Source organism: bacterium (assembly GCA_024742285.1).
Classification (GTDB): domain Bacteria; phylum Myxococcota_A; class UBA9160; order UBA9160; family UBA4427; genus UBA4427.
This window is the reverse complement of record JANSYR010000014.1, coordinates 115,343-196,677: the sequence shown is the minus strand read 5'-3', so window position 1 is coordinate 196,677 and position 81,335 is coordinate 115,343. Positions and strand designations below refer to the sequence as shown.

General features: G+C 68.5%; 66 protein-coding genes and 2 pseudogenes (1 of these 68 cut by a window edge). 36 read left to right on the top strand and 32 right to left on the bottom strand.

The features are described from left to right. Positions 1-134 precede the first annotated feature (134 nt). The 3 genes from NXI30_22805 to NXI30_22795 all read right to left on the bottom strand — a co-directional run bounded on the left by NXI30_22805 (position 135) and on the right by NXI30_22795 (position 4,632). The gene (locus NXI30_22805; protein MCR9097061.1) at positions 135-1,889 is read right to left on the bottom strand and encodes an acyltransferase; all 1,755 of its coding nucleotides are present in this window, start codon (positions 1,887-1,889) and stop codon (positions 135-137) included. Positions 1,890-2,083: 194 nt separating this feature from the next. After that, positions 2,084-3,715 carry a hypothetical protein gene (locus NXI30_22800; GenBank protein ID MCR9097060.1) on the bottom strand — a complete coding sequence of 544 codons (1,632 nt, stop codon included), beginning with the start codon at positions 3,713-3,715 and terminating at the stop codon, positions 2,084-2,086. A gap of 74 nt (positions 3,716-3,789) precedes the next feature. Next, complete coding sequence (locus tag NXI30_22795) at positions 3,790-4,632, bottom strand: TauD/TfdA family dioxygenase (protein ID MCR9097059.1); 843 nt, start codon at positions 4,630-4,632, stop codon at positions 3,790-3,792. 111 nt (positions 4,633-4,743) lie between these two features. Here NXI30_22795 and NXI30_22790 point away from each other — a divergent pair, with 111 nt between their 5' ends. Then, on the top strand, positions 4,744-5,910 hold the full coding sequence (locus NXI30_22790) for a nitronate monooxygenase (GenBank protein MCR9097058.1): 1,167 nt from the start codon (positions 4,744-4,746) through the stop codon (positions 5,908-5,910). A gap of 6 nt (positions 5,911-5,916) precedes the next feature. Here NXI30_22790 and NXI30_22785 read toward each other — a convergent pair whose 3' ends face one another. From NXI30_22785 to NXI30_22770, 4 genes are all read right to left on the bottom strand, one after another. Then, on the bottom strand, positions 5,917-6,600 hold the full coding sequence (locus NXI30_22785; GenBank protein MCR9097057.1) for a hypothetical protein: 684 nt from the start codon (positions 6,598-6,600) through the stop codon (positions 5,917-5,919). Between the two features lie 41 nt (positions 6,601-6,641). Then, the gene (locus NXI30_22780; protein ID MCR9097056.1) at positions 6,642-7,643 is read right to left on the bottom strand and encodes an NAD(P)H-dependent glycerol-3-phosphate dehydrogenase; all 1,002 of its coding nucleotides are present in this window, start codon (positions 7,641-7,643) and stop codon (positions 6,642-6,644) included. A 34-nt stretch (positions 7,644-7,677) separates the two neighbouring features. Then, complete coding sequence (locus NXI30_22775) at positions 7,678-9,105, bottom strand: HAD-IB family hydrolase (GenBank protein MCR9097055.1); 1,428 nt, start codon at positions 9,103-9,105, stop codon at positions 7,678-7,680. Positions 9,106-9,194: 89 nt separating this feature from the next. Then, positions 9,195-10,070 (bottom strand): lysophospholipase, encoded by an 876-nt coding sequence (locus tag NXI30_22770; protein ID MCR9097054.1) that lies wholly within the window; start codon positions 10,068-10,070, stop codon positions 9,195-9,197. 68 nt (positions 10,071-10,138) lie between these two features. On the opposite strand from NXI30_22770, the gene NXI30_22765 reads away from it, so the two are divergent. The 6 genes from NXI30_22765 to NXI30_22740 all read left to right on the top strand — a co-directional run bounded on the left by NXI30_22765 (position 10,139) and on the right by NXI30_22740 (position 19,896). Beyond that, positions 10,139-11,620 carry a patatin-like phospholipase family protein gene (locus NXI30_22765; protein ID MCR9097053.1) on the top strand — a complete coding sequence of 494 codons (1,482 nt, stop codon included), beginning with the start codon at positions 10,139-10,141 and terminating at the stop codon, positions 11,618-11,620. A 245-nt stretch (positions 11,621-11,865) separates the two neighbouring features. Beyond that, positions 11,866-14,241, top strand: a complete 2,376-nt coding sequence (locus NXI30_22760) for a glycerol-3-phosphate 1-O-acyltransferase (protein MCR9097052.1) — start codon at positions 11,866-11,868, stop codon at positions 14,239-14,241. A gap of 28 nt (positions 14,242-14,269) precedes the next feature. Beyond that, complete coding sequence (locus NXI30_22755) at positions 14,270-15,742, top strand: WS/DGAT domain-containing protein (protein MCR9097051.1); 1,473 nt, start codon at positions 14,270-14,272, stop codon at positions 15,740-15,742. A gap of 114 nt (positions 15,743-15,856) precedes the next feature. Further along, positions 15,857-16,771, top strand: coding sequence for a methyltransferase (locus tag NXI30_22750; protein ID MCR9097050.1), 915 nt, complete (start codon positions 15,857-15,859; stop codon positions 16,769-16,771). 35 nt (positions 16,772-16,806) lie between these two features. Further along, positions 16,807-18,225 carry a hypothetical protein gene (locus NXI30_22745; protein ID MCR9097049.1) on the top strand — a complete coding sequence of 473 codons (1,419 nt, stop codon included), beginning with the start codon at positions 16,807-16,809 and terminating at the stop codon, positions 18,223-18,225. Between the two features lie 27 nt (positions 18,226-18,252). Beyond that, on the top strand, positions 18,253-19,896 hold the full coding sequence (locus NXI30_22740) for an FAD-dependent oxidoreductase (GenBank protein ID MCR9097048.1): 1,644 nt from the start codon (positions 18,253-18,255) through the stop codon (positions 19,894-19,896). A gap of 5 nt (positions 19,897-19,901) precedes the next feature. On the opposite strand, the gene NXI30_22735 is transcribed toward NXI30_22740, so the two are convergent. From NXI30_22735 to NXI30_22725, 3 genes are read right to left on the bottom strand one after another with little or no spacing between them, the layout of a single operon-like run. Further along, complete coding sequence (locus NXI30_22735; protein ID MCR9097047.1) at positions 19,902-20,102, bottom strand: hypothetical protein; 201 nt, start codon at positions 20,100-20,102, stop codon at positions 19,902-19,904. 13 nt (positions 20,103-20,115) lie between these two features. After that, positions 20,116-22,347, bottom strand: coding sequence for a molybdopterin-dependent oxidoreductase (locus NXI30_22730; protein MCR9097046.1), 2,232 nt, complete (start codon positions 22,345-22,347; stop codon positions 20,116-20,118). Next, positions 22,344-22,982 (bottom strand): TetR/AcrR family transcriptional regulator, encoded by a 639-nt coding sequence (locus tag NXI30_22725; protein MCR9097045.1) that lies wholly within the window; start codon positions 22,980-22,982, stop codon positions 22,344-22,346. The genes NXI30_22730 and NXI30_22725 overlap by 4 nt, the downstream gene beginning before the upstream one ends. Before the next feature lie 441 nt (positions 22,983-23,423). Between NXI30_22725 and NXI30_22720 the strand changes: the two genes are divergently transcribed. Continuing rightward, positions 23,424-26,252, top strand: a complete 2,829-nt coding sequence (locus NXI30_22720) for a PQQ-dependent sugar dehydrogenase (GenBank protein MCR9097044.1) — start codon at positions 23,424-23,426, stop codon at positions 26,250-26,252. Here the strand turns inward: NXI30_22720 and NXI30_22715 are convergent. After that, complete coding sequence (locus NXI30_22715) at positions 26,200-27,936, bottom strand: NAD(P)/FAD-dependent oxidoreductase (GenBank protein MCR9097043.1); 1,737 nt, start codon at positions 27,934-27,936, stop codon at positions 26,200-26,202. The two genes, NXI30_22720 and NXI30_22715, sit on opposite strands and share 53 nt — an antisense overlap. A 260-nt stretch (positions 27,937-28,196) precedes the next feature. Continuing rightward, positions 28,197-29,813: an NAD(P)/FAD-dependent oxidoreductase gene (locus tag NXI30_22710; GenBank protein MCR9097042.1), complete on the bottom strand. Its 1,617-nt coding sequence runs from the start codon at positions 29,811-29,813 to the stop codon at positions 28,197-28,199. A gap of 139 nt (positions 29,814-29,952) precedes the next feature. On the opposite strand from NXI30_22710, the gene NXI30_22705 reads away from it, so the two are divergent. The 4 genes and pseudogenes from NXI30_22705 to NXI30_22690 all read left to right on the top strand — a co-directional run bounded on the left by NXI30_22705 (position 29,953) and on the right by NXI30_22690 (position 35,981). Next, the gene (locus NXI30_22705) at positions 29,953-31,014 is read left to right on the top strand and encodes an ecdysteroid 22-kinase family protein (GenBank protein MCR9097041.1); all 1,062 of its coding nucleotides are present in this window, start codon (positions 29,953-29,955) and stop codon (positions 31,012-31,014) included. 93 nt (positions 31,015-31,107) lie between these two features. After that, positions 31,108-32,244: pseudogene (locus NXI30_22700) on the top strand (nitronate monooxygenase family protein). Positions 32,245-32,393: 149 nt separating this feature from the next. Further along, positions 32,394-34,109, top strand: a complete 1,716-nt coding sequence (locus NXI30_22695; protein ID MCR9097040.1) for a DUF3556 domain-containing protein — start codon at positions 32,394-32,396, stop codon at positions 34,107-34,109. A gap of 39 nt (positions 34,110-34,148) precedes the next feature. Continuing rightward, complete coding sequence (locus NXI30_22690; GenBank protein MCR9097039.1) at positions 34,149-35,981, top strand: NAD(P)/FAD-dependent oxidoreductase; 1,833 nt, start codon at positions 34,149-34,151, stop codon at positions 35,979-35,981. 12 nt (positions 35,982-35,993) lie between these two features. Here NXI30_22690 and NXI30_22685 read toward each other — a convergent pair whose 3' ends face one another. Then, a complete protein-coding gene (locus tag NXI30_22685; GenBank protein MCR9097038.1) occupies positions 35,994-38,102 on the bottom strand; it encodes a molybdopterin-dependent oxidoreductase in 2,109 nt (702 codons plus the stop codon). A gap of 175 nt (positions 38,103-38,277) precedes the next feature. On the opposite strand from NXI30_22685, the gene NXI30_22680 reads away from it, so the two are divergent. From NXI30_22680 to NXI30_22670, 3 genes are all read left to right on the top strand, one after another. Next, positions 38,278-38,640 (top strand): VOC family protein, encoded by a 363-nt coding sequence (locus tag NXI30_22680; protein ID MCR9097037.1) that lies wholly within the window; start codon positions 38,278-38,280, stop codon positions 38,638-38,640. Between the two features lie 150 nt (positions 38,641-38,790). Next, a complete protein-coding gene (locus tag NXI30_22675) occupies positions 38,791-39,426 on the top strand; it encodes a class I SAM-dependent methyltransferase (protein MCR9097036.1) in 636 nt (211 codons plus the stop codon). Positions 39,427-39,516: 90 nt separating this feature from the next. Further along, complete coding sequence (locus NXI30_22670; protein ID MCR9097035.1) at positions 39,517-40,281, top strand: SDR family oxidoreductase; 765 nt, start codon at positions 39,517-39,519, stop codon at positions 40,279-40,281. On the opposite strand, the gene NXI30_22665 is transcribed toward NXI30_22670, so the two are convergent. Beyond that, positions 40,282-40,623, bottom strand: a complete 342-nt coding sequence (locus NXI30_22665) for a rhodanese-like domain-containing protein (protein ID MCR9097034.1) — start codon at positions 40,621-40,623, stop codon at positions 40,282-40,284. A gap of 129 nt (positions 40,624-40,752) precedes the next feature. Beyond that, a pseudogene (locus NXI30_22660) lies at positions 40,753-41,595 on the bottom strand (cysteine synthase family protein). A gap of 190 nt (positions 41,596-41,785) precedes the next feature. Between NXI30_22660 and NXI30_22655 the strand changes: the two are divergent. The 6 genes from NXI30_22655 (at position 41,786) to NXI30_22630 (ending at position 48,723) form a co-directional block, all read left to right on the top strand. Next, on the top strand, positions 41,786-42,724 hold the full coding sequence (locus NXI30_22655; protein MCR9097033.1) for a MaoC/PaaZ C-terminal domain-containing protein: 939 nt from the start codon (positions 41,786-41,788) through the stop codon (positions 42,722-42,724). Continuing rightward, positions 42,721-45,093 (top strand): CoA transferase, encoded by a 2,373-nt coding sequence (locus tag NXI30_22650; protein MCR9097032.1) that lies wholly within the window; start codon positions 42,721-42,723, stop codon positions 45,091-45,093. Before NXI30_22655 ends, NXI30_22650 begins: the two co-directional genes overlap by 4 nt. Positions 45,094-45,183: 90 nt before the next feature. Beyond that, entirely contained in the window at positions 45,184-46,647 is a 1,464-nt protein-coding gene (locus tag NXI30_22645) for an NAD(P)/FAD-dependent oxidoreductase (protein ID MCR9097031.1), read from the top strand. Positions 46,648-46,674: 27 nt separating this feature from the next. Continuing rightward, complete coding sequence (locus NXI30_22640) at positions 46,675-47,454, top strand: glucose 1-dehydrogenase (protein ID MCR9097030.1); 780 nt, start codon at positions 46,675-46,677, stop codon at positions 47,452-47,454. Beyond that, positions 47,454-47,906, top strand: coding sequence for a DUF3237 domain-containing protein (locus NXI30_22635; protein ID MCR9097029.1), 453 nt, complete (start codon positions 47,454-47,456; stop codon positions 47,904-47,906). The genes NXI30_22640 and NXI30_22635 overlap by 1 nt, the downstream gene beginning before the upstream one ends. An 85-nt stretch (positions 47,907-47,991) precedes the next feature. Next, positions 47,992-48,723 carry a hypothetical protein gene (locus tag NXI30_22630; GenBank protein MCR9097028.1) on the top strand — a complete coding sequence of 244 codons (732 nt, stop codon included), beginning with the start codon at positions 47,992-47,994 and terminating at the stop codon, positions 48,721-48,723. Between the two features lie 60 nt (positions 48,724-48,783). Here the strand turns inward: NXI30_22630 and NXI30_22625 are convergent, their stop codons facing one another. Together NXI30_22625 and NXI30_22620 are read right to left on the bottom strand one after the other, a co-directional pair. Beyond that, entirely contained in the window at positions 48,784-49,401 is a 618-nt protein-coding gene (locus NXI30_22625) for a class I SAM-dependent methyltransferase (protein MCR9097027.1), read from the bottom strand. A 130-nt stretch (positions 49,402-49,531) separates the two neighbouring features. Further along, positions 49,532-50,656 (bottom strand): DUF1214 domain-containing protein, encoded by a 1,125-nt coding sequence (locus NXI30_22620; GenBank protein MCR9097026.1) that lies wholly within the window; start codon positions 50,654-50,656, stop codon positions 49,532-49,534. A gap of 130 nt (positions 50,657-50,786) precedes the next feature. Here NXI30_22620 and NXI30_22615 point away from each other — a divergent pair, with 130 nt between their 5' ends. Continuing rightward, on the top strand, positions 50,787-51,509 hold the full coding sequence (locus NXI30_22615) for an SDR family oxidoreductase (GenBank protein ID MCR9097025.1): 723 nt from the start codon (positions 50,787-50,789) through the stop codon (positions 51,507-51,509). Positions 51,510-51,576: 67 nt separating this feature from the next. On the opposite strand, the gene NXI30_22610 is transcribed toward NXI30_22615, so the two are convergent. Both NXI30_22610 and NXI30_22605 read right to left on the bottom strand, forming a co-directional pair. Continuing rightward, a complete protein-coding gene (locus NXI30_22610; protein MCR9097024.1) occupies positions 51,577-52,773 on the bottom strand; it encodes a Rid family hydrolase in 1,197 nt (398 codons plus the stop codon). Positions 52,774-52,896: 123 nt separating this feature from the next. Further along, positions 52,897-54,093, bottom strand: a complete 1,197-nt coding sequence (locus NXI30_22605; GenBank protein MCR9097023.1) for a right-handed parallel beta-helix repeat-containing protein — start codon at positions 54,091-54,093, stop codon at positions 52,897-52,899. A gap of 240 nt (positions 54,094-54,333) precedes the next feature. Here NXI30_22605 and NXI30_22600 point away from each other — a divergent pair, with 240 nt between their 5' ends. Genes NXI30_22600 through NXI30_22590 form a run of 3 tightly spaced genes read left to right on the top strand, consistent with a single transcriptional unit; the run spans position 54,334 to position 58,545 of the window. Beyond that, positions 54,334-56,697, top strand: a complete 2,364-nt coding sequence (locus NXI30_22600; GenBank protein MCR9097022.1) for a tetratricopeptide repeat protein — start codon at positions 54,334-54,336, stop codon at positions 56,695-56,697. A gap of 32 nt (positions 56,698-56,729) precedes the next feature. Further along, a complete protein-coding gene (locus NXI30_22595) occupies positions 56,730-57,737 on the top strand; it encodes an LLM class flavin-dependent oxidoreductase (protein ID MCR9097021.1) in 1,008 nt (335 codons plus the stop codon). Between the two features lie 37 nt (positions 57,738-57,774). Continuing rightward, positions 57,775-58,545 carry an SDR family NAD(P)-dependent oxidoreductase gene (locus NXI30_22590; protein ID MCR9097020.1) on the top strand — a complete coding sequence of 257 codons (771 nt, stop codon included), beginning with the start codon at positions 57,775-57,777 and terminating at the stop codon, positions 58,543-58,545. Between the two features lie 38 nt (positions 58,546-58,583). Here NXI30_22590 and NXI30_22585 read toward each other — a convergent pair whose 3' ends face one another. The 4 genes from NXI30_22585 to NXI30_22570 are packed head-to-tail and all read right to left on the bottom strand — an operon-like array spanning position 58,584 to position 61,630. Continuing rightward, entirely contained in the window at positions 58,584-59,111 is a 528-nt protein-coding gene (locus NXI30_22585) for a VOC family protein (GenBank protein MCR9097019.1), read from the bottom strand. Between the two features lie 40 nt (positions 59,112-59,151). Beyond that, on the bottom strand, positions 59,152-60,195 hold the full coding sequence (locus NXI30_22580; protein ID MCR9097018.1) for an LLM class flavin-dependent oxidoreductase: 1,044 nt from the start codon (positions 60,193-60,195) through the stop codon (positions 59,152-59,154). After that, positions 60,192-60,962, bottom strand: a complete 771-nt coding sequence (locus tag NXI30_22575; GenBank protein ID MCR9097017.1) for an SDR family NAD(P)-dependent oxidoreductase — start codon at positions 60,960-60,962, stop codon at positions 60,192-60,194. The genes NXI30_22580 and NXI30_22575 overlap by 4 nt, the downstream gene beginning before the upstream one ends. A gap of 50 nt (positions 60,963-61,012) precedes the next feature. Then, positions 61,013-61,630 carry a 2-hydroxychromene-2-carboxylate isomerase gene (locus tag NXI30_22570; protein ID MCR9097016.1) on the bottom strand — a complete coding sequence of 206 codons (618 nt, stop codon included), beginning with the start codon at positions 61,628-61,630 and terminating at the stop codon, positions 61,013-61,015. 149 nt (positions 61,631-61,779) lie between these two features. Between NXI30_22570 and NXI30_22565 the strand changes: the two genes are divergently transcribed. Both NXI30_22565 and NXI30_22560 read left to right on the top strand, forming a co-directional pair. Then, entirely contained in the window at positions 61,780-62,265 is a 486-nt protein-coding gene (locus NXI30_22565; protein ID MCR9097015.1) for a helix-turn-helix transcriptional regulator, read from the top strand. Next, positions 62,262-62,618, top strand: a complete 357-nt coding sequence (locus tag NXI30_22560; GenBank protein ID MCR9097014.1) for an antibiotic biosynthesis monooxygenase — start codon at positions 62,262-62,264, stop codon at positions 62,616-62,618. Before NXI30_22565 ends, NXI30_22560 begins: the two co-directional genes overlap by 4 nt. A gap of 91 nt (positions 62,619-62,709) precedes the next feature. Here the strand turns inward: NXI30_22560 and NXI30_22555 are convergent, their stop codons facing one another. Next, positions 62,710-64,278: an AMP-binding protein gene (locus NXI30_22555; GenBank protein ID MCR9097013.1), complete on the bottom strand. Its 1,569-nt coding sequence runs from the start codon at positions 64,276-64,278 to the stop codon at positions 62,710-62,712. A 160-nt stretch (positions 64,279-64,438) separates the two neighbouring features. Here NXI30_22555 and NXI30_22550 point away from each other — a divergent pair, with 160 nt between their 5' ends. Then, the gene (locus NXI30_22550; protein MCR9097012.1) at positions 64,439-65,647 is read left to right on the top strand and encodes a CoA transferase; all 1,209 of its coding nucleotides are present in this window, start codon (positions 64,439-64,441) and stop codon (positions 65,645-65,647) included. Positions 65,648-65,671: 24 nt separating this feature from the next. On the opposite strand, the gene NXI30_22545 is transcribed toward NXI30_22550, so the two are convergent. After that, positions 65,672-66,598 (bottom strand): thioesterase family protein, encoded by a 927-nt coding sequence (locus NXI30_22545; protein MCR9097011.1) that lies wholly within the window; start codon positions 66,596-66,598, stop codon positions 65,672-65,674. Positions 66,599-66,767: 169 nt separating this feature from the next. On the opposite strand from NXI30_22545, the gene NXI30_22540 reads away from it, so the two are divergent. From NXI30_22540 to NXI30_22525, 4 genes are all read left to right on the top strand, one after another. Continuing rightward, positions 66,768-68,174, top strand: a complete 1,407-nt coding sequence (locus NXI30_22540; GenBank protein ID MCR9097010.1) for a carotenoid oxygenase family protein — start codon at positions 66,768-66,770, stop codon at positions 68,172-68,174. Between the two features lie 41 nt (positions 68,175-68,215). Further along, entirely contained in the window at positions 68,216-69,043 is an 828-nt protein-coding gene (locus NXI30_22535) for a glutathione S-transferase (GenBank protein ID MCR9097009.1), read from the top strand. A gap of 114 nt (positions 69,044-69,157) precedes the next feature. Next, a complete protein-coding gene (locus NXI30_22530; protein ID MCR9097008.1) occupies positions 69,158-69,946 on the top strand; it encodes a DUF2889 domain-containing protein in 789 nt (262 codons plus the stop codon). A 386-nt stretch (positions 69,947-70,332) separates the two neighbouring features. Then, positions 70,333-71,829: an OprO/OprP family phosphate-selective porin gene (locus NXI30_22525; GenBank protein ID MCR9097007.1), complete on the top strand. Its 1,497-nt coding sequence runs from the start codon at positions 70,333-70,335 to the stop codon at positions 71,827-71,829. Positions 71,830-71,935: 106 nt separating this feature from the next. Here the strand turns inward: NXI30_22525 and NXI30_22520 are convergent, their stop codons facing one another. After that, on the bottom strand, positions 71,936-73,996 hold the full coding sequence (locus NXI30_22520) for a DUF3604 domain-containing protein (GenBank protein ID MCR9097006.1): 2,061 nt from the start codon (positions 73,994-73,996) through the stop codon (positions 71,936-71,938). Positions 73,997-74,360: 364 nt separating this feature from the next. Continuing rightward, on the bottom strand, positions 74,361-75,437 hold the full coding sequence (locus NXI30_22515) for an LLM class flavin-dependent oxidoreductase (GenBank protein ID MCR9097005.1): 1,077 nt from the start codon (positions 75,435-75,437) through the stop codon (positions 74,361-74,363). A 283-nt stretch (positions 75,438-75,720) separates the two neighbouring features. Between NXI30_22515 and NXI30_22510 the strand changes: the two genes are divergently transcribed. After that, positions 75,721-76,317, top strand: a complete 597-nt coding sequence (locus tag NXI30_22510; GenBank protein MCR9097004.1) for a cytochrome c — start codon at positions 75,721-75,723, stop codon at positions 76,315-76,317. Between the two features lie 138 nt (positions 76,318-76,455). Further along, positions 76,456-76,617, top strand: a complete 162-nt coding sequence (locus NXI30_22505) for a hypothetical protein (protein MCR9097003.1) — start codon at positions 76,456-76,458, stop codon at positions 76,615-76,617. Between the two features lie 23 nt (positions 76,618-76,640). Here NXI30_22505 and NXI30_22500 read toward each other — a convergent pair whose 3' ends face one another. From NXI30_22500 to NXI30_22480, 5 genes are read right to left on the bottom strand one after another with little or no spacing between them, the layout of a single operon-like run. After that, a complete protein-coding gene (locus tag NXI30_22500) occupies positions 76,641-77,045 on the bottom strand; it encodes a cytochrome c (protein ID MCR9097002.1) in 405 nt (134 codons plus the stop codon). Further along, entirely contained in the window at positions 77,042-77,590 is a 549-nt protein-coding gene (locus NXI30_22495; protein ID MCR9097001.1) for a methylamine dehydrogenase (amicyanin) light chain, read from the bottom strand. Before NXI30_22495 ends, NXI30_22500 begins: the two co-directional genes overlap by 4 nt. Further along, on the bottom strand, positions 77,587-78,207 hold the full coding sequence (gene mauD, locus NXI30_22490) for a methylamine dehydrogenase accessory protein MauD (GenBank protein MCR9097000.1): 621 nt from the start codon (positions 78,205-78,207) through the stop codon (positions 77,587-77,589). Before mauD ends, NXI30_22495 begins: the two co-directional genes overlap by 4 nt. After that, the gene (locus NXI30_22485) at positions 78,204-78,740 is read right to left on the bottom strand and encodes a methylamine utilization protein MauE (protein ID MCR9096999.1); all 537 of its coding nucleotides are present in this window, start codon (positions 78,738-78,740) and stop codon (positions 78,204-78,206) included. Before NXI30_22485 ends, mauD begins: the two co-directional genes overlap by 4 nt. Continuing rightward, the gene (locus tag NXI30_22480) at positions 78,740-79,978 is read right to left on the bottom strand and encodes a hypothetical protein (protein MCR9096998.1); all 1,239 of its coding nucleotides are present in this window, start codon (positions 79,976-79,978) and stop codon (positions 78,740-78,742) included. The genes NXI30_22485 and NXI30_22480 overlap by 1 nt, the downstream gene beginning before the upstream one ends. 158 nt (positions 79,979-80,136) lie before the next feature. Between NXI30_22480 and NXI30_22475 the strand changes: the two genes are divergently transcribed. Together NXI30_22475 and NXI30_22470 are read left to right on the top strand one after the other, a co-directional pair. Continuing rightward, positions 80,137-81,276, top strand: coding sequence for an efflux RND transporter periplasmic adaptor subunit (locus NXI30_22475; GenBank protein MCR9096997.1), 1,140 nt, complete (start codon positions 80,137-80,139; stop codon positions 81,274-81,276). A gap of 34 nt (positions 81,277-81,310) precedes the next feature. Continuing rightward, positions 81,311-81,335: the 5' portion of an efflux RND transporter permease subunit gene (locus NXI30_22470; GenBank protein ID MCR9096996.1), read on the top strand. The gene runs 3,083 nt beyond the window's last position; only the first 25 of its 3,108 coding nucleotides appear in the window; its start codon is at positions 81,311-81,313; its stop codon lies beyond the right edge, outside the window.

Below are 81,335 nucleotides of genomic sequence, written 5' to 3'. Positions count from 1 at the left end.
CAGCCATGCGTGCCGAAAGCTTGCGGCCCTGGGTCAAGCACTACAATCATGAGCGACCCCATCGCTCGCTCGGCAAGAAGACGCCTATGCAGCGGCTCAGGGAATACCGTCAACAAGCTGCTTAGGTCCCACAACTAGTCGGATCCGGAGGGAAGATCGAGGATCGCGTCCAGCCGAGCGTCGAAGCGCGCCGCGAAATACCGCGCCCCTGCGCGCGTGAGGTGGCGGGTGTCCTGGCTGATGAACATCCCGTCTGGCGTGAACACCGGAACACGCCCGTCGTCGTCGATCACGAGCTCGATGTAGTCGAGATGGCGATCCCCCCAGATCCGCCGCAACGCGTCGTTCTCTTCGAGGGTCCCCGACTGCATGTGCGTGCGCTGCTCGAGATAGTCGTCGCCCCGATAGTTGTAGAAGATGCCGTTGTTCGTTCCGAAGTTCTTCGTTCCGACGGCCCAGAGGGCATCGGGATCCACGCCGAAATGCAGCACTTTCTCACGGCTCGGGGTTCCCCAGAAGAACACGTCGGCTACTGCAGCGCGCTCCGAGACGGGTGAGTCCGCCTTCGGATTGTAGATGTAGGAGATCTGCAATCGATCCGCGTGACGGGACTCGAGCAGGATGTTCGCCCAGTCTCGCGCGAAGCTGTTACCGACGACGAGCACTTTCAGCCGACCGTCGTCGACGAAATCGCGATCGTATTCATGGATCCGATCGTTGTAGAGGGCGTGCTGATTCCGGACGACCTCGCCCCGGGTGATCCCCAGCTCCGGAATGTCCTTCCAAACACCCGCGTTCACGTAGAGGTAGAGAGCGCCGGCGTTCGCGACGAGCGTTCCGGCGCCGAGCACGATCAGCAGCGTCCGCGTGCCGACGCATTGCTTGTTCCGGAACGGCTGTTCGACGAATGCGTAGGTGAGTACCGAGAGGCCCAGCGTGAGCGCGTACAAGACGACGAGGTGCTCCGGCTCGAAATCCTGGACCCAGGCGTAGCGAGCGAAGGCGAGTACGGGCTGGTGCCACATGTACAGACTGAAGCTGATCCTTCCGGTCCAGACCGAGATCGGGTTGGAGAGCAGTAGCGAGGCCACGCGCGACGACGAGTTCGCGGAAGCCACGATGCCTGCGCTGAGCAGAACACTCGAAACGAGCGCGACCTCGGGCGGAATCAGGCCGGACGGGGCGACCATCAGGGCGAGTAGACCGACCGGAAGGATCGCCGTCGCCGGATGTTCGACCACGCGACCACCGAGATGGATCGCCACGAGGCCGCCCAGCGAGAGCTCGAAGAAACGAAACGGGATCCAGTAGAACTTCTGGAAGTCGTCGAAGGGGCCCAGGAAGAGTCCGAAGGAGGCCCCCGTGGCGAGGATCAGAATGGGGGCGAGCAGATTCCGGCGGGCATGGCCGAGAGCCAGGAACAGGAACGGGTAGACCAGGTAGTACTGTTCCTCGACGCCGAGGCTCCAGGTGTGCATCAACGGCTTGTACTCGTTGACGACGTCCCAGTAGTCCCGGGTCGTGATGGACTGCAGGACGTTGTTCGCGAAGAGACTCGTCGCGACCACCGACTGGGAGAGATTCTCCAGATCGTCGGGCAGCATCGTCAGCAGCCCGATGGGCAGGCAGATCGCGCTGACGAAGAGCGACAGCGGAATGATGCGTCGCGTTCTACGCAGATAGAAGTCGACGAGCGAGAAGTCTCCGGCCTGGAGCTTCCGGTAGATGATCCCCGTGATCAGGAATCCGCTGATCACGAAGAAGACATCGACGCCGAGATAGCCGTTCGGCATGAAGCCCGAGTGAAAGGCGATCACCGGAATGACTGCGAGCGCGCGAAGCCCGTCGATGTCCGTTCGGTAGTCGCTCGCTCTCAAGAACTCGGGCATGGCACCATCCGAAACCGACCGCGCGCACGCGCGCAGGCCTTGAGCGCCAGCATTCTACTTCGGCTGCCCCGAGCGGCCGCGCGCGATCTCTCGGGTTCGGCGAGACTACCTTCTCTTTGCCGAGCGCTGCACGAATCGACGCATGCAGCGTGCACGTGCGTTGCGTACTCGAGCTTCGGCAACCCCGCTCCCGCCTATTGCGGCTCGATGTACATGAGCGCGAGCGCGGCGCGCTTGTCGAGGCTGTTCAGGAAGGGGAGCGCTTCGTCCCGGATCATGTCGCGCAGGCGCGGCGCCATCCAGGCGAGGGAGTCGCGCTCCTCGGGCTTGGCCGTCCGAAGGCGATAGAGGAGGTTCGCCATGAGCTGCTCGCGAAAGCCGTCGAAGTTGACCTCGTACATCATCTCGTCGAAGAGCCTCTCGGCGCTCTCGTCGTCGAAGATCTTCCGCACGATCTCGCCCTGGTCGACATCCCAGTTCTCGCCCAGATCCACGAGAAAGGAGCAATGCTCCCGCAATCCTTCGAAGCGGTCCTCTTCGTTGAACACCGCGCGCAATCGCGTCATGGGCCAGAGATCGAGCGCGGGGCGCGCCGATTCCGGGGCGATGTCCGCCAGGTCGAAGCGCCCCGTCGAGCGGACCTCGACGTTGTGCATGTTCTTGAAGTCGCCGACCGGCAGCAGCGTGCCGTGGAGGTCGACCAGGCCGTCCTTCGGGTTCGCGATCGAGATCGCGGTGCAGTCGAAGGGGATGAAGGCTCGGCGCATCGTCCGAAGGAACGGACTCCCGTGGAGCATCTGTGCGACGCCCGGCATGAAGCGCTTCACGTAGCCCGGCAGATTCTGCGGGTCGAGGCGCTCGCCGCCTCCTCCCGGAACGAGACTCGGGCTGCTCTCGATCCCATCGAAGGGCGAACCCAGTCCGATCGCGAGGGCGACCGCGCTGTAGCGATGGACGCGGCCGCTGCGCGGCGAGTGGAGGAAGCGACGCTTGTCCTTCACCCGGACCTGCTGCATCCCCAGCTGCATCGCGCGAAGCGCCACGAGCCCGCCCTGACTATGGCCGATCAGGATCATGCGGGGCGCGAACGCGTCGAAGATCCGGTTGATGATCTTCAGGGCCTTGTCGTCGGTGATCTCGGATCGCTGCCCGTCGGTATCGACTTCGAAATCGGGAAGGAAGCAGGCCAGCTCCGTGCGAAAGCGACGCTCGATGTCTTCGAAGGTCGCCTGGGTCTCGGCCGATCGCAGCACCGCGAAGCGCATCTCGGGAATCTCGGCGGCCTCGTCGGCGAGCCGCTCGAGGAAGTGGGACTCCGAAATCTCCGTGGCGATCCGCAGGCCGAGGGTCGAATCGTCGAGGTTGAAGATCTCGCGGATCACGTGCGGACGGTCCTCGACGCGATTCACCGAGCTCTCGAGGTGGTCGACGACTTTCTGGATCGTGTGCTTGCACTTGACCGCGCGGGTGACCTGGACGTCCTCGAGCTTGCGCCGCGAGTTCTCCTCCAGATCCTGGGCAGCCATGATGCCCAGGTTCGTTCGCGTGACGATCCGGCGGACGTTCTCCTCGTTCTCGAGGTGGTCCATCAAGCCGCGTCCGCTCGAGGCGGGACCGAACGTGCCGGCGACGAACTCGAGGAGGAAGTTCTTCGGCAGGATCGAGGGCCGCGACGGCGGGGGCTCGTCCCGCTCTTGCTCGACCGCGTCGGAGGAGCGCAGCAGGCAGTCCCCGGGCAGCATCTCCACGAGGCGGTCGGTCGCGTCCCGCAGGGCCTCCGCCGCCTTGTTCAGTCCGAGGAGATCATGATCCTGGGTGTTCTGCATTCTGATCCGATCCGTGGCCAAAGACCCCCTCAGCCGGGGCCCGCCCGAGCGTAGCAGGACCTGCGGCCGACGGGTCAGGCGGCTTCCAGGGCAACGCCGTCGATGGTGATGCGGTGCAGGAGACGCCGCTCGCCGTGGTAGTCGTTCATCGCCATGTGCCAGGTGGACCGGTTGTCCCAGATCGCGACCGACCCCGGGGCCCACTCGAAACGGCAGGTGAACGCATCGCTGCTCGCATGCGAATAGAGGAACTGGAGCAGGGGCAGACTCTCCTCCACGGTCCATCCCTCGAATCCGCGGGTATGTCCCGGGTTCACGTAGAGCGCCGGTCGCCCCGTCTCCGGATGGCGGATCACGCCCGGGTGCACGGCCCGCCCGACCAGGTCCTTGCCCTGGAGCATCCCCGCGAGATCCGTCTTGTGATAGATCCCGTCCTCGCCGTAGAGGTGGTCGTTCGAGTGGACCGAGCGGAGTGTGCAGAGCGTCTTCTTGAGGCCGTCGGACAACGCTTCGTAGGCGGCGTGCATGTTCGCGAAGAGCGTGTCGCCCCCTTGTCTGGGGAGCTCCCGCGCGACCAGGATCGAGCCCTTGGCGGGAACCTCGTCGTAGCTGTGGTCCGTATGCCAGCCACCGCCGATGTTCGTCTGCTGCTCCGGCTCCTTGCGGACCTCGGCGATCTCCGCGCGCACGTCGGACTCGGGGAAGAACTTGTTGACGACGATCGGGCCGAAGCGGCGCGCCAGCGCGATGTGGGCGTCGGGCGCGAGATCCTGGTCCCGAAAGAAGATCACGCCGTGATCGAGGAACGCGCGATGGATCGTCCCCCAGGTCTCGTCGTCCATCTTCGCCAGATCGACGCCGTGAACGACCGCGCCACAGCCGGCGGCGGCCGGTTCGATTCGAATCGAGGATCCCATCGCGTTCACGCCTCCCTGGTCACTCCCTCCAAGCTAGCCGAATGCGTTGATCGCGGAGACGGTCCGGGCGATGCTCGAAGCGCCCACCTCCCCGCCTTCCAGGAGAGCCGCATGTCCCGCCCCACCCTCCGCACCGCCTTCTGCGGCCGCGTCGGCATCGAATACCCCGTGATCCTCGCCGGCATGGGCCCCGTCGCGGGCACCGGAGAGCCCGTCGCGACCGGCGAGCTCGTCGCTGCGGTCTCGAATGCGGGCGGCCTCGGCGTCCTCGGCGGCGTCGCCTACTCCCCGGACGACCTGAGATCGGAGATCCGCAAGATCAAGTCCTTGACGGACAAGCCCTTCGGCGTCGACCTCCTCCTCTCGCCGAACTTCCTCGTCCCGAAGCCGAAGGACGCCGTCGTGCCGACGGCCCCGAGGGCCGACCAGCTCCCGCAGAGCCATCGCGACGCGATCGCGCGGATCGCCGCCTCCCTCGACATCGAGCTCCTCGAGGCTCCGCCCGAGAACGAAGTCCTCGGCCAGTGGATCGAGCCGGGCAAGAGCTGGGCGGGATCGCAGATCGAGGTCCTGATCGAAGAAGGGATCCCCGTCTTCGCCTCCGGCCTCGGCACCCCGGCGGTCTTCGCCGACGCGCTGAAGGCGAACGGCGTGACGATCCTCTCCCTCGTCGGAACCGTGAAGGCCGCACGACAGGTCGCCGCCGACGGCGCGGACTACGTGGTGGCCCAGGGCACCGAAGCCGGCGGACACACGGGCCGGATCGGCACCCTCGCGCTGCTGCCCCAGGTCATGGAGGCCGTCGCGCCCACGCCGGTGATCGCCGCCGGCGGTGTGGCGGGCGGTCGTGCCCTCGCCGGCGTGCTCGCGCTCGGCGCGGAAGCCGCGTGGTGCGGCTCCGCGTTCCTCGTCTCGAACGAGGCGAACCAGCCCGACCTCCAGAAGGACCGCATCCTCGCGGCCGCTGCCGAAGACACGGTCGTGACCCGGCTCTACAGCGGCAAGACGATGCGCAACGTGTCGAACCCGCTGATCGAGGCCTGGGAGCGGGAAGGCCTGCAGGCGCTCCCGATGGGCGCGCAGGGCGTCCTGATCCGCGATCTCCAGTACTCCGTCGAGCAGGCCGGTCGGAACGAGCTCCTGATGAACGCCGCAGGACAGACCTCGGGCATGTTGAACGAGCGGCGACCCGCGGCGGAGATCCTCGAAGAGATGGTGGCGGAAGCGGCCGAGGCCCTCGACACGCAGCTGAAGTCCCGGATCCAGGTCGCGGTCTGAGACGCGTCAGAACAGCGTGAGTCTTCGTCCGCGCGGCGCCGGGACCTTCTCGCTCTCCGGCAGCGTGCAGATCCGATCCATCCGCGTCGTGCTCCCGTCCGCGTACTCCCAGATCAGCTGCTCGCCGTCCAGGTAGCGGCGCACGACGACCGGTCCCCAGCCGAAGACGTGGAAGTCGAGAACGCCTTCGTTCCAGATCATGCTCGCGGAGGTGCGAGGACAGAACTCCCGCTCGCCGATCGTGAAGAGGACACTCCCCTCCGTGTCGTTGGTCGTGAGGCCCGCGGTGCTGTTCGGTCCGTAGTCGTGGATGATCCCCGAAGAGGTCACGACGACCCTTCTTCCGCACTGCTCGACCCGCTCGACGTGACCGACGTGACCGCCCTCGACACCGATCCAGAGCCCGCGGATGTCGGTCGCGTTCTCGGGGAGCGGCTCGGTGCAGTCCGCCAGGACGGGCAGCGGAAAGTGCTCGTAGCCGCAGCCCGGCGTGTTCCCCTTCGGAATCTCGAAGGAGGACCGACCGCTCCCATCGAGCTCAGGGAGCACGCAGTAGTCGAGGGCGCTGCCGTCGCCGGCCAGCGTCGCGGGATCGATCGTGAGCGGTGGTCGGGCCGAGAGGAAGAGCTGATAGAGGGCCGCTGCTCCGAAAAGCAGGACGATCGCGACGATTCGGAAGAGCCAGGACACGCGTCGATCCTAGCGAGGATGGACCCGCACGCCTCGTGCGCTCAGTTCACGTCGTATTCGGCGCCCGGCACCCGTCGGGTGAGCCCGGCATAGGCGTCCTCGGCGGTCCGCCCTTCGTAGAGGACGCCGTGGACCTCCTGCGCGATCGGCATCTCGATCCCGTGTCGCTCGGCGAGCTCCATCACGACTGCGCTCGTCTTCACGCCCTCGGCGACCTGGTTCATGTCGGCGATGATCTCGTCGAGGGTCTTGCCGAGGCCGAGCTGTTCGCCGACGAAGCGATTGCGGCTCTTCTGGCTCGTGCAGGTCGCGACGAGGTCGCCGACCCCCGCGAGCCCGGCGAAGGTCGCACTCGCCCCACCCATCGCGACGCCGAGCCGGGTGAGCTCGGCGAGTCCGCGGGTGATGACCGCACTTCGCGTGTTGTCGCCGACGCCGAGTCCGTCGCCCATCCCCGTCGCGATCGCGATCACGTTCTTGAGCGCGCCGCCGAGCTCGCATCCGATCACGTCGGTGTTCGTGTACACGCGGAAGACGCCGCTGTGGAGGACCGACTGCAGCTGGCGCGCCAGCTCGACGTCCTCGAAGGCGACGACGCTCGCGGCGGCGAAGCCCGCCATGATTTCGCGTGCCAGATTGGGCCCCGTCATCGCCCCCGCGCGGTGGTCCGGCAGGACCTCCCGGATCACCTCCGTCATGCGCAGGTGCGAGCCCGGTTCGAGTCCCTTCGCGAGGCTGACGACCGGAACCCAGGGGCGGATGTGCTTCGAGACCTCTTCGAGGGTCGAGCGCATCCCGTGCGAGGGCACCCCCATCACGACGACGTCCGCCTCGAGGACCGCTTCTTCGAGATCCCCCGTCGCGCGCAGGGAGTCGGCGAGGGGCGAGTCCGGGAGATAGGCCGAGTTCCGGTGATCACGATTGATCTCGTCCGCGGTCTCCCGTCGGCGACACCAGAGCAGCGTCGGTGTGTTCCGCGAGATCACGTGCGCCATCGTGGTTCCGAAGGAACCGGCTCCGAGAACGGAGACCTTGAGATTCATCGTCGTGCGCCGCCTTCCGGTTTCGGGAGCCCGGTCAGTCCTGGTGGAGGACGTCGAGATAGAGTCGTCGGACGGAGGCGATGTGATCGTCGATCGTCTCGACCTTCCAGTCGTCGGTCGGAACCGGGTCGAGGACCACGATCTCGATCGTCGAAGGCCGGATCACCGTCCCGTCCTTGGGCAACGCGTCGAGGGCGTTGCGAATCACGACCGGCACGATCGGCACGCCCGCCTGCATCGCCATGTGGAACGCGCCCTTCTTGAAGCGTCCGAGGCGAGGCGTGAGGGAGCGCGTGCCCTCCGGCGCGATCATGAGCGAGCGCCCTTCCCTGAGCGCCTCGACCGCCGGCCGAAGCGCCTCGATCGCCTTGCCCGTGTCCGCGCGATCGACGAAGACGGCCCCCGCCGCCGTGAAGATCGGCCCCATGATCGGCGTCGACTGGAGCTCCTTCTTGCCCACCCCGGTCACGTCGCGGCGGATCAGCTTCATCATGATCACCGCATCGAGCCCGCTCTGGTGGTTGAAGGTGAAGATCGCCGGCCGTTCCTTCCAGAGGTTCTCCTCGCCCTCGACGCGGATGTCGACGCCGGAGAACGAAGTCGCGAGGTCGCCCCAGACCGCCGAGCCCACGTTGATCGCTTCGCGCATCGAGCCGTTCAGCAGCCCGGCCGTCGCGCCCGCGACGACCGCCGGTCCGAGACTCGCGTAGCCGAGACCCGTTCGGACGATGTCCCCCCACCCTGCCCGACCGCGACTCTCGAATCGGCGAACGGGCCAGCGGCGCTCCTTCGCGATCTGTGCCAGCTGCCGGTTCGGGTTGAGGGGGCGCGGACGCCCCACGCAGTCGAGCAGCGGCAGGTCCTCATGGCTGTCCGTGTAGGCGTAGCTCTCATCGAGATCCAGGCCTTCGCGATTCGCGATCGCGCGGGCGGCGTCGGCTTTCCCTTCGCCCCAGCAGGTCGGATGGACGACCTCGCCGGTGAAGATGCCGTTCTCGACCTCGAGCTCCGTGCACAGGACGTGCTCGATCCCCATGTCGCGTGCGAGGGGAGCCGCCTGATAGCGGGTCGCGGACGAGATGATCGCGACGGTGTGTCCCGCCTGCTGGTGGGCTTCGACGAGCGCCCGTGACTCCGGATAGATCTTCGTCGCGAGGTGCTTCACGAACACCTCTTCTCCGATCTCCTCGAGGACACTCTCCGCGAGACCACGATAGGCGGCGGTCGTCGCGGACATGAGGCCCGAGAATCCGGTCCGCCCGGCGGCGAAGGAGAGCGTCCCGTAGAGCCCGTCGATCACCTCGCGCGGCGTCGTTCGTCCCGACAGCATCCGCTCGCGCATGAACGCGCCAGCCGAGAAGCCTGCGAGCAGGGTCTGGTCGAGGTCGAAGAACGCGCCGACCTTCGAGCCGCTCGGTCCTTCGCGAATCTCGCGGGTGAGGCGTTCGTGGAGGGGGGGCATGAAGTCAGCATGCCCGTCCGCACGTCCCGACACAAGAGGGGATCGCCCCCGACGGGCGCCAGGCCCTCGACCGTGCGTCGCCCCGGTGTTCAGCTCCGCAGGAAGCGACGAGCCCACGCCAGGAAGTCGCTCGTCACCTCCTCGCGATTCGTCTCGTTCAAGAGCTCGTGCCGCGCCTCCGGGTAGAGCCGAACCACGACGTCCTCGACGCCGGCCTCGCGGTAGCGGGACCCGACGAGCTCCACGCCCTGCCCGTTGGCCCCGACCGGATCGCGATCCCCGGCGAACAGGTAGATCGGCAGATCGGGACGAACGCCCGCGATCGCCTCCGCACGCGAGAAGACCTGCGCCGCCTCCCCCATCGAAGCGACGGACGCGCCCTCGACCATGAAGCCGCAGAGCGGGTCCTCGACGTAGCGATCGACCTCGTCCGGATCCCGGCTCAGCCAATCGAAGGCGGTTCGGTTCGGCGCGAAGGCCGCGTTCATCGCCGTAAAGGTGTCGACCCCGGGGTCGGGCGGGGACGCGGTGATCAGGTCGACGGCGGTCGTCCCCGACAGGGCCGCGGCGGCGATCCGGTCGCTCGACTCGGTCAGATAGTGCTGCACGACGAAGGAGCCCATCGAGTGGCCCAGCAACACGACGTCGAGCGCCGCGTGCGCCTCCCCGACGCGATCCACGAGCGCGGAGAGATCGTCGACGACACCGCGCCATCCGTCGGGGCCGAAGTCCCCGAGCTGCTCTTCGGAACGCACGGTCCCGCCGTGGCCCCGATGGTCGATCGCGTAGACCACGAAGCCCTCGTCGTTCGCGGCCTCGGCGAAACGCGCGTAACGAAGGGCGTGCTCGCCCATGCCGTGCGCCACGACGAGGACACCCTCGGGCGACGACGCGGGCTCCCAGCAGTGGATCGCGGGGCACTGCCCCTTGTCTCCGCGCGACATCGAAGAGAGCGAGTACGTCATGGCGCCAGCATACCGCCGATCGCGTGCGCGGAGGCGCGCGTCGGGATCCTGCTAGTCTCGCGGGCCGCATGGCGAACAAGGAACGGACTCCGGACGTCCACGAGGACGAGCAGCTCCGGCTCCAGCGGATCGAGACGCGCGTCGTCGAGGGCCTCTTCGAGCACCCGGGCGTGCTCTCGCGCCCGGAGGAGCACCGCCTCCGCTACGCCGTCGTGCTGGCGGGCCTCGACCGTTTCCAGCCCGGCGCCGCGGTCAAGCACGGGCGCTCCCGCCATCCCGAGGTCCGCGTCCGGTCCCGTGCCCTGAAGCGGCTTCGCGCGGCCGTTCTCGGCGAGATCGCCGATGCACTCTTCCGCGAGCGGAAGAGCCTGCGCGCCGTCGAAGCGGCCTCCGCGGCCCTCGCCCGGCAGCGCGCGCTCGTCGACCGGGCGCGGAGCGAGGTCCTCGAGACCCATGCCGACGATTTCTCGGCCCGTCACCTGGATCAGGAGATCGGCATCAAGACCCTCGTCAACGTGGCCGGCGGCGGAGGCGGTTCGGCGTGGGTCTATCTCGGCGCATGGGACGTGTTGCAGCGCGCGGGCATCGTCCCGGGCTATCTCGTCGGCTCCTCGATGGGCGCGGTCCTCGGCCTCTTCCGCGCGGCGGCGAAGGACGTCGACTTCGACACGTACTCGCGGATCGCCAAGTCGATCGCGACGGAAGAGATCTTCCGGTTCGTGAGCCTCAAGACCCGCTTCGGCTTCCCGGGCATGGCCCGGCTCTACCTCTCCGGCGCGATCGGCGACCCGCTCCGGGCGATGGCGGGCCGGCCCGACGGGACGGCGCTCCGGCTCTGCGATCTCGCCATCCCCTTCGACGCCGTCGTCGCGGGGATCCGCCCGGATGCCCTCGGCGAGACGCCGGAGCAGTACGCCGCGTCCCATCACCTGCACGAGGACCAACGTCCGGCGCCCCTCCAGATGCGCGCGCAGATCGCCGTTCAGCTCGTCCGCCTGGTGCAGTTCGTGAACCCGCGCGTCGCGAAGGAGATCGTGCTCGGGGCGGACGAGGAGACCGTGCTCTTCGATGCGATCGACTGCGTGGGGTTCTCGGCGGCGATCCCGGGGATGCTCCACTACGACATGACCCGCGACGATCCGACGATGGACGCGGCCCTCACGTCCCTCCTGGAGCGGGAGAACGTCGTCGCCCTGGTCGACGGAGGCGTCGCCAACAACGTTCCGAGCGGCCCCGCGTGGCGGCAGGTTCGCGACGGGCGAATCGGCACGCGCAACGCCTACTACCTGGCCTTCGACAGCCTCCACCCCCAATTCTCGCCGGGTCACGTGTGGATGCAGCCCCTCACGCGCGTGCTCGCTCTCCAGGTCGCTCCGAACGATCGCTATGCGCATCGCCGAATCGAGTTCGCCCCCACCCTCTCGCCGATCGACCTCATCCCCCCGTCCGAACGCCTCGACCGCGCCTTCGCCTGGGGGCGGCGCCAGATGGCCGCCGAGCTCCCCCGGATCCAGAAGTTCTTCGAGCGCGTGCGCTGGGTCGCGGCCTAGCAGGTCGTCGGAGAATCAGCGTACCTGGCTCCGCGGGGATCGTTCGACGGGCTGCCCGCTGCCTACGCGATGCCGGTCGGGCGGTTCGATCGCCGCGCTGAACGAACGTTCGTCGCTCCCACACGGCTCGAGGATGCTCGTCGGAGTCACTGCTCGGTGTAGAATGGACCAAGCGCGTCGTCGCCCCCCAGACGCCCCTCGAATGCGAGGCTCGAGCGGGCGAGGCCCGCCCTTCGGAGCCGAGCATGACGGACCGGGACAGCGTGAGCACGCAGGAGCGTTTCGGCGACTGGCCGGTCGGCCCCGGGCGGGAGGTCGTCTTCCTCCTCGACGCGGCGTCCGCCCTCGAAGAGCGGATCCTCCACGAGTGGATCGATGCGCACCGTCCGGAGGGCACGCCCTTCGCGGAGAGCGACGTCGTCGCGATCGCCTCGACCCGCCGCCCCGAACGCAACCGCGACAGCAGCGGTCTCGATCCGATCCTGGCGACTCGCGACGATGCCTACCTCGCTCCGCTCCGCGTGTTGTGGCTCCCGAAGGTCGACCCGACCGAGCACGAGGCCAGCCTCTGGGATCTGCTCCGACTCGGGGACGACCGCGATCCGGGACGGCTGCGCGAACGATTCATCCGGCGCTTCCGGCCGGAGCGTTGCCAGGTGGTCGCCGCGGAGCCGGCGACGGTCGCTGCGCTTCGGGAACGCTGGCGCGCAGCGGCGGGCACGGACCTCGGCGAGACCGTCGGGCTGTCGCGCTTCGTCAGCCGGCAGGCCGCGCTCGCCCTCGACCGTGCCGAACGCAGATCCCGCGACGCGCGCTACAAGGTGGCGCGCTTCCTCCACGAACAGATCCTCGCGACGCCGGCCTTCCAGGGCGGTCTCGAGAAGCTGGCGAGAGAGACGGGCCAGTCCTCGGCGAGCGTTCGACGGGCCGCCCAGCGCTACCTGAAGGAGATCGCGGCCAAGCACAGCCCGCGGATGATCGACGTCTTCGCCGGTCTCTCGCGCTCGATGGCGACCCGAGGTTACGACGCGGTCCGCTACGACCGGGGTCGCCTCGCCGAGATCCGCGCGCTCGCACAGCAGCACCCGGTCGTCTTCCTCCCGACCCACAAATCGAACGTCGACCACATGGTCGTGTTCCATCTGCTCCACGAAGACGGTCTCCCGCCGCCCCACACGGCGGGCGGCATCAACATGAACTTCTTCCCGCTGGGCCCCCTCGCCCGCCGGGCCGGGATCTTCTTCATCCGCCGCACCTTCGCGGACAACCCGGTCTACAAGTTCGTGCTGCGCGCCTACATCGACTTTCTGGTCGAGAAACGCTTCCCGCTCGAGTGGTACATCGAGGGAGGACGCTCGCGATCCGGCAAGCTGCTGCCCCCGCGCTACGGGATGCTCTCGTACGTGGTCGACTCGTTCTGGCGGGGCAAGAGCGACGACGTGATCCTGCTCCCCATCTCGATCGCGTACGATCAGATCTCGGAGGTCACCGACTATTCCTACGAGGATCGCGGCGGCACGAAGCAGGCGGAGAACGCCGTCTGGTTCGCGAAGTACCTCGCGCGCCTCGGCGGCGAATACGGCAGCATCGAGATCTCCTTCGGTGACCCGCTCTCCCTTCGCGAGGCCCTCGGCGCGCCGCAGGGCGACGCGCTTCCCCTCGACGATCTCGCGGTCCCGAAGCTCGCGTTCGAGGTCTGCGCGCGCATGAACCGGGTCACGCCGATCACACCGATCGCCCTCGGCATGCTCGCCCTCCTCGGGCGCGGCGACCGCGCGATGAGCGTGAGCGAGATCCTCTTCGCGCTCCGCAACCTGGCGAGCTTCGTCTCACGGCGAGGGCTCCCGACGACGGCCAAGCTCGACTTCGAGACCGAGGAGGACGTCCAGACGACCCTCGACCCCCTCGTCCGGACCGGCGTCCTGCAGCGCTTCGACGAGGGACCGGAGCTGCTCTACTCGATCAAGGACGGACAGCACCTCGCGGCGGCCTACTACCGCAACACGCTGATCCACTTCCTGCTGAACGGCGCCATCGTCGAAGTGGCGCTGGTCAGTGCCAGCGAGCAGGACGACGGCCGGCGACTCGAGGCGTTCTGGGAGGAGGCGATGCGCCTGCGCGACCTCCTCAAGTTCGAGTTCTTCTTCTCGGACAAGGAGGTCTTCGCGCAGGAGATCGAGTCCGAGATCGGCTTCACTTCACCCGCCTGGAAGGAAGAGATCATCCGGCCCGGCGGTGCCCGGGACCTGCTCGAACGGATCCGCCCCTATCACGCACACCGCACGCTTCGCGCGTTCGTCGATGCCTATCAGATCGTCGCCGACCGGCTCTACATGTCCGGCGGCGAGGCCGTCGAGGACCGCGCGGACCTCCTTTCCGACTGCCTGTCCTGGGGCAAGCAGTACACGCTCCAGCGCCGGATCCGCAGCCCGGAGTCCGTCTCCAAGGTCCTGCTCGACAACGGCATCAAGCTGGCCGAGAACCGCGGGCTGATGGCCGGCGAAGGCACGGCGGTCGAGGCCGACCGCGCCCTCTTCGTCGAGGAGGTGCGCGACACGATCCGGCGCATCCGCGTCGTGAACGCGCTCGCGCAGCAGCGCATGGCGGGCGCGCTCGATTGATTCGACGCCGTCCGGGAGGGAAGCACTCATGACCGAAGAGAACGACCGAACCCCGCCCCGGCAGGATCCGCGCCCGACCCACCACGACCGTCCTCTCGGCTGGGGGAAGTCGCGGGAGATGAACGCGATCGAGGCCATGATGTGGCGCGGCGAAGCGGATCCACGCCTGCGGTCGACGATCACGAGCTTCGGCGTGCTCGACTGCGCACCGGATTGGGATCGTTTCGTCGCCGCCTGCGAGTGGGCCACCCGGATGGCACCTCGCTTCCGGCAGAAGGTCGTCGAGCCCTCTTTCGGGCTCGGGACCCCGCGCTGGGTCACGGATCCCGACTTCGACCTCCACTACCACGTCCGGCGGATCCGTCCGGGCGGCGACGCGACCTGGCGCGACGCCTTCGAGTGCGCGGAGCAGTTCGCGATGACCCCCTTCGATCGGTCGCGGGCGCCCTGGGAGGTCCTGCTGATCGAGGGGCTGCCCGAAGGGCGCGCCGCGATCGTCGTCAAGCTCCACCACTCGACCACCGACGGCATGGGGGCGACGCAGCTCTTCTCCGAGCTCTACTCGAGCCAACGCGAGCACAACCCGGACAAGCCCCAGCCCGCGGCCCCGGCGCCCGAATGGGTGCGCCCCGCGGATCTGCTCCGTCAACAGCTCCGCGACGACGCGGCCTCCAGCGCGGCCGGTCTGTTCCGGGGCGCCGAGAACCTCTTCGGGCTGATGCGCGACCCGGCGGCGCGGGTCAAGGAGGCGCGCGAGCTGATCGAGAGCGCCGGGCGCGTCATGAGCGACGGCGGCGTCGAAGGGTCTCCGCTCCTCAAGGAGCGCAGCATGGCCTGGAAGTTCATCGCGCTCGATCTCCGCTTCGCGGACCTGCGCGCCGCAGCGAAGACCGTCGGCGGCACGCTGAACGATGCGTTCCTGGCGTCGTTGCTCGGCGCCTTCCGTCTCTACCACGCCAAGTTCGGCATGGAGATCGACTCGATCCCGATGGCGATCCCGATCTCGATCCGGAAGGCCGATGATCCCGAGGGCGGAAACCAGTTCACCGGCGCGCGTTTCGCCGGACCGGTCGCCATCCCCGATCCTGCCGAGCGCATGCGCGAGATCGGCGCGATGGTGCGCAACGCCCGGGGCGAGCCGGCGATGGACGCCATGGGACTGATCGCGCCGATCGTGTCGCGTCTGCCGGCGGCGGCGCTCGGCGCGCTCTCCGGAACGCTCACCGCTTCGAACGATCTTCAGGCGAGCAACGTCCCGGGCTTTCGCGAGGACTTCTACGTCGCCGGCGCGAAGCTCGAGCGGGTCTACGGCTTCGGTCCGCTTCCGGGCTGCGCCACGATGATCTCGATGGTGAGCCACGGCCCGCTCTGCTGTGTCGGCGTGAACGTCGACCGGGCGGCGGTGACGGATCCGGAGTTCTTCGCCCAGTGCCTCGTCGACGGTTTCAGCGAGGTCCTCGCCCTGGCCGACGGTGCGGAGGCCCCCGTCCGGCGGATTTGAACCGTCCACGTCCGGCGCCGAGCCCTCCCCTCCGATTGCGTCGTACGACGCGATGGTCCGAGGGCGCGCGCTATGCGACGATCCGGCTCGCCCCACAAGGAAAGGCCGCCGTCGATGAAACTCGCCGCTCTCTCCCTCTCCACCAGTCTGCTCGTCCTCGCGAGCTGCGCCACCCACGATCCGCCGGCTGTCGAACCGAGTGGCGACTTCGACGCTCCGCCGGTTCTCGCACCGAGTGGCGACTTCGACGCTCCGCCGGTTCTCGCACCGAGTGGCGACTTCGACGGGCTCGCCGCGGCGATCGCCGACGAACGGCGCGGCGACGACACGGAGCGGGATCGCTATCGCCACCCCGAGGCCACGCTCCGCTTCTTCGACGTCCAGCCGAACCACACCGTCGCCGAGTACGCCCCGGCCGGCGGCTGGTACATGAAGATCCTCGCTCCCTACGTGGCCTCGGAAGGTCGCTACGTCGGGGTGTCCTTCCGTGGCGAGCAGACGGGCATCGAGCGACTCGAGCAGGCCCTCGCCGGCTGGGACACGGGCTTCCCCGCACAGGTCGAGCAGATGACGGGCGTTCCCGCCGATCGCGTCGCCGCCTACTACACCACCGACATCCCGGAAGACGCCCGAGGAACCGTCGACCGGATCGTGATCCCGCGCATGGTCCACAACCTGCTGCGCTGGAACATCGCCGACGGGGAGCTGCGCGGCCTCCGCACGCTCCTCAAGGACGATGGCCTCGTCGGGATCGTGCAGCACCGCGCGAAGCCCGACTCGCCCTGGGCCTACGGCGACGGCAACAAGGGCTACCTGCGCGAAGCGGACGTGATCGCGCTGATGTCGGTCCACGGCTTCGTGCTCGTCGGAAAGAGCGAGGTCAACGCCAACCCGAACGACACTGCGGACTACGAGAAGGGCGTCTGGACGCTGCCCCCTTCGCTCCGGCTCGGAGACGTCGACCGTGACAAGTACGTTGCGATCGGCGAGAGCGACCGCGCGACCCTTCTCTTCGCGAAGGCGAAATAGGAAGGCGAAGCAGACCCGCTTTCGAGAGAGACCCGATGACCGAGACGACCGAACACGACACGTCCATCGACCACGACGCCTTCGAAGCGAAACAGCGTGCGGGGATCACCGCCTGGGTCGCCGAACACCTCGGCGGCGAGGTCACGGGGGTCGAACGGCTCGCGCGATGGCGCCCGCAGTGGAAGGTCGACTTCACGAAGGACGGCGCGGAGGACGTGGTCTTCGTCCGCGGCAACCGACCGATCGCCGGGGAGGACGACCTCCGCTTCGAGATGGAAGTCATGCAGGTCCTCGAGAAGAACGGGATGCTGGTGCCGCACATCTACGGCTGGATGGACGAGCCCAAGGCCTTCGTGATGGACTGGGTCGACACGGAGGATCGGGCGCCCGGGATGCTCCACACGGCGATCGAAGACCCGACCGTCATGACCGACGACCGCTGGCAGGCGATGCTCGCGTACATGGGTCATCTCGCGAAGATCCACGAGGTCCCCGTCGCCGAGTTCACCCACATCAAGGGGATGAAGGCGCTCGAGACCGCCGAGGAGATCGCCCTCCGCCAGACCGAGCGGATGTATCGGATCGGCCAGTTCACAAAGGGCATCGACTCGAGCCTCGAGTTCCTCCAGCTCTGGCTGCGCCGAAACGTCCCGCAGCACCGGACCGAAGCCCGCTTCCTCGCCGGGGACGCCGGACAGTTCATGTCGCGCGGTCCGGAAGTCCTCGCACTCATGGACTTCGAGATCGCGGCGATCGGCGACACCCACTGGGACCTGGCGTGCTTCCGTGGCCGTCATCCCTACGAGAACATGGGCGACATCCCCGCGCTCTACCGGGAGTACGCGAAGGTGACCGGTCAGGAAGTCGATCTCCCCGTCGTCTCCTACCACACGGTCAACTTCCTCCAGCTCTCCGCGATCGCCGCGACCACGTTCATGAACCCGCAGGCCCGGGGCGCGAACTGGATCGAGGGCGTGCTCGAGTACGCGAGCATCTCCCGCCGCGCCTTCGAGGCGATCGCAGAGCTCCAGGGCTTTCCCCTCGACGACGACCTGCATCTCCCGGAGCCCACCGTGCAGCCCTGGGAGGCGTCGGGCTTCGAGAAGATGCTCGTCGACATCGCCCAGCTCCCGACCTCGAGCGCCTTCCAGGAATGGGAGCGCGACCTGCTCGCGGCGATTCCGAACTTCCTGCGCAACTACTCGCGCTACCGGAGCTGGCACGAAGCGGAGACGATCGCCGACATCGAGCGGCTCACGGGAGGTCGCTTCTCGAGCCCCGGCGATGCCGACGCGGCGCTGATGGCGTTCATCCAGGCGGGCGACCCGGACCGCGACGAGGCGCTGGTGCGCCTGCTCCACCGGAAGGTCCTCCGGCTCTCGATGATCGTCGCCGGAACCGACCCGGACGACGAGAACCCGCTCTTCCACAGGCTGGACCCGATCCTCGCCTGAGACCGGCACGAACCCTGGAGCCCGACCATGATCGAAGGCCGTCCCGAGCAATGGGACCGAATCGCGGACGTGATCGTCGTCGGGAGCGGCGGCGCTGCGCTCACCGCCGCGACGCTCGCCCATGACGGCGGCGCCGAGGTCCTCGTCGTCGAGAAGGCCGATCGGTTCGGCGGCACGACCGGCATCTCGGGCGGCGTCATGTGGATCCCGCAGAACCACCACATGGCCGCAGCCGGCGTCGACGACTCGCGCGAGGACGCGATCGCCTACATCCGCCATCTCGCGAAGGGACGACCCTACGACCCCGATCTGATCGAGACCTGGGTCGACGCCGCACCCGAGGCGCTCCGCTACCTCGAAGCCCACACGCCGGTCGAGATGCAGACCGTGCCGAATTTCCCCGACTACTACTTCCCCTACGAGGTACCGGGCCGACGGCCCGGGGCGCGTTCGGTCGAGCCGGTGCTCTTCGATGCTCCGGGCGAGCTCGGAGAATGGAAGGACCGGCTGAGCAGTCGGGTCGCCGACCCCCATCTCGGGGGCGTGACCACTCTCGGCGAGGACATGTCGGGCCAGGCGCTGCAGATGGGCGACGAGATCGCGCGACGCGAGGCGGCGGACGTACGAGCCAAGGGGGCCGCCCTGATCGGCCGGCTCTTCCGGGGGCTCCTCGATCGCGGCGTCGCGGCACTGTCGTCCACGCCGGCACGGGAGCTGATCTGCGAGGGCGGCGAGGTCATCGGCCTGCGTTGCCAGCAGGACGGGCGCGACGTCCACTTCGGGGCGCGGAGAGGCGTGGTCCTCGCCTGCGGCGGCTTCGAATGGAATCGCGAGCTCGTCCGCGCCTTCATCGGGTACGACTTGATGGCGCTCTCGCCGCCCAACAACACGGGGGACGGGCTCCAGATGGCGATGGAGGCGGGCGCCGCTCTCGGCAACATGAACTCGTACTGGGGGCAGCCGGCGATGGTCGACCCCGAGGACACGCGGGACGGGGTCCCGATCGCGCAGTTCGAGTCGGGCCGCGGCGAGCCCGGGAGTCTGATCGTGAACGGTCACGGCGACCGCTTCGCCAACGAGTCGCTCCCCTACAACGATTTCCCCAAGGCCTTCGGCCGCTTCGACCCGACCGCGGTCGGCTTCCCGAACGAGGCGCCCGGCTGGCAGGTCTTCGATCACGGCGTGAAGTCGCGCCTCACCGTCGTCGGCGTCGGCCCCGACGATCCCGCGCCGGAATGGATGCCGAAGGCGGACGGATTCGGCGCGCTCGCTCGCCAGATGGGCGTCGACCCGGAACGCTTCGAGGCGACGATCGCGCGCTTCAACGAGCATGCCGCGAAGGGCGAGGACCCGGACTTCGATCGCCACCGCGCCGGCATCATGGCGCCCGGCCGCGTCCGTCCCCTCGACCGCCCGCCCTACTACGCGGTCCAGATCCATCCCGCGACCCTCGGCACGAACGGCGGGCCCCGGATCGATCCCGACGGGCGCGTCCGCCGCGCGAGCGGGGGCGTCGTTCCGGGCCTCTATGCCGCCGGCAACACCGCCGCGAACACGTTCGCCTGGGCCTATCCGAGCGGGGGCGGCACGATCGGGAACGGCGTGGTGTTCGGCTATCTCGCGGGACGACACGCGGCCGCGCAGCCCGCGAAGGATCTCCAGACCGGCTGACGCATTCAGTCGATCGGACGATCCCAGTCCTCGGGGTGGTCGAGCTCGGGATCGTGCGGGACCTCGCCGCCACCGCGCTTCAGGAGCGACTTGGCCAGACCGTCGAGCCCGGTCTCGCCCTTCGTCATCGCCCGGCCCGCGATCCGGGCCATCAGTCCCGACTTGAGCTCGCGGAGCTTCTGATCCCAGGCGCTTCGGGTCGTCATGGCCGGCGCCCCCTCAGCCTTCGAGCGTCGTCTTCGACATCCCCGCCGGCGGATCGCAGGCGACGAGCCGGCCCGGGTAGCCGCGGAAGTGCGGGATGCCCTGCTCGTAGTCGATCAGGTCGTCGGTGTCCGCGGTCAGGACCGCGTCCGAGGAGACGAACGCCCCGGCGAGGGCGACGTCTCCACCGCGCGTCTCGGGATACCACCAGCCGTGGGGGACCCGGAGGTGTCCGCGTCGCATCTCTTCCCGAAGGCTGACCTTCGCGTGGACCGCGCCGTGGGCGGTCTCGAGTCGTGCCCAGTCGCCCTCGACGAAACCGTCGCGCAGGGCGTCTTCGGGGTGCAGGAAGAAGCGGGGCGCGGGACAGCGACGGCGCAGGACGCCGACGTTGCGCTGGCCCGTCTGGAAGAAGGGATCCTCGCGTACGCCCGAGAAGACGAGGTACGGGTACTCGGCGCTCGTCGAGGGCGCCGGGCGGTGATAGGGCACGGGGTCGAAGCCCAGGTCCTCGAGGATCGACGACGCGAGCTCGACCTTGCCGGACGGCGTCGCGAAGCCCGTCTTCCGGTACTTGCGGAACGCAGGGACGGGAAAGTCCATGACCGTCGTGGCGCGGAACGCTTCGAAGGTCTTCCCGGACGGCTCGAGTCGGTGGTCGATCACGTCCTCGAGCGTCTGCCAGGGGAAGTGCTCCGCGAGTCCCATTCGATGCGCGAGGTCGGTCCAGAAACGGAAGGTCGAGCTGGCTTCCTCGGGCGGCTTCGCGACCGCTTCGGAGAGGCTCAGCCGGTTGCTCCAGGACCAGCTGTCAGCGACGTGGTTGCGCTCGCTGAAGACGTCGCCGGGCATCACGTAATCCGCCAGCATCGCCGTCGGCGTCATGAAGATCTCGTGGGCGACGATCAGGTCCTGATTCAGCATGCCCTCGTGGATCTGGTGCTGATTGGGATACGAGAGCAGCGCGTTGTTCCCGAGCGCGAAGAACGCCTTCACGGGATAGGGATCGCCCTCGGCCATCGCGCGGAAGAGCTCGCTCGGGTTCGCCATGTGGCAACCCATGACCTGATCCACCCACTCCCGTCCCCACACCTTCTTCATGTAGGGGCGCAGGATCTCGGCCGTCCGGTACGTGTAGACCGGATGCTTCTCGTAGCCGAGCTGCTTGGCGCGCTGCGCAGGCGAGATCGCGTCGTGGAGCTGGAGATCGGCCTCGGTCCGGTAGCCGGGGTGGAGGCCGCCGAGGGTCTCGCCGCCGACCACGTCGAGGTTGCCGGTGATCGCGCGCAGGATCGCCTGGAGGCGGATGCTCGAGGTCGAGTCGATCTGCTGGTCGGTGATCGGCGTCCACGGGATCACGGCGCCGTCCGCCGCCGCGTACATGCGTGCCGCTCGCGCGATCGACTCGGCGTCGACGCCGGTGATCTCGGCCACGCGGGCGAGGGGATACTCGTCGACCCGCTCGCTCAGCTCGTCGAAGCCGACGCACCAATCCCGGACGAAGTCCTTGTCGTAGAGCCCTTCGTCGATGATGACCTTCGTCCAGCCGAGCAGGAGCGCGGCGTCGGTACCGGCCTTGATCTGGAGATGGAGGGTCGCGCGCTCGGCCTGACTCGAGACCCGCGGGTCGACGACGATCGTCTCCGCGCCACGCTTTCGGGCGGACTCGATCTGGTTGAAGATCGGCGTCCAGGAGTGCTTTCGCGGGTTGTGGCCGAGGAGCACGATGCAGCTGGCGTTACCGATGTCCGGGAAGGGGAACCAGCCGTAGGTGAGGCGGTTCACGGCCGCGGTGTTGCCGGCGCAGAGCGACACGCCGGAGGTCCAGTTCGGCGATCCGAGCAGGTTCATGAAGCGACGATCGAGACCGTGGGTCGTCTGCGTGTTCCAGCCGGAGGTCGAGACCGCGAAGGCTTCCGGGCCGTAGGTGTCGACGACGCAGCCGAGTCGCTCGGCGATCTCGTCCATGGCCTGCGCGTAGGAGATCTCCTCCCAGCGATCCTCGCCCCGCTCGCCGACGCGCTTCAGCGGGACCCGGAGGCGATCCGCGTGATCGTGGATGTGGGGTGCGGCGGTTCCCTTGTAACAGATGTTGCGGGCGACGGCGGGTGAGTCGTGCGCCTTGATCCGGACGAGCTTGCCGTCCCGGGACTCGGAGCGGAGCTGGCACCCGATGTCGCAGATGGTGCAGACCGAGTAGCCGGTCTTCGTCTCGGATCCGTCCACGGGCGCGTGGGCTGCGCTCATCGTTCGTCCTCCGGTCGCGCCCGTTCGACGGGGGCGACGTGATCGCGCGACGGCCGCTCGCGGCGGTCGTCGTGTTCGCGCGCGAGCCGCGCCAGGTGTTCGAGGACCGTGGCTTCGTGGGCCACGGGACGGCCGCGATTCGTCGCGCGACCGACCGCCAGACCGATCAGCGTCTCGCGCACCATGAGAAAGAACGCCTGCGCCTCGTCGTCCGGCAGCAGGTCGGACCGGACCTCCGGCTGGACGAGCTTCGAGAAGCGCTCCACGACCGGTCCGATCGCGTCACGTAGCGACGGATCGTTCGCCGCCGCGAGCCACGCCTCGATCACGACCTTGAAGTCGGTCGCGACCACGCGCGCCCACATGTCGTCCACCAGCTCGACGATCGACGTGACCGGCGAGTCGCCGGGCGCAGTCGCCGAGAGGTCCGCGTATCGGCGCTCGAGGGCGGCGGCGAAGAGGTCCGGAAGGCCCTCGAAGTGGTGGACGAAGGCGCCTCGCGTCAGCCCCGCACGTTCGCAGACGGCCACGGACGTGATCCCGGCCCAGCCGCGTTCGACGAGGAGCGCGAGGGTCGCGTCGATCAAGGCGCCGCGCGTTGCGGCGGATCGATCGGCCTGGGTTCGGGGAGCCATGGCGGGAGGCTATCATAATACATACATCGATGTATATAAATTTCGCGAGCCGATCGGATACGCGCGCGAACGCAGGCGGGGCCGCCGACGCGACCGACCCCGGCGGACCGGGCAAGGAGACCTTCGGGGCCTCGCGGAGTACACGACACCGCCAGTCCGGGCACTCCACTGCGCAGATCGCCCCGTGCGCTTCCACTTCGAGAAAACGCGATGCGTGCCCCGTACGGAAGCGACGTTCTTCGACGCATCTCCACCGAATTCGACCGCCGCGGGAGATACAGTCCGACCGATGGACGGCGACCCACTCCACGAGCTCGCCGATCGTCCGATCCGGGACCTTCTCCCGGGCGACGAGACGAGCTGACCCGTCGCACCGCGTCAGGGTGGGTCCCGGTCCAGCCTCGACACCCCCCGCACGGCCGAGAAAGAGGCCCGTCGACCATGTCCCCCTGCCCGGCTCGTCCTCCCAGCGTCGTCGCCTCCTTCCGCCTCGCGGTGCACGCGACGCTCGTCCTCCTCGCCGCGACGCTGCTGCTCGCGACGCCGCAGGCGCTTGCGCAATCCGTCTGTTCCCCCGAGACGCGAATTCCCTTCGCCGGGCACAGCTTCCCCCTCGACGGCGCGTTGGTCGAAGAGGACCTCGTCTTCTCGGGCTCGTTCCCGCTCTGGAACGGCGCGGGGACGCAGCGACTCGACTTCGTCGCCGCCCCGCCCGACGGCACGAACCGCCTCTTCCTCCTCGGTCACTTCGGCACGCTCTGGTCGATCCCGAATCAGCCGGACGTGACCGTCTCCGACCTCTCGACGGTGCTCGAGATCGCCGAACGCATCGACAGCTCGGACACCGAGGAGGGCCTGCTCGGGCTCGCGTTCCATCCCGACTTCGCGGAGAACGGCCTGTTCTTCGTCCACTACACCGCGGAGTCTCCGACCTGCGACCAGTCTGCCCGCTGCGCACGAATCGTCCGCTACCAGATCGACCCCACGAACCCCGATCGTGCCCTGCCCGAGTCCGCCTACGTCGTCCTCGAGATCCCTCGGCCCGGCTCGGACCAGTTCCACAACGGCGGCATGCTCGCCTTCGGTCCGGATGGCTACCTCTACGTCTCGACCGGCGACGTCGGCCAGCGCGAGCTCTCGAGAGACCCGAACGTGCTGAACGGCAAGCTCCTCCGGATCGACGTCGACTCGGGCAGCGAGTTCTCTCCGGGAATCCCCGCCGACAACCCCTTCGGCAATCCCGTCTGGTTCATCGGCTTCCGCAACCCCTGGCGCTTCTCGTTCGATCTCGAGGGGGGCGGCGACCTCTGGATCGGCGACGTCGGCGGCGTAGAGGTCGAAGAGGTCAACCGGGTCCCGGCCGGTACGCCGGGCGGACGCGACTTCGGCTGGCCGGACTGCGAGGGGACGCGCGAGGTGACGCCCGGCGGATGCGACGGCGAGCAGCATCGTCCCGACCTCGAGTACGTCACGCGCGACGTCGGCTTCGCCGTCGTCGGCGGCTACGTCTATCGCGGAACGATCGCTTCGCTCCAGGGCCAGTACGTGTTCGGCGACTTCTCGGGCAAGGTGTTCGCCTGGGATCGCACGACCCGGGATCCGGGAACGGGTCTCGGCGTGTACGAGGAGCTCTTCGACGTCGGCGGGATCTCCTCGTTCGGCGAGGACGAATCCGGCGAGCTCCTCTTCTGGAACTACTACAACTCGATCATCGGGACGGCCGCCGCTTCCGATCCCACGATGATCGGCGACTACCCACAGACACTCTCCGAGACCGGGCTCTTCAGCGACGTCGGCTCGCTCACGCCCGCGCCGGGCCTGATCGAATACGAAGTGAACACGCCCCTCTGGAGCGACGGCGCAGCGAAGATCCGCTGGATGGCGCTGCCCGGAACCGAGCGCATCCAGTTCGATCCCGATGCGCCCTGGACCTTCCCGGTCGGGACCGTCTTCGTGAAGCACTTCGAGCTCGAGCAGCCGGGCACGACGCCGCGTCGACTCGAGACGCGGATCATGCTCCGCCAGAACGACGGCTGGATCGGTTTCACCTACCGCTGGAATGCGAGCGGCACCGAAGCGAGCCTGCTCGTGGACGAGGTGCGGGAGGAGATCTCGCTGGCCGGCGGCGGATCGCAGACGTGGATCCATCCGTCCCCGTCGAATTGCCTCGAATGCCACTCGGCGCCGGCAGGACGCGTTCTCGGCGTCCGCACCGTCCAGCTGAACGGCCCCCTCGATCACGAGGGCGTCCCGGCCAACCAGCTCGAGACGTGGAACTGCCTCGGTCTCTTCGATACGGACCTCGGGCAGGCGGCCTTCTACGACCGCCTCGCCGCGATCCACGACGCCTCGGCCTCGATCGCGACCCGTGCGCGGGACTACCTCGACGTGAATTGCGCCACGTGCCATCAGCCCGGGATCGGTACGACAAGCATGAATCTCCGACGGGACCTCCTCCTGGCGGACATGAACCTGATCGATCGGACGCCGATTCGAAACGACCTCGGCCTCCCATCGCCCTTCCTGGTCGAGCCGGGTGACCACACGAACAGTGTCCTCTCGCTCCGTGTCGGGTCGACCGACGAGACGATCCGGATGGCGCGAGGCACGCTCGCCGTCGACGACGACGCGGACGCCCTGCTCGTCAGCTGGATCGACGACGTGCTCTTCGATTCGAGCGGGGGCGTCACGCGGCTGGACTCGGACGAGGACGGGATCGGCGACGCGGTCGATCTCTGCCCGTCGATCCCGGACCCCGGCCAGGAGAACGCAGACGGCGACGCGCTCGGCGACGTCTGCGACCCGGATCAGCAGCCCGACCTGCTCCCCGCGCTCACGGCGCCGGCGCAGGTGGAGCTCGGGGCGCCCCTCGCGCTCACGACCCGCGTGTCCAACGCGGGCGTGCTCGACGCCGGCCCGTCACAGGTCCGCTTCCACCTCTCGGCGGATGCGGTGCTCGACGCGGAGGACACGACGCTGGCCGAGTGCTTCGTCGACGCGATCGGGAATGCCGGGAGCGATGACTGCACGCCGCAGAACGCGGCCGTTCCGAGCGAGGTCGACGGCGCACCCGGCGAATTCCACTTCATCACCTGCGCCGACTCGCTCGATCTCGTGCGCGAAGGCGACGAGTCGAACAACTGCGTGGCGGAAGTCGTGATGATCCCGGAGCCCGGGGCGCTGGCGGCCGGTGCGGTCGCCGTCGTCACGACGCTCCTCACGGTCGGCCTGCGGCGACGCGGAGAATCTGCCTCGTCGATCGGCGATTGAGCCGACTCGGCCCACGCTCCCCGCTCAGCCCGGATCCGGCAGGCGATCGCTCACAACGCGCCTCTTCGAAGTCGAAGCCCTCGTACCCCTTCGAGGCCACGTCCGCGAGACGCATGTAGTAGATCCCGCCGCCCAGGTAGGCGGAGAAGTACCGGGGCTTGCCTTCGACGTTCGCGCCGGTCCACCAGGAGTCGGTCTTGGGGAAGAGCGTGGCGTTCGCGATCCCCTGGACCTCGTTGCCCCAGGCCTCTTCGCTCTCCGGCTTGGGCTCCGCGGCGCCGAGGCCGTGCTTCTCCTGATGGCGGATGAACTCGCCGATCCAGCCCATCTGCCGCTCGGCGCCGAGGGGCATGTTGTAGAAGACGCCGGGGGAGCCGGGGCCGTGGATCATGAACAGGTTCGGGAAGTCCTTGACGACCATACCCAGGTAGTTGTGGAAGCGTTCGGTCCACCGCTCCTTCAGGGGGACGCCGCCGCGGCCCTTCGGGTTGAGCTTGAGCAGAGTGCCGCTGATCGCGTCGAAGCCCGTCGCGAGGACGAGCATGTCGATCGGGTGCTCGCCGCTCGCGGCGGTCACGACGCTGTTCTCGGTGAAGCGCTCGATCGGGTCCTCGCGCAGGTCGACGAGATCGACGTTGTCCCTGTTGTACGCCTGCCAGTACCCGTCCTCGAGGATCGGCCGCTTGGTCATCACGTAGTGGTCGGGCATCAGCTTCTCGGCCGTCTCGGGATCCTTCACGATCTCCCGGATCTTCCCGCGCACGAAGTTCGAGAGCGAAGCGTTGGCCTCTTCGCTCGTCGCGACGTCGTTGTATCCGTTCAGGAAGAAGTGGAAGCTGCCGATCTTCCAGAGCTTCTCGAAGTGGGCCTGGCGCTCTTCCTCGGTGTAGTCGAGGGCCGCACGCTCGTTGCCCTCGTGCGGGAAGCCGCCGGGATGCGCGACCATCATGGCCTTCGTCTCTTCCCAGGCCTTGCGCGCATTCGCGCGATCCTCGTCCGTCAGCGGACGATTGCCGGCCGGGAAGGCGAACTGCGCCGTCCGCTGGAGCACGGTCACGTGGTCCGCGGTCTTCGCGATCTCCGGGATCGCCTGGATGCCGGATGATCCGGTCCCCATCACCGCGACGCGCTTCCCCTCGAAGGAGACGTCTTCGTGGGGCCACTTGCCGGTGTGGTAGATCTCGCCGGTGAAGGAGTCGATGCCCTCGTAGTTGGGCATGTTCGTCGTCGAGAGCGCGCCGCTCGCACAGATCAGAAAGCGTCCGGAAGCACGCTCTCCGCGACTCGTCTCGATCGTCCAGCGCTGGGTCGCTTCGTCGTAGCGCGCGTCTTCGACCCAGGTCTCGAACCGGATGTCGCGACGGAGATCGAACTTGCTCGCGACGTGGTCGATGTACTCGAGCACGTCGGAGCCTTCGGACTGGGTCTCCTTCCAGTCCCACTCTTCCATCAGCTCGTCGGAGAACGTGTAGCAGTAGTAGGGGCTACCGGGGCCGTCGACGCGCGCACCCGGGTAGCAGTTGTACCACCAGGTCCCGCCCACGTCCTTGGCGCCGTCGTAGGCCCGCACGGAGAGCCCCATCTCGCGGAAGTGGTGGACCGCGTAGAGCCCGCTGACTCCGGCGCCGATGATCAGGACGTCGAACTCCTCGACCGAATCGTTGCTTCCGTTTCCGCTGGCCATGCTTCACTCCTGCACATTCGTTTTCTGGAGCCGGACGGCGACCTCTGATCGACGTCGGTTCGGGTCGCCCGGCGGACGGTCGAGGATACCAGCGCGGCCGAGCCTCGACATGCACCGCCTAGAGGCATTCCGCCTCGCCTCCAGCCGGCCACGAGACGGGCTCGGCGCACGCGCGGACGCCCCGAATCCGGTTTCGCACCGCGAGCCGGTCGACGAAGGGCTTCGATGCCCGGAACCGACGCGCCGGTCGCCGGACTCGCCTAGGCCAGGTCGAACTCGCGGTAGCCCGCCTCGGCGATCGCCGTCACCAGCTTCCGGTATCGAGGCGCGCCGCCGAAGTAGGCGATGTAGTGGAACGATCCGGCGCCGTGCCCTTCCACGTTCGAGTTGTAGCCCCCGAACCAGCCCTTGCTGTTGCGAACGAGCATCCGCTCGTAGGACGCGACGACCTCCTCGTGCCAGGCCTTCTCGATCTCTCGCCGCGACTCGACCCGGGTGAGCCCCTCGCGTTCCATGTATTCGACGAGCCCGGTCACCCAGTCGACGCCGTCCTCGATCGCGCGCGGGAAATTCGTCGACCCCGAGACGCTCTGGGGCCCCGCGACCATGAGCAGGTTCGGGAAGCCGTGGGTCAAGAACCCGTACGACGTCGTCGGCCCCTCGCTCCACACGTCCTGGAGGCGCACGCCACCGACTCCCTGGATCTCGATCTTGTCGAAGGAGCCGACGACGACGTTGAACCCCGTCGCCAGAACGATCAGATCGAGGTCGTAGTGCTCGGCCGCCGTCTGGATCCCCGTGCGCGTGAAGCGTTCGATCGGCGCCTCGGAGAGATCGACCAGGTGGACGTTGTCGCGGTTGTATGCCTCGAAATAGTTCGTCTCGAGAGGCAGCCGCTGGATACCGAAGCCGTGGTCCTTGGGAATCAGCTTCTCGGCGACCTCGGGATCGTCGACGCGCTCGCGGATCCGATCGGCGATGTAGTCGGACATCTCCTTGTTGGCTTCCTCCTCGAGGAAGACCTCGGCGAAGTTGCCCGCCAGGAGCGCGAAGCCGGGCGTGTCGTAGAGCTCGTCCCAATGGGCCCGACGCTCCTCCGGCGTCAGGTTGTGGAACCCGCGCCGATCCGGGAGATGGACGAAGCCCCCGACCGTCTTCTTGCAGTTCGCGAAGATCTCGTCGTAGCTGGCGCGGATCTCCGCCATCTCCTCCTCGGAGATCGGCGAATTGCCGAGCGGCGCGCTCCAGTTCGGGCGCCGCTGGAAGACGAAGAGCTCGTCGACCTTGTCCGCGATCTCGGCGATCACCTGGATCCCGGTCGCCCCGGTCCCGATCACGCCGACACGGCGTCCTGCGAGCGGAACCTCCTCCTTCGGCCAGTAGTAGGTATGGAAGGCGTCGCCCGCGTAGTCGTCCATCCCGGCGTAGCGAGGCGGGGTCGGGGCCGACAGGGGGCCGAGGGCGGTGATCACGAAACGCGCCGTAAAGGCCTCGCCGTCGTCGAGATCGATCCGCCAGGTGCGAGCGTCGTCGTCCCAGGTCATCGTGGTGACGCGCGCGCCGAAGCGCATGTGCCGACGCAGATCGAACTTGTCCGCGACGAAGTTCAGGTAGCGGAGATTCTCCGGCTGGGGGGAGAACCGCTCCTTCCAGTGCCACTCGTCCAGCAGCTCCTTCGAGAAGGAGTAGCCGTAGCTGTAGCTCTCTGAATCGAAGCGGCAGCCGGGGTAGCGATTGCGGTACCAGGTCCCGCCGAGGTCGTCGTCCGCCTCGAGCAGGATCGCATCGAGCCCGAGATCGGTCAGGCGCTTGATCTGGTAGATGCCGGAGACGCCGGCGCCGATCACGATGGCTTCGTGGTGCTTCGGTTCGCTCATGACGACGCGATCGTCGCGCATTCGACGGACGTTCGCTCCGAAGCGCAGGGACGCCCGGTCAGGGCGCCCTCGGCGCCCGGATGGCGGGAACCGTCGAGACAGCGATACTCGCGGACCGCCTCCCATTGATGGAATTCCGATGACCGAAACGAAACGATCCGCCCTCCCCGCCCATCCCGACGACCTGACGCCCGCCTGGCTGAGCGGGATCCTCGACGCCCCCGTGGCGTCGGTCGAGCTCCTCGACCACGCGTTCTCGACCAATCAACGCGCACGCATCGGCCTCACCTACGAGCAGGACGGCGCGGGACCGGCGTCGCTCTTCGTGAAGCTCGCCCCGCTCGACGAGGGACACCGCGCGATGATCGGCGCCATCGGAATGGGCGAGCGCGAAGCACAGTTCTTCGCGGACGTCTCGGGAACGATCGACCTGCGTGTCCCCCGCTGCTACTTCGCCGGCGCGGAAGGCGACGACTTCGCGCTCCTGCTCGAAGATCTCACGACGAGCGGCTGCCGCTTCTCGCAGGGGGAATGGGGGATCCCCGCAGACGCCGCGGCGAAGGCCCTGGAAGAGCTGGCCCGATTCCACGCGCGCTTCGAGCGCGACGCCGCGCGCGACGAGGTCGCCCCCTGGCTGCGGCAGCCCGACCGCACCCCCGGAAGCGAAGCGACCTCCGGCCTGATGCGCTTCGTCCTCGACCAGAACGCAGAGGCGCTCCCGGAGACCTACAAGGCGATCGGCGAGCTGTACGTGGAGCATCACGCCGCCTTCCACGCGCTCTGGGACGTGGGCCCGCGGACCTACATCCACGGCGACCTCCACGTCGGCAACGTCTTCCTCGACGACGACCGGGTCGGCTTCCTCGACTGGGGCCTCTCGAAGACGAGCACGCACCTCCGGGACGTGAGCTACTTCCTGACGATGAGTGTCGACATCGAGGCGCGGCGCAAGAACGAGCGCGCCCTGCTCCAGACCTACCTGGACGCGCTCCGCGCCGCGGGCGGCGTCGAGGTGTCGATCGACGATGCCTGGCGTGCCCATCGGCTGCAGGCGTCCTACACCGTCATCGCGACCTTCCTCGCCTTCATGCCCAGCTACGCGAGCGGCGACGGCATGGACCTCGCCGAAGGATTGCTCCGTCGCGCCAACGCGGCGATCGAGGATCTCGAGGTGCTCGAGGCGCTGCGGGCCGCCCTCTAGGACGGACCGTCCGGGGACCCGCGGAATTCGCTACTCAGTTCGGCGACGCCGCCCGCGGCTCGGCCACGCGGTGCGGACCCGGAAGGAGCCCCCATGCGCACCGACCTCTGCGAGAAGCTCGGCATCGAGTTCCCCATCTTTGCCTTCACCCATTGCCGCGACGTCGTCGCCGCGGTCTCGAACGCCGGCGGCTTCGGCGTGCTCGGCGCCGTCGGCTTTACGCCCGAGCAGCTCGAGATCGAATGCAAGTGAATCGACGAGCACGTCGGCGACGGCATCACCTATGGCGTCGACCTGGTGATCCCCCAGAAATACGAGGGCATCGGCGAGCTCGACGCCGAGAAGCTCGAGGCCCAGCTCCGCGCCGCGATCCCCGATCAGCACCGCGAGTTTGCCGCCAAGCTCCTCGCCGACCACGGCATCCCCGAGATCCCGGAAGAAGAGAAGCACCACGAGCTGCTCGGCATGAGCCTCGCCACGGCCACCCCCCAGCTCGACGTCGCGCTCCAGCACGAGAAGGTCGCGATGATCGCGAACGCCCTCGGGACGCCCCCGCCCGAGGTCGTCACCCGCGTGAAGGCGTCCGGCCGGGTGATCGGGGCGCTCTGCGGCAAGGTCCACCAGGCCGTGCAGCACAAGGCCTCCGGCCTCGACTTCATCATCGCTCAGGGCACGGAAGGGGGAGGCCACACCGGGGAGATCGGCAGCATGGTCCTCTGGCCCCAGATCATCCAGGCGGTCGCGCCCCTCCCGGTCCTCGCCGCAGGCGGAATCGCGACGGGCCAGCAGATGGCCGCCGCCCTCGCGATGGGCGCGCAGGGCGTCTGGACGGGATCGATCTGGCTGACGGTCCAGGAAGCCGAGGCGTCCCCGGCGCAGATGGCTTCGTACCTCAACGCAACGAGCCAGGACACGGTCCGCTCGCGCTCGTTCACGGGCAAGCCGTGCCGAATGCTGAAGAACGACTGGACGGAGGCCTGGGCCGCGGACGACACCCCGGACCCCCTCGGCATGCCGCTCCAGAACATGGTGACGATGGACTGCATCACCCGGACCAGCCGCTACGCGACTTCGCCCCAATCCCAGGAGGTCGCCTTCAACCCGGTCGGCCAGGTGGTCGGCATGATGAACGAGGTGCAGTCGTCCCGGGAAGTGATCGAGGAACTCGTCACCGGCTACCTGGAAGCGATCGAACATCTCAACACGCTCCAGGCGCGCGCCGAGGGTTGATCGCCGCATAGCGGGCGCTCTCGAATCCGCCATCCCGGGCCTTCACCAGGGGGCGGACGCGCGCCGAAACCGATCTACCATCCTGTCCGTGTTCCGGGCGCGTCGTCGAGCGTTCCGGAACGTCCACCACGAGGTTTCCGAGACGCGCCATGACGACCGCCCAGCCCGACTCCAGCACGAACGTTCCGCCCTTCCCGCCCGAGCGCATCGCGAACGCGAGCAGCTATCCCGAACGGACGAAGCTCGTCGCCCAGAACTGGGCCTACGCCTCACCCAATCGCCCATCCGTCATGGCGCTCTACTGGATCAAATACCTCTGCGTGCTGATCCCGATCTGGGCCTTCTGGTGCACGTTCAACGCGGGCTACACGAGCTTCTTCGACGTCGGTAGCTGGGCGATGACCGGCGAGGCCTTCAAGAAGGCCATGGTCTGGTCCATGTGCTGGGAGCTCTTCGGCTTCGGCTGTGGCTGGGGCCCGATGAACGCACGCTTCGACAAGTGGTACGGCGGCTACCGCCACTTCGCGCGGACGGGCACGATCAAGCTCCCGCTCTTTCCGGGCGTTCCGCTGATCGGAGGGAATACCCGCAACTGGCTCGACGTGAGCCTCTACTCCCTGAACCAGATCCTGCTGCTCTGGGCGCTGATCCAGCCGGAGATGACGCCGGCCCATCTGCTGCCCTGCTTCGTCCTAGTCATCGTGAACGGGATCCTCGACAAGACGCTCTACCTCATGGCCCGCTCGGAGCACTACCTCGTCGTGATCGGCGCGGTCATCTTCGCCTTCGACGACGAGCTCTGGGTCTCCGGCGCGAAGCTCACCTGGTCGTTCATCTGGATCTGGGCCGCCGTGTCCAAGTGGAACATGCACTTCCCCTCCGTGATCATGGTCATGATGAATAACGGCCCCTTCTTCCCGAAGGCGCTCAAGAAGAACCTCTTCGCGAACTATCCCGACGACATCACGCCCTCGCGCTTCGCCCATTTCATGGCCGCCTTCGGTCATTTGTCCGAGTTCGCGATTCCCTTCATCCTCTTCGCCGGCCTCGCGACGGGCAACGACTTGATCCTGCTCGGCGGCTGCATCCTCTTCACGGGCTTCCACGGCTTCATCGGCCTCAACAACCCCGCCGGCATGCCCGTCGAGTGGAACATCCTGATGATCTACGGCGGTTGGAACCTCTTCTGGTTCCACCCGACGGACTCGATCTTCGAGATGACGCAGGCCCCGGTCGTGCTCGCGGTGATGCTCTTCTCGCTCGTCGTGATCCCGACGCTCGGCAACTTCTTCCCGTCGCGGCTCTCGTTCCTCCTGTCCATGCGGTACTACGCGGGGAACTGGGCCTACAACGTCTGGCTCTTCAAGAAGGACAGCAACTACCGGGAGAAGATCGCGAAGATCAAGAAGCCGTCGACGACGGTCCTCGAGCAGCTCGAGGAGATGATCGAGGACCCGACCGAGCTCGCCGCGGCCAAGGCCTCGATGAGCGCGAACCGGCAGCTCCATCTGCAGGGACGTCCCCTTCTCGAGGCCCTGTCGGCGGCCGTCGGTCAGGACATCGACGACTACGAGTTCCAGGAAGGCGAGACCTTCGGCGGGACCATCCTGGGCTGGAACTTCGGTGACGGGCACCTGAACGGCTACGAGCTGCTCGAGAAGATGCAGCCCATCTGTGGCTTCGAGAAGGGCGAGCTCAAGCTCATCTCCGTCGAGTCACAGCCGCTCTTCAACCCGACGATGCACTGGCGGGTCTATTGCCCCGTCGAGGGCAAGATCGCCGAGGGCATCACCAACCTGAAGGACTACAAGCTGAACCAGCCGTGGCCCGAGGGTGAGATCGCCGCAGCGCTCACTCGCGGATAGAACCGCCCGAGCGGCTGCGCGCGCCAGCGAGGTGCGAACGTGACGGAGCCGGATCGATCGTTCGGAGGAGAGGATCCCGAAGCGCTCGAGGCGAAGTACAGCCTCGAGCGCGATCGCCGGACCGGTGTGGACCGCTCCGCGATCCACGACCTCCAGCACGACGACCGCTTCGCCCGCTATCGCCGCGACCCCTTCACGCCCTTCGAGGAGCGCGAAGCCGTCACCCGGCGGGTCGACGTGGCGATCGTCGGCGCGGGCATGGCCGGGATCGTGGTCGCCGCGAGGCTTCGGGAACAGGGCTTCGAGGATCTCTGCCTGCTCGACGAAGCGGGGGGCTTCGGCGGGACCTGGTACTGGAACCGCTACCCGGGCGTGATGTGCGACATCGAGTCGTACATCTACATGCCGATGCTCGAGGAGATGGGGACGGTCCCGACGACCCGGTACGCCTTCGGCGAAGAGATCCGGGAGCATTTCGAGGCGATCGCCGAGCGCTACGCGCTCGGCCCCGATGCGCTCTTCCACACCCGGGTCCTTCGGAGCGAGTGGGACGAGCCCGACGCGCACTGGGTGATCACGACGGACCGCGGCGACACGATCCGCGCCCGCTTCGTGATCATGGCCGTCGGGATCCTCAACCTGATGAAGCTGCCCGTGATTCCCGGCATGGACGACTTCGAGGGCCGCGCCTTCCACACCGCGCGCTGGGACTTCGACTACACCGGCGGCTCCCCGGACGACTGGAGCGCGCTCCCGGGACTTCGGGGCAAGCGGGTCGCGGTGGTCGGGACCGGATCGAGCGGTATCCAGTGCATCCCGCCCCTCGCCGAATCCGCCGAAGAGTTGCTCGTCTTCCAACGCACGCCCTCGGCGATCGGCGTGCGGGACAATCGGCCGACCGACCCGGACTTCGCCGCCTCGCTCGCGCCGGGGTGGCAGGCGGAACGGATGGACAACTTCGCGAAGATCATGCTCGCGCTGCCGACCGAAGAGGATCTCGTCGACGACGGCTGGACCCACCACTACGCCCCGCTGCTCAGCCCGCGAATCGACCCCACGCTCCCGCCCGGGGAGATCGTGGGTCGAATCGCCGCGGCGGATCACGCCGTCATGGACGCCCACCGCGACCGCGTCGACGCCTTCGTCTCGGATCCCGAGAAGGCCGAGGCGATGAAGCCCTACTACCGCTACATGTGCAAGCGGCCCTGCTTCCACGACGAGTACCTGCCCGCGATGGACCGGGAGAACGTGACCCTGGTCGACTGCCCGGCCGGCATCGAACGGATCACACCGACCGGCCTCGTCGCGAATGGGACCGCCTACGACGTGGACTGCATCGTCTACGCGACGGGCTTCGAAGGCGAGGCCACGCCCTTCCATCGTCGCGCCGGCCACCCGATCGTCGGCCGCGACGGCCTCGACATCGAGACGAAATGGAAGGGCGGCGTGCAGTCCCTCCACGGTCTCATGACCCGCGGCTTCCCGAACTTCTTCACGATGCCGGCCCCGTACCAGCAGGCCGTCGTGACGGTCACCCACACCCACGTCACCGTGGAAGGCGCCGACCACCTCGCCCGCACGATCCGCGCGATGGTCGACGCGGGCATTCGCTGCTTCGACGTCCGGGAAGACGCCGAGGCCGCCTGGACCGAGGGAATCGTCGCCTGCGCCGTCGACCGAGGCGCCTTCGACGCCGCCTGCACGCCCTCGCGCTTCAACTTCGAGGGCGACCCGAGTCAGGCGAACCCGCGGAACGGTTCCTACGGCGGCCGCGCCGGGGATCTCTTCGGTTACCGTGTGCTCCTCGCGGAGTGGCGCGAGAAGGGCGGATTCGAGGGGCTCGAGCTCGACTACGCGCTTGGCGAAGACTGACCCCGGCGTTCGCTAGCCGACCGCCGGCTCGACCTCGACCGGGATCCCGGTCATGAACGCCTGCCCCGACAGGGGCTCGAAGCTCCCCGGGCCGTGGGGCAGGAGCCGGTTCACGTTCTCGCCCGGTCGCTCCGCGGCGAAACGGAGTGCCGGCGAGCCCTGGAAACCGCCGCCGTGGGGCATCGCCACGACGCCTTTCGCCAGCCCGTCATCGAGGGCCGCCGCCACGTCGATCTCGCCGAATGCGTTCCGCGCGCGCACGCGGTCTCCTTCGGCGATTCCGAGGCGCGATGCGTCTTCCGGATGGAGCCAGAGGCGCGGCTCCCGATGGCGTCCGCGCACCTTCGGCAGGTTCTGCATCCAGCTGTTGTGCATCGAGGGCTCCCGCTTCGAGATCAGCTTGAGCCGATCGTCGGGCTCCGCGGCGAGCGATTCGAAGATCACCGCCATCCGTTCGATCGCGCCTTCCGCATGGAAGACCGGCGGGGCGCAGGCGACGCGTCCGTCGTCGGTCTGGATCACGTCGTCGTAGAAGCGGCCGGGCTCGAGGGAGGGCAGGACGAAGGTCCCGCTCGGGGCCTGCGCGATCTCGGCGGCGGTATGTCCCGTCGAACGCAGCATGTGATCGAGTCGCCCGAAGAGCGGCGGGCTCGCGTCGGCGTCGAGCACGCTGTCGAGGCCGAGCGCCTGCTCGAGGCGGCCGAAGATCCACCACTCCGGCTTCCGCTCCGCCCGCGGCTCGACGGCGGGATCGCAGACCTGGACGAAGGGCCGCGCCTGGAGTCCGAGGCCGCAGAGATTCAAGTCGGCGCGCTCGAAGCCGTCCGCAGCGGGCAGAACGTAGTCCGCGTGCTCCGCCGTCGCGTTCGGATAGAGATCCACGACCACCAGCAGCTCGAGCTCCTCGAGGGCCGCGGCCATCGCTGCCTCGCCCCCGACCGAGAGCACCGGGTTCCCGCACATCACGAACATCGCGCGAATCGGATCCGTCGCCGAGCGGATCGCGTCGGCCATGAGGTTGCCGGGCAGCGAGCCGCGAATCTTTCGGATCCGCCCCCACTCGCTGTCGAAGAAATGCTTCGCCGGATCCGTGCGCCCGCTCCGTGGCGCGGCGGGGTAGAAGCCTCGGCCGTAGAGGTTGCCGCCGCGTCGGTCGAGGTTGCCCGTCAGGAAGACGAGCATCTGCATCAGCCAGTAGGCGGTCGTCCCCTGACGGCCCATGTTGACGCCGGTCGAGAGCGTGGCCGACGCGCTCGGCGCATCCGCGAAGTCCCGGGCGAGCTGGCGAATGGACTCCGCGGTCGTCCCGACGACCGGAGCCACCCGCTCGGCGGGATAGTCGCGAACGATCGCCGCCAGGCCTTCGAAGCCGGAGGCGTGCTCGGCGACGACCGCTTCGTCGACGCGGCCGCTCGCGAGGACTTCCCCGATCAGGGCGGCGAGGAGATAGACGTCCGTGTCGGGCTGCACGAGGAACATCTCGCCATCGCGGGCGCTCTCGATCGTGCGCGGCCCGACGTAGACGAGACGCCCGCCGCGGTCCCGGATCCCCCGCATCGCCGCCATCGGGTCCGAGATCGATACGAAGCTCATACGCGAGACCTGCGGATTCGAGCCGAGTACGAGCAGGAAGTCCGTGTGGTCGAAGTCCGGGATCGGATGACACGTCGATGTGCCGTAGACCGCTTCCGCCCCCGCGAACTTGTTGGCACAGTCCTGGGTCCCGGAGCTGAAGTTCTTGCGCACGCCGAGCTGCCCGAGGAACGATCCCATGGCCGGACCGGCGAGGGCGTTGAACGCGCTCGGGTTGCCGATGTAGGAAGCGAAGGACTTCGTGCCGTGGCGCGACTGGACTTCCCGGATCCGCTCCGCGATCTCGGTGATCGCCGTGTCCCAGGAGATCGCCTCGAAGGTCCCGTCGGGTCGTCGACGCATCGGATGGTCGAGCCGGTCCGGGTCACGGTGCAGCTCGAGACCCGCCAGCCCCTTGTTGCACGCGAAGCCTTTCGTGACGGGATGCGCCCGGTCGGGGCGAACGCCGACGAGCTCACCGTCCTCGACCTCGGCGACCAGGCCGCAGCTCGGCTCGCAGATCCGGCAGAACGTGGCGACTTCCTGCATGCTTCTTCGTCCCTTCGATGGCCGCGTCTGCGGGTCGATCGACGGTACCCCAGACCCTCGGACCCGAAGCCGAGGGGCCGCGGAACGCGAGTCGCCCCACCTCGCGCGATCGCCCGGGCCTTCTCTATATTCGACCGGGTCGCCCACCACGACGCACAGCCCAGGGAGCCCCGCCATGACGAAGCTCGAACTCGGTGTCCACCACGTATCCCTCAACGTCGACGACCTGGAGGCGAGCCTCGCCTTCTACGTGGACCAGCTCGGTCTCGAGGTCCTGCCACGGCCCGACTTCGGCTTCCCCGGCGCATGGCTGCGATCGGGCGGGCAGGAGGTCCACCTGATGCAGGTCGAGGACCACGTGGCACCGAAGGGCCAGCACTTCGCCTTCCGCGTGACCGATCTCGACGGGACGCTCGAAGCGCTGCAGGCCCAGGGCATCGAGGTCTCGAAGGCCTTCGAGCTCCCGAACGGTCGCCAGGCCTTCCTGCAGGACCCGGCCGGCAACATGCTCGAGTTGAACGAGCCCAAGACCGCCTGATCCGGAGCTGCGGCGAAGCGCGACCGAGGGTCGACGGAACTAGCAACGCGGCTCCGACGCCGGGTGCAGCCCGATCCCTGCACGGTCGAGCATCCGCAAGGGTGTCATACTCTCGAGACGCGCCGACCCCGCGCCCGAAGAGAGATGTCCATGCCCCGCACGCTCGCCTTCGCCCTTTCCCTGACCTTCCTCTCCCTGCTCGGAACGAACGCGTTCGCGGACACCTTCGAAGAGGAGCTCGCGATCCTGGAGGAACGGCTCCGGCTCACGCCCGGCATGGCGGTCGCCGACCTCGGCGCCGGCAAGGGCGCGTACGCCGTGGCCCTCGTGGAACGCGTCGGCGCCGAAGGCCGCGTCTTCGCGACCGAGCTCGACGACGAGCGACTCGAGACGCTTCGCGAGAAGAAGCAGGAAGCCGGCCTCACACAGCTCGACATCGTACCCGGCGCGTTCGACGGAACCGCCCTCGCCCCGTCGAGCGTCGACGGCGCGCTCCTCCGCGACGTCTACCACCACGTGACCGCCCCCGAGCCCTTCGTGCGGAGCATCTACGAAACGCTCCGCCCGGGCGCGCGAATCGTCGTCGTCGACTTCCCACCGACCTTCTGGCTCGCGCTCTGGACGCCCGAGGGCATCCCGGAGAGCCGCGGCGGCCACGGAATCGAGGCGAGCCTCCTGATCTCCGAGTTCGAGGCCGCCGGCTTTCGCCGGGTCGAAGTGATCGACCCGTGGCCCTCGTCGAACTTCGTGACGAAAACCTACGCGGTCGTCTTCGAGCGCCCTTGACGCGCGGGCGATCGCGACGCGGCGCGCCCCACGAACCGCTGGAGGAACGACGCATTGACGGACCGACTGAAGGACAAGACGGCGATCGTGATGGGCGGGGGGCAGACCCCGGGTGACACGATCGGGAACGGTCGCGCGACGAGCCTTCTCTTCGCGCGGGAAGGCGCGAGCGTGGTCGTGGTCGATACACGGCTCGACAGCGCGCGGGAGACCGTGGCGACGATCGAGGCGGAGGGCGGCCGGGCCATCGCCGTCGAGGCCGATGCGACTCGGGAGGCCGACTGCGATCGCGTCGTCGATACCTGCACTTCGGAGTTCGGTCGCGTCGACGTGCTCCACAACAACGTCGGGATCGGCGGTGGGGACGCTGGGCCGGCGCACGTCACCGAAGAGGCCTGGGACCGGATCCTCGACGTGAACCTCAAGAGCGTCGTCTTTCCCTGCAAGGCGGCGCTCCCCGTGATGCGTGCGCAGGAGAGCGGCTCGATCGTGAACATCTCGTCGATCGCGGCCGTCTGCTCCACCGGGATCGTCGCCTACAAGACCTCCAAGGCCGGCATGAACGCCTACACCCAGTCCCTCGCGATCGGCAACGCGAAGTACGGGATCCGCGCGAACGTGATCATGCCTGGACTGATGGAGACGCCGATGGCGATCGAAGGGATTTCCGAGGCGCGCGGCATCGACAAGCAAGAGCTCATCCGGGCGCGCGACGCGCAGGTCCCCCTCGGCCGGAAGATGGGCACGGCCTGGGACATCGCCCACGCCGCCCTCTTCCTCGCCTCCGACGACGCCCGCTTCATCACCGGCGTGATGCTGCCCGTCGACGGCGGACAGAGCGCGCGGATCGGATAGCTAGTCGCCGGTCGGGAGACCTTCCTCGGCCCAGGCGACCGTCCCGCCGTTCAGGCTGCGCACGTTCCGGTAGCCGAGCGACTGCAGGACGAGCATGCCCTGGAGCGAGAGGTTGCCGCGATTGCAGACCGTGACGATCGGATGGTCGCGATCCTCCGGGAGCTCGGCCTGGCGATCGGTCATCTCCGCGGTCGGGATGTTGACCGCCCCGGACACGTGCTGGTTCGCAAAGATCTCGGGCATCCGGACGTCGATCACGAGCGGCCTCAGGTCGCTCTCGAGCCCGGCCTTCAGATCGGCGATCTCGCAGGTCGTGTGCGGACTCCGCGCGTTCTCGATCATCGTGCCGAAGAGCTGCTCCTTCGCCGACGGCTCGCCGATCGCGACGCCCTCGTCCGCGCGGGCGGCGCGGTACTGGGGGAAGTGCCGCTCGAAGGTCGACGCGTACTTGAAGGCATTGTCCGGGAAGATGACCACGACGACGGCGTCGGGATCGTCCTCGATCACCTTGAGCGCGCCGACGAGCGCCATCGCCGAGCTCGGCCCCGCGATGATGCTCTCCTCCTGGTTCAGGCGGAGACACATGTCGAACGCCTCCTCGTCGGAGACCTCGACGAGCGCGTCGTACTCGTGGGGTAGGAAGAGCTTCGTGAGCTCCAGCTGCTTGATCGAGCGGACACCCGGGATGTCGTGCCCTTCCGAGGGGTGCACCGCGATCACCTGGACGCTCGGGTCCTTGGCCTTGAGGAAGCGACCGTTGCCGGTGATCGTGCCGCAGGTGCCGAGCCCGGCGACGAAGTGGGTCACCTTGCCTTCGGTCTGACGCCAGATCTCAGGACCGGTCGAATGGACGTGGGCCTCGAGGTTGGCCTCGTTCTCGTACTGGTTGGGCATGTAGAACTCGGGCTTGTCGCCGAGCTCCATGGCGCGTGCGATGGCCCCCTCCGGGGACCCAGGGGCCGGTCACAAATCGTCCTCGAGCTCCTCGACGTTCGTCCCGAACATCTTCAGCATGATCCGCTTCTCGGCGGGGATCTTGTTCGAGAGCGGCGTCGTGAGCGAGTAGCCCTTCGCGTTCGCCATCATCGCCAGGCCCATGCCGGTGTTGCCGCTGGTCGGCTCGACGAGCTGCTGGCCTTCCGCCAGGAGCCCCTTCTCGCCGGCATCCTTGATCAGGTTCGCGGCGACGCGGTCCTTCACGGAGCCGAAGGGGTTGTACCACTCGAGCTTGCCGTAGACCTTCGCCTTCATGCCCTCGGGCAGGACACGGTTCAGACGCACCATCGGCGTCGGGTTGTCCGCGTTCGAGAGCATCTCGAGCATGTCGTCGTAGACGCGGGTGGCGTGGTTCGGCATGGGGGACCTCCGGGAATCGGGGCCGGAGTGTATCGCGGCGAACTGGAGATGGGAGGCACCCCCGGTCCCTCGAGATGCGTGGCACCCCGGTCTCCCTCGTTGCGGCGCCTTCGGGCCTCTGCCTATCGTTCCGGCAGGGAGGCGCCGCATGACGGATTCGACCTGGCCCCGGGCGCTCGAGCGCGTCACGGGCCCCCATCCCGAGGCCAAGATCCGGGGTGTCGCGGCCAGCATGGGCGACCACGGCCCGACGATCGGCGCGCTGATGGCGGCGGGCACGCTCCCACCGGAGCTGATGACCGGGCTCACGCTCTTCCTCCTCTCGGGGCAGCCGCGCAGGCCGCGGACCGAGGGCGCCCCGAAGAAGAAGGGGGCCCCCGGCGTCTCGGGGCGGATCTGGGCCCGCGAGCAGCAGACGATCCGCCGCCCGCTTCGGATCGGCGAGGCGTTCACCGTCGAGGGCTCGAGCAGCGGCCGTCACGTCCGCCGCGGCCGCCGCTACGGGACGACCGAGGCCGAGACCTTCGACGCCCAGGGGCGGCACGCCGCGACGAACGCCACGACGGGGCTCCTGTCCTACCGACCGGACCCGGATCGTGTCGACGGCTTCCAAGGCCTCGACCCGGCCAAGCGTGCGAGCCCCCTCCCCGATTTCGAAGCGGCCGAACGCAACCCCCATCTCGACGCGCTGGCCACGGCCGAGGAGGGCGAGGTCCTCGGCGGAGATCCGCTCGTCGTGACCCTCGCCATGATGGCGGCGCGGGACACCACCGACCCGAACAATCCGATCCACAGCGACCCGGAGGCCGCCAAGGCCGCGGGCCTCGCGAAGCCGATCGCTGGCGGCGACCACGTCCTGTCCTTCGCCCTCGAGCTCGTGATGGCGCGCTTCGGTCCGGAGGTCCTGCTGCACGGGGCCTGCCTCGACACCCGCTGGAAGGCGCCGACGGAGTGCGAGGCGGGGATCGTGCCGCGCGCGACGATCACCGAAGTCGTTTCCGATCGCGTGGCGATCGACTACGAGGTCGCGCTCGAGGCGGGCCCCCTGGCCATGAAGGGTTCGCTCGTGATTCCGAGGCCCGCATGAGCGACGCACTCGCGGGGGTCCGCGTCCTCGATCTCGCGGACCGTTCCGCGGCGCTCGCGGGTCGGATCCTCGCGGACCTCGGTGCCGAAGTGATCCTGGTCGAGCCACCGGAAGGCAACGCCATCCGGAGGCTCGCGCCGTTCCTCGACGACGCTCCGGGCCCCGAACACAGCTTCCAGCACCTCTATCTGAGCGCCAACAAGGCGTCGGTGGTGCTCGACGACGACCTCGCTTCGTCGCGGGACTTCGAACGTCTCGTGGCGAGCGCGCACGTGCTGATCGACACCGCCCGCCCGGGGACCCGCTCGGGCCTCGAGCATTCCCGCCTGCGCGCGCTCCGCCCCGACCTGATCCAGATCTCCGTGACGCCCTTCGGCCTCGCCGACACCGCCGGTCGCAAGGCCAACGATCTCGTGGCGGGGGCCACCGGCGGCCTCGTCGCGATCTCCGGCGAACGCAAGGGCACGCCGGTCCAGGGCGGGGCCTCGCCTTCCTACACCCTCGCCGGCTTGTCCGCCGCGTCCGCGGCGACCATCGCGCTCACGAAGGGCGAGGGGGTGCACGTCGACCTCTCGCTTCAGGAAGTGACGCTCAGCGCGTTGATGCAGACTTCGAACGCGACCCAATGGACCTGGTTCGAACGGATCCCTGCGCGGCCCGGACTCTCGGCGGCGCTCGCGTGCCGCGACGGTGGCTACGTCGGGCTCCTCGTACGGCCCGATCGGTTCTCGGACTATCTCCGCTGGCTCGACCGGGTGGGCATTCCGCATTCGATGACCGAGGACGACTGGCCCTGGTCGCGGCTCGATGCCCCGCGCAAGGACAACCCGGTGTCGGAGGGCACGCTCGCGCTCGCGCGGACGCTCACCCGGGACGAGTTCGCCGCCGGCGCCCTCGAAGCGGACATCGTCTGCCTCCCGGTCCTCGGACTCGACGACCTGGAGGAGACCGAGCAGTACCGCGTGAACGAGCAATTCCTCGAGGTCGAGCACGAGGGCCTGGGCCGGTCCCTCGGGTTCGTGCGCTCGACCGTCGACGGCATGGCCGACGGCGTCACCCTCCGTCGCGCGCCGCTCCTCGGTGAAGACACGAAGACGATCCTCGACGACCTTCCGCCCCCGGCGCCCCCGGCCGACGCCGCAACGGCGACCTCACCCGATCCCCGCGAGCAGCTTCGCGGTCTGCGGGTGGTCGACTTCGGCTGGGTCCTCGCGGCGCCGATCGGAACGCGCCTGCTCGCGAGCTTCGGCGCCGAGGTGATCCGGATCGAGAATCGCCGGAAGCCCGACTCGATGCGCAGCCAGCTCGGTCCCGACGGCGAGCCGCATCCGGATCTCGGCGGCCTCTTCAACACCGTGAACGCCGGCAAGAAGTCGCTCTGCCTCGACCTCGGAACCGAAGCGGGCCTCGCCCTCCTGCTCGACCTCGTCCGCGTCTCGGACGTGGTCGTCAACAACTTCCGCCCCGGCGCCCTCGAACGGATGGGCCTCGGCTACGACGTCCTGCGCGAAGCGAAGCCCGACATCGTCCTGCTCAACCTGCCCGGCGCGCACAAGCAGGGCCCCTGGGCCGGCCGCGCCAGCATGGGAAACATCCTGATGGCGGCGTCGGGATTCAACATGCTGACGGGCTTCGACGGCGAGCAACCGCGCGGGATCGGGATCCCCCTGCCCGACTTCGTCGCTCCTCATCTGCTGACGGCGACGATCCTCGCCGCGATCCGCAAGCGCGACCGGGGTCAGGGTGGGCAGGAGATTGACCTCGCCCAGCTCTCCGCGACGGTCGCGCTCCTCGGCGCGGAGTGGATGCAGTACCGCGCGGGCGGCGTGGTTCCGCCGCGCAATGCGAATCGCGATTCGAACGCCTGCCCCCACGGCGTCTACCCTGCGGCGGGGGACGACCAATGGCTCGCACTGGCGGTCGAAGGGGACGACGCGTGGGCGACGTTCGCCCGCGAGATCGAACACCCGGAGCTCGTCCTCGACGAGCGCTTCGCGACCCACACCGCGCGCAAGCGGAACGAGGATGCCCTGGACGAGATCGTGCAGGCATGGACCCGGACCCAGGACAAGTGGGCCGGTGCTGCGCGACTCCAGAGCGCGGGGCTCGCCGCCGGGCCCGTCGAGGACCTGCGCGACACGTTCGAACGCGACCCCCTGCTCCGCGACCACTACCAGATCGTCCACCAGCCGGGCGCGCCCGACGTCGCGATCCCGATCGATCGCGAGAGTGCCCGCTACGTCGGCCGGGACCACGTTCTGACCCGCGCTCCGGGCGTCGGTGAGCACAACGAGGCCATCGTGCGCGAGATCCTGGGCAGGAGCGACGAGGCGTTCACGGAGCTGATCGTGAGCGGCGTCCTCCAGTAGCGGCGCGCCGATTTCGGGACCGGCAGACGTGCGATCAGAGGGCTATCACCTCTCGAACGCACCCCCCTCGCCCAGGAGTCCGACCCCGTCATGTCCCAGTCCACGACCACGCGATTCACGATCATCGGCGCCGGCGCCGGCGGCCTCTGCGCCGGCATCAAGCTGAAGGAATCCGGACAGGACGACTTCCTGATCTTCGACAAGGAGCCCCGGGTCGGCGGCACCTGGCAGCGCAACACCTACCCGGGCCTCGAGTGCGACATCGCCTCGCCGCTCTACTGCTTCTCGTTCGCCCCGAATCCCGACTGGTCCGGCCCGTTCCCGCCCCAGCCGGAGATCCGCGAGTACATCGAGGGCGTGGCGAAGGACCATGGCCTCGAGCCCCACCTGCGCCTCGGCGTCGGCGCCGTCTCGGCGACCTGGGACGAAGCGAGCGCCCGCTGGACGGTCCGCTTCGACGACGGGAGCGAGGTCGTCTCCCAGTTCGTGATCAGTGCCGTCGGCATGTTCGGCCCCCTCTCCTGGCCCGACATCCCGGGCCTGGACCGCTTCGAAGGCACGACTTTCCACTCGGCCGCCTGGAACCACGACCACGATCTCGAAGGCGAGCGCGTCGCCGTGATCGGCAGCGCGGCGAGCGCGGTGCAGTTCATTCCGGAGATCGCCTCGGGACTTTCGAAGCTCCACGTCTTCCAGCGGACACCGAACTGGGTCCTGCCCAAGCAGAACGATCCCTACACCGAGGAGCAGAAGGCCACCTTCCGCGACCAGCCCGAGGTCCTCGAAGAGGGTCGCCAGAACCTCTTCAACGTGGTCGAGCAGTCTCTCACCTATCTCGAGCCGGGCTTCTTCCAGGCGGCGGAGGACATGGGCCGCGAGGCGCTGCTCATGGTCGAGGATCCGGAGCTCCGCGCGAAGCTCACCCCGGACCATCCCTTCGGCGCGAAGCGGCCGCTCGCCTCGAACAAGTACCTGAAGACCTTCAACGAGGACCACGTCGAGCTCGTGACCGACGGCGTCCGGGAGATCACGCCGAAGGGCGTGGTCAGCGGCGACGGGACCGAACGCGAGGTCGACACGATCATCTTCGCGACCGGCTTCGATACCCAGAAGTACGTGAGCGCGATCGACGTCGAGGGCCGCGACGGGCGGACCATCCAGGAGGCGTGGCAGAACGGGCCGGAAGCCTACTTCGGGGTCACGACCAGCGGCTTCCCGAATCTCTTCCAGCTCTACGGGCCGAACACCAACGGCGGCAACTCGATCATCCTGATGCTCGAGTTCCAGGTCGACTATACGATCCGCATGATCGCCGAGGCCGATCGCGCGGGCGTCGACTGGATCGACGTCCGACGCGACGTGATGGACGCGTACAACGCGACGCTCCAGTCGGAGCTCGAGCAGGTCGTCGTCTGGCAGTCTGGCGCGAACGACTACTACCGCGCCGCGGACGGTCGAATCGTCACCCAGTGGCCCCACGGCTTCGCCGTCTACAAGGAGCGGGTCGACAAGGACGATCTCTCCTCCTTCGAAACCGGAAAGCGCACGGCATAACGCCGGCCGAAGAAGGAGGAACCCGCCATGGGCCGACTCGACGGCAAGGTCGCGATCGTGACGGGCGCGGCCCGCGGACAGGGCGCCGCGACGGCCCGCCTCTTCGTTTCCGAGGGGGCGAAGGTCGTCCTGACCGACCTCCTCGAAGACGAGGGGGAGGCCGTGGCCGGGGAGCTGGGGGCCGCCGCCTGCTTCGCCCGCCACGACGTCACGAGCGAGGACGATTGGGGACGGATCGTGGCGCTCGCGGTCGAGCGGTTCGGCCGCCTCGACGTGTTGATCAACAACGCCGGGATCATGCAGAGCACCCCCGTCGTCGACTGCAGCGTCGACGAGTTCCGTGGCGTCCTCGACGTCAATCTCGTCGGGCCGTTCCTGGGCATGAAGGTCGCAGCGCCCGTCATGGGCGAAACGGGAGGCGGCGCGATCGTCAACGTCTCCTCGATCCAGGGGATCATGGGTCGCGCGGGCACCCCGGGCTACACCGCCAGCAAGTTCGGCCTGCGGGGCTTGACCAAGACGGCGGCGCTCGAGCTGGGAGCGCTCGGCGTCCGCGTCAACTCGATCCATCCCGGCGGCGTCGACACGCCGCTGATCCGGGACGCGGTTCCCGACGGCACCGACGTCACCCAGGAGATGCTCGATGCGGGGCACGCCCACCTGCCGGTCCCGCGCATCGGTCGTTCCGAGGACATCGCCCCGACCTCCCTCTTCCTGGCGAGTGAGGAGGCCGCCTACATCACCGGCGCCGAGCTCGTGATCGACGGCGGCATGACCTGCGGCTACGGCGCCGGCGGAGGCCGCTGATGGCCCTGGCGCTCGAGCCGCTCGGTCGCCTCGACATCCATGCGACCGCGTCCTGGTCGATCGGGCGGGGGCCCCGCGGCACGCGTTCGGTCACCCACTTCGAGAAGGTCGTCTGGACCGGACCGGTCGTCGAGGCGGAGTCCCGCTGGGCGAACGGGAGCTATCTCGCGACCGAGCACGTCGCGGAGCCGCAGATTCGCGCGTTCTTCGAGACCACGGACGACGAGCCCGCCCAGCTCTTCCTCGAGTACCGGGCGCGATTCCAGATCGATTCCGTCGCCCGAGAAGCCACCGGCCAGCCGACCCCCGGCGAGAATCCCGTGTACCTGGCGGGAAGGATCGAGACCGACGACGACCGCTACGCCTGGCTGAACGCCACGCAGGTCGTCGGCAAGGGTGGCTTCGACGCGGCGCGGCTCGTGCTGAGCTACGAGATCTACGCGCTCAGGTAGCGCTTGCCGCCGAGACGCAAGATCCGCGCAACGTCGTCTCGGGCGTTGGCTCAGGCGGTCTCGCCGCTCGGCCGATGAGCCGGGCATGACGCCCGAGTCGACGAACCTGTACAAGCTGGACGACGTCCTGATCCGCGTGGGTGGGATCGGACTCGCGGGCGTGTTCGTCGTCTCGGCGGCGGTGGCGATGGTCGCGCTCGGAGACGGAGGCGAGGAAGCGGTCGTCCGACTCGCGTGGGATCACGGCTTCCATTTCACGATGGCGGTGTGTCCGCCCATCGCGTGTCTCTGGGCCGGTCGTCGGATCCGCGCGCGGGAGCGACGCATCCTCTCGATCTGGAAGGTCCTGCGAAGTCACGCCCAGCTCCGCGTCGACGAGTTCGTCGCGAACTCGCACTACACGCGCGAGGAGCTCGACGACGCCGTCAAGCTGCTCAACACCCGCGCCCTGGCCCACTACGTCCACGACCGGTCGAACGGCGTCATCCAGGACGGCCGACTCCGCGACGTGCGATTCCACGTGGAGAAGTGCGACGCCTGCCTCGGGGAGATCTCGATCGAGGTGCCGATCGGATTCACGCGCATCCCCACCTGCCCGTATTGCGGGGATCCGGTCTGCATCGACACGCTCGACGAGCGACGGCGGGCCGTCCTCGATCGGCTTCGTAACGAGTCCGCGCCGAAGCCGGAGAGCCTGGGCGGCGTTCCGTTCTCGATCCCCGTCTTCCTCGTGCTGATGGTCTTCTGCTGGCCGGCGGCGGTCGGCTACGCCCTCTATCGGACCTACGCGACGAGAGACGACCCGGCCCCTTCGTGACGAAGGATCGAGGCGAAGCCTCCGTGCGGCGCGACCGGCTCGCTCCCGGACGCGCCGAACCTACGAGCGGCGCGCGATCACGAAGACGATGCCCGCCGCCTGATCCCAGCGTTCCTCGACCGCGAAGCCGACGCGTTCGAGCTTCGCGACGAGCCCGTCGGCCGTGAGCGGCACGACGGTCGGCATGAAGGGCACGAAGCGCACGAGCCGCCCGATCCGGGCGAGCCGCCCCGCCACCTCATCGAGACAGACCGTCGACGACACGAAGAGACCGCCGGGCTTCAGCACCCGCGCGACCGTTTCGAGGGTCGCGTCGAGATCGGGCAGAAGGTGGAGGATGTTGAGGCCGATCGCCGCGTCGAAGCTCTCCGCCTCGAGGCCTGCTTCCTCGAGCGTCCCCACGACGAAGTCGAGGTGACGCAAGCCGGCGAGCTCCGCCTTTTCCCGCCCGATCGCGACCATCCGTTCGGCGACGTCGATTCCGACATAGGCGCCCACGTGGGGCGCGTGCCGGACCGCCGTCGATCCCGTTCCACACCCGAACTCCACGACCCGCATCTCGGGGGTGAAGTGCGCCTGCGTCATCGCGAGCTTCTTCTCGTAGGCGGCCTCGTCGGCGATCGGCTGTCTCGCATAACGTGGCGCGAGCCAGTTCCAGAAGGCGGTAGCGGTACTCATCGGGGACCTCCGCGGGCGCGGTCGGGACGCCCCCACAGGATAGACAGCTCCGCCCCGAGCGAAATGCAGCGCGCGCGCTGCACGGCCCGAAGCCCGCGTCCTGCACCTCCTCGACCGGACCGATCCTCTCTCAGAGCGAGGCGAAGTCCACCACTTGCGCCTGGGGCGTCTCGACCTCGCCCTCGGGCAGCAGGAAGCGCCAATAGACCATCCCGAAGGGCCGACCTTCCGTGTCGAGCCAGTTGGGCGTCCCCGGGTCCTCGTGCGCGATCACCATCCGGAAGGAACCGTCGGGCTCGAGGGCCGTCTGCTTCCGGTTGAGGGAGATCCGGCGGTTGTTGAAGTCGTAGCTCTGGATGTACCGGTTCCAGAGGCAGACGTTCGCGAAGCGGCATTCGGGAAAGCGCCCCGTGATCACCAGGGCCTGATCCGGACCGATCACGTAGGGCGCCATCGTGTACGCGATGTCCATCGCCGAGAACGCCAGGTCGCCCGGCTTCTCGGGCGCGTTGAAGACGTTTGGCGTGGTCGAGACCCAGCTCGGCTGCTCTTGCGGCTTCCGCGGCGGCTGGTCGAGCGTGTCTCCGCGAACGAAGTTGATGACGCGCTGAATGCTCGCGGCGACGCGCTCGTCCTGGCCTTCCGGCGTCCAGGCGGGCGGCGGTCCAGGGTCGACGACGGGTTCGATCGAGAGCGGGACGTGTCTCGATGGGTCCGCAGCGACGCAGCGTTCCTCCTCGAAATAGTGCCGCGTGGTGATCCGGCTCGCGGTCGGCGTGAGCTCCAGCCAGTTCCGGTCGTGCTTCTTCGCGGAGAGCACGATCTCGAAGTTCCCGTTGGCGTCGACGTCGAACTCGCCGTCGTGCAGGCCCGCCGCCGTCCCGGTCGCGTAGGCGCCCTCGCCGGGCCCTTCCTCGATCGTGATCGAGACGTAGACCGCCCCCGCCATGTTGCCCTTCACGACGTATTCGCGATCGGGGCGGATGGCCGCGTCGAAGTAGATCGCGTCCCCGTTGTCGCCCCGGAACTTGCGGGTCGGCGACACGATCCGGCGGAAGACGGGACGCTCCGGATCCGCGTCGAAGTGCGAGAAGAGCCCGCCCTCGAGCACGTGCATCAGATTCCGGTGGCCATCGGCGACGTCGCCCTGGCTCTCGATCCCCCACTCGGGTCCGTAGCGTCGCTCGTCGACCTCACGGATCAGGTCGAGAAGCTCGTGCAGCTTCTTTCGGCTCGCGGTCTCGAGGGGCGTCATCGGGATTCCTTTCGCGCGACTCGACGTCGCCGTTCGATGGTGGCCGAATGCGTCCCGCGCGCAATAGACTCCGGCGGAGCCCGAAACCAGACTCGAAACGACCCTCGACCCCAACCGGAGCAAACCAACCATGGGACAGCTGGACGGAAAGATCGCCGTGATCACCGGCGGTGGCAGCGGCATCGGCCGCGCGATCGCCGAAGCCTTCGCCGCCGAGGACGCGACCTGCATCCTCGCCGCCCGGGGCGTCGAGCGCCTCGAAGCCGCCGCGAAGGAGATCCCGAACGCCGTCGCGATCCCGACGGACGTGCTCGAGGACGCGCAGGTCGACGCGCTCTTCGATCGCGTCGCGAGCGAGTTCGGCCCGGTCGACATCCTGGTGAACAACGCCGGCATGGCCAAGCCCTGCCCGACCCACGAGCTCCCCCCGGACGATTTCCGGCAGGTCATCGGCGTGAACGTCACCGGCTGCTTCCTTTGTGCCCGGAAGGCGCTCCAGCAGATGATTCCGCGCAAGTCCGGTCGGATCCTCAACATCGGCAGCATCTCGGGCCAGATGTCGCGTCCCCACTCGGTCGCCTACACGACGAGCAAGTTCGCCCTCGACGGCATGACCCGCTCCCTCGCGCTCGACGCCCGGGAGCACGGCATCGCGGTGAGCGCCCTCCACCCGGGCAACGTCCCGACCAACATCTGGGGCGACTTCGTCGATCAGGTCCGGGACACCGAGGGCATGGTCCCGCTCGAGGACATCGGTCGCGCGGCGCTGTCGATGGTCACGATGGCGCCCGAGACGAACGTGCTCTCGTCGATCATCCTGCCGCTGACGCAGCCCTATCTCGGTCGAGGCTGAGGGCTCTCTCGGTCGGGGCTGAGGGCACTCTACCGTCAGGGCCGAGGGCTCTCTCCGTCGAAGCCCGTCAGGCCGCGTCGTTCGGAAGGTACGCGATCGCCTCGGTCTCACAGAGGAGATCCGGTCGGCAGACCGGCGCTTCGACGAGCGCATGCGGGAAGCCGGAGAAGCCCGCCCGCGCGAGGGCCTCGCCGAGGCGATCCGCGTCCGCGCGGCGCTTCACGTAGGTGATCGCGGAGACGATGTGCCCGAAGCCCGCGCCCTGTCCGTCGAGGAGCGTTCGGACGTTCAGGAGCATCCGATCGGCCTGGGCATCGAAGTCGCCCGGATGCGCCGTCCTTCCGGCCTCGTCGACGCTCGCCGTGCCGGAGACGTGGAGGAACGTGCCATTCTCCCCGACGACGCGGAGCCCACGAACGAAGTCCGCACCGTATTCGGGCGCCTCGTTCAGCGTCGCCGCATGCATCACCGAGGTCGCGCGACCGCCATCGCGACGAATGGCTTCGAAGCCGAGGCAGAGATCGTGCGCCGGTGCGGAAGGACCGCCACCGATCCCCGTGCTCGCGGGCGGCGACGTGATGCCCCGCTCCGCGAAGAAGGCGCGCCGTCCCTCGTTCAGCGCATCGTAGTCGCGATCGATGTCGCGCAGATGGATCCACGTCCGTACGACGTCGCCGAAGTCGAGCCCCGCGCATTCGAGGAGCGCCGCCGCCTGCGCGAAGGCACTCCGCGTCTGCACGAGCGCGTCCCCACCGGCACCGAAAACCGCCGCGCAATCGAGACGGCACCCATCTTCCGTCGCCCGCCGGACCGCGACGGCCGCGGGGCCGTCGTCCGGCGGGCCCACATCGGCGATCCGAACGACCTCCGCCGAGGCGCCCTTCGCACCCGGCTGCGGAACACGGAAATGGATCGCCGTGAGGAGCCGCGCGCCCACTTCGAGCGGTGGCTGCTCGATCTCGAGCGGCGGCAGCCCGGCGGCGCCGACGACGCGCTGGCGCGCCGCGCGAACGTCGTCGAGGTCGCGGGTGTGGGAGGCGAAAAAGACGGTCTCGCGAAGCACATCCGCCCAGGAAGCCCCCTCGTTCGCGAGGAACGCGTCGATCGCCCGATAGACGCCTCCGGCCTGAACGCCGGCGTCCGCACCGACTTCCGTGGGCTCCGCCAAGAGGAAGAACTCACGCGCGATCGCGCCTTCGACGCGCCGCACGACGACGCGACACCCTCGGGAGGCGATGGTCTCGGCGGAGGCTTCGGAGGGCACGTCGTTCCTCGGGCACGCGATCGGCGGTGCGCACCCGATCGTTAGCGCAAGGCGCGCGCCAGCGCAGAACGCCTCACCCGGAACGAAGGGCTGCGCGGCGAGCGCGCTGGCCGCCGTCCCGCGCTAGCAACCGTCCGTAGGCAGCAGACCGTCCGGCTCGCTCGAGAAGAAGGTCAGGTCCGAGGGCCGATTGTTCCGGAAGCAATTGCCCGTTCCCGGCTCGAAGGGCGGCGTCTGCAGGTAGATCACGTCGCTCGCCAAGGGTGCGAGGGGATGCTCCGCGGGCGGCGCCTGACCGTTGTTCTTGATCACGTTCCTGGCGACCTTGTTGTCGTTCGCGGACGGGTTCGCGATCGGCGGCCGAGCCTCGCAGTTCCGGGTCGGGTCGAAGCTAAGGGCCGTACACCAACCGAGCACACCGACGCCGTAGAAGTCGTTGTCGACGATCCAGTTGTTCTTGATGACGTGATCGCTCACGCCCAGCAGCAGCACACCGCCGCCGAGGGGCAGCCCCGCCTGGAAAGAACCGACGGGCGCGGGGTTCGGCAGGTTGTTGTCGTAGATCCGGTTGTTGCGGATCACCCAGTTCTCCATCACCGGCAGCGGCGGATTGCCCGCGGCGTTCGGGTGGAAGAGGCCGACGCCCACGGTGTTGTCGTGGATGTCGTTCCGGGACACGACGACGTTGTTCGAAACGGTGATCTCCAGACCGATCGGGCTGCCGAAGACCTCGTTCTTGACGACCCGGACGTTCTCCGAGCCGGCGACCCACATGGCGGTGTCGAGCGAGCCGTAGGACACGTTCGCGCGAACGAGCCCGTTGGCGGAGAGCGTCGGGTAGATGCCGTTGTTGAGGTTGTTCACCGATTCGTTGTGGATGAACCGGAAGCCGTCGACCCAACGCGTCTGGATGCCGTTGCGCGGGAAGCCCTCGACGGTGAAGCCGCGGACGTGGAAGTCCTCGATCTGATCGGGGCACGCGTCGTCGGTGTACTCGCAGCCGGGAGGCGCCGCGTAGATCCCGGTTTCCTGGTCGCCGGTCGCGAGCAGCCGGACCTTGCCGGCCTCGCCGATGCCCTTGTTCACGCGGCCGATCAGGCGGATGTTGCTCTTGGTCACGTGGAGGCCGTAGAGGCTGGTCGGGTCCTCCTGATAGGTCCCCGGATCGACGAGGATCGTGTCGCCCGAATCGGCCGCGTCGAGGGCGGCCTGGATCGACTCGCCCGCGCGGACGCGGTGGACCGCGGCGACCGAAACGGACGCGGCAGCGATCAGAAGGAGGGCGATCGCGAGGATCGACGGGGCGCGGCGCAGGAGCATCGGCATTCTCCATCCCGGGCGATCCCGGGATCCAGACGGAAGGGCACGGGAGAAGACGCAGCTTCCCCGCCCATTCCTTCTACCCCGAATGGCTTTCCGAAGTCAATTTCGAACTTGGTCGAAAACCGACCGCGGGTTCGCGGTCCGCGCCTCGGGGCCACGTCGGTCGGGCACCGGCTCGCTATCGTGTCGACCTTCGACGCGGCCCGCGGGGCCCATGCCCGGAAGACACCGACCCCCATGACGTCTCCCTACCCCCTGATCGCGCGCCTGGGCATGCTAGGCGCGACCCTGATCGTCCTGTCGAGCTGCTCGCCGGCCGGCCCGGTGGACTTCCCGGACACCCCTTCGGGCCAGCTGACCATCACCTACCCGCTCGAAGGCGCGCTCTTCCCGCCCGACATCGTCGCGCCGACCGTGACCTGGGTCGACGAGACGCCGGGCGCCGAGACCTGGACGGTGCTCGTCCGCTTTTCCGGCGAGGGCGAACCCCTCCGCTTCCCGGTGTCCGCCTCGAGCTGGCGCCCTTCCGAAGAGGACTGGTCAGAAATAAAACGTCGTTCGATCGCTGACGCGGCCCAACTCGCCGTCGTCGGAAACGACGCGGACCGGACGACGGCCTCCGCCGCGCTCGTCTCCTTGCAGACCTCGACCGATCCCGTGGGCGACGCCCTCTTCTACCGGGAAGTCCCGCTTCCGTTCATCGACGCGGTCCAGGATCCGTCCCGGATCCGCTGGCGCTTCGGCTCCGTGGACTCGGAGGAACGCCCGCCGATCGTGCTGGAAGACCTGCCGGTCTGTGGCAACTGCCACTCCTTCTCCGGCGACGGCTCGACCCTCGGCCTCGACGTCGACTACGGCAACGACAAGGGCGGCTATGCGATCCTCCCCGTGTCGAAGCAGATGTCCCTCGACGACGAGAAGATCATCACCTGGAGCGACTACCGCCGGGACGATGGCGAGGGGACCTTCGGGCTCCTCTCCCAGGTTTCGCCCGACGGGCGCTATGTGATCAGCACGGTCAAGGACCGGGCGGTCTTCGTCGCGACGCCCGGGATCGAATACTCCCAGCTCTTCTTCCCGATCAAGGGGATCCTCGTCGTCTACGACCGCGAGACCGGCGAGTACACGCCGCTCCCCGGCGCCGACGATCCCGACTACGTCCAGAGCAACCCCACCTGGAGCCCCGACGGCGAGTGGATCGTCTTCGCGCGCTCGAAGGTCTACGACAAGCCTGCGGTCACGAACGCGACGAGCATCCTGCTCGACGAGAAGGACGTCCCCGAGTTCATCGAAGACGACGAGCCCTTCAAGTTCGATCTCTATCGCGTGCCCTGGAACGGCGGCAGGGGCGGGACGGCCGAGCCCCTCGCCGGCGCGTCCCACGACGGGAAGAGCAACTTCTTCGCCAAGTACTCGCCCGATGGGAAGTGGATCGTCTTCTGCAAGGCCGAGAACTACATGCTGCTCATGCCGGACAGCGAGCTCTTCATCATCCCGGCCGAGGGCGGCGAAGCGAGGCGGCTGCGCGCGAACACGAAGAACATGAACTCCTGGCACAGCTTCTCGAGCAACGGCCGCTGGCTCGTCTTCTCCTCGAAGGCCAACACGCCCTACACCCAGCTCTTCCTCACCCACATCGACGAGGACGGGAACTCCACGCCGCCCGTCGTCCTCGAGCGATTCACGGGCCGCGATCGCGCGGCGAACATCCCCGAATTCGTCCCGCTCCCGTCCGATGCGATGGCTTCGATCGACGAGAAGTTCCTCGACGCCTACTCGTTCCTCCGCGCCGGCATGGCCAACGAGCGGACCGGCAACTATCCCGGCGCGGTCCGGCTCTACGAGCGCGGGCTCTCCGTGGAGCCCGAGAACGTGGAGCTGCTGAATGCGCTCGGCTTCTCGCTCTTCCAGCAGGGCAAGAGCGAGGAAGCGGTGGTCGCCCTCGAGAAGGCGATCGCCGCGGACCCGAAGCACGCGAAGGCCCACAACAACCTGGCCCTCGCGTCCGTCGATCTCGGCGAACTCGAGCTGGCCGAGGCCTACTACCGCGAGTCCCTCGCGATCGAGCCCCACCCCGCGATCTACAACGACCTGGGCTTCGTTCTCGAGAGCCAGGGCCTCCCCGAGGACGCGGAGGAGCTCTACCGCGAGGCCCTCGCGCTCGACCCGGGATCGGCGAGCGCGAACTTCAATCTCGGCGGGTCCCTCGCACGATCCGGCCGCTTCGCCGAGGCGGAGGGTCACCTTCGCGCGGCCCTCGCGACGCAGCCCAACACCGAGACGCTCACCGGCCTCGGCGTCGTCGTCTGGCAACAGGGACGCCCGGGCGAAGCGAAAGGCTTCCTCACCCGGGCGATCGAGGCGGATCCGACCAACGCGGCGGCCTACGACCATCTCGGGACGATCCAGGTCCAGCAGGGCGAGCTCGACGAGGCGCTCGCGACCTATCGTCGCCTGGCGGAGCGACGCCCGAGCCCGGCAGCCCACCGCGAGGTCGCGCAGGTGCTGACCCGACTCGGACGCGGCGATGAAGCCCGACAAGCGGAGCGGGTGGCAGCCGAGCTCGAGTCCGCCCGCGCCGGAGCGCCGGCGACGCGCTGAAACGCCCTCGCGATCGAAAGAGAGGCCGCACGATGCAGATCGGACTCCTGACCTTCACCAGCCCGGGTGGCACCGCCGCGATGGCTCGCAACGCCGAGGAGCGCCGCTTCGACAGCATGGTCTACGCGGACACGCAGAACCTCACCCCCGAGGTCTGGAGCCAACTCATGCTCGCGGCCGGCGCGACCGAACGGATCGAGCTCGGCACGGGCGTGACGAATCCGGTGAGCCGCGACGCGGCGGTGACCGCGAGCGCGGCCCTCGGCCTGCAGGTCGAGAGCGGCGGGCGGGTCGTCCTCGGGATCGGCCGCGGCGACTCCTCGATGGCGAAGATCGGCCGCAAGCCCGCGCCTCCCGGCGACTTCGAGACCTACGTCACGCGACTGCGCGCCTATCTCGACGGCGAGACCGTCGACCGTGAAGGCACCGAGAGCCGGATCGAGTGGCTGGACGGAATCGACGTCCCCTACGTACCGATCGAGGTCGCCGCGACCGGTCCGAAGGTCATCGAGCTCGCGGCGCGGAGGGCGGACCGGATCTGCTTCGCGGTCGGTGCGAACCCGGCGCGCCTCCGGGACTGCATCGCCCGCGCCCGCGCGGCGGCCGAGGAGGCGGGCCGCGACCCCGGCGCGCTCCGCTTCGGTGCCTACGTGAACTGCGTCGTGAACGACGACCGTGAGGTCGCGCGCGAGTCGATCCGAGGAAGCCTCTCGGTCTTCGCCCACTTCTCCGGGTTCGCCGGCATGGACATCGACTCCCTCCCCGAAGAAGTCCGCGGCGCCGCCCGCCACCTGCGCGAGTCGTACGACATGAAGAATCACGCGGTCTCCGCGGGGGCCCACGCCCAGGCCCTCGAGAACGAGTTCATCCACCAGTTCGGGATCGCCGAGCCGCCCGACGCGGCGCTCGCCCGGCTCGAAGAGGTCTGCGCCACCGGCCTCGACTACCTCCGGATCGTCCCCGGCTCGCGGGACATCCAGCCTGCCGTCGCAGCGCAGTCCATCCTGGCGATCAGCGAGCTGATCGAGAAGCTCCGCTGAGCGTGCCGCATCCCCCTTCCCCAAGGAGACCCTCTCGATGAGCGAACCCAGCATCACGGCCAACCTCGACGGACAGGTCGCCCTCGTCACCGGCGCGACCTCGGGCCTCGGCCGCCGCTTCGCCAACCTGATCGCCGACTGCGGCGCCAAGGTGGCCCTGGCCGGCCGCCGGGTCGAGCGCCTCGAAGAGGTCGCCAAGGAGATCGAGGCACGGGGCGGGACGGCCGTGCCGTTTCCGCTCGACATGACCGACGCCGAGGCGGTGAAGGCCGCGCCCGGGCGGGTGGAGGAGCTGCTCGGCGCGCCGGTGCAGGTCCTGGTCAACAACGCGGGCGTTCCGGACGCCCAGCGCGCGCACAAGATGTCCCTCGACCTGATCAACACGGTCTTCGACACCAATCTTCGTGGCCCCTGGATCCTCGCCTGCGAGGTCGGTCGACGCCTGATCGAGCTGAAGAGGCCGGGGCGGATCGTCAACATCTCGTCGGTCGGCGCCACCTCGTACTCGGGCATCGGCGCCGCGCTCTACTCCGTCACGAAGTCGGCGGTCATTCGCATGACGGAGGTCCTGGGCGTCGAGTGGGCGCGCTACGAGATCAACGTGACCGGCATCGCGCCCGGCTCCTTCGAGTCGGAGATGATGGACGGCATGCTCGAGCGCATGGGCGACCTGGCGCAGGCGTTCCCACGCAAGCGGATCGGAAAGCCGGAGCAGCTCGACAGCACGATGCTCTATCTGCTGTCCCCGGCCTCGGAGATGGTCACGGGCACCGTCGTCATCGTCGACGACGGACAGATGCCGCGCTGAACGCGCGGGCCACTGGACGCGTCAGGCGGAGACGACGACTAACCGATGCGGCGGATCGGATCGCTTCCGTCCCACCCGCCTGCGATCTCCCGGATGCGCTGGAAGAGCTTCCCCTTCGGCCCGCTCACTTCGGAGATCTCGACCACCGTCCCCGGATGTCCGCCGGTCTCGAAGTAAACGAAGCGCCCGTCGGAGCCGTTCACCTGACCGGCCTGGAGCTCCTCGAGGCCCATCCCCTTCGCCCGGGCGAGCTCGGCGTCGAAGTCCTCGGTCCAGTAGGCCACGTGTTGGAGCCCTTCATGACCCGCCGCCAGGAAATCGCGATACCCCGACGGCGCGTCGTTCCGCTGCTCGATCAGCTCGATCTGGAGCGGCCCCGAGTTCGTGAGCGCGATGCTCACCTCGAGATCCGACGGTTCGCCGCGATAGGTGAAGTGGTCGATCGGCGCCCGTTCGAGATAGAACCAGGGCCCGACGCCGATCACGTCGACCCAGTGGCGCATCGCCGCCTCGATGTCTCGGACCACGTAGCCGTTCTGCCGGATCTCTCCGAATCGTCGACTCATCTTCGCGCCTCCTGGGACGAGCTCGGATCGAGCGCGCCGCTCAGCTCGTCTCCGATCGGATCAGATCTGCCTGGTACTCGAGGTTGGCGATGCGCTCCTTCACCGTCCGGCCCTGCGGCGCGAGGCGGAAGACGTCCACCCCCGCGTCCCGGAACGCTCGGATCCGTTCGCGCACGCGGTCCTCGGTCCCGATCAGGTACGCCTGCAGGAGCATCTCGTCGGGAACCGCAGCGATCGCCGCCTTCTTGTCACCACCGATCCAGAGCCGCTGCACTTCCTTCGACACCTCTTCCCACCCGCTCCGGCAGTAGGCGTCGTTGTAGAAGTTCGTCCTCGCCGAGCCCATCGCACCCAGCGTGAAGGCCATCCCCTGCCGGGTACGATCGAGCAGGCCCTCGACGTCGTCGGAGACCGCGACCATCGAGTTCACCTCGATCTCGATGTCGTCGAGCGAGCGTCCGGCGCGCTCGGCACCCTTTGCAATATGTGCGAGATGGGCGTCGGCTTGCTCGGGAATGAACGACGTCCCGAGCCAACCGTCGGCGATCTCCCCGGTCATCTCGAGCGACTTCACCCCGAGCGTCGCCAGGTAGATCGGGATCCGCTTCGGCGGCATCGACAGGCGGAGCGCCTTCCCCTCTCCACCGGGGCGCGGCAGCACGAGATGCTCGCCGTCGATCCGGAGGCGCTCCCCCGCCGTCGCCATCCGCACGATTTCGACGTACTCGCGCATCCGGGACATCGGCTTCGCGAAGGGCAGCCCGTGGAGGCCCTCGACGACCTGCGGACCGCTCGCGCCGAGGCCCAGCAGGAATCGCCCGTTCGAGACGCGATCGAGGGACATCGCGGTCATCGCCGTCGAGGCCGGCGTCCGCGCGCTGATCTGCATGATCCCCGTGCCGAGACGGATCTGCTTGGTACGCCCGGCGAGCACGCCGAGCGCGACGACCGCGTCCATCCCCCAGGCCTCGGCGGACCAGACCGAATCGATGCCCATCGCGTCGGCGGCTTCGACGAACTCGAGCATCTCCTCCCAGTCGTGCCCGTCGTAGTAGGCGCTGCCGATCGAGATCGCGATCTTCATTCGTGGTTCCACCAGGCGGTGTCGGAGTAGGCGCGCAGGTCGATCTCGTGGGTCCAGCACGAGCGATGCTGCTTGGCGACGTGAAGATAGGTCTCCGCCATCTCGGACGGGAGCATCAACCCGTCCTTCTCACGCCCCATCGCGTCCCGCAGCTGCTCGAAGCGCTCCGGACCGAGGAGCTTGCCGAGCGTGTCCGGCGCATCGACGGCCCCGTCGATCAGAATGTGCGCGACGTGGATTCCCTTCGAGGCGAACTCGGCGTTCAGGGTCTGGCAGAGCATTCGCCGGCCGCCCATCGCCGCGGCGTGGGAATGCTGGCCCGCGTTGCCGCGGACCGCGGCCGTCGCGGAGGTCACGAGGATCGTGCCCTTCCCGCGCTCTTCCATCGCCGGGCAGACCGCGCTCGCCACCCGGAAGAGCGCGAAGGTCGCGAGCCGCCAGCCGAGTTCGAATGCCTTGTAGCTCGTCGCGGCGAGCGGCCGGCTCCCGATCTGTGCGCCCAGATTGAAGAGGACGACCTCGATCGGGCCGATCTCGGCCTCGACTGCTGCGACGCGGTCTTCGATCGTGTCGGGCTTCGAAGCGTCGAGGAGGTAGCCGGTCGCCGTTCCGCCCTCGGCTTCGATCTCCCCGACGAGTCGCTGGAGGCCTTCCTCGTCGCTTCGACGACAGAGAACGGCGTGATAGCCGTCGCGGGCGAAGCGCTTGCCGACGTTTCCGCCGATACCGGCGCCGGCGCCGATCACGAGACAGACGGGTTTGCTCATGGGAAATCCTCCTGATGGGGCACGATCGGATGGGTTGGAGCGACGGGAGATCAGGCGTTCTTGCGCGCCAGGATCTCCTCCTCGGCGTCACGGAGCTTGTCCTTCCCGAAGAAGATCTCGTCGTCGACGAAGAAGGTCGGCGACCCGAAGTTGCCACGCGCGACCGACGCGTCCGTGTTGGCGATCAGCTTCGCCTTGACCTCGGGGTCCTGCATGCCCTCGAAGAGCGCCTCGGTCGGAAGGCCGGACTCGTCGAACGCCGACCGGATCACTTCGGGGTCGTCCATCTTCCTCGGATCGGACCACATGTGCCGGTAGACCTCGTCGACGTAGCGCTCGAAGCAGCCGAGGGATTCCGCCGCGATCGCTCCGCGCATGATCTGGAGCGTGTTGACGGGGAAATGCGGATTGGAGTGGAAGCTCGTGATCCCGTGCTTCGTGAGGAAGCGCTGCATCTCGATCCGCTGGTACTCGCCCTTGTTCTTGATCCCGGCGAGGGTGACCGCCGGTGACGCGTTGCCCGTCGCCTTGAAGAGGCCACCCAGCAGGACGGGGACGTAGCGGAACTTCACGCCGGTCCGCTCTTCGACCGCAGGGATCACGACGTGGCTCAGGTAGGCATTCGGACTTCCGAAGTCGAAATGGAACTCGACGGAGGGCTCGGCCATGGATGCGCTCTTCCCTGGGTTCGCTGGGCTTCTTCACACGCGGCGCCCGCCGCGAACGAAGGGATCGGCCGGGCTTGTGGATCGAGACGCTAGACGATAAGGTTTTGTAACGCAACCTGTATTGCCGACCCGATCACGAGGAGCGGCCGATGTCCCGCAAGCGCTTCGAGGAGATGAACTGTGGCGTCGCTCAGGCGCTCGAGCAGGTCGGAGACTGGTGGACGCTCCTGATCGTCCGCGATGCGTTCTTCGACAAGACGCGCTTCTCCGAGTTCCAGGAGAGCCTGGGCATCGCGAAGAACATCCTGAGCGACCGTCTCCGCAAGCTCGTCGAGAGCGGCGTGCTCGAGAAGGAACGACTGCCCGAGCCCGGCGAGCGCTATGCGTACCGGCTCACGAAGAAGGGTCGTGATCTCTGGCTCGTCCTGACGGCCATGCGCCTCTGGTCCGATCGCTGGGTCTTCGGGGAGGACGACGTGCCGCTGGTCGCGCGCGAGCAGGACAGCCATCGCGAGGTCGCCGCGCTCCTCGCCGTGGACCACGAGGGCCGGCCGATCGAGCCCGGCAAGCTCGAGTGGGCGCCGGGACCAGCGGGCCGAAAACGAAAGAAGCGGCGCGCTAGCCTCCGGACATGAGCAAAGAGATCACCGTCTTCGTGGAATCCGAGATCCTTCCCGGCCGGGCGGACGCGCTGCGCGAAGTCGTGGGGCGGGTGATCGAGCACTGCGGCGCGACCGAACCGGGACTGCTCGCCTACGAGTGGTACGTCGACGAAGCCGCGTCCGAGGCCCGCGTCGTCGAGCGCTATGCCGACTCCGACGCCCTCCTCTTCCACTTCCAGAACTACGCCCGCTTCGGCGAAGCGCTCGCGGCCTGCAGGAAGATGAAGAAGTTGACGCTCCTGGGAGAGCCGAGCGAAGCGCTACGGACCGCCCTCGAGGCCATGTCGCCGCCGGTCTTCCGCCCCTCGGTCCGGCTCGAGCGTTGATCGCCCCGCGCCTCGACTTTCGTCGTCGATACACGCGAACGACCGTGTATTTCGGTCGTAGAAACCGTCGGGCGCGGGGGTTTCCTGCCGGCTAGTTCACGCCGCGAGAGGCGTCGCCCCAGTACTGCGCCCGGAGCACCTTCTTGTCGGGCTTCCCGACCGCCGTGAGCGGCAGCGCGTCGACCACGTCGACGGTCTTGGGCGCGTAGACGGGACCCTTGCGCTCCTTGACGAGCCCGATCAGCGTCTCCCCGTCGACCGTCTCGCCGGGACGTGCCACCACGATCGCCTTCACGGCCTCCCCCCACTTCTCGTCCGGGACGCCGATGACGGCTGCCGCGGAGACGCTCGGGTGGGTCGACAGCACGTCCTCGATCTCGCGCGGAAAGACGTTGAAGCCGCCGGACACGATCATGTCCTTCTTGCGATCGACGATCGTGAAGAAGCCCTCCTCGTCGCGGACCGCCATGTCCCCGGTCCGGAGCCAGCCGCCCACGAGGGTGCCCTCGGTCAACTCGGGCTGCTTGAAGTACCGCCGCATGACCGCGGGGCCCTGCACGCAGATCTCCCCGGCCTCGCCGTCCGGGACCGCGTGCCCCTCCTCGTCGAGGACGGCGACCCGCGCGCCCGGCATCTCGATCCCACAGCTCGAGAGACGATCCATCCGCGAGACGTCGTGGTGTTCCCGCCAGAGACTCGTCGCGACCCCGCCGCACTCGGTCTGCCCGTAGAGCTGGGCGAAGACGGGCCCGATCCGCTCGATCCCTTCGACGAGGCGCGACGGCGACATCGGCGAAGCGCCGTACATGATCGTCTCGAGCCGGCGGAAGTCGGTGGCGTCGAGCTCCGGATGATCGAGCACGGCATAGATCATCGTCGGCACGAGCAGCGCGAGCGTCGCCTCTTCCCGGACGACCTCGTCGAGCCAGCGCGAGGGATCGAATCCCTTCTGCAGGACCACCGTGCCCCCGGCCATCAGCGTCGGCGAGATCAGCATTCCCGCTGCGTGGGTGATCGGCGCGCAGGCCAGATAGCGACGCGCCTTCGGCAGGTCCCACCCGCTCGAGACCGAGAGGGCCATGTGCGCCACCGCCGCCTCGGGCAGCTCCGCGGCCTTGGGGACGCCCGTCGTCCCGCCGGTATAGAGAAGCCAGGACGTGTCCTCGGGCCCGTTCGGTCCCGGCTCGAGGGTCGCGGCTCCCACCGCATCGACGAGCGCGTTCAGGTCTTCGCCGACTTCCGAAGGGCCGAAGGTCAGCACCGTCTCGACGGCCGCGGACTTTTCGAGGAGCTCGCCGGCCCGCTCGGCAAAGCTCGGATCGATCATCAGGATCTTCAGCTCAGCCTCGTTGCAGGCGTACTCATGATCGTCGAAGGAGCCGAGCGGGTGGAGCGCCGTGTAGCGACCCCCGGCGAGCCCGGCGCCGGCTTGACCGAGCCAGACCTCCGGTCGGTTCGGCGAGAGGACACCGACCCCCTCCCCACGACCGAGTCCCTTCTCCTGGAGCACGCGGACGACCCGCGCGAGACGCGCCTCGGTCTCCCGATAGGTCCAGGACACGCCGTCCTGCCGGAACGCCTCCCGCGAAGGCCAGCGCCGGAGCGAGTTCACGATCAGCTCGCTGTGGGTGATCGGTCGGTGCAGATCGGTCGTCGCCATGGCCCTCGTCCTCCGGCTGGCTTCAGCCTGAAGAGATTGGTCCGTCCGCGGGAGGAGCGCCAATCGCCGAAGGGGCGATCTCCGTACTCGCCGTCTTCGTGGCGAGACGCCCGGTCGCCTAGACTCCCGGCCTCGTTTCCGGAACCCGAGGAGAAGCCCCATGCCCGGACCGCTCGACGGCATCCGCGTGGTCGAGGTCGCCAACTACGTCGCCGTCCCGGCGGCGGGAACGCTGCTCGTCGATCTCGGCGCCGACGTCGTGAAGGTCGAAGTGCCGTGGGGCGACTTCTATCGCTTCGCGACCCCGAAACGGAACGGCTACGACAGCGACTTCCCGCTCAGCGCCAACTATCAGATGGACAATCGCGGCAAGCGTTCCCTCGCCCTCGACCTGGCCCTGCCGCAGTCCGTCGAGGCGCTAGAGCACCTGATCGCCCGAGCGGACATCCTGATCACCAACACCCTCCCCGGCCGTCTCGCGAAGGTCGGCCTCGACGTCGACGCCCTCCGCGCCGAACACCCGGAGCTGATCGTCGCGCGCCTGGGCGGCTTCTCGCCCGAAGGGTCGCAGGCCGATGATCCGGGTTTCGACCAGACCTCGTTCTGGGCGCTGTCGGGCATGATGGACCAGCAGCGCGATCCCGATTCACCCCCCGCATTCTTCCGACCCGGCGTGGGCGACCACTGCGCAGCGCTCTCGATGACGACGGGGATCCTCGCTGCCCTGCGCCACCGCGACCAGACCGGCGAGGGGCAGATCGTCGACGTGAACCTCCAGCAGGTCGGGTTCTACATCGGCGGCAACGACAGCGGGCAGGCGCTCGCGACGGGCAAGCCGCCGCCGCGCCACGACCGACGCGCACCGCGCAATCCCCTCTGGAACCACTATCCGACGTCGGACGATCGCTGGCTCCTGCTCGTCATGATCGACTCGACGATCTACTGGAAGTCCTTCTGTCAGGCGATCGGACGCCCCGACCTCCTCGAGGACGACCGTTTCAAGGACCCGAAGGCGCGTTTCCAGCACAACCGCGAGCTCGTCGCGACCCTCGACGAGACGTTCCGGACGAAGTCGCTCGCCGGGTGGACGGCAGCCCTCGAAGGCCAGAAGGTGATCTGGGCGCCGGCGAAGACCGTCCTCGAAGCGGTCTCCGACGAGAAGACCCGGGCCAACGGTGTCTTCTCGACGATCGAACACCCGGAACACGGCTCGTTCCAGACCGTCGCGCCCCCCTTTCGCCTCTCCGAGCACGACATGCACGGCACCTTCCCGGCGCCGGACCTGAACGCGCACACGCGCGAGGTGCTCGAGGAAGCCGGGGTGGACGCCGCGACCGTGGAGCTGCTGGTCTCGGTGGGCGAGCAGTAGCGTCACCCCGGCCCGAGACGGGGCCTAACGCAGATCCGTGCGGAGCGTCCGCTCGAGCTCGGCGCGCATCTTCTCCGGGATCTCGATCGCGCGGCGCTCGTCGAGATGGAGGGCGATGTCGACGACGTCGTTCGCGAGGAGCGGCCGACCCGAATCGAGGTCGAAGACCCAGTAGCGGCGCAGGCTCGTCTTCTTGTTGAGCTCGACCGGCGCCCCGAAGCTCTGGATCCGCGTCCCTTCGCGAAGCGGGGCCAGCCGGACCGACCGCATCTCGAGGGAGGCCCAGCCCATCCGACCGCCGCCCTCGAGGGGATAGACCGGGGGCCCTGCCTCGCTCCCGTCGAGGGGCTCGCCGCCCCACATGACGAAGGGACGGTGGTCGGCGGAGACGCGACCGGTCGCGTCGCAGATCTCCGCGTCGATCACCCGCGGCTTGCGCACCGCCATCCCATGCTCGAGCGCGTCTTCGAGGCTCGGAGCCTTCGCGCTCGCGTCGAGATCGATCGAGCGCGGGCGGCCGTGCTCGGGGATCACGATCCGGCGGGCCTGGAGGGCCGCGACGATCGCGTGGTCGATGATCGGCGGCTCTTCGAGGTCTGCGTCGGGGAAGCGGACGTCGTGCATGAAGGTCGCCGCGATCTCCTCGCGGACCGGGTTGCGCAGCTCGTGGTAGAAGCGGAGACCGCGCTCGGTCACGTCGACGAGACCGCCATGGACTTCGAGGGGCGCGCCGGCGAGCTGTTCGCGCTGGTAGCGCGTGTAGAGCCGCGGGAGGTCGTGGACGCCGGGCGTCACGCCTTCGACGCCGAGGCCGGCGAGGTCGATGCGCTCGAGCAGGCACGCCGTCGCTGCGAGGGCGCGCTCGCCGTAGTGGCGCACGTTCATGTGTCCCAGGGCGTCGATCTCGGAATCGAGGACGACGCTCTCGTGGAGGCGTTGGAGGTCTTCCATGACTGTCTTGCTTGTCGTCCGGGCGCGGGCACGCGACGCCGGGTGGCGAAGAGTCTCGGCGGGATCGCGCGCCGCGGCAACCCGCCGTGGGGGAACCGCGAGTACGCGCCCGGGGCGCCCGACGACGGCCTGCTGCGGCCGCTATGCTCGCGTCCGGCCCGGAGAAGCGATGACCCAGCGATTCCCGAATGAACGTTTCCTGAGCGGCAACTTCGCCCCGGTCCGGGCGGAATGCGACGCGCCCGATCTCGAGGTCGAAGGCGACTGGCCGGAAGAGCTGGCGGGCACCTTCGTCCGCAACGGGTCGACCCCCCTCTTTCCTCCGCGCGACAAGTACCACCTCTTCTCCGGCGACGGGATGATCCATGCCTTCGACATCGAGGGCGGTCGGGTCGCCTACAGGAACCGCTGGATCCGCACCGAGAAATGGAAGCTCGAGCAGGAGCACGGACGCGCGCTCTTCGGGACCCTCGGAAACCCGATGACGAGCGATCCGCTCGCCGCCGGCAAGCCCTTCAACGTGGCCAACACGAACGTCCTCTTCCACGGCGGCCGGCTGCTCGCCCTCGAAGAGGGCAACCCGCCCTTCGAGCTCGAGCGCGGGTCCCTCGCTTCGATCGGCCCCTACGACTTCGACGGCGGACTCGAAGGGCCGATGACCGCGCATCCGAAGATCGACCCCGAGACCGGCGAGATGCTCTTCTTCGGATACAGCGTCGGCGGACTCGGCAGCCCGACCATGAGCTATCAGGTCGTCGCGAAGGACGGGCGCCTCACGCGCAGCGATCGATTCGAAGCCCCCTATGCCTCGATGGTCCACGACTTCATCGCGACCCGGAACTTCGTCGTCTTCCCGGTCTTCCCCGCGACGACGAGCCTCGAACGCGCCATGAAGGGCGGACCGCCGATCGCCTGGGACGCCTCGCAATCGAGCCGTTTCGGCTTCCTGCGCCGAAGCGACCCGATCGACGCGATCCGCTGGGTCGAGACGGAGGCCTGCTACGTCTACCACCCGATGAACGCCTTCGAGGACGGGGACCGCCTCGTCGCGGACATGGTCCGCTACGACGGGGCACCGGGCTTCCCGACGCCCGACGGCGGCCGGCCCGCGCCGAAGGACGCGGAGGGGCGGCTCGAACGCTGGACCTTCGATCTGTCGGGATCGACCGACGATCCGACCATCGAGGTGATCGACGACCTCATCTCCGAGTTCCCCCGTCTCGACGAACGCTTCGCCGGCCTGCCCTATCGACACGGCTTCATGACCTCGACCGAGAGCCCGGAGGGCCGGAACGCGATCTTCGACCAGATCGCCCACGTCGATTTCGAGACGGGCGAGGTCGCGCGCTGGCACGCGGGCGAGGGCTGCCTCGTCGGCGAACCGATCTTCGTGCCGCGAGCCGCGGACGCCGACGAAGGCGACGGTTTCCTCCTGTCGATCGTCTATCTCGGCCCCGAGAACCGAAGCGACCTCGTGCTCTTCGACGCGACCTCGATCGAGTCGGGTCCACGCGCTCGGGCCAGGCTCGATCTCCGCGTGCCCAACGGATTCCACGGCAACTGGATCCCGGCCTGATCGATCGGCACGCGCGCTTTGGGAGCGAGGGCTTGCGCTGAATGACCGATTCGATCCCGCCGCGCCTACAGGATCTCGCGGATCAGCTCGACCGACTGATGACGCAGTCGAGCGCGAAGCCGACCCTCGTCTATCTGGACGTGATGGGCATCGGCTGGCCCATCCATTGTCTGCTCCGAGTCGCGGGGGTCGACTACGACTTCGTCCGGATGAGCCTGCTCGAGTGGTCGGCGCGAACCCCGGACGGCGACTTCTTGCTCAAGCCGCGGGTGCGCAACGGGCACCTGCCGCTCTTCGTGGACGGCGACCTCCGCCTGAACCAGAGCAACGTGATCCTCGCCCACCTGGCCGAGCAGCACGACCTCTTCGGCGATGCGCCGGAAGAGCGCCTCGCGGCGATGGAGGTGATGGCGCACGCCTACGACGCGCTCTTCCACTGGAACGGGATGCTGACCGTCAACGCAAAGGTGAACGTCCCCGACGACGTCGTACGAGACCGCCTCGCCGCCTTTCTCGGCGACGGCGCCTGGGGCGTTTCGGGCAACGGCTATCGAAACCACCTGAACGGCTTCCTTCACTACCTGCAGGCGAACCCGAAGGACGGCGGATTCATGGTCGGCGATCGCCTGTCCGTCGCGGACCTGCACGCCTTCAACGTCCTGGCCAACTGGTACAAGGCCTTCGACCGTTCGCTCTTCTCGAACGAGTTCCCGGATCTCGACGCGTACATCGAGCGCATCGCGACGATCCCCGCAGTGTCCGACTACATCCGGAACCACCAGGAACCCACGACCTGGATCCCCTTTCCCGCCTTCGGGATCGCCCTCACGAGCGCCGAGGAGACCCTCGGCCTGACGTCGGTCCGCTGAGGTGCCGCTTCCGCTCGTCCCGGAGGCGACGCGCGTCGTTGGCGCCTGCCCGGTGCGCCAGACGGGTCACCCGCGGCAGGAGCGGCGGAGACATCGCGGGGCGAGCGAGCGTCGATGAGCGAACGAAGGACCTACGGCACGGGCTGCTACCGCCGACGCATCGAGCTGCGCGCGACGGAAGCCGGCGCGCGCGGAGAGCTGGGGGACGACTTCCACCACTTCGCGGTGGAGATCACGCACGACGGAGGGTTCGTCACAGCCGTCGCGGGCGAGCCGCGCCGGATTCCGTGGACGACCTGCCCGGGGGCGCTCGTTCCGCTCCAGGCGATGAAGGGCGCGGCGCTCGACACCGCCATCCTCGACCTGGTCCGCCACACGCCGGCGAAGGCGCAGTGCACGCATCTCCACGACGTCACGTGTCTGACGATCGCGCACGCCGGCCGCGTCGCTTCGGGCGGATCGTGCGAGCGGCGGTACGACGTGACCGTCCCCGACCGCGTGGAGCGGCGCGCGGAGTGCCGTGTCGAGGTCGACGGGGAAGAAGCGCTCCACTGGTCGCTCGAGGGGATGCGCGTGACCGCTGCCTCGGACCCGTCGTTCGAGGGACTCGCGATCGGCTCCAGGCCCTTCCGGGAGATCCTCCGCGACCGCCCCACCCCCGACGCGATCGAGGCCGCCTGGATCCTGCAGCGCGCCGTCTTCATCGGCCTCGGCCGTCAACACGACTTCGACGCCATGCAGACGGCCCGCGAGTTCGCGGACGAGGTCGGCGGCGGCTGCCACGCCTTCGCGCCGGAACGCCTCGACCAGGGGCTCCGCGTGCTCGGCAACACCCACGACTTCTCGGAGAGCGCGGACGAGGTCCTCTCGAAGCCGCCGAACGCGGGAGCCGCAGCACGCTAGGCCTTCCGGCCCGTCGATTCGCCGGCTCGTGCAATCGACGAGGAGGAAGCCGATTCGCTCGGGCTTCCCCGCATCCGGATCCGTCCACGAGGTCGTCTCCGACCGGTCTCCAGTGGGTCGCCGGCGCGACCGCGCACCGATCGCCGGCGGCGAGCACCCCCGCCTCCCCCTGGGTAGGGCCGCACGAGCCGGGGAAGGCCAGGACCAGCGAGGCCGAGCTTCACGCCGGCGCGACCGCTCCTCCCTGGTTCGTTCACCCTGCCGTAACAGCTTCATCGTGTTGTCACGCTCATGCCACATGACCCAGGCAGGATTCCGCCCGCGCCGGACACGAACCCCCCATCGTGTTCCCGACAGCACAACCGAATCCCAAAGGAGGTGGAATCGTGATTCCCTTGTCGCCGCGACGGTTCGCGGCCTACGCGCTCTCGTTCGCGCTCTTCGCCGCTCCGGGCCACGCCGACGACGGCGTCCCGCAGCTGCTCGACGTCCTGCTCGAGAACGGCTCGATCAACCAGGAGCAGTACGACGCGCTCTCCGGCGCCGATGCGACACCGGACGCCGCGGATGAGCCCGGCGAGTCGGGCGAGCCCCTCCCCCCCGTGTCCGCGGGACACGGAGAGGACGAAGACGCCGACCTGACCGCGCGGATCAACGAAGCCGTCGAGGCGGCGATCGACGAGCGGTTCGGCGTCAAGGCCAGCTATACGAGCAAGGGCTTCCGACTCGAGACCAAGGACGGGAACTTCCAGACCAACCTCCAGTGGCGCGCCCAGTTCCGCCTGACCTGGCCCACCCGGAGCGATCCGCGCAACGTCTCGAGCTTCGGCGGAACCGAAGAGCTCACCTTCCAGGCGCGACGTCTGCGCATGAAGATCGGAGGCCACGGCTATCGCCCCTGGCTCAAGTACTACTTCGAGGTCGACCTCGAGCCCACGCGCACCAACGACAGCGGCAGCTCCGACACCCGCGTGATCGATTGGCGCATCGACATCGCGAAGTACAAGAAGATCGCCCTCCGCGTCGGTCAGTGGAAGATCGACTACAACCGCGAGCGCGTGGACTCCTCCGGGCGTCAGCAGTTCGTCGAGCGCTCGATCGTGAATCGCGTGTTCACGATCGATCGCCAGGTCGGCGTCAGCCTTCGCGGTCACCTCTTCGAAGGTACGCCCGGCGAGCTCCGCTACTACTTCGGCGTCTTCACCGGCGAAGGTCGCGGCGTCGCGAACGACGACAACGACGTGATGTACGCCGCCCGGCTCCAGTGGAATTTCCTCGGCCGGGACCTCGCGCTGCGCCAGACCGACGTCGAGCGGACCGAGAAGCCCACGGGCTCCCTCTCCTTCGGCTTCGCCGAACACACCGGTCGCTGCACGCGCTGGTCCTCGAGTGGCTGCGGCAATCTCCAGGCCTACGCGTCGCCGGCCGCGGCCTCCGACGGCCAGTTCACGGTCACCCAGGCCACCCAGGGATTCGCCTTCAAGTACCAGGGTCTCTCGATCCAGCAGGAATTCCACTGGAAGCGCGTCACCGACCGGTCGCAGGCCGCGTCCAGCGCCGCACGCGACACCCACTACTGGGGTGGCTACGCGCAGACGGGGTACTTCTTCAACGAGCTCTTCGACTGCGTCCCCGAGGAGCTCGAGCTCGCCTTCCGCTACGCGATGGTTCGGGAGCCCGAGCAGAACGCCACGGCGAACCTGCTCAAGTCCCAGACGCGCCAGGAATTCACGGGCGCGGCCAACTGGTTCTTCAGCGGCCACAACAACAAGGTCACGCTCGACTACTCCTACCTGACCCTCGACAACGACAACGCCACCACCGTCGTCTTCGGCAACACGGAGGACCACCGCGTCCGCCTGCAGTGGGACATCTCCTTCTAGGACGGCGCGGGCACCCGACCCGCCCCATCCACCGTCGGCAGCCACGCGCGGCTCGCCGGGTCCAGGCCCGGCGAGCCGCTTCGCGTTCCGGATCACGCTTCCTCGTCTAGGGGGCCTCGTGCCAGATGGGCGACGTCCAGGCCATCTCCTGGGTGGTCTGCGGATACGATCCATCACCGCAGACCGCCGGGCGTTCTGCTTCGGGCAGGCGCAGGCAGTCGAAGACGCTCCAACGCGCCGAGGGGTTCTCGACGGCGCGCACGTAGTAGTAGGTCGACTGGCCCGGATCGAAATCGTCGTCGCGATAGACCGCGCAGAGACTGTCGTGGCCGTCGCCCTTCCGTTCCCCGGTGGCGAGATCGACCGTCGCGTCGTTCGGTCCGCCGGCGAGGACGATCACCTCGGTCCGTCGACGGCCCTCGGCGTCGATCCAACCCTTGACGAGCTGGAGCTGCTGGAGCGGTGCCCCCATTCGCGAGGCGTCGCGGGTCGCCGCCGCCACGAAGACGGGCTTCGCCTCCGGCGACGTCGGCGCCGGTAGATCTCCGCCCATGGGCACACCTCCGGCGTATCCGACCTCGACCATGTCCGCACGATCGCAGAGGTCGGCCTCGTAGTCCCAACCGCCGAAGAAGCGCGGAACGATCCGCGGCCCGGAGGTCCCGAAGGTCTCGCGCCGCAGCATGGCTTCGAAGATCGCGTCGCGGGAGTTCTCGACGGCCCAGACGCCGGCGAGCCCACCCGGGTTGCCGTCGATCCCGCTGGTCAGGAGGCCAGGCGAGAGACGTTCCTGGGGCGTCGCCTCGAGAGAGACGTGCCCGCGCCAATCCGCTTCGTCGACGGCGCCGGGCGTCGCCGCGTGCGTGTCGGTTGCCGCGACGACGCCGAGCTTCACGCTGTTGAGGCCGATGGCGTCCGCCTCTTCGAGGCCGACGAGCAGACCGGACCGGAGATAGTCCGTGGCATCGACGCAGCCCGCGCCGAGCATGCCGTAGCTGCCGACCTCGTCCCCGCACTCCTGCGTCACTTCGCGCGCCTCGCCGAGGATCAGGTTCCCGTCCTCGTCGGCCTGAGTGACTCCGTAGACCTCTTCGCGGCCGATGAAACGGACGGCCTCCACGTCGCACAGCTCGTCCGGCGCGCCGAGCACGCTCGACAGGCCGTTGATGCACTCGGACGCGCCCTTGTGCTGGAAGATCTCCATGATCGGCTCACGCTCGAGCCGCTTGGCCGCATAGGCCCGGCGGTTCTCGAGGGTCGGGGCGAGTCGCATGTAGGGCGCCATGCGGCCGTTCGCGAGATTCGAGTTGTGCGGAATCGTGAGGTACTCGCAGCCGTCTGCTTCCAGACAGACCGCGTCGAGACCTTCCCACAGCGCGCTGTCGTAGGGCGCGTCGACGTAGGAGACCGGAAAGGGCGGAACGCTGCCGTTCCGGAAGACGACGTTGCGGTGGTAGTTCGACGTCCCGGGCGTGCCCGTGTACTCGTAGGCCTTGAGCGCCGTGAAGCGGCAGGCCGAGCTTCGATCGTAGGCCGCGTCCGCCGCGTCACCGATCCGCGTCCACGGATCCCGAGCCCACTCGCGACAGAGCTGGCCGTCCTCGCCGCACACCTGAGGGAGTCGCGCCGGCGTCTCGGTCGTGATCACCTGGCCGAAGAGCATCATGCCGGTTCGCTCGTCGCTCCGGGCCTGCTTGCAGAAGTCGGCGTCGTAGCGGGGCGAGTCCGGGTCCCGGCAGAGACGGCGCTCGCCGAGGAACTCGCCGTGGTCCGTGACGGCGAGGAAGTCGAGGGGCCGGTCGATCGCGAAGGATCCGACGGGCGCTCCGTTCTCGAGGGGCCAGAAATCGATCGCTTCGCCCTGCGCATAGCGGTACGCGTCTTCGGGCGTCGCTCCGATCGTGTTCGCGGCCGCATCGAAGGAGAGCTCGGTATGGACGTGGAGGTCCCCGAAGAGCGGGAGTCGGTTCGGCGTGTAGTGGTCGCAGGGCGTGCGCTCTTCGGTGTAGACTACCAGACGTTCCCCCTCGGTCGCCCCGGAGGCGGTCGCGGCGGTTTCCTCGGCCGGAGTGGCGGCGTCTCCGGCGTCCTGCGTTTCGCTACAGGCGGCGGTGAAGAGAACGAAGACGAGGGCGAAGGCGTAGGGACGGATCGTTCGGAACGACATGGAACCTCCCGGCGGTCGGCGGCGGGAGGCGTGTAACCTCGCCCGCTCTCCACCTCACGAAGTGGGAATTCGACGGTAGCGTGCGTTGCCGGGCACGGGCGGGACGCGGGGTGCAAGGTGGACCGAGGAATGCACCCGCGCTGCCAGCACCGCCGGAAGCCGTGGAAGCGAGTACCGCGATCCACGATCCGCGAGAGAAACGAGACCAGCCGTTCTCGACCTCGAGCGAATCAGACGACGAATTCGCGCGATCTCAGGAGGGTGCAATCGTCGGTCCACGATTCGCGGGGTGCGACTTCGGGAATCAGCCTCCGTTGCCAGGGACCGGGCTCAGGCGGCCGCCGGCTCGGCCCGACCGCGCGCTTCACGCGCCGCTGGCGAACGCCGGCAGCACGCCGCCGACGAGATGCTCGTCCGCCTTGCGGGCCTCCGCGACGTCGACACCGCCCGTCGCCCCGACCAGGATGGCCTTGCCGATCCCGAGCTCGGCGATCTCCTGCAGCCGCGCCACGCAGGTCTCGGCGGATCCGACGATCGCATAGCGGTCGATGAACTCGGGCGTCAGGGCGCTCGTCTGGTCCGAGTCGGCGCGGGTGTGCTGCTTCATGTCGTAGACGCCGTGGAGCTTCTCCATCACGCCCCGCATCTTCTCGTCCGCGGGCCCCTGGACGGCCCCATGCATGACCGAGAAGCGGGCGAAGGTCGTGAGGCCTCCGGCGACGAGCGCTCTCGCCTTCTCGATGTCGGGATGACACATCACGTTGAGGTAGGTCGCGTACTCGAACGCGTCGGGGTCGAGACCCACGTCGACGCGCGCCTTTCTCGCGGTCTCGATTCCCCAGCGGAGTCGATCCGGATCGGCACCGAGCGCGAAGACGATCCGGTCCGCCGAACGCGCGGCCGCCGCGATCACCTTCGGGCCGGTCGAAGCGACCTCCACCGAGACCAGAGGGTCACCGTCGGCGCGCCAGACCAGGCGACTCGCCGCCGGCGTGTCCGCCAGACCGAGGGTCGCCACATCCGGTGCCGTCGACTCGCTGAAGCCGAGGTCCTCGAAGGCGACGGGCGCTCCACGCAGAAAGCGCCGAAGGACCTGTACGTAGCGTTCGGTATGGGCGACCGAAGCCGGCGCGCGACCGAGGTGGGCCAGCGCAGAGTCCCCGCGGCCGAGTCCAACGGTCACGCGCCCACCGGACTCGACCGAGAGCGCATGCGCGGCCGCCGCCGTCACCGCGGGATGGCGCGTGATCGGATTCGTGACGCTCGTGCCGAACTCGAGACGCTCGGTCGCGCCGGCGATCAGGGCGAGCGCCACCCACGCATCTCCCGCGAGGTTCTGGGAGTCGGTCACGCCGAGACCGGCCCAGCCGTCCCGCTCCGCCCGCTCGGCGCGTCGTGCGAGACCGCGAGGGGAAGACGTCGTCAGACTCCAGAGCTTCATCATGATCTCCTCCAGGACCGGCCCCCCGACACCCATCGATTCTGGCCGAACCCCGTCGGGCCGTCGAATCCCGCATCCGCGAGGCATCGAACGGCTCCGCCACGACCGTCTGGAGTGCAACCCCCCGGATCCACGACATTTTTTCGGGCAGAGCCGCGACCCCGGGTCCCGACGGGAACCTGTCGCGGAGGGGCGACAAGCGGCCCCCGCTGCGGTTATCCTCCTCGCCGTTCCGCCCCCCAGTCCACCGCATTCGATCCTGCCCCATGAGGAGTACCGCGCCATGGCATCGACGCGCGTCCCGTCGTCCATCGTCTTCGCCCTTCTGATCGCCCTTCTTCTCCCGATCTTCGGCTGCGGTGAGGACTACCGATCCGAGCGCTACGAGTCCGAGGAGACCCGCGCGATCCGCGAGAAGGTGCGCGCCGAGATGGCGAATGAGCGTCTCGAACGGATCGGCAACCGCCTCGCGGTGATGAACGAGAGCCTCGCGAGTTCGCCGAACGCCTACGCGCTCTCCGCCGGCGACGCCTCGGAAGGGGAAGAAGAGGCCTCCGCGGGCATCAGCCTCGCGAGCGGCGAAGAGGTCTACACCGCGAACTGTTCGAGCTGCCACGGCGCGCGCGGCGAGGGAGACGGTCCGCTCTCCGGCGGCCTCCAGCCCCAGCCCGCGAAGCATGCGGACGGCGGCTACATGAACGCGCTCTCGAACGACCACATCTACAAGGTGATCGCCGAGGGCGGCGCGGCCGTCGGTAAGTCCTCGATGATGGCGCCGTGGGGCACGAGCCTCTCCGACGACGAGATCAACAGCCTCGTCGTGTTCATCCGGACGCTCGCCGACCCGCCCTACTCGGGACCGGTGCCCGGCGAGTCCTGATCCCGGCTCCGCAGGCGGCGGACTCGGCGGCGCAATCGCCCGCTCTGTGAACCCCTTCACAGAGCGACCCGGCCGAAGCGCGCAGTATTCCCGTGTCCACGATGGACGCCCCGACGAGGGGCTCCGAAGGAGACCGGAATGCAGGCTGCCGTCGTTCGTCCCGTTCTGCTCTCGTCGCTCGTCGCCGCCCTGACCTTCTTCGTGGGCACGATCGGCTTGACCACGCCGGTCGCGGCCTTCCTCGGCCTGACCGGCCTGGCCGCCCTCGCCTATCCGCGGGGTTGGAACGACGAGGCCTGAGGCGGGCGCCGATCGGATCCTGCCTAGGGCGCGAGCGCTGGAATCCTCGGGCGCGGGATCGGACGCGCCCCGAGCGGATCGAGCAGCGGGCGCTTCCGGAGCCGCTCCACCTCGGCGACCCCGAACGCCTCGAGGTCGTCGACCCCGGACATCTCCGTCAGCACGAAATCGAGGAGCCTGGCCAGGGCCGCGCTCTCGAGCGGCGCCTGAGCCACGCCCGGAACACGGACGAGAAATTCACGCCCGCCCTCGACCGCGAGGAGAGGAGCGAGGGCGCGCAGATCCGGCACGATCCGGCCATCCCCCCGGCCGTCGGCCCCATGGCAGCCCGAGCAGTGGAGCTGGAACGCCTCCCGGACGGGGATCTCGGCGAACGCGCCGGTCGCGGCCGACGCGACGAGAAGCGCCGTCGCCAGCGCGCGCCTCATCGTTCCGGCTGCGCTTCGGTCGCCTGTCCGACCACGAGCGCGACGGAGCAGTGATAGGCCTGGGACTCCGCCCCGGCGCACCAGTTGATGTCGTTGCTGCGGTACCAGTGGTACTCGGGCCGATCGCCTTCGTTCCGGTTGCAGCCGCAACGTCCGCAGAATCCCTTGCCGCAACAATCGTTGTAGGAGATCACGTAGTCCTTGCCGTCGCCGGGATTCTGACAGGTTCCGATCCAGGTGACGGGGGACATCTCGGTTCCGGGCGGACAGGTGGTCGCGCTCCCTCCGCAGCAGGCGCAGAGAAATCCGTCGATCGCGCAGTGTCGCCAGTAGTCGCATTTCGTCGGATCGCCTGCTTCGCCGGGCACGTCCTCGTCCGGCGCCGGCACCCGCGGCGAATCGGCGGAGGCTCGCGCCACCGGCAGCAGCGGCACCGCGGCCGCACCGACCAGCAGCGCGCCGAAGCGCGACAGCAGGGACCTTCGACTCGTGTTGCGCGCGAGTCCGCGAGTGAGGCGCTCGAAGCCATCGTCGAATCCGCTCATGCGTCGCTCCTCCGAGTCTCGACGGCCAGGGGCTGCTGGGAGAGGTAGTCCTGGATCGATCCGACCCGCAGCTGCTCCGCCTCGAAGAGGCTCTCGACGTGCTCGCGGGTGTTCACGATTCCCTGACCGCGAACGATGCCGTCGCCATCCAGGAGGACAGCGTAGGGCAGCTTCGCGATCCCGTATCGGACCGAGAGCTCCGCGGAGAGAACGTAGTCCGCCGGCGCGAGCTCGTGCTCCCGCGCGAGGCCGACGTGGTCCTCCTCGGCGCCGTCGCTCGCGATCACGAGCTTCGAAGCGCGCTCCCGCGCGATCCGCTTCACCGTGGGCAGCAGGCTCTTGCAGACGGGACAGCGCGGGGACACGAAGAAGAGCAGCCGTACGCGCCCGTCCGGATCGGGCTCACCGATCCGCCCGAACGTGCCGTCGAGGGCCTCCACAGCGACGGTCGGCGCCGCCTCTCCGACCTTCGGCCCATCCGAGAGGGCCAGCGCGCCGGCGGGCGCGATGCGCTCGTGGAGAACACCGACCTGCCGCGCCAGGGCGAACACGACCCCCGCCAGCACGAGCACGACGATCCAGAGGGCGACGACCGAGACGACGAGCGCCTGCGTCATGACGTCCCCTGCTCGAGCTCGGCGTCCGCGACGCCGACGAGGTGCGAAGCCGCCGACCAGAGCAGGGCCACGCTCGCGAGACCGACGGCGAGCGTCAGCCCGTCGAGCGCGCCTAGAACGCGATCCGTGGATACCGAAGCACCGACGAGGCCGACCGCGATCAGCAGTGCGTTGCGCGCCACGAGCCGAGGGTGCAGGCGCTCCCCGGGGCCACCGCAGCCGCACTCGATCTCGTTGCGCCCCCTCGCGAGGTTCACGCCGATCGCCACGGCGTACCCGGCAAGCACGATCGCCGCGAGGACGGACGCGTGAGGCGCCGTCCACGGCACGACGAGTCCGACGACGAGCCCGATCTCGAGCGCCGGGAGCACGCGCGCGATTCCGAACGACCAGGTCGCGGGGGCGAGGCGATAGTCGCGCACGATCCCTTCGAAGCGGAGCAGGTCCGCGAGCTTGTGCCGAACGGCGCCGACGAAGAGCAGAGCGAGCGCGAGACGCGCGAAGAGCGGGAGGACGGGATCGAGTCCGGGCATCACGGCACTCCGAGGGAGGGCCCGCTCAGTCCGGCCTCCACGAGGGTCCGAACATGGTCGCCGCTCTCCGGATCGATCACGCCGACGACGCCGAAGTCGCCGGAGCGGGTGAAGAGGAGCGGCGACGGATCCTGGGAGACGACCAGGGAATGGGCGCCCTCGTTCGGCACGAGCCAGCCGAGGACCGAATGGGCGAAGCTGCCGGGCGCCAACCCGAACATCGGACCGAGGAACTCGACCGCCAGGTTGGGCACGTCGAAGCGGGCGCGGCGAGCCTGCTCGGCGATGTCGAAGACCCAGATCTCGGGGCTCGCGTCCTTGTGCGACCCGGCTTCGCCCTCGTGCATCAGGACGAAGAGTCGCCCCGTCGCGGCATGCAGCGCATGGGGCTGGAGACCGCCGGGGCGCCATCCCGCGTCCTTCTCCGCCGCGGAGACGAGGGACCAGGAGGCCGAGGCCTTCGGCTTCGACGCGGCGTAGTCGATCGCGTGGACCTGCCCGAGAAAGCTCACGAAGAGCCAGGCGGCGCCGCTCCGCACCCCGACCATCGAGACGGGATCCGTCAGGACGTCGAAGAAGCGCTCGCTTCGCTCCGTGGAGGCGACCGAGCCGTCTTCGTCGAGGGACACCTGGACCGTCGACCCGTCGCCGCAGAGGGTCGCGACCCGTCGGGCCCCCGTCGCGTAGACCCCGGCGCAGCCCGCGATCGGCGCGCTCGCGACCACCGCGCGCGCCTCGAGGTCGACGATCATGACGACCGTGTCGGGGAACTGACTGAAGACTGCGAGGAAGCGATCTCCGTCGAGCAGGGTCGCATGGTTCAGGCTCGTGTTGCTCGAAGAGACCGGGTTCGTGAGCAGGATGTCCGCACGCACGTCGAGGGTCTCTGCGTCGTAGACCGTGACGTAGTCCGTGCGCTCGCCGCGCGTCCCCCGCGCGTAGTCGACGTCGATCGAGTAGATCTCGCCGCGGGTCCGCGACACCAGGGGCAGCTTCGGCGTGAGCGTTCCCCCGCTCGGAATCGTGGCGACGAGATCTCCCGAGTCTCCGTCGAAGACGAAGCTGTGCTGGAAGAGCCGGTCGGTCACGAAGACCCAGTGGTCGGAGATCGGCGGCATCGTCGCGACCTGCCCGGCGGAGTCGATCTCGACGGCGATCGACGTGGGCGCGACGAGCAGCCAGACCAGACCCATCGCCGCGGCCGTTCGGCGTCCCGGGTCCACGTTCCTCGAAGCCATGGTCGTCGTCCTCCCGGGCGGCCCGACCGCCTGCGCCGATCAGAGTAACGCTCGCGTTCGGGACGAGCCCGCGCCGTGGGACTCGGAGTCCCGTCCGAAGCCCCCTGCCGCGCCCTCGATTCTCGTAGCCCGAAGGACCACGCGCTAGCGTCGTCCGCGTGACGCTCGCCTCGAACTGCCCCCGCCCCGGCCGCCCGCTCACGTGCCGTCCCGTCCTGCTCCTGCTCGCGCTCACGGCGGGCGTAATCGGCTGTGGCGAAGAGGAAGTCACGCAGCGGGAAATCCCCCCGCTCCCGGTCTTCGCGACGGTGCTCGAGGCGACGGACCTGCCGCGAACGGTGACTTCGGTGGGCAGCCTCGAGAGCCCGGAGATGACGACGGTCGCGAGTGAGATCGCGGGGACCGTCGTCGAGGTCTCCGCCCGCGAGGGCGAGCGCGTCGAGGTCGGCCACACCGCGCTGCGTCTCGACGACACCGAAGCCCGGGCGAACCTCAAGGTCCGGGATGCCCAGCTGAAGAACGCGCGGGACCGGTTGGCGCGCATCGAACGCCTGCATTCCGACGGCGTCGCTTCGCAGGCCCGCCTCGACGACGCGCAGGCGGCCTACGACGCGGCGGACGGCGCCCGCCGCGCGGCGCGGACCCGGCTCGCGCGACACGCGCTCCGCGCGCCCTACGCCGGCACCCTCGGCCTCTTCAGCGTCGACCTCGGCGACTACATCGACCGCGGCGACCCGATCGTCGAGATCTCCGACACGAGCGCCCTCGAGCTCCGCTTCGCCCTGCCCCAACGCTTCATCGCGCAGGTCGAGACCGAACAGACCGTCTACGGGATCGTCGGCCGCTGCGGCCCACGCTTCGAGGGTCGCGTCATCGCCGTGGACCCGCGCGTCGATCCCGAGACGCGGATGGTCGGGGTGCGTGCGGCCGTGCCCAACGCCGAAGGCCTGCTCCATCCCGGCATGGCCGTCCGACTGCGCGTCGTCACCGGGACCTTCGAGGACGCGATCCTGCTCCCGCAGGAAGCGATCATCCGTCAGGGCACGAAGCACATCGTGCAGGTCGTCGACGAAGAAGACCGCGCGCAGCCGCGCGAGATCCGGATCGGCGACTACTACCTGGACGGTGCCCACGTGACGGAGGGGCTGGCCCCGGGCGAGAAGGTCGTCGTCGCCGGCCAGCAGAAGCTGCGACAGCCCGGCATGAAGGTGATCCCGAGTCCCGACGACCGCGCGAGCGAACGGAATCCGGTCGCCGAGGTCGGCCGCTACGGGCCCGCCGGCTGCGAGTCGTCCTGATGGACGCCGCGCCGGAGCGTCGCGGAGGGACGCCATGACCCTCTCCGATCTCTCGATCG

Excerpts from the sequence above, each read along its gene's own strand:
- NXI30_22805 (MCR9097061.1), bottom strand. The coding sequence starts at position 1,889 with ATGCCCGAGTTCTTGAGAGCGAGCGACTACCGAACGGACATCGACGGG.
- NXI30_22800 (MCR9097060.1), bottom strand. The coding sequence starts at position 3,715 with ATGCAGAACACCCAGGATCATGATCTCCTCGGACTGAACAAGGCGGCG.
- NXI30_22795 (MCR9097059.1), bottom strand. The coding sequence starts at position 4,632 with ATGGGATCCTCGATTCGAATCGAACCGGCCGCCGCCGGCTGTGGCGCG.
- NXI30_22790 (MCR9097058.1), top strand. The coding sequence starts at position 4,744 with ATGTCCCGCCCCACCCTCCGCACCGCCTTCTGCGGCCGCGTCGGCATC.
- NXI30_22780 (MCR9097056.1), bottom strand. The coding sequence starts at position 7,643 with ATGAATCTCAAGGTCTCCGTTCTCGGAGCCGGTTCCTTCGGAACCACG.
- NXI30_22775 (MCR9097055.1), bottom strand. The coding sequence starts at position 9,105 with ATGCCCCCCCTCCACGAACGCCTCACCCGCGAGATTCGCGAAGGACCG.
- NXI30_22770 (MCR9097054.1), bottom strand. The coding sequence starts at position 10,070 with ATGACGTACTCGCTCTCTTCGATGTCGCGCGGAGACAAGGGGCAGTGC.
- NXI30_22765 (MCR9097053.1), top strand. The coding sequence starts at position 10,139 with ATGGCGAACAAGGAACGGACTCCGGACGTCCACGAGGACGAGCAGCTC.
- NXI30_22760 (MCR9097052.1), top strand. The coding sequence starts at position 11,866 with ATGACGGACCGGGACAGCGTGAGCACGCAGGAGCGTTTCGGCGACTGG.
- NXI30_22755 (MCR9097051.1), top strand. The coding sequence starts at position 14,270 with ATGACCGAAGAGAACGACCGAACCCCGCCCCGGCAGGATCCGCGCCCG.
- NXI30_22750 (MCR9097050.1), top strand. The coding sequence starts at position 15,857 with ATGAAACTCGCCGCTCTCTCCCTCTCCACCAGTCTGCTCGTCCTCGCG.
- NXI30_22745 (MCR9097049.1), top strand. The coding sequence starts at position 16,807 with ATGACCGAGACGACCGAACACGACACGTCCATCGACCACGACGCCTTC.
- NXI30_22740 (MCR9097048.1), top strand. The coding sequence starts at position 18,253 with ATGATCGAAGGCCGTCCCGAGCAATGGGACCGAATCGCGGACGTGATC.
- NXI30_22735 (MCR9097047.1), bottom strand. The coding sequence starts at position 20,102 with ATGACGACCCGAAGCGCCTGGGATCAGAAGCTCCGCGAGCTCAAGTCG.
- NXI30_22730 (MCR9097046.1), bottom strand. The coding sequence starts at position 22,347 with ATGAGCGCAGCCCACGCGCCCGTGGACGGATCCGAGACGAAGACCGGC.
- NXI30_22725 (MCR9097045.1), bottom strand. The coding sequence starts at position 22,982 with ATGGCTCCCCGAACCCAGGCCGATCGATCCGCCGCAACGCGCGGCGCC.
- NXI30_22720 (MCR9097044.1), top strand. The coding sequence starts at position 23,424 with ATGTCCCCCTGCCCGGCTCGTCCTCCCAGCGTCGTCGCCTCCTTCCGC.
- NXI30_22715 (MCR9097043.1), bottom strand. The coding sequence starts at position 27,936 with ATGGCCAGCGGAAACGGAAGCAACGATTCGGTCGAGGAGTTCGACGTC.
- NXI30_22710 (MCR9097042.1), bottom strand. The coding sequence starts at position 29,813 with ATGAGCGAACCGAAGCACCACGAAGCCATCGTGATCGGCGCCGGCGTC.
- NXI30_22705 (MCR9097041.1), top strand. The coding sequence starts at position 29,953 with ATGACCGAAACGAAACGATCCGCCCTCCCCGCCCATCCCGACGACCTG.
- NXI30_22695 (MCR9097040.1), top strand. The coding sequence starts at position 32,394 with ATGACGACCGCCCAGCCCGACTCCAGCACGAACGTTCCGCCCTTCCCG.
- NXI30_22685 (MCR9097038.1), bottom strand. The coding sequence starts at position 38,102 with ATGCAGGAAGTCGCCACGTTCTGCCGGATCTGCGAGCCGAGCTGCGGC.
- NXI30_22680 (MCR9097037.1), top strand. The coding sequence starts at position 38,278 with ATGACGAAGCTCGAACTCGGTGTCCACCACGTATCCCTCAACGTCGAC.
- NXI30_22675 (MCR9097036.1), top strand. The coding sequence starts at position 38,791 with ATGCCCCGCACGCTCGCCTTCGCCCTTTCCCTGACCTTCCTCTCCCTG.
- NXI30_22670 (MCR9097035.1), top strand. The coding sequence starts at position 39,517 with ATGGGCGGGGGGCAGACCCCGGGTGACACGATCGGGAACGGTCGCGCG.
- NXI30_22665 (MCR9097034.1), bottom strand. The coding sequence starts at position 40,623 with ATGATCGAGAACGCGCGGAGTCCGCACACGACCTGCGAGATCGCCGAT.
- NXI30_22655 (MCR9097033.1), top strand. The coding sequence starts at position 41,786 with ATGACGGATTCGACCTGGCCCCGGGCGCTCGAGCGCGTCACGGGCCCC.
- NXI30_22650 (MCR9097032.1), top strand. The coding sequence starts at position 42,721 with ATGAGCGACGCACTCGCGGGGGTCCGCGTCCTCGATCTCGCGGACCGT.
- NXI30_22645 (MCR9097031.1), top strand. The coding sequence starts at position 45,184 with ATGTCCCAGTCCACGACCACGCGATTCACGATCATCGGCGCCGGCGCC.
- NXI30_22640 (MCR9097030.1), top strand. The coding sequence starts at position 46,675 with ATGGGCCGACTCGACGGCAAGGTCGCGATCGTGACGGGCGCGGCCCGC.
- NXI30_22635 (MCR9097029.1), top strand. The coding sequence starts at position 47,454 with ATGGCCCTGGCGCTCGAGCCGCTCGGTCGCCTCGACATCCATGCGACC.
- NXI30_22630 (MCR9097028.1), top strand. The coding sequence starts at position 47,992 with ATGACGCCCGAGTCGACGAACCTGTACAAGCTGGACGACGTCCTGATC.
- NXI30_22625 (MCR9097027.1), bottom strand. The coding sequence starts at position 49,401 with ATGAGTACCGCTACCGCCTTCTGGAACTGGCTCGCGCCACGTTATGCG.
- NXI30_22620 (MCR9097026.1), bottom strand. The coding sequence starts at position 50,656 with ATGACGCCCCTCGAGACCGCGAGCCGAAAGAAGCTGCACGAGCTTCTC.
- NXI30_22615 (MCR9097025.1), top strand. The coding sequence starts at position 50,787 with ATGGGACAGCTGGACGGAAAGATCGCCGTGATCACCGGCGGTGGCAGC.
- NXI30_22605 (MCR9097023.1), bottom strand. The coding sequence starts at position 54,093 with ATGCTCCTGCGCCGCGCCCCGTCGATCCTCGCGATCGCCCTCCTTCTG.
- NXI30_22600 (MCR9097022.1), top strand. The coding sequence starts at position 54,334 with ATGACGTCTCCCTACCCCCTGATCGCGCGCCTGGGCATGCTAGGCGCG.
- NXI30_22595 (MCR9097021.1), top strand. The coding sequence starts at position 56,730 with ATGCAGATCGGACTCCTGACCTTCACCAGCCCGGGTGGCACCGCCGCG.
- NXI30_22590 (MCR9097020.1), top strand. The coding sequence starts at position 57,775 with ATGAGCGAACCCAGCATCACGGCCAACCTCGACGGACAGGTCGCCCTC.
- NXI30_22585 (MCR9097019.1), bottom strand. The coding sequence starts at position 59,111 with ATGAGTCGACGATTCGGAGAGATCCGGCAGAACGGCTACGTGGTCCGA.
- NXI30_22580 (MCR9097018.1), bottom strand. The coding sequence starts at position 60,195 with ATGAAGATCGCGATCTCGATCGGCAGCGCCTACTACGACGGGCACGAC.
- NXI30_22575 (MCR9097017.1), bottom strand. The coding sequence starts at position 60,962 with ATGAGCAAACCCGTCTGTCTCGTGATCGGCGCCGGCGCCGGTATCGGC.
- NXI30_22570 (MCR9097016.1), bottom strand. The coding sequence starts at position 61,630 with ATGGCCGAGCCCTCCGTCGAGTTCCATTTCGACTTCGGAAGTCCGAAT.
- NXI30_22565 (MCR9097015.1), top strand. The coding sequence starts at position 61,780 with ATGTCCCGCAAGCGCTTCGAGGAGATGAACTGTGGCGTCGCTCAGGCG.
- NXI30_22560 (MCR9097014.1), top strand. The coding sequence starts at position 62,262 with ATGAGCAAAGAGATCACCGTCTTCGTGGAATCCGAGATCCTTCCCGGC.
- NXI30_22555 (MCR9097013.1), bottom strand. The coding sequence starts at position 64,278 with ATGGCGACGACCGATCTGCACCGACCGATCACCCACAGCGAGCTGATC.
- NXI30_22550 (MCR9097012.1), top strand. The coding sequence starts at position 64,439 with ATGCCCGGACCGCTCGACGGCATCCGCGTGGTCGAGGTCGCCAACTAC.
- NXI30_22545 (MCR9097011.1), bottom strand. The coding sequence starts at position 66,598 with ATGGAAGACCTCCAACGCCTCCACGAGAGCGTCGTCCTCGATTCCGAG.
- NXI30_22540 (MCR9097010.1), top strand. The coding sequence starts at position 66,768 with ATGACCCAGCGATTCCCGAATGAACGTTTCCTGAGCGGCAACTTCGCC.
- NXI30_22535 (MCR9097009.1), top strand. The coding sequence starts at position 68,216 with ATGACCGATTCGATCCCGCCGCGCCTACAGGATCTCGCGGATCAGCTC.
- NXI30_22530 (MCR9097008.1), top strand. The coding sequence starts at position 69,158 with ATGAGCGAACGAAGGACCTACGGCACGGGCTGCTACCGCCGACGCATC.
- NXI30_22520 (MCR9097006.1), bottom strand. The coding sequence starts at position 73,996 with ATGTCGTTCCGAACGATCCGTCCCTACGCCTTCGCCCTCGTCTTCGTT.
- NXI30_22515 (MCR9097005.1), bottom strand. The coding sequence starts at position 75,437 with ATGAAGCTCTGGAGTCTGACGACGTCTTCCCCTCGCGGTCTCGCACGA.
- NXI30_22510 (MCR9097004.1), top strand. The coding sequence starts at position 75,721 with ATGGCATCGACGCGCGTCCCGTCGTCCATCGTCTTCGCCCTTCTGATC.
- NXI30_22505 (MCR9097003.1), top strand. The coding sequence starts at position 76,456 with ATGCAGGCTGCCGTCGTTCGTCCCGTTCTGCTCTCGTCGCTCGTCGCC.
- NXI30_22500 (MCR9097002.1), bottom strand. The coding sequence starts at position 77,045 with ATGAGGCGCGCGCTGGCGACGGCGCTTCTCGTCGCGTCGGCCGCGACC.
- NXI30_22495 (MCR9097001.1), bottom strand. The coding sequence starts at position 77,590 with ATGAGCGGATTCGACGATGGCTTCGAGCGCCTCACTCGCGGACTCGCG.
- mauD (MCR9097000.1), bottom strand. The coding sequence starts at position 78,207 with ATGACGCAGGCGCTCGTCGTCTCGGTCGTCGCCCTCTGGATCGTCGTG.
- NXI30_22485 (MCR9096999.1), bottom strand. The coding sequence starts at position 78,740 with ATGCCCGGACTCGATCCCGTCCTCCCGCTCTTCGCGCGTCTCGCGCTC.
- NXI30_22480 (MCR9096998.1), bottom strand. The coding sequence starts at position 79,978 with ATGGCTTCGAGGAACGTGGACCCGGGACGCCGAACGGCCGCGGCGATG.